Here is a 115,343-nt window from a genome sequence, read left to right as displayed (position 1 = left end):
GTCACGCACTTCGCGCGTCGCCCATTTACTCACCGGCGCGCCTGACGACTGCGCGAGCGAAGCCAGCCGCCACAGTTTGCTTTGCGCCTCAAACATGCCCAGCGCCCGATTCATCTGCAAAATAACCCGATGCAGACGCACAATATCGTGGGTGCCGGTTTTTTCGCTGAGATCGTTGAGGAACAGTTCCGCCAGACCGCGCAGTATTTCTGTTAGCTTCGCCAGACGCTGACAAATCTCCATCACTTCCGCAGGCAGTTCGCCCATCGCGAAGCGGTGTTCCGCCTCCTGGGTCGCAGGCATGTACAGATTAAGAATGTTATTGAGCGATGAAATCAGCTCATACAGTTCCTCACAGTGACCGTTCAGACGCTCGGCATTCGCCAGCGGCGGCGTGGTTTTTGGACGAAACTGTTCCAGGCAGGTGGCCACTAATTTGCAAAACAGATCCAACTGCAGTCGATACCAGGGGGCGCTGATTTCTGCGCTCATCTCCAGCGCATCACGCGCGACGTCCGGCAAATGGTGACCTTCATCAAGAACCAGCAGCAGGTTCTTCGGCTCCGGCAAAACAGCTTCGCTTTCCATGGCCGCCATCACCAGCGCGTGGTTAGCCACCACCACTTCGGCTTCCTGAATCTCACGGCGGGCGACAAAAAAGGGACATTCACGATAGTAGTGACAGTTACGATTCAAACAGCTGGCTTTATCAGTGCTCAGGCGTTGCCAGAGTCCGTCGTCGATAGCGATATCCGTGTGATCGCGCAGCCCGTCCCACTTGTAGCTATCGAGATCGCCTTTTAGCCTGGCGCAGCGCTTTTGTTCTTCCTGGTTGTTGGGCGTCAGGTCATCGTCGAGAAAGGCCAACAGATCCTGCTGATTGGGTTCGCTACTGGCCAGCGCCGCTAAATTACGCGGGCAGACATAACGCCCGCGACCAAACGCGGCGGTAAAACGCAGATCGGGGATAATTTTGCGCAGCAGCGGTAAATCTTTGCTGTAGATCTGATCCTGTAAAGCAACGTTGGCGGTACTGACCACCAGCGTTTTTTGTTCTTCACGCGCTATGGCAATACCGGGAATCAGGTACGACAGCGTTTTCCCCACCCCGGTCGGCGCTTCAATCGCCAGATGCCGCCCTTCTTCCCCGGTGAGCGTTTTCGCGACGTCAGCAATCATCTGCCGCTGGGGCGCACGGGGAATAAAGTCGGGGATCTGTTCCTGAAGCGCCTTATACCAGGCGGCAATTTGCGCTTTTAGCGCAGCCGTTAGTGCCATGAGAAAACCTGAAATACTGTATAAACAGCCACTATTGTGACACTTTCTGATACGTGTCGCAAAAAGAAAAGCCCGACCTTTCGGCCGGGCTCGCAATTACTGCGCTGTAGACGGTTTGCGCGGACGGCGCGGTGGACGAGGCTTATCGCCCGCCGGTTTGCCTTCGCCGCTACGCGGTTTCGCTTTTGGCGCACCGCCATCCTGACGACGCGGCTGCTGGCCACGCCCTGCTCCACCCTGGCCGCGACCACCGCCGCCACGCTGCTGGCGACCATTCTGGATCGGCTCGGCTTTGATGGACGGGTCTGGCTCGTAGCCTGGCATCGCAATTCGCGGGATCTCTTTTTTCAGCAGCTTCTCGATGTCACGCAGCAGCTTGTGTTCATCGACGCACACCAGAGACAACGCTTCGCCGGTAGCGGCCGCACGACCGGTACGACCAATACGGTGCACGTAATCTTCCGGGACATTTGGCAGCTCGTAGTTCACCACGTGCGGCAGCTCTTCAATATCCAGACCGCGCGCGGCAATATCGGTCGCCACCAGCACACGAATATCACCGGATTTAAAATCAGCCAGCGCACGCGTACGCGCCCCCTGAGATTTATTACCGTGGATCGCCGCGCTGCGAATGCCGTCTTTATTCAGCTGTTCCGCCAGATGGTTCGCACCATGTTTGGTACGGGTAAACACCAGCACCTGCTGCCAGTTGCCCTGACCGATCATCTGCGACAACAGTTCACGTTTACGCTTTTTATCAACGAAATGAACGTGCTGAGTCACCTGCTCTGACGCGGTATTACGGCGCGCCACTTCGATTTCCAGCGGATTGTGCAGCAGCTTTTCGGCCAGCGACTTAATATCATCAGAGAACGTTGCTGAGAACAGCAGGTTCTGGCGTTTTGCCGGCAGTTTCGCCAGAACGCGACGGATATCATGAATAAAGCCCATATCCAGCATGCGGTCAGCTTCATCCAGTACCAGAATCTCAACCTGATCCAGTTTCACCGCATTCTGGTGTTCCAGATCGAGCAAACGACCAGGCGTGGCGATCAGCACATCCACACCGCCGCGCAGCTTCATCATCTGCGGGTTAATGCTCACGCCGCCGAAGACCACCAGCGAGCGAATATTCAGATACTTACTGTAATCACGTACGTTTTCGCCAATCTGGGCCGCCAGTTCGCGAGTTGGCGTAAGGATCAGCGCACGCACCGGACGACGGCTTTTGCCATGCGGCTGATGGGTAATCAGGTGCTGCAACAGCGGCAGGGTAAAACCTGCAGTTTTCCCCGTACCGGTCTGGGCGCTGGCCATCAGATCGCGGCCTTCCAGCACGGCAGGGATCGCCTGCTGCTGAATAGGGGTAGGTTCACGGTAACCCTGCTCGGCAACGGCACGTAAAATATCAGGGTTTAAACCAAGGGAATCAAAAGACATAACAACTCCGAACCACCCTGACCGTTACCGGTGTCGTTTTCAGGGAGATACATATAATAAAGATGACAAAAACCACAATGTCATGAAGGGGCGGAGTGTAGCAGTTTTTGTGATGTGCCGCATAAATTATCCCTGCGCTGAAAAATAACGGTCCGGACTGGACAAGGTTACACATCAGTCATAATCTTAATCAATCGATTGATTAAGATCTGAGTCGTGCTATGAATACACCCACCATGACAACCAAAGGTGAACAGGCGAAAAATCAGCTCATTGCCGCCGCGCTGGCGCAGTTTGGCGAGTATGGTCTGCACGCCACTACTCGCGATATCGCCGCGCAGGCCGGGCAAAATATTGCTGCCATCACCTACTATTTTGGCTCAAAAGAGGATTTATATCTCGCCTGCGCCCAGTGGATTGCGGATTTTATCGGCTCACAGTTTCGCCCGCATGCTGAAGAAGCCGAGCGTCTGTTTGCTCAGCCGGAACCGGATCGTGGCGCGATGCGCGAACTGATCCTCCGCGCCTGCAAAAATATGATCATGCTGTTAACCCAGGACGATACCGTTAACCTGAGCAAATTTATTTCGCGCGAACAGCTTTCACCCACCGCGGCTTATCAACTGGTGCACGACCAGGTTATCAATCCGCTGCATACTCACCTGACGCGCCTGATTGCTGCCTATACCGGCGGCGATGCCAACGATACCCAAATGATCCTGCACACCCACGCCCTACTCGGCGAGGTACTGGCCTTTCGTCTGGGGAAAGAAACCATTCTGTTGCGTACGGGCTGGTCACAATTTGATGAGGATAAAACCGCGCTGATTGACCAAACGATCACCTGTCACATCGATCTTATTCTGCAAGGTTTAACGCAAAGGAGTCTGGAGTCATGAAAAAACCTGTCGTTCTCGGGCTGGTCATCGCGGCCCTCGTTGCCGTGATTGCCGGTGGAACGTGGTGGTATCAAAGTCGGCAAGATAACGGTCTGACGCTGTACGGCAATGTCGATATCCGTAGCGTCAACCTGAGTTTTCGCGTCGGCGGCAGGCTGGCCTCGCTGGCGGTTGACGAAGGCGATGCCATTACCGCCGGTCAGGTGCTGGGCGAACTGGACCGTGCACCGTATGAAAACGCATTAATGCAGGCAAAAGCGAATGTTTCCGCCGCCCAGGCGCAATACGATCTGATGCTGGCAGGGTATCGTGAAGAAGAGATCGCGCAAACCGCAGCGGCAGTCAAACAGGCGCAGGCAGCCTATGATTACGCGCAAAACTTTTACAATCGGCAGGTGGGATTGTGGAAAAGCCGCACTATCTCCGCCAACGATCTGGAAAACGCCCGTTCATCACGCGATCAGGCTCTGGCCTCTCTGAAATCCGCACAGGATAAACTCAGCCAATACCGCAGCGGTAATCGTGTGCAGGACATCGAGCAGGCGAAAGCCACGCTCGAACAAGCTCAGGCCGAGCTGGCCCAGGCAGAGCTTAATTTGCATGACACCACGCTGACCTCGCCGTCTGACGGCACGTTACTCACCCGTGCGGTCGAACCCGGCAGCATGTTGAACGAAGGGGGCACGGTACTGACGCTGTCACTCACGCGTCCGGTATGGGTTCGTGCCTACGTTGACGAACGAAATCTGAGCCAGGCGCAGCCAGGACGCGAAATCCTGCTTTACACCGATGGCCGTCCGGACAAACCGTATCATGGTAAAATCGGCTTCGTGTCGCCCACCGCCGAGTTTACCCCAAAAACAGTCGAGACCCCTGACCTGCGCACCGACCTGGTTTATCGCCTGCGTATTGTGGTGACCGACGCGGACGATGCGCTGCGCCAGGGAATGCCGGTAACGATAAAGTTCAGCGATGAGGCACGGCATGAATGACGCCGTCATTACGCTGAATGGACTGACGAAAAACTTTGCCGGAATGGATAAACCGGCCGTCGCCCCGCTCGACTGTACCGTTCATGCGGGCTACGTGACCGGGCTGGTCGGGCCGGATGGTGCTGGCAAAACCACGCTGATGCGAATGCTGGCAGGGCTGTTGAAACCCGACGCCGGTAGCGCAACGGTAATTGGTTTTGATCCCATCAAAGACGACAGCGCGCTGCATGCGGTACTGGGGTACATGCCGCAGAAATTTGGTCTGTATGAAGATTTGACCGTCATGGAGAACCTTAATCTCTATGCAGATTTACGTAGCGTTACCGGTGAAGCGCGAGAAAAAACCTTTGCCCGGCTACTGGAATTTACCTCGCTGGGGCCGTTTACCGGACGACTGGCCGGCAAGCTTTCCGGCGGCATGAAACAGAAGCTCGGACTTGCCTGTACGCTGGTCGGTGAACCCAGCGTGTTACTGCTGGATGAGCCTGGCGTAGGCGTCGACCCTATTTCCCGTCGCGAACTGTGGCAAATGGTTCATGAGCTGGCCGGGGACGGTATGCTGATCCTCTGGAGCACTTCGTATCTGGATGAAGCTGAACAATGCCGTGATGTGCTGCTGATGAACGAAGGTGAATTGCTGTATCAGGGCGATCCCACTCAGCTTACGCAAACCATGTCGGGTCGCATCTTCCTGATGAGCAGTTCGCAGGAAAATAACCGCCGACTGCTGCAACGCACGTTAAAACTGCCGCAGGTTAGCGACGGGATGATTCAGGGGAAATCCGTCCGCTTAATCCTGAAAAAAGAAGCGACGGCCCAGCAGATTCAAAACGCTGACGGCATGCCGGAGATAACCATCAACGAAACCGCCCCCCGCTTCGAGGATGCCTTTATCGATTTACTCGGCGGGGCCGGAACATCGGAGTCCCCGCTGGGCGCTATCCTGCATACCGTGGAAGGCACGCCAGGTGAAACGGTGATCGAAGCCAAAGCGCTGACCAAAAAATTTGGCGATTTTGCCGCTACCGACCACGTAGACTTTGCCGTGCAGCGCGGCGAGATTTTTGGTTTGTTAGGACCCAACGGCGCGGGCAAATCCACCACCTTTAAAATGATGTGCGGCCTGCTCGTCCCCACCTCGGGTAAAGCGCTGGTGCTGGACATGGACCTGAAGGTCAGCTCCGGTAAAGCGCGCCAGCATCTGGGCTATATGGCGCAGAAATTCTCCCTGTATGGCAACCTGACGGTTGAACAGAATCTGCGCTTTTTCTCCGGCGTCTACGGCCTGCGCGGTCGGGCGCAGAAGGAGAAAATCGAGCGGATGAGCGAGGCATTCGGCCTGAAGAGTATCGCCTCCCACGCCACCGACGAACTGCCGCTGGGCTTTAAACAGCGCCTGGCGCTGGCCTGTTCGCTGATGCATGAACCCGACATTCTGTTCCTCGATGAACCCACTTCCGGGGTCGATCCTCTCACCCGTCGGGAGTTCTGGTTACATATCAACAGCATGGTGGAAAAAGGCGTCACGGTGATGGTGACCACCCACTTTATGGATGAGGCAGAATACTGCGATCGCATCGGGCTGGTGTATCGCGGAAAACTGATTGCCAGCGGTACGCCGGACGACCTGAAAGCTCAGGCTGCTGACAGTGAGACGCCAGACCCGACCATGGAACAGGCGTTTATCACGCTAATCAATGACTGGGATAAGGAGCATACGCATGAGTAACTCCGTTCTCTCCTGGCGTCGCGTACGCGCACTGTGCGTGAAAGAGACGCGCCAGATCGTCCGCGATCCCAGCAGTTGGCTGATTGCGGTGGTGATCCCGCTGCTGCTGCTGTTTATCTTCGGCTACGGGATCAACCTCGACTCCAGCAAGCTGCGGGTAGGGATTCTGCTCGAACAGCAAAGCGAAGAGGCGCTGGATTTTACCCATACCATGACCGGTTCACCGTATATTGACGCCACCATCAGCGATAACCGTCAGGAATTGATTGAGAAAATGCAGGCCGGGCGCATTCGCGGGCTGGTGGTGATCCCGGTGGATTTCGCCCAGCAGATGGCGCGACCCAACGACGTGGCGCCGATCCAGGTGATCACCGACGGCAGTGAACCAAATACCGCTAACTTTGTGCAGGGTTATGTCGAAGGCATCTGGCAGATTTGGCAACAACAGCGGGCGGAAGATCGCGGAGAATCATTTGAACCTTTGATCGACGTGCAGACCCGCTACTGGTTTAACCCGGCGGCCATCAGCCAACATTTTATTATTCCCGGGGCAGTAACCATCATCATGACGGTTATTGGCGCTATCCTCACCTCATTAGTGGTGGCGCGCGAATGGGAGCGCGGAACCATGGAAGCGCTGTTGTCTACCGAAGTCACCCGCGTCGAACTGCTGCTGTGCAAACTGATCCCCTATTACTTTCTGGGCATGCTGGCGATGCTGCTGTGTATGCTGGTGTCGGTGTTCATTCTCGGCGTGCCTTATCGCGGTTCGTTGCTGATCCTGTTTTTCATTACCAGTCTGTTTCTGCTCAGCACGCTCGGCATGGGGTTGCTTATCTCCACCATCACCCGCAATCAGTTTAACGCCGCGCAGGTCGCGCTAAACGCCGCCTTCCTGCCTTCGATTATGCTGTCGGGTTTTATCTTCCAGATAGACAGCATGCCGGCGATTATCCGGGCAGTAACCTATATTATTCCGGCTCGTTATTTCGTCAGCACCCTACAAAGCCTGTTTCTGGCGGGAAATATTCCGGTGGTGCTGATTATCAACGTGCTGTTTTTAATCGCTTCGGCAGTGATGTTTATTGGCCTGACGTGGCTTAAAACCAAACGTCGGCTGGATTAAGGGGACGGGCATGTTTCATCGCTTATGGACATTAATTCGTAAAGAGCTGCAATCGCTGTTACGTGAACCGCAGACGCGAGCCATTCTGATTTTACCGGTGCTGATTCAGGTTATTCTGTTCCCGTTCGCGGCCACGCTGGAAGTCACCAACGCCACTATCGCTATCTATAACGAAGACAACGGTAAACATTCGGTGGAACTAACCCAGCGCTTCGCTCGCGCCAGCGCCTTTACGCACGTTCTGCTGCTGAAAAGCCCGCAGGAGATCCAGCCCACCATCGACACGCAAAAAGCCCTGTTGCTGGTGCGCTTCCCGGCCAACTTTTCGCGTAATCTGGATACCTTCCAGCAGGCTCCCATGCAGATTATTCTCGACGGGCGTAACTCTAACAGTGCGCAAATTGCCGCGAATTATCTGCAGCAGATCGTTAAGGAGTATCAGCAGGAGCTGATGGACGGCAAGCCGAAACCGAACAACAGCGAGCTGGTGGTGCGTAACTGGTATAACCCGAATCTGGATTACAAATGGTTTGTGGTTCCGTCGCTGATCGCCATGATCACCACCATCGGCGTCATGATCGTCACTTCGCTCTCGGTTGCCCGCGAGCGCGAGCAAGGCACGCTGGATCAGCTGCTGGTCTCCCCGCTTACCACCTGGCAGATATTCATCGGTAAAGCGGTGCCCGCGTTAATTGTGGCAACGTTTCAGGCCACCATTGTGCTGGCGATCGGCATCTGGGCTTATCACATCCCCTTTGCCGGTTCACTGGGGCTGTTCTATTTCACGATGGTGATTTACGGGCTGTCGCTGGTCGGCTTTGGTCTGCTGATTTCATCACTGTGCGCCACCCAGCAGCAGGCGTTTATCGGCGTGTTTGTGTTTATGATGCCGGCGATTTTACTTTCAGGCTACGTCTCGCCGGTCGAAAATATGCCGGTCTGGCTACAGAATCTGACGTGGATAAACCCAATCCGCCATTTTACGGACATCACGAAACAGATTTACCTGAAGGATGCGAGTCTGCAGATTGTGTGGGGAAGTTTGTGGCCGCTGTTGGTAATAGCGGCCACGACCGGCTCAGCGGCGTATGCGATGTTTAGACGCAAGGTGATGTAGCTTTTTGTCTTTCGCCAACAGCGAGACCACGGCGGGTCCGGCAAGGATCACCAGCCCCGCCAGGGCCAGCAAGACGTTGTTTTGCAGCACGCGCGACAGCAACCACAGTACGATCATCGCGGCACCGAAATACCACGTGGTAGTCAGCTCTTCCAGCACATCAGCTACGTCGCGCCAGCGCTGTTCATGGTGACGTTGCAAGGCCAGCATTAATAAAACCGTTACGCCGTAAACGACGCATAATCCCAGGCCGACGCGCACCAGCGTACCGCTCATCCAGCCCATTACCAGCAACGCCACTACCAGTAAATGCAACACAATCTGCCAGCAACTTAGACCCGTTGCGACACGAACACGTTGTTGCCACCTCATGGCTTTTCTCCTGAAGGATTTTCAACTAATTATTCAGAGTACCGGACTTTACGGAAAATTCCGCAACACCGCATCTTTTTGTGACGACGACTACACTATTTTATTTAGGAAGTGACGCCAACGGGAGGCTCATGAGCGGATCGGGAGTTCAATTTTCATTCAATGTGCTCACCATTAATACTCACAAAGGGTTCACCGCCTTCAACCGGCGTTTTATTTTGCCTGAACTACGGGAGGCTGTCAGAACGGTCGGGGCAGACATTGTGTGCCTGCAGGAAGTTATGGGCGCGCACGATGCTCACTCGCTGCAGATTGAGAACTGGCCGGATACCACCCACTACGAATTTCTGGCGGACACCATGTGGAGCGACTTCGCCTACGGGCGTAACGCCGTGTACCCGCAAGGGCATCACGGTAACGCGGTGCTGTCGCGTTATCCCATTGAACATTATGAAAATCGCGATGTGTCCGTCGGCGCGAGTGAAAAGCGCGGGGTCCTCTACTGCCGCATCGTGCCGCCAATGCTCTCGCACCCAATCCATGTCATGTGCGTGCATCTCGGTTTGCGTGAAGCACACCGTCAGGCCCAGCTCGCTATGCTGGCTGACTGGGTCAATGCCCTGCCCGACGCGGAGCCTGTGGTGATCGCCGGAGATTTTAACGACTGGCGGCAAACGGCCAATCACCCGTTGAAAGCCAGGGCCGGCCTTGACGAGATTTTTACCCGCGCCCACGGTCGCCCGGCGCGGACGTTTCCGGTGCAGTTTCCCCTGCTGCGTCTGGACAGGATCTATGTGAAAAACGCGAATGCCAGTACCCCAACGACGCTGGCGCTGCGTCACTGGCGACATTTGTCCGATCATGCCCCCCTGAGTGCGGAGATTCATTTATGAAAAATGGCTGGCGTGAAGGCAATCAAATTCAACTGCTGGAAAATGGCGATCAATACTATCCCGCCGTCTTTGACGCCATTGAACAGGCACAGCAAAAAATTATCCTTGAGACCTTTATCTGGTTTGAAGATGCGGTCGGAAAACAGCTGCATGCCGCCTTGCTCGGCGCCGCCCAGCGCGGAATCAAAGCAGAGGTGCTGCTGGACGGTTACGGCTCGCCGGATCTTAGCGACAGTTTTGTCGAAGAGTTGACCGTAGCTGGCGTTATTTTCCGCTACTACGATCCGCGCCCGCGTCTGTTCGGTATGCGCACCAATCTCTTTCGCCGTATGCATCGCAAAATTGTGGTCATTGATGATCGTATTGCCTTTGTCGGCGGTATTAATTATTCCGCTGAACACATGTCTGATTACGGTCCCGAGGCCAAGCAGGATTACGCCGTTCGCGTGGAAGGTCCTGTCGTGGCCGACATCCTGAAATTCGTGCTGGATAACTTACCAGGACAGAGCGCCGTACGACGTTGGTGGCGACGTCATCACCGGGCAATTGAGAATCATCGGCCTGGCGAAGCGCAGGCGCTGTTTGTCTGGCGCGATAACGAAGAGCATCGCGATGATATTGAACGCCACTATTTGAAAATGCTGACCCAGGCCCGGCGAGAAGTGATCATTGCCAATGCCTATTTCTTTCCGGGTTATCGCCTGCTGCATGCCCTACGAAAAGCTGCGCGACGCGGCGTTCGGGTAAAACTCATCGTCCAGGGTGAACCGGATATGCCGATTGTGAAAGTGGGTGCCCGCCTGCTGTATAACTATCTGGTTAAAGGCGGCGTCCATGTCTATGAATACCGGCGTAAGCCCCTGCATGGTAAAGTCGCGCTGATGGACGATCATTGGGCGACGGTAGGTTCCAGCAATCTCGACCCGCTCAGTCTGTCGCTCAATCTGGAGGCAAATCTTATTATTCATGACCGCACGTTTAACCAGACCCTGCGTGACAACCTGAACCCCATTATTGCGCAGGACTGCAAGCGAGTTGATGAATCAATGCTGCCAAAACGCACCTGGTGGAACCTGACCAAAAGCGTGCTGGCCTTCCACTTTTTACGCCACTTCCCGGCGCTGGTCGGCTGGCTACCGGCGCATACCCCGCATCTGGCCGAGGTAGAACCACCCGCACAGCCAACTCTGGAAACCCAGGATCGTATTCCAACTGAGGATGCAGGAGGGGAAACCTGATGCCAAAAAACCACCGACGCTGGCGCTTAGCGAAAAAGATCCTCACATGGCTATTTTTTATTGCGGTCATCGTATTGCTGGTCGTTTATGCCAGTAAGGTCAACTGGCAGGAAGTATGGACGGTAATTCGCGATTACAATCGGATCGCCCTGCTCAGCGCCGTAGGGCTGGTGATCGTCAGTTATTTACTTTACGGCTGCTATGACTTGCTCGGGCGCTACTACTGCGGGCACAAGCTGGCAAAACGCCAGGTCATGCTGGTGTCGTTTATCTGTTACGCCTTCAACCTGACGTTAAGCACATGGGTGGGCGGTATTGGGATGCGTTATCGTCTCTACTCGCGTCTCGGGTTACCGGGGAGCACAATTACGCGTATTTTTTCACTGAGCATTACCACCAACTGGCTGGGCTATATTCTGCTGGGCGGTTTTATTTTCACCTTCGGCGTCGTTGAACTGCCCGCGCACTGGTATATCGATGAAGGTACGCTACGCCTCTTAGGCATTGCGCTGCTGCTGATGATTGTTGTTTATCTGTGGTTTTGCGCTTTCGCTAAACATCGCCACATCACCATCAAGGGCCAAAAACTGGTGCTGCCCTCCTGGAAATTTGCCCTCGCGCAAATGGCAATATCCGGTACTAACTGGATGGTAATGGGGGCGATTATCTGGCTGTTGCTGGGTCAGAATATCAACTATTTCTTCGTGCTGGGCGTGCTGCTGGTGAGCAGTATTGCCGGTGTTATCGTGCATATTCCGGCGGGGATTGGCGTGCTGGAGGCGGTCTTTATGGCGCTGCTGGCAGGAGAGAATACCTCTCAGGGGACAATCATTGCCGCCCTGCTCGCGTATCGCGTGCTGTACTATTTTATTCCGCTGCTGCTGGCGCTGATGTGCTATTTGCTGCTGGAGAGTCGGGCGAAAAAGTTGCGGGTAAAAAACGAGAAGGCGATGGCGAAATGATTCACCGGATGGCGGCTTACGCCATCCGGCAACAGAGAGTTAACGACGATTGCCGAAGATACGCAGCAGCATCAGGAACAGGTTGATGAAGTCCAGATACAGCGTTAAGGCCCCAAGAATTGCGTATTTACGCAGATTGGAGCTGTCACGCAGGTCGATCTGCTCACCGATATTTTTCAGCTTCTGCGTGTCATAAGCGGTCAGGCCGACAAACACAATCACCCCAATATAGGTCACCGCCCACATCAGCGCTTCGCTCTTCAACCAGAAGTTAACCAGCGAGGCCAGCACAATACCGATCAGCGCCATAAACAGCATATTGCCGAAACCGCTGAGATCGCGTTTGGTGGTGTAGCCGTACAAACTCATGATCCCGAACATCCCGCCGGTGACCACGAAGGTGCTGGCGATAGACGAGTAGGTATAGACGATAAAAATGCTTGATAGCGTCAGTCCGGTTAATGCCGAATAGAGCATAAACAGCGTGGTCGCCATTCCCGCGCTGAGCCTTTGCACCATGCCGGACAGGACGAACACCAGCGCTAGCTGGGCGATGATCAGTCCAAAGAAGGTGATTTTGCTGGAGAAGACAAACATCATCACCGCGGGCGTATTTGCCGCATACCAGGCGATAAACGCCGTCAGCAACAGTCCGCAGGTCATCCAGCCGTACACCTGCGCCATATACGTTTGCAGGCCGGAACGGGCCTGTACAATAGAATCGGATCGTGGGAATCGGTCCATGACAATCTCCTGAATCAGTATGAGCCTACACCAATTGTACTCTACCAGCGTTTTGCTGCTAGCTTATCGCTGTCGCGGGCATCAACCCAGCGCTCACCTTCTGGCGTGGCCTCGCGCTTCCAGAACGGTGCGCGGGTTTTCAGATAATCCATAATGAACTGCCCGGCATCAAACGCGCTGCTGCGATGCGCACTGGTCACGCCAACAAAAACGATTTCGTCACCCGGCCACAGTTCGCCAATGCGATGAATGACCGTTACTCGTCCCAGCGGCCAGCGCGCACGCGCTTCGTCGACAATCTCCGCCAGCGCTTTTTCGGTCATTCCCGGATAGTGTTCCAGCGTTAACGCCTGCACGCTATCGCCGAGATTGTGATTGCGGACTTTACCGGTGAAAGTGACCACCGCGCCATCTTCATCGCGTTCGGCCAGCCAGGGATACTCATCCCCGACGCTGAACGGCGCATGACCAACAACAATTCGCGTTTCAGCCATCTTAGCCTCCGGTTACCGGTGGGAAGAAAGCCACTTCGTCACCCGCATTAAGGGGATGGTCAAAACTGACCAGCGTCTGATTTACCGCGGCCAGCAGCTTGCCGTCTTCCAGCGCCAACGCCCAGCGATCGCTTTTTGCCGCAAGACTCCGGCGCAGCGCTTCTACCGTTGCAAACTCAGCGGCGACTTCTATCGCATCCGTGTTCACCAATTCCCGTACCTGAGCAAAGAAAAGAACCTTAATCATGCGCATCCACCTTAAAATCTCCCGATTTGCCACCGCTTTTAGCCAGCAAACGCACCGGACCAATCACCATATCCTTTTGCACCGCTTTGCACATATCGTAGATGGTCAACGCCGCCACGGAGGCCGCCGTTAACGCTTCCATTTCGACGCCGGTTTTCCCGGTCAGGCGACACAGCGTTTCAATGCGTACGCGGTTGTGTTCCGGCTCGGCGTGCAGATTAACTTCAACCTTGCTCAACATCAGCGGATGGCACAGCGGGATAAGATCCCAGGTCCGTTTGGCGGCCTGAATACCGGCAATACGCGCCGTGGCGAAAACGTCGCCCTTATGGTGGCTGCCGTCGATAATCATCGCCAGCGTTTCGCTACGCATGGTCACGAATGCTTCTGCACGCGCCTCGCGTACGGTTTCCGCTTTGGCGGAGACATCCACCATATGCGCTTCGCCAGCGGCGTTAATATGAGTCAGTTGCGACATACTTATTTCTTCAAATGTGGGTGGAAATTACACGGACGCGTACGGGCATCGAGCTGCGGCGCAATGATATTTTCCCATGCGGTACGACACGCCTTAGTCGACCCAGGCATGGCGAAAATCAGCGTTTTGTTGGCCACTCCGGCAATCGCCCGGGATTGCAGCGTCGCGGTGCCAATCTCTTCAAACGACAGCATACGGAATACTTCACCAAACCCTTCGACTTCTCTGTCGAACAGCGGTTGCAGCGCTTCTGGCGCCTGGTCCCCTTCGGTTAAGCCCGTGCCGCCTGTAATGAGCACAACCTGCACATCCTCACTGGCAATCCATGCAGAAACCTGGGCGCGAATGGCGTAGCGGTTCTCTTTGACAATCGCCTTGTCGACAATCTGATGACCCGCCTCTTGCGCCGAGTCACGCAGATAATGGCCGGAGGTGTCATCTTCTTCGCCGCGACGGTTGGAAACAGTGAGAATAGCAATGCGTGTCGGGATAAATTCAGCGCTTACCTGACTCATGAAAAACTCCTTTTAGCGATCAGCCGCCAATGTAAGATAAGTTTTGCGTAATACCGGTATTGTTCTGATGCAGGAAATGAGTCTGCTTTTTCTCCAGCAGCGCGGCTGAAATGCGTTCTTCCAGCGCCGACTGCTGAGCGTCATCTTCCAGCAAATCACGCAGGCTTACGCCGCCTTCACCAAATAAACACAGATGCAGCTTGCCGACAGAGGAAACGCGCAGACGGTTGCAGGTGGCGCAGAAGTCTTTCTCATAAGGCATGATCAGACCAATTTCACCAGCATAGTCAGGATGACAGAAAACCTGAGCCGGGCCGTCGCTGCGCTGTCGGATCTGGTGGATCCAGCCGCGACGCAGCAGCTCATCGCGCAGGACCTGGCCTGAGATATGGTGTTTACGGAAGAGAGAGCTGCCCTCGCCCGTTTCCATCAGTTCAATAAAGCGTAGTTGGATAGGACGGGGCTGAACCCACGCCAGGAAGGTGTCCAGTTGATGATGGTTTACGTCGCGCATCAGCACGGTATTGACTTTCACTTTTTCAAAACCCGCATCAAAGGCGGCGTCAATGCCTGCCATCACCTGCTGAAATTTGTCCTGCCCGGTAATGGCGTGAAACTGACGGGCATCGAGGCTGTCGACGCTCACGTTAAGTGCGGTCAGTCCGGCATCGCGCCAGGCAGCGGCATCACGCGCCAGACGATAACCATTAGTGGTCACCGCAATCTGACGGATGGCGTGGTTTTCGCGCACGGCGGCGATAATGTCGGTAAAGTCGCGACGCAATGAAGGTTCGCCCCCTGTCAGACGCACTTTTTCCGTTCCCAGACTGGCGAACGCGCGCGTAACGCGGCGAATTTCATCAACGGTCAAAAAGCCGTTATTGGTGACACCGCCGGGCTTATAGCCATCCGGCAGGCAGTAGGTGCAACGAAAGTTACACACATCGGTAATCGACAAACGTAAGTAGTAAAACTTACGTGCGAAAGCATCGGTAAGTTGAGAGCCCATGTACACCTTTCCAAATACGGGAGACGTAGTCATTTCTTCCTGCGCCCTGGTGACAAACTTATTCAAGTATTGTCACGGCCAAAGCACCGTATCATTTGACCCAGGTGCAGAGGCTAGAGTGTTTATTCTCGTCATACTTCAAATTGCAGATGCGTGGGCTTTGTTCGTTCACCCCAGTCACGTACTTATGTCCGCTTACGGGGGATTTTCTCCCTCACTGCCTTCCTGCAACTCAAATTATTCAGAGTACATTGTGGTTATGCCGATACTAGCGTGTAAATGACGCTTTTGCCATGTACACTTTCGTTGTATAAACACATACATAGCGACATGATCGTGCAATTTCGCTACAGAATAAGCAAAAACCACAGTTTTGCATTGATATACATCATCTTGCCGGCAGGTGCATCTCGTCAGAAAGGAGTAGATCGCAGAAAAAAATTACGCCAGATTCCGCCTGGATAATTGCTGAAAACACACTATTTACGTTACTGTAGCGCCGATCAATTGATATCAGGAAAATATATGCGCACTCGCACGCTGGCAGATCTGGACCGCGTTGTCGCTCTCGGCGGAGGGCATGGACTGGGACGCGTTCTCTCCTCTCTTTCCCCTTTAGGTTCACGCCTGACGGGGATCGTCACCACGACCGATAACGGCGGGTCGACAGGTCGTATTCGTCGCTCTGAAGGAGGCATTGCCTGGGGAGACATGCGTAACTGTCTGAACCAGTTAATTACTCAACCCAGCGTTGCATCCGCCATGTTTGAGTATCGTTTTGGCGGTAATGGTGAGCTTTCCGGGCATAACCTCGGAAATCTGATGTTAAAGGCGCTCGATCACCTCAGTGTGCGGCCTCTGGAAGCCATCAATTTAATTCGTAGTCTGCTGAAAGTTGACGCGCATTTAATTCCGATGTCGGAGCTGCCGGTGGACCTGATGGCTATCGACGATCAGGGACATGAAGTCTATGGCGAAGTGAATATCGATCAGCTCACCATCCCGCCTCAGGAACTGATGCTGTCGCCAAAAGTCCCCACCACGCGGGAGGCAGTTGAAGCTATCGCCGAAGCGGATTTGATTTTGATCGGACCCGGCAGTTTTTACACCAGCCTGATGCCGCTCCTGCTGCTCGACGAATTGGCGCAGGCATTACGTCGCACACCTGCCCCGATGGTCTACATCGGCAATCTGGGTCGTGAATTAAGCCTGCCAGCAGCCAGCCTGACGCTTAACGATAAGCTGGCAATCATTGAACAGTACGTTGGCAGGAAAGTGATTGATGCGGTGGTTGTAGGCCCGAAAGTGGATGTATCCACCGTTACCGACCGCGTTGTTATTCAGGAAGTGCTGGAAGCCAGCGACATTCCCTACCGCCATGACCGCCAGCTATTGCATTACGCGCTGGAGAAAGCGGTACAGGCGCTGGGGTAATCCCAAGTGCGTGATTAGCATACAATCCTCATCGTAATGAGGATTGTACTTGTAGCTTACTGCATTAACCTCTCAGCACAGGTACCTGCTCGGCGGATATTGGCTCTTCGTATCTTGTGCCAAAATTAGACCACCGGGCAAGAATGGCAAAGAATACGGCCATAACCAGGCAACTTAAATTGAACAAAACCCAGGGTGCATAATCCAGCGTCGCCACCCCCAGCGTTTTCGCCATGAACATACCAGATATTGTCCAAGGGAAAAGCCCTTCAAGTAGCGTGGCTCCAGACTCCATTGATCGGGACATATTAACCATATGCAATTTTTTGTTTTTAAAACAAGGATCATAAATATTCTTCACCAGAAAGAAACTGATGACTGCATTGCCAGTGCAGGCAACTAATAAAGAACTTGTGAACATTGTCGCCAACAAAGTACTGGTCACCGTTTTTAATTTCTTAACCAGTCGCCCAAGCAGCACATTAAGGCCACCAGAAACATCAAGTGCCGAAGCGAACATAAATGCACAAAGCATAACCACAATTGGGCTAACCATTGAATACATACCGCCACGATTAAGCAATATATTAATATTTTTAGTCGTAGATTCATTCATCGCGACATCTGAAAAATTGCTGATCATATTGGTATTAAAGCCATTAATCGATGCTTGAACGAGGTCCATCATGGTAAACGGCTGAAAAATTGCGCATATTGCCAGAGCAAAAAAAGAAGATGCGATCAAGACAATAATGGTATCCCATTTTTTTATCGCACCAATAAAGACCAGCAATGTCGGTAATATTAATAAGGGGTTAAGCCAGAATAATGAGTTTAGCGCTTTTTTCATGACCGGGATAGTATCTAGTTGGATTGAATTTACCACATTTAAATCTAACCCCGCGATATAAAACCACAGGCAGGCAAACAAAAAAGCAGGAACCGATGTATACAACATATTTCTAATACTTTGATAAAGCTCAGCCCCCGCAGCTAACGCGGCCATGTTTGTGGTATCTGATAAAGGAGATAATTTATCACCAAAATAAGCACCGGAGATAACGGCTCCAGCAGTAATCGGCAATGACACATTCATCGCCGCAGCAACGGCAACCAACGCCACACCAATTGTTCCTGCGGAACCCCATGAAGTGCCTGTAAATGTCGAGATGCAAACCGTCACTAAAAAAGCTGTAAGATATAAGTAAGCTGGGTTGATAATTTCCAGGCCATAATAGACCATTAACGGAATGGTACCACTAACCATCCAGCATCCAATCAACATACCGATCGACAGTAGAATTAACATTGCAGGGACGGCATCTTTTATTTTTTCTATAAAAGTCTGGAGAATTTCCTTCCAGCCCGCGCCATAGTATCTGGCAAAAAAACCTGTAATAATCGTAATAACAATTAAGATAAATTCAACTGGGTAATTTAAAATCCCAATACCTATAAAGAAAACCAGGAAATAGCCACTAATAACATCAATGCTGCATAAAAGCTCGGTTGCTTATTTGTGCTTACCATGTTATTTTCCCGCTATTAATATGTTTTTATAGAATCAAACGCATTCTCTAAGTCCGCGATTAACATCTCTGGAGATTCTTGTCCAATTGAAATCCTAATTAAACCAGGCGCCATCCCATCTTTGCATATTACATCCTGGTTATAACCGCGATTTGGAGAAATAATCAAGCTTTCATATCCCCCCCAACTGCACCCCGGTTTGAAAATTCTACAACTATCAATGATGGCTTTAACTTTTTCAAAACTGCCATCTTTAAGTTCAAAACTAATGAGACCAGAAGTACCAAACATTTGTTGTGAAACAATTTCACGTTGTTTTGCATCTGCCATAAGAGGGTGACAGATATTCTCAACCTCTGCTCTGCTATTGAGAAAAGTAAGAATTGCATAGGTATTATTCTGATGTTGTCTCATGCGCAGCGGCAACGTTCGTAAACCGCGAATCACTAGCCATGCACTATCCGGGGCCAGCACTGCGCCAAGAAGCTGATGTGAAAAATCACGAATAATATCAAGATAGTCTTTTGCGCCTACCACAGCACCCGCCGTTAAATCACTGTGACCGCCGATATATTTAGTACAAGAGTGGAGCACTAAATCGAAACCAAGAGTCAATGGCTTTTGGAAGAGTGGCGTAGCCCATGTATTATCAATGGCAGTAATAATATTATTCTCTTTCGCCAACTCCGCTATCATCTGCAGATCCACAACTCGCATGGTCATTGTTCCTGGGGATTCCGTGTATATCATGCGAGTATTCGGCTTTATTTTCTGCCGAATATCCTCGACATCGCCACTGAGAACAATGTCATAGTCAATACCAAAGCGTTGTTGCATTTGCTTCACCAGCACAACTGTTGGACCATAAACATTATTCACCAGAATAATATGGTCACCACTTTTCAGCAGGCCAAACAATGTTGCGCTTATCGCGCCCATGCCCGAGCCAAAAACTTTGCAGGCCGCGCCACGCTCCAACGCTGCCAGTTTATGCTCTAACAGTTCCGTTGTTGGGTTAAGCCCCCGGGAATAGATGTACCGTTCAGCTTCGTGCTGCATATCATCACAGTATTGCTGATAGCTCTGCTGCACAAACAGACTGGTTTTTACTAGCGGAGGGCTGACTGCACCAAAATTTTTCTGGTGTTGTTCACCAACGCCAGAACATATCATGGCGTCCTGAATGGCATAATCATTCTCAGCGTAATTGCATATTATCTCTTTCATAATTTTCCTTTATATTTTCGTCAGGGAAATTTCTATAACAGGACAATTATAAAAAAAGGAACAATGACAGCCTTTTTCTTGCTGCCAAAATGCTGAAAGAATCGTCAGAAATGTAAAGAATAAAACGATGAGGTTCACAAAGTGGAAAAACAAAAATCAATTCAGCAAAGAATCAATTAGAGTGAGTGCATTAATTTTAAGAATAATAAATGGCAATAGAAAAACGAATAATATAATTATAAATGATAATAAATTCTGTATTTTTCCAATCGCCATGGCATTTACGCGATGGCGAATTGGAAAACGGAAACAATCTTACGATGCCGCGATAAACAACTCGCGCAACTGATGCAACTGGTCGCGGATTGTCGCAGCCTCTTCAAATTCAAGATTCTGCGCATGCTGCATCATCTGCCCTTCCAGCTCATGAATCTTCTGCTGCAGCGCTTTTGGCGTCATATCCAGTTCGACAATTTCAGACTTCGCGCCTGCGCGAGACTTCCCTTTGCCTTTCGCCTTAGTCTTCGCAATATTCTGACCCAGCGCCAGAATATCGACCACTTTCTTGTTCAGCCCCTGCGGCGTAATACCGTGTTCTTCGTTGTAGAGCTGCTGTTTCTCACGACGGCGTTCAGTTTCACCTATCGCCTTAGCCATTGAGGCGGTAATTTTGTCGCCGTAGAGAATAGCCTTCCCGTTGATATTACGCGCCGCACGACCGATGGTCTGAATAAGCGAACGTTCAGAACGCAGGAACCCTTCTTTGTCTGCGTCCAGAATCGCCACCAGTGAGACCTCAGGCATGTCCAGACCCTCACGTAACAGGTTGATACCCACCAGCACGTCAAACTCGCCCAGACGCAGGTCACGAATGATTTCCATACGTTCCACGGTATCGATGTCTGAGTGCAGATAGCGCACCCGCTCACCGTGCTCTTCGAGGTATTCGGTGAGATCCTCTGCCATCCGTTTCGTGAGCGTAGTGACCAGCACACGTTCGTTAATCGCCGCACGGATGCGGATCTCAGACAGCAGATCGTCAACCTGCGTCGCCACCGGGCGTACCTCAATGATTGGATCCAGCAGGCCGGTCGGTCGTACTACCTGATCGACGACGTCATCACCGGATTTCTCCAGCTCATAGTTGCCCGGCGTCGCTGAGACGTAGATGGTCTGCGGGGCCAGCGCTTCAAACTCTCCAAATTTAAGCGGACGGTTATCCAGCGCCGACGGCAGACGGAATCCGTATTCGACCAGAGTCTCTTTACGCGCCCGGTCACCACGATACATACCGCCAATTTGCGGGATAGTGACGTGGGATTCATCCACCACCAGCAGGCCGTCGGCAGGCAGGTAATCAAACAGCGTCGGCGGCGGCTCGCCGGGGCCACGCCCGGACAGATAGCGGGAGTAGTTTTCAATCCCCGAGCAGTAACCCAGCTCGTTCATCATTTCCAGATCGAACTGCGTACGCTGACTTAGCCGCTGTTCTTCCAGCAGTTTGTTATTTGCCAGCAGGACCTTGCGCCGTTCTGCCAGCTCAACTTTGATTTCTTCCATCGCCTGCACGATACGTTCGCGCGGCGTCACGTAGTGCGTTTTAGGATAGATGGTGTAGCGCGAAATCGTGGATTCAACCTGCCCGGTAAGCGGGTCAAACAGCGATAAACGTTCGACCTCTTCATCAAACAGTTCCACGCGCAGCGCGATGTCGTCGGATTCAGCCGGGAAAATGTCGATCACTTCACCACGCACGCGGAAGGTTCCGCGCTGAAATGCCTGATCGTTGCGGGTATATTGCAGTTCCGCCAGGCGGCGCAGGATCGCACGCTGGTCGATAATCATCCCTACCGTCAGATGCAGCATCATTTTCAGATACAGATCCGGATCGCCCAAACCATAGATAGCGGAAACTGACGCGACGACAACGACATCCCGACGTTCCAGCAGCGCTTTGGTCGCCGACAGACGCATCTGCTCAATATGTTCGTTAACCGAGGCATCCTTCTCGATGAAGGTGTCAGAACTTGGAACGTAGGCTTCCGGTTGATAATAGTCGTAGTAGGAGACGAAATACTCCACCGCGTTATCCGGGAAGAACTCTTTCATCTCACCGTACAACTGCGCGGCCAGCGTCTTATTGGGAGCCAGCACCATGGTAGGCCGCTGCAAGTCCGCAATTACGTTAGCGATGGTGAATGTCTTCCCCGAGCCCGTCACCCCCAGCAGCGTCTGATGCGCCAGACCATCCTCCAGCCCTTCTTCCAGACGGCGAATAGCCTCAGGCTGATCGCCAGAGGGTTTAAAAGCGGAATTTAGTTTGAACGGTTTACTCATGAGCAGCTACCTGAAGCAATGGGCGGGCAGGTGTGTAATTTTACTCGCAGTCGTATATTTTGCCAGTAAAATATACTGGATGAAAAAACAGTAACGCACCAGAATATTTCTGATACGCCATCAGAATGACCGTGACCGCAGGCTAAAATTTGGCCTCAGACAAGATAAAACACCAGCAAAAACGTGTTATCCCCAAAGCAATGACTTTTTTAACATTTGTCAAGCCGCCCGATGAAAGTTTTGTGGCAACGCATGACACTTCTGCGACAGCCATTGATTTTATCTAACATTCTGTAATTTAATGACTATTATCCCGAGCCTTCTTTCGCATCAATTTAGTCGCAGGCCGCGTCTTCTCTCGCTTACATTGTGTTTTCTAACTCTAATACACAAGGTTATCCACAGGAATAGTGGATAACTGCCTCCAGCCCGTATGGACTGTAGCCTGGCAAAAACGCCCTCACTCCCTTTTCCGGAGGGATAAAAAAAATTTATCGCTATTTTTTGATATTTATCAGCTAACGAAGCGGCCTGGAATGGCCGGGATCTTGCTCGCATTTTCATCATTTTCTTGCCTGCACCATTACGACACCGCCAGGCACTGGCAATGTGCACAAAACAACGCCAGCCCTCCGGCCAGCCAGACGTTACCGCCTGCGCGGCACACTCTCCTGCTGTTTTTTGACCCCAATCCCTCTTCTGGCAAGAGAATTGCAATTTTCTTCCGACGACCTGTACGTGGGGCGGATAGCATCATGCTGGAGGAATCTATGTTGAGTCTTCGCGCAGTGAATCATTATTACGGTAATCAACACTCCCTATGGGATGTGGATCTCGACCTGCTGCCCGGTAAATGTACCGGTGTGCTGGGGCTTCCAGGGATGGGAAAGACTACGCTGACCAATTGCATTATCGGCAATTTACCGATCGAAAGCGGCACCATGTTCTGGCATCAGGCTGGCGCGCCGCCGCGCGACCTGAGTCCCATTCCGGCGGCAAATCGCATCGCGCTGGGCATTAACTACGTTTCACAAGAGAGACGGATTTTTTCGCAATTGACGGTAGAGGAAAATCTGCATATTGCGCGCCAGGCGGTTGAGGAAAGCGAAACGATGAACAGCAGTGATATTTACCGCCTGTTTCCACAGTTGTTCGTACTGCGTCAGGCCAAAGGGGCGGCATTATCGGAAGATGATCAGCACCAGCTTGCGCTCGCCAGCGCGCTGGTCACACGCCCGCGCCTGCTGATCCTCGATGAGCCCACGCGGGGAAGTGGCCAGGCATATATCCACAAACTGGGGAACCTGGTTGTAAGGTTAAGCCAGGAGCTCGGCATCGCCATAATGCTCGCGGAGCAGAGCCTGCCGTTTATTCGTCGGGTCGCTGACTGCTACTGCCTGTTACACCGTGGGCGCAACGTGGCTCAGGGGCAAATCACACAGCTCAGCAACCCGCTAATCAACGACTGGGTGACGCCACAGACAAAACGCTAAGATCGATATAACGTCCTGTTGATGCCCGCTCCGGCTCTTCTGCCAGCCAGGGAATCTCCCCCAGCAGCGGAGCCGCAAGCACACGCCTGAGCGTTGCCATATATTCAGCATGACGCTTGCCAGGTGGCGTCACATCATTGGCGACCCATCCGGCAAGCGTCAGTCCGGCCTGCTGCACCGCCTGGGCGGTCAGCACAGCGTGGTTGATGCAGCCGAGCTTAACGCCAACCACCAGAATAACCGGCAGCTGCTCTGTTTTCACCCAGTCAGCAAAACTCAGCGTTGGCGAAAGCGGCGTAAACCACCCGCCGGCACCTTCCACCAGCACCCAGTCAGCCTGTTGTTCCAGCGCGCGTAAACCCGCAGACATTACAGAGGCCTGAATGGGGCGACCTTCGTCCGCGCTGATGATATGCGGTGAGGTAGGTTCCGCGAAGGTATAGGGGTTGATAGCCGCATAGTCCACCGTCACAACACTGTTGCGCTGTAATGCCAGGGCATCGCTATTGCGCAGACCTTCAACCGTCATTTCACTGCCCGACGCCACTGGCTTATAGCCGACGGTTCGCAATCCCCTCTGCCCCGCCGCCTGTAGCAACGCGCAGCTGGCGATAGTTTTCCCCACTTCGGTATCCGTCCCGGTGACAAAAAAAGTGTTAGTCACGTTGAATCACTCCCAAAAATAGATGATAGGTCAGCGGATATTTCCCCTGCTGGCAGGGCCAGGCTAGCTGTAGCTGGCGCAGCTGTGAGCGGGTCAGTACGCGCGGCTCGCGGCCATCATGCAAATGCGTCGCGCCAATGCCCTTCAGCGAGCGCATGGCGCTCAGCGCATCGTCAAACCACAGCGTGACGGCATGAGACTGGTATTCAACGTCCCACCCATGCAGGGCGTTTTCCAGTTGCTCCACGGGCAAAAAACGATTGGCGTGCTCCCGCTCATCAACCGCTCGCCACGCCTGACGAAGTTCCGGCATTGACCCCTGCGCCAGGGTACTAAACGCCACCGTCCCGCCAGGACGCACCACCCGGTAAAGCTCGCGTAACGCGCCGCGCAGATCGCTGCACCACTGTACGGCCAGATTGCTCCAGGCCAGGTCGAAAGTAGCAGCAGCCTGCGGAATGGCTTCAATATCCGCCAGCAAATAGCGGTGGGCGACATCGTGACGCTGCGCTTCAGTCAGCATTTGCGCCGACAGATCCAGCGCGCAGACCTCGCTCCCCTGCTCCCGCCAGTAACGACTCATACGCCCAGGCCCGCAGCCCGCATCTAAAACCTGAGAGAATGCCCGACCATCGAGTCGCGCCAGTAACGCATCGGCGCTCTGACGCTGGAGTTCCGCGTGTTGCTCATAGTGAGTAGCCGCGCGACCAAACGCGGCAGCAATCGCCTGCTTATTGACCTGCGCCATGCAGCACCTCCAGTAAGCGATCGATATCCTGGACTTCATGCGCCTGGGTCAGCGTAAGCCGCAGCCTGGCCGTACCAACCGGCACCGTCGGTGGGCGAATAGCCGTCACCCAGCATCCCTGTTGACGTAATGCCTCCGCCAGCTGCAAGGCTTTATGATTGTCGCCCACGATCAGTGGCTGAATGGCGCTGTCTGACTGCACCAGCGTTAAGTCCGGCGTATTCACCCCAGCGCGAAAACGCTGGATCAGCATCGCCAGTTTTTCTCTTCGCTCATCGCCTTCGCGGCTGCGGATCACCTCCAGCGCGGCGCGCAAGGCCTGGGCCTGCGCAGGAGGCATACTGGTGCTGTAGATCAGATGACGGGCAAACTGCAGCAGATAATCGGCCACGCTGTCTGAGCACAGGATTGCCGCGCCGCTGACGCCAAAACCTTTGCCAAACGTCACCACTAACAGCTCGGGTTTCACCTGCTGTCGGGAGCACGAACCGCGCCCTTCCTCACCGCTGACGCCAATCCCGTGCGCATCATCCACCAGCAACCACGCGCCCTGCTGCTCTGCCACCGCGTGAATTTCCGCCAGCGGTGCGCTATCGCCATCCATGCTGAACACCCCTTCAGTGACCACGAGTTGTTGCCCCGGACAGGGGGTAGTCAGCAGACGTTCCAGATGTTGCGGATCGTTATGGGGAAAGCGACGTAGCACGGCAGGGCTAAGGCTGGCAGCCTCCAGCAGTGAGGCATGGCTGAGCCGGTCAGCAACAATCCTGTCCTCTTTGCCCATCAGCGCGGCAATGACCGCCTGATTAGCGGCAAAACCGGAGATAAACAACAGCGCCCGTGAATAGCCGAGCCATTGCGCCAGCTCATCTTCCAGCGCCTGATGAGCAACGGAATAACCGCTGACATGACCCGAGCCGCCGCTGCCGACGCCAAAACGCTCAGCGCCTTGCTGCCACGCGCAGATAATATGCGGATGGTGGCTTAAGCCAAGGTAGTCGTTGCTGGAAAAGTTCAGGTACTGGCGACCGTCGGCCTGCAGCCAGCGACCGGCGCCCTGCGTCACCGCATAGCGCCGACGCAACGCATCAGCACGACGACGCGCCGTTAACGCATCGTCTATTTTTTGCTGCCAGGTCATACGGTTGCCGCGTTGTAGTATTCGTCGGTATCCGGGGTACGCAGCGCCTGTTCCAGGCGTTGCTGCTGTTCGTTATCGCCTGCCAGCACCGCCGTTTGCTGCGGATTGAGACCCAGCTTGCGAAACAACAGCAAATCCTTATCTTCGTTCGGGTTCGGCGTGGTCAGCAGTTTGCAGCCGTAGAAAATCGAGTTAGCTCCGGCCATAAAGCACATCGCCTGGGTTTGTTCGTTCATCTGCTCGCGTCCGGCTGAAAGACGGACATATGAAGTCGGCATCATGATCCGCGCCACGGCGATAGTACGAATAAAATCAAAGGCATCCACATCGTCGTTATCGGCAAGCGGCGTGCCTTTCACTTTCACCAGCATGTTGATCGGCACGCTTTCTGGCGGCGTTGGCAGATTCGCTAATTGCAGCAACAGACCCGCGCGGTCGGTCACCGTTTCCCCCAGTCCCACAATCCCGCCGGAGCAAACTTTAATGCCCGCCTCACGCACTTTATCCAGCGTATCCAGGCGCTCCTGGTACGAACGGGTTGTGATGATATTGCCGTAGAATTCCGGCGAGGTATCGAGGTTATGGTTGTAGTAGTCCAGACCCGCATTGGCCAGCCGCTGGGCCTGATTTTCGTTCAGCGTACCCAGCGTCATACACGCTTCCAGCCCCAGTTCTTTTACGCCCTGAACCATCTGTTCCAGGTAAGGCATGTCGCGTTCGTGTGGATTCTTCCACGCCGCGCCCATGCAAAACCGCGTTGAACCGGCCTGTTTCGCTTTACGCGCAGAGTCCAGTACCTGTTCAACCTCCATCAAACGTTCAGTTTCCAGACCGGTTTTATAGCGGGAGCTTTGTGGGCAGTATTTGCAGTCTTCCGGGCAGGCACCGGTCTTAATCGACAGCAGCGTACTGACCTGAACCTGCCGCGGATCGAAGTGCTGACGGTGAACCTGCTGCGCTTCAAACAGCAGATCCAACAGGGGTTTATCAAATAATTCGGTGACTTGCGACATTGTCCAGCGAGAAGAATGAGCCATATTGGTATACGTTTCGTTATGAGTTTGGTGTAGACTCGTAAACCTAAATCTTTTTAATTTGGTTTACAAGTCGATTATGACAACGGACGATCTTGCGTTTGACCAACGCCATATCTGGCACCCTTACACCTCCATGACCTCCCCGTTACCGGTTTATCCGGTGGCGCGTGCCGAAGGTTGCGAACTGATTTTAGCCAGCGGTGAGAAGCTGATAGACGGCATGTCGTCCTGGTGGGCGGCGATCCACGGTTACAATCACCCACAGCTGAACGCCGCGATGAAAACGCAGATTGATGCCATGTCACATGTGATGTTTGGCGGCATTACCCATGCCCCGGCCATTGCGTTGTGCCGCCAGTTGGTGGCGATGACGCCAGAGGCGCTGGAGTGCGTTTTTCTCGCGGATTCAGGTTCGGTCGCCGTAGAAGTAGCAATGAAAATGGCGCTGCAATACTGGCAAGCCAAAGGCGAATCCCGTCAGCGTTTCCTGACATTTCGAAACGGTTATCACGGCGATACCTTCGGCGCGATGTCGGTCTGCGATCCCGACAACTCGATGCACAGTCTGTGGAAGGGTTATCTGCCGGAAAACCTGTTTGCGCCCGCCCCGCAAAGCCGCATGGACGGCGAGTGGGACGAACTGGATATGGTGCCTTTTGCCCGCCTGATGGCCGCGCATCGCCACGAGATTGCGGCGGTGATCCTTGAGCCGATTGTGCAGGGCGCTGGCGGCATGCGCATGTATCATCCCGAATGGTTAAAACGCATCCGTAAGATGTGCGACCGTGAAGGGATCCTGCTGATTGCCGATGAAATCGCCACGGGATTTGGTCGTACAGGCAAGCTTTTTGCCTGTGAACACGCCAACATAACCCCGGACATTTTGTGTCTGGGCAAAGCGTTAACCGGCGGAACCATGACCCTTTCCGCCACCCTGACCACGCGTCAGGTCGCGGAAACCATCAGCAACGGTGAAGCTGGATGCTTCATGCACGGTCCAACCTTTATGGGTAATCCGCTGGCCTGCGCCGTCGCCTCCGCCAGCCTGTCGTTACTCGAAACCGGTGAGTGGCGCTCACAGGTAGCGGCTATTGAAGCGCAACTGCGGACAGAACTCGCCACGGCGGCAGACTCCAGTTGGGTAGCCGACGTGCGTGTACTCGGCGCCATCGGTGTGATCGAAACCACGCATCCGGTGAATATGGCGGCATTACAGAAGTTCTTTGTTGAACAGGGCGTGTGGGTACGACCGTTTGGCAAACTGATCTATCTGATGCCGCCGTACATTATTCAGCCCGATCAGTTGCATCGTCTGACCCAGGCCGTAAACGAGGCTGTGCGCAGTGCAACATTTTTTAGCGATTAATCAGCGCCCGGTCCGGACGTGGAAAAGTGAAACAGCCCGGATTATTCGATGACTGATTAAGTAACAATATTTAGACATGAAGGCCGGATTATTCCGGCCTTTTTTTATTTGCATCAAAGAAATTGCAAATCGTTTTATGTCGATGCTGAGCAAAAATTGACGGGTGATTTAGTAAGCGATAGCGTGAATTTGTCACGTAAGTGATTAAAGTGAAAGGATTTTATGAGATTTTCCTTAAATGGAGTTTTAAGAAAATGGCTATTCCAGCTTATTTATGGCTCAAAGATGACGGCGGCGCTGATATCAAAGGTTCCGTCGATGTTCATGGACGTGAGGGCAGTATCGAGATTTTAGGTCTGAATCATGGTGTATCGCTGCCAACAGACCCCGCCACAGGCAAAGCGACAGCAACACGTCAACATGCCCCATTCACATTTGACAAGGAAACTGATGCTTCAACGCCTTATCTGTATAAGGCTGTAACCACAGGGCAAAAGCTCAAATTGGCAGAAGTGAAATTTTATCGCATCAATGATGCGGGTCAGGAAGTTGAATACTTCAGCATGATGATGGAAAACGTAACTGTAATCAGCATAGGCCCAGTTATGTATGACGTTAAATCGCAGTACGGTGAAAAGCGTAATCATCTGGACGTCGTGGAATTGATGTACGAGAAAATAACCTGGCGTTACGCGGACGGTAACATCATTCACTCGGACAGTTGGAAGGAACGCGTAACCGCGTAAGGAGACAGTCATGGCATGGAAATATGAGCAGAGCACATGCAAATTATACAGCGGTTCTGAACTGGTGGAGACCGGCTACTCTGGCAATCTGACGAATAAGAACAACCCGGACCGGCAGCATGTCCGGAGTATGGGGCCGATCCCGCGTGGAACATATAGTATTAACGGACATTCATCCTCTAAAGGCCCTTATACTATCATTCTTGTGCAGACCTCTGGTGAATCTTTTGGTCGTACTGATTTCCGCATTCACGGAGAACGCGTGGGTATGCCAGCAGGATTCGCCTCAGCGGGCTGTATTATTATGTCCCTCTCAACGCGCCGCCGGATTTTACGTGAAGGCGGCCCGCTTGAGGTTGTACGATGAAACGGCTCGCATTGTTGCTACTACTTCCGTTTATTGTGGCCACTTCAGCAGCTGGCGAAGTGAACTGGCCCGATGCGCTGAAAGGCGTGGCTGCGGGCGATCAAGCGTGGCTGAATAAAACGCCAGAACTCGCGGCTGCGGCAGATGTTAAGCAGGCCATTAAACTGGAAGATGCTTTATCTGCTGCCCTAACAGCAAATACAACCGGCGCTCTTGATGCGCTCAGCGTCATTGACGCGGGAAAATGGCCGCACATGATCGGGACTGATATTGTCTGCGGAGTGCCTGTTGAAGCTCCAGCAACCGTTGAGGATTTTTATCAGCGGACACGTCCTGCGTTGTTAAGCACTGATAAGGGCGCTCGCTGCTTGTGGTTCCTCGAAGCAACATATGAGGAATGGAAAGCAGACAACGCCCGTCAGGTTAAGTAAGATAATTAACCCGGTCAATATGGCCGGGTCCTTTCCTCCGCTTCCCTTTGATTTTTCGTGCCGCAAGCGCTCAGGCGCTGAACCCTCTCAGCCGCTCCCTGAATACTCAACACCACACAATAACCGCTCATGCAGTGGGTTTTAACCGACAGCACTGGCACGCCGCACACGTTCCGGCACCCAGTAAGGATTATTAAATGACATTTCCCGTCCCGACCGTTGCGGAAAGTACCGACCGCCAGTTACGCGATATTCAGAACACGCTACCCGATGAGAACGTCGACACCAGCAGCGACAGCGACTACGCCGTCCGGGCTAATGCTGTATCAGGCGTGGCGGACGATCTCTACGCCTATCAGGGCTGGATTATTCGCCAGATTTTCCCTGATACCGCCGAGAAGGAGTATCTGGAGTTTACTCGATGCCGCACTGGCTGGACTGGTCACCAGTGCGAATAAAGTATCCTACTTCACCGGAGAGGATAAGGCAGCGCTGGCTGATTTAACTTCTGTTGGTCGTGACATTATCAGCAAGAACGCTATTGCCGACATTCTCACATACCTTGGTTTGCACGAGACCGGATTTGCCCCCCTTGATTGAACGCAAAACAGTCCAGAATATTTCGCCACGCTACATACGGTTCCTGGCTACACTTTTTGGCTAACGAGAGGAGTCAGCATGAAACTAATCAGTAACGATCTGCGCGATGGCGAAAAGCTTGCGCATCGCCACGTCTTTAACGGCATGGGGTATGACGGGGATAATATTTCCCCGCATCTGGCGTGGGATGACGTGCCAGCAGGGACCAAAAGCTTTGTCGTGACCTGCTACGATCCTGATGCGCCAACCGGCTCCGGCTGGTGGCACTGGGTGGTGGTAAATCTGCCAGCAGATACCCGCGTACTCACGCAAGGCTTCGGCTCCGGGCTGGTTGCGCTGCCGGATGGAGTGATTCAGACCCGTACGGATTTTGGGAAAGCAGGTTATGGTGGTGCTGCGCCGCCGAAGGGTGAAACCCATCGCTATATCTTTACGGTTCACGCGCTGGATGTGGAGCGTATTGATGTCGATAAGGACGCCAGCGGCGCGATGGTTGGCTTTAACGTTCACTTCCACTCGCTCGCCAGCGCCTCGATTACGGCGATGTTCAGTTAAGCTGTGTTGTGCCGGATGTCGGCTTCGCCGCATCCGGCCTACTAAACAAGGCTTCTCTACAGAAATTCAGGCAACAATTTCAACAATGTCCCCTGGGCTAACAGTTCGGTTGCACATTCAATATCCGGAGCAAAAAAGCGATCCTGCGTATAGTGGGCAACCTGCTCGCGCAGAGCCTGGCGCGCCAGCTCCAGCAGCGGGCTTGAGGTTAACCCTTCACGCAGGTCAATCCCCTGACACGCCGCCAGCCACTCCACGGCAATCACGCCGCGCGTATTCGCTGCCATCTCCCACAACCTGCGGCCCGCTGCCGGTGCCATAGACACATGATCTTCCTGGTTGGCGGAGGTCGGCAAGCTGTCCACGCTGTGCGGATGCGCCAGCGCTTTGTTCTCGCTCGCCAGCGCGGCCGCGGTTACCTGAGCAATCATAAAGCCGGAGTTCACCCCGCCGTTTTTCACCAGGAACGGCGGCAACTGCGACATATGTTTGTCCATCATCAGCGCAATGCGTCGCTCTGATAACGCCCCGATTTCCGCAATCGCCAGCGCCAGATTATCTGCCGCCATCGCCACCGGTTCAGCATGGAAGTTGCCGCCGGAAATGACATCGCCCTCTTCGGCAAACACCAGCGGGTTGTCGGAAACCGCGTTGGCTTCTACCAGCAAGACCTCCATTACCTGACGCATTTGCGTCAGGCACGCCCCCATCACCTGCGGCTGACAGCGCAAAGAATACGGATCCTGCACTTTTTCACAGTTATGATGCGACTGGGAAAGCGCGCTGGTGTCGGTCAACACGTGGCGGTACAGCGTTGCGGCATCAATCTGCCCACGCTGTCCTCGTGCGGCATGAATACGGGCATCAAACGGACGACGAGAGCCCAATACCGCTTCGGTGGTCAGCGCCCCACACACCGTCGCAGACGCGAACAGCTCCTGGGCTTCAATTAACCCGCGCAGCGCAAAGGCTGTGGAAGCCTGGGTACCGTTGAGCAGCGCCAGCCCTTCTTTCGCCTCCAGCGTAATCGGCTCCAGCCCGGCCTTTTTCAGCGCTTCAGTCGCCGGAAGCCATTCCCCCTGCCAGCGCGCTTTACCTTCGCCCAGCAGCGTCAGAGACATATGCGCCAGCGGTGCCAGGTCGCCCGATGCGCCCACTGACCCTTTCGCCGGGATCAGTGGATACACCCCGGCATTCACCAGCGCAATCAGCGCTTCAATCACGCTGAGACGAATACCCGAAAAACCCCGCGCCAGGCTGTTGATTTTCAGCACCATAATCAGGCGTACCATCGCGTCATCGAGCGCCTCACCAACGCCTGCCGCATGGGAAAGCACCAGCGAACGCTGTAAATTCTGCAAATCTTCCGTGGCGATACGGGTCTGAGCCAGCAGGCCAAAGCCGGTATTAATGCCATACGCCGTACGGCCTTCAGCGACAATATTATTGACGCAGGCGACGCTTGCGTTGATCGCATCAATCGCCCCGGCATCCAGGCTCAGTTTGACCGGCTGCTGCCAAATGTCGCGTAGTTGCGCAAAACTCAGATGACCCGGCGTTAATGTCATGGTGTTCATATCAGCGTTTCTCCTGCGTCGCCGCGACCATCGGCAAATTTAGCCCTTCTTCGACGGCGCATTCCACCGCAATGTCATACCCGGCGTCGGCGTGGCGCATCACCCCGGTAGCCGGATCGTTATGTAATACCCGGGCGATACGCGCTGCGGCTTCATCAGTGCCATCGCAAACAATCACCATCCCGGCATGCTGGGAGAAGCCCATTCCTACCCCGCCACCGTGATGCAGTGACACCCAGGTTGCACCGCTGGCGGTGTTAAGCAGCGCGTTCAGCAGCGGCCAGTCGGATACTGCATCAGAACCGTCACGCATGGCTTCGGTTTCGCGGTTCGGGCTGGCGACGGAGCCGGAATCCAGATGATCACGGCCAATAACAATCGGCGCAGACACTTCGCCGCTGCGCACCATTTCATTAAACGCCAGCCCCAGTTTTTGACGCCATTCCAGACCGACCCAGCAGATACGCGCCGGTAATCCCTGGAAGTTAATCCGCTCACGCGCCATATCCAGCCAGTGGTGCAGATGTTTATCGTCAGCCACGATCTCTTTCACTTTGGCATCCGTTTTATAAATATCCTGCGGATCGCCGGAAAGCGCCACCCAACGGAACGGGCCAATGCCGCGGCAGAACAGAGGGCGAATATAAGCAGGGACGAAACCGGGGAAATCAAAGGCGTTTTCCACGCCCATCTCTTTGGCCATCTGGCGAATGTTATTGCCGTAATCAAACGTCGGCACGCCCATTTTGCTGAACGCCAGCATTGCCTCGACGTGCGTTGCCATTGAGCGTTTCGCCGCCTGTACCGTGCCCTGCGGATCGGACACCGCTTTCGCCTGATACGCTTCCCAGCTCCAGCCGGACGGCAGATAACCATGCAGCGGATCGTGGGCGCTGGTCTGGTCAGTGACCATATCCGGGCGCACACCGCGCTTCACCAGTTCCGGCACAACGTCGGCGGCGTTAGCGCATAGCGCAATGGAGACCGCTTTACCCTCGCGGGTGTACTTTTCGATACGTGCCAGCGCGTCGTCAAGCGATGTCGCCTGCTCGTCCACGTAGCGGGTACGCAGACGGAAATCGATCCGGCTTTGCTGGCACTCAATATTCAGCGAGCAAGCACCTGCCAGCGTTGCGGCTAACGGTTGCGCCCCCCCCATGCCGCCCAGCCCGGCGGTCAGCACCCAGCGTCCGCTCAGGTTACCCTGATAATGCTGACGCCCGGCCTCAACGAAGGTTTCATAAGTCCCCTGCACGATGCCCTGGCTGCCGATGTAGATCCAGCTCCCGGCGGTCATCTGGCCATACATCGCCAGCCCTTTGGCGTCCAGCTCGTTGAAGTGTTCCCATGTAGCCCAATGTGGCACCAGGTTGGAGTTGGCAATCAGCACGCGCGGCGCATTGTCATGGGTTTTGAAAACGCCAACCGGTTTACCGGACTGGACCAGCAGGGTCTCATCGGTCTCCAGTTTGGTCAGCGCGTTGACGATGGCGTCATAACATTCCCAGTCCCGCGCGGCGCGACCAATCCCGCCGTATACCACCAGCTCATGCGGATTTTCCGCCACTTCGGGATCCAGGTTGTTCATTAACATGCGCAGCGGCGCTTCGGTCAGCCAGCTTTTGGCCGTTAACGTGGTGCCGCGTGGGGCACGAATATCCTGCTGACGGTACTTGCTATGAGACATGGTAGAGCACTCCTCGCGAACGATCGGACAGATAAGTAACATATACTTGTCTATACAAGTTGTCGCAAGCGTGCTTTTAACAAAAAAGATACAATTTTATTATACTGCGGCAGCAATCACGCTTTTCAGGACATAAACCGCCCTTGCAGACGATAGCGGGAACCCGGGAAGAGCAAACGGGCATGAGAGACAATGGATGACGCAGACCAGGTTTTACGGCGGATCAGCAGACAGGGATCGTGTTCTTTGATATTCAGCAGCGCGCACTCTTCGGCACTGGCGCGGACCGCTTCAACAATATGCTCGCCTTCCGTTAAAGGGGCTATCAGCGACAGATACGCATGCGGCGTAGTCTGGCTGTAATCTTGCGCCAGATACGCTGGCACAATTTCGGCATTCACGCAGCGATCTTCAATCTGCACCGGCAGTTCGTTCTCGTAGTGCACCATGACAGAGTGAAAAATGGAGGTGCCTTCTTTGACGTTTAACACCAAAGCCTGCTGCGCGCTTGCCTGGGTTCGTTCAAGCGTGATCACCTCGCAGCGGTGCTGATGCTGACGGGCGTTGATTTCATCCGCGATGCTGCGAATTTCAAATAGCGCAGACTGGCCCTTCGGCTCGGCGACAAACGTCCCTACGCCCTGCAAGCGAACCAGTAACCCTTCATCCGTTAACTCACGCAGCGCCCGGTTGATGGTCATGCGGCTGAAACCATACTGCGCCACCAGCTCCGCCTCAGAGGGAATGCGATCGTGAGGTTGCCAGATACCGCTGGCAATCTTTTCGCTGATCTCCTGTTTGACCTTTTCGTAAAAAGGTGCCGGAGCAGAACGGGATGGGAGCATGCGTAAGCCTTCCTTAAGCTGAGAATGTGAGTGGGTACAGTTTACAGGCATTACCCGAACCTGATAAGCGCAACGCCATCAGGTATATCAGTGCCACCAGTGCGCGATTTGCCAACCTAATCTCGCCGCAACGCGCGCCGCTCTGCCATCATCGTCAAAGCGCGGATTAAATTCAACCATATCCACCGCCTGCAGTTTACCGCTACGACACAGGGGTTCAATCAGACTCAGCAGCGTCGCCAACGGTACGCCCAGCGCAGCGGGTGCCGACACGCCGGGCATTTCCCACACCGGCAGCACGTCGAGATCGATAGTCAGATAGATAACATCCAGGTTGGCGACAAACTGCGCTAACTGCGCCTGCGCCGTTGCACAGAACAGATCCTCCACCACGGTCACACCGAGCCGCTGCGCCTCATCCCATAACGCCTGGGTGTTTGCCGCCCGACTGACGCCGATACAGGCATAGTGAAATTCACGCTGCTGTTCATCGCAAAGCTGCGCCAGTTGGCGAAACGGTGTACCGGAAGTAGCCTGATCGGCATGGCGCAAATCGAGGTGCGCATCGAAGTTGACGATCCCCACTTTCGCCTGCGGGAACGCATCCAGCACGCCTGCGCCGTGCGCAAATGCGGTTTCGTGTCCTCCCCCCAGAACAAAGGTACGTATATTCTCCTGCTGACAGCGCTGCACCGCATTGCGTAGCGCCTGCTGCGCGCCCTCAAGATCGGGGGCCTGCGCCACAATATTTCCCAGATCTACCAGCCGATGATGCCCATCGTGGCTGGCTAAATTCGCCAGCGCCTTGCGCAGCACATCGGGCGCTCCGGCGGCTCCCGTCCGGCCCTGATTACGTTTCACGCCTTCGTCGCAGGCAAACCCGAGCAGCGCTATCTGCTCGCGATACATTTCTGGGCTAAATGTCGGGCTCAGCGTGATAGTCTGAAACAGGCGCAGCGCATTCGGCGATTCGGCGCGATCATCACGTCCCTGCCACAGCGCAGGTGAAACAGGTTGCCAGTGAGTCATACTATTTGTCCTTTGAATACGCGTTGGTAGAGCGGGTTGCGCCCCGGTTCATACAGGATCTCGACCGGGAGAGTGGCATCCCACACCACAAAATCGGCCACAAACCCGGCCTTCAATTGACCATGAGTGGTATGACGTCCCAGCGCCCGGGCCGCATGACGGGTGACGCCCGCCCATGCTTCTTCCGGCGTTAAGCCAAACTGAACGCAGGCCATATTCATCGCCCAGTGCAGGCTGATAAACGGGCTGGTACCTGGGTTAAAATCTGTCGCCACCGCCATCGGTACCTGATACTGACGCAGCAATGCCACCGGTGGACGCTGTTGCTCTTTAAGGAAATAGAATGCGCCGGGCAGTAGTACGCCGACCGTACCGCTTTGGCTCATCGCCGCTACGCCCGCTTCATCGAGATATTCAATATGATCGGCGGATAACCCGTGGTAGCGGCTTACCAGCTGTGCGCCACCCAGCAATGACAGCTGTTCAACATGGCCTTTAATCGGGATGCCCAACGCCTGCGCGGCCTGAAACACTCGCTCGCTCTGCGCCAACGAAAAACCCACGCTTTCACAAAACAGATCGACGGTCTCGAACAGTCCTTGTTCCCACAGCTGCGGCAAAATGGTCTCGCACACCAGCGTAATATAGCCGTCAGGATCATCCCGATATTCTGCTGGAGTCGCATGGGCAGCCAACAGCGTGGGGCTTATTTCAATGATATTCTCCGCCGCCAGCGCGGCTGCCACGCGCAATATTTTCTCTTCTGTCTGCAAATCCAGGCCGTAACCGGATTTTATTTCCAGCAACGTAACGCCTTCTTTGATCAGCTGTTCCATACGCTGATGCGCTAGATGTAAGAGTTGCTCATCACTGGCGCTGCGGGTTGCTGATACGGTGGCATTGATACCCCCACCCTGGGCGCTTATCTGCTGGTAGGAGACACCGTTTAGCCGCTGCTCCCATTCACCTGCGCGGTTTCCACCAAAGACCAGATGCGTATGACAGTCAATCAGGCCAGGTGTAATTAGCCTGCCCTGGATATCAAAGGTATTGTCATGTGTGAGATAGAGCGATGACTCCGGGACGATATCGCGAATCTTACCCTGGCGGACGATCAGCGCATGACCCTCCACCAGCCCATACGGGGTGTTACGTTCGGGATCCATGGTCGCCAGACGAACATTGCGCCAGATAACATCATCAGGGAAGAATTGCTGCATTCGACTCACCACTTGTCATAGGTTGTATAGACATTTATTTTTGATTATACGGATGTTGTCAACCTGAAGGACCGTAATTGTTATGTATTTGTGATATAAGGACTCTCCGCGCCGGGCATTACGGCGATAAAAACAACTTTTTACCTTTTAACCTTCCCGTTTCGCTCAACTTAGTATAAAAAAGCAGGCTTCAATGGATAACTTTCAAAGCCCGGAGCAACCTGTGAACATATCATCAGTTTCCCGTCTGGCGCTGGCAATGGCTTTTGGCGTGACGCTGACCGCCTGTAGCTCTACGCCGCCCGATCAAATTCCTTCCGATCAGACCGCGCCAGGTACCTCTTCGCGCCCGATCTTGTCGGCCAATGAAGCGAATAACTTCGTTGCTGCACACTATTTTTCCGCGCTGACGCCAAACACCGCGCCGTGGAGCCCTTCTGCTATTTCTCTGCCTGCACAGCCTGACTTCGTGGTTGGCCCGGCTGGGACTCAGGGCGTCACCCATACCAGCATTCAGGCTGCGGTTGATGCGGCAATCATCAAACGTACTAACAAACGTCAGTACATCGCGATTATGCCGGGCGAGTATCAGGGCACGGTATATATCCCGGCAGCAACGGGGAGTCTGACGCTGTACGGTATGGGCGAAAAACCGCTGGATGTGAAAATTGGCCAGGCTATTGATGGTGACATGAGCACCGCAGACTGGCGTCGTACGGTGAACCCGGGCGGTAAATACATGCCGGGTAAACCGGCGTGGTATATGTTTGATAATTGCCAGAACAAGCGCGGCACAAATATTGGCGTGATGTGTTCTGCCGTCGTCTGGTCGCAAAATAACGGTCTGCAATTGCAGAACCTGACCATCGAAAACAATCTGGGTGACAGCGTTGATGCGGGTAATCACCCGGCCGTTGCGCTACGTACCGATGGCGATAAAGTGCAGATCAATAAGGTCAACATCCTCGGTCGCCAGAATACGTTTTTCGTGACTAACAGCGGCGTACAAAACCGTCTGGAAAACGATCGTCAACCGCGTACTTTGGTAACCAATAGCTACATTGAAGGCGATGTGGATATTGTTTCCGGTCGCGGCGCCGTGGTGTTCGATAACACCGATTTCCGCGTTGTGAACTCCCGTACGCAGCAAGAAGCCTATGTGTTTGCACCAGCGACGCAGTCAAACATCTACTACGGCTTCCTCGCCACAAATAGCCGCTTCACGGCGAGTGGTGATGGCGTGGCACAGTTGGGCCGCTCGCTGGATGTCGATTCAAACACAAACGGTCAGGTCGTTATCCGCGACAGCGTGATCAACGAAGGCTTTAACATGGCAAAACCATGGGCTGACAGCGTTATCTCGAAGCGTCCTTTTGCCGGTAATACCGGTGCACAAGATGACAAAGGTGAAATCCAGCGCAATCTGAACGACACCAACTTCAACCGTATGTGGGAATACAACAACCGCGGTATCGGTAGCAAAGTGGTTGCCGAACCGAAGCAGTAATCACAGCCATCAAACCGCTGGCGGGAACACTCCCGCCAGCCCCCTTCACCGCTTTCAACGTCTTTTCTTCACACAGGTCATATTTTCACCAACGCAGGTTTGAAATCGATCGCGTGAATCAATCTATTTATAGCCAAAATAATTCGAGTTGTATGAAGGCAAGCCCAGGCGCTAACATAAGTCAGTTACAGAAACGCTTAACTGGATAAATATTATCCAGCCGCTAAACTCAATTTTTAACCCAAAATAGATAAAAGCCAATCCATATTAATTTCAATATATTAACCATATCAATATATATCACTCTCCAGAAAAGGAAAATTACCGTAACGTAATCTAAAAATAACTCAAAAAAAAACCTTATGATATTTGTTATATATAAAATATATATATTGGAAAATGATTCAAAAAACAACTCATCTGACCAGTCACCCTTTTTCCTAATTATCCCGTCACAACTTTTAGCTTCTGGTGCTTTCTTAAAAATGCCGCATATAATGTTTTGGCACAGTGAGTGCGGAGTTAATTTTTAATTTTTCAGTAACCAGCAATATCTAAGGATTGATAGACATGAAAAGCATGATTCATTCATGGAAAAAAAAGGCGGCTCAGTATCGTGAGCTGAAAAAGCAGAAAGGCGTAACGCTACTTGAAATTATTATCGTTCTGGGCATTATCGGTATTATTGCTGCGGGCGTGGTAATTTTGGCACAGCGTGCGTTTGCTGCACAGGACATGACCGATGTTGTTGATAATACCAACACAATTCGCGTATCGATGACTGATGTATATCGTGATGCGAACGGTTATCCAGGGTCTACTGATCTGACTGGTATCACTAAAGCTATGTTGGATAAAGATAAAACGGAAGCTAACCCAACATACAAGGGGCCAGTTATGACCATGCTGAAAATGGGTAAACTGACCACGGGTGAGGCTTTTAACGGTTTCTCCAATGAACCATTTGAAATTGGGCCTGCAAGCATTGGTGCTAATGCTACTGATACTAAAGCAAAAGGCTTCTATATTTCCGTGAATGGTTTAAGTCAGGAGGAGTGTCGTAATCTCCTTTCTCAGACCGCTAGCAACTGGGATTATGTCGCAACTGCGGTTGTTGCTGCTGGAAGTCAGAGTACCTATGCTGTAGCACCTCCTGCTGACGCTGGTACTGCTGTAGCAGCGAAGTTGTTGATGGGTGTGGGGGCTGCTGCACCGATCATTAAAACACTGGCTGGTGATATCATCTCTCCGGACGTGATTACGGGTTCTTCTGTCTGTACAGACCCTGGTTCTGCTAACGCAGTCATCCTCGGTAGCCGTTAATTTATAGCGTTATTTTCTAATAAATTGCCCCCATGTATATGGGGGCATTGTTTATACCACGGACGGAAAAATGTCGTACAAATACCTCAAAAAAAACGTTCGCCCGCAGGCAGGTGTCACCCTTCTTGAAATGATTCTTGTGCTTGCCATTATCGGCATGTGTCTGATGACTTATGCAAATTATAAACGAAAAGAAGCACAGCAAAGTCACCAGCTTATTGTCGCTGATATGATCGTCCGTGATATTTCTGGCGTAATGCGCTTTATTGCGCAAAATAAATTGAATGTTCTGGGTGGCGGTGAAGAAGCCAACCCACTATTCGGGACGAAAAATACTAACGTCGCCATCGCGAATTATGATAATCGCGTCACCAATAAAACATTACAGGATCAACCCTATCCCAATACGGATACAGACAAGTTTTATTCCGGCTGGTCTGTTGGTGTATCAACGCAAGCCCAGGTGTCACCGACCCGGGGTTCTCGCTATCTGTTTCTGGGTAGTGAATGTAAAAATAAAGGAAAACTACCCTTCGCCCTTGCGGAGTCCATGCTGCCGTGTGAACTGCGCCCTGGCGCCGAATCGCTGGATCTGATGCTGGAACGCGTGGACTTCGTCAACAACATTCGGCAAGCAGGCACCAGCGGGCCAGGTATTGAACGTGTCGATTTCTACCTCACCTACCAGACAGAGGCCGAGAACGAAGGTCTCCATTTTGCCGGATTTATTAAGCCGCTGGAAAAAGCGCTGAAAAGCGTTGATCTCGGCTATCTGCAGGCGGTGGTGTTTGAAATCGAGGGTAACGGTAATTTTAGCCTGGTAACAACGGCCGCAGGCCAACCGCTGCAGATGGGGGACGTTCCCAATCATATGGACAGGCTCAATACAAATAAACGTTACGGCATTCGCTTAAGCTTAGACAAAAGCAGTGAAGATATTGCAGCCGATGGTTCTATTCCAACTGCCAAACTGTGCTGGAACGATGCCAAAGACGAGGCTGGACCGTGCATTACGGCGATTGATGAAGACCGCCTGCTGATTACCAGCAGCGATGCGGAAGGCAAAGATAAAAACGAACCGGCGATGTGCTGGAGCAGAGAGCAAAACAAGAGCACGCTATGCCTGGCGGCAATGAACAGCAACGGCGTCAATCCTGGCACGGATAACCCGGACGATCGCATTCTGCATCTGCGTACCAGCGCGGATAAAACAGACGGTAGCGAGGTGGAACCTGCTTCACCAAGTTCACTCAAAGGCACCACCGGCACGCTGTACGCCAATATCGTGATGGAAAATACCTCGCGCAAGCATCCGGAAAAATGGCATGTGGCTTACGATCAAGCAGAGGCGAATGCGCTTAAGGATGGCAAACAGGGTGGTGATAATGCCGAACGCGTATTTTCTGATGCCTTCAGTGGTCAGTATGAGCTGGTGACGCCCACCACCACCTTTTATCAGTCATTTAAAAACGATTATCCGCAGGGTAAAGGTCCGACAGGGGCTGATACTATTTATACAGCCGCAAATGATATTACAAATTACGCTGGTCTCTTAAGTGAGCCGGGCGTAATTCGTTTACCGTTGCAAACGTGTCCTAAAGTCACCGGTATCGATAAAGACGGTAACACCACGCTGCGAAGCCTCTATCCCCGCCTGTCGGTCGCCATATCATCGGTCGCGGCAGATGAGAATGCTGAAACAGACACTGGTTATACTGACTACACCCAGCAGGGGGCAACGCGTTTGAATACCGTTAAAACCCGCAACAAAGTGGGGGCGGTAGCGGGTGTTGCGATCCAGGCCAATATTGTGATTAACAAAGATACTGCAGCCCCTGCCAACGATCCGGTGAAAAGGGACAAAAACGGAACCTTTGAGGACTGGATCGCGGAAGACTGGTTCAAAGGTGCAGGTACCAAGGACGACCCCGCCCCCTTCTGGTTAATCAGCGCCACCTCGGCAATGATTAATCCCGATGGTGATGGTATCAATAAAATGAATCCGCAGTCTCTCTCAGTGGTGATTAACCAGTGGTGCAGCACGATCCCGCAAGGGGGAATGATTTCATCCGAAGGTTACGCCTGGAGTGAGGCGGTACCGAATAAGTATGTGCTCCATTCTCTTGTTGCGGAAGATAACGATCTTAAGTTTTACAAAGAAAACGGTAATGAACTTGATATTCCGGACCATGAAAGAATCACCTATTAATCATTGGAAGAGTAAGATGAAAAAAACATGGATAATTGGGGCTGCCGTGTCCGCATTATTAGGCAGCCAGGGAAGTTTTGCCGCCAGCGCACCAGCCGGGCAAAAAATTGACGCAGGGATGTTAACCACCACGCCAGTGAAAGAAAGTACAACCACGCCGCGAAATCCCTTTTCAGGGGATGATACGGTGAAAAGCGTCGCACCTGTCAGTGCGCCAGTAGTGGAAATAAAAATTGATTTACTGGAAGAGGAGTTATTAAGCCAGCAGCTCACAAAATGGGCGCAGCAAAATGGCTATAAGCTGCTCTGGAACAGCTCAACTGATTTTGTTATTTACAAGGCAATTCATTTGCAGGGTAAATCAATACAGGATGTGCTGGTTAAACTTGGACAAGTATTTACGTCAGAAAACTACGGGCTGGTGATTAAAGACTACCAGGCGAATAACGTACTGATCATTGATGAGCAGTAATTAAGCAAGGGAATAATGCTATGAAAATTAAAGTTTCGCTTCTGGCGTTGACGCTGGCTCTTCAGGGTTGTACGTCTATTGATACCAAATACGATAAAAGTATTGTCCAGCAGGAAACCGGCAACCCGACCACTCCGGATGAGATGAAAACGACCGGTTATATAAAATATAACGAGCCTTATCTGGGCAAAAAGGTTGAATATAACTCCCGTAAACAGGCGCTGCTGCGTAAGCAGGTGAGTATTCAGTCTTACGAGCCTACCGATCTGGCGACAATTCTTGAGGCGGTGACCGCGCAAACCGGTATTAGCTACCGTATTAATACTTCCATTCCCGGTGGAAAATCGGATGCGGGGGAACCGGAGTTCCGTAGCGTTAAGTTCAACGGAACGTTTGAGGAATTTACCCGCTATATTTCCGCGCTATATGACGTGAACCCAGTGCTGGATAACAACGGCGTGCTGGTCGTCTCTTATTTCCAGAACTATGTGCTGAAGCTCGATTTTTACGGCGAAGAGAATAAGTTTGAGACCAGTCTCGATCTGTCCGGTAATCAAGCCACCTCCAGCGGCGGTCTGAAAGGCAAAGCCGAGACCAAATTTTCATCCAGCTTCTGGGACGACGTTGAGGATATGGCAGAAAAATTTGTCTCCAGCGGCGTTTACAGCATTTTTAAAGACGCCTCGATTCTGACGATCACCGCGCGCCCTTCAGAGTATCACGCGCTGAATGAGTCGCTGAAGAAATTCCAGGCGGATAATACCCGTCAGTTTGTCGTGACTTACAAAATATTTACCCTTGATAAGCGCAAAACGAAAGAGCTGGGCGGTGGGGTCAATATGACCTTCAACGACGGGACCTCCTCTTTTGGTATCGACAGCTCAGAAATGCTGATGAAGCTCTCCGGAGGCTTAACCGCAGGCTGGACCAATCAGCATATGAATATCAGCTCTCAACTGGATGCCCTGTACGAACTCACCGGCAGTAAGGTGATCCAGAGCGGTTCGTTTATTACCCGCAATAACATCCCTATTCCACTCAACATGACCACGTCGCAATATTATGTCTCCAGTCGCACCAGGGAAGAAGATTCCAATTCAGGAGACGTCAGTACGGAGGTGGAAACCACGGAACTGGTCACTGGTACCAGCTTTATTCTTACCCCGCGTATCTTAACGGACGGGCGAATTGAAGTGGCCAGCGGCTTTACCAAGCGCTACCTCAACTCAATCGATACCTTTGATGAAGTTCAACTGCCGTCGGTAAGCACGACGGAAATGTTTAACATTTCCACAATTACGCCGGGTAGCCTGCTGCTGGTCAGCAAATACGAAGCGAAAGAGGATTCTGACGGTCAGGGATGGTCGGTGCTGGCAGGCTCGGTTACCAACAGCGATCATGTCGAAACCGTGGTGATGGTAGTCGGTATTGATAATTACCGTGCCCCAACGCAGACCCGATGAGGGCATCATGCTTAAGCACTTATCAGAAAATCGGGTATTAATTGATCTGGTCTGGAGCTACGAGCCTGCCTCTCACGAGCCTTATTATCTTGACTGGTTATCACATTTGCGGCGAACCCATCGCCAGTTAACGGGCCAGTCTGATGAAGGGGAAATGGTTACGGGTTTCTGTACCAAACACTCCACCTTATATGAGCCTTTCGCCCTGTGGATGAAAGCCCTGTACGGTGACGGTATTTATTATTATGAGCAGGCGGAAAGCTGCTATTTCCTGATTATCTCGCACGGTGTTCCCGTTTCGGGCAGCGATCGTCTGGTCTCCAGACGCTTCTGGATGAAGCTGAAAGAACAGCTGAAAGAATCGCCACAGTATGCGGAGCTACCGTTAATTCAGTTAACGGAACAGCACATTGAGGCGGTGATTGAAGGCTGTACTGAACATCAACGGCGGCAGAAAAAGCGGCGACAGATGATGATCGGCGTTCTGATAGCAGGCGGCATCGTATTTTTACTGGTGTTTATGACACTACTGAAATTATTTATAAAAGGATGAGAACGTGGCGGTCTCTGAAAATCTCTATTTCTGGAAGCGTCGTAATATAGGGGGCGGTTCTACCGGGCGAGGAGGTAATATTATCGTCTGGGTCGTTACGCTACTGATTTTATTAGCTGGCGGCGGCGGGTCAGGCTATTACTATTTTATCTGGAAACCGGAGCAGGAACGATTGGCCAGAGTCCAGGCTGAACAGGCTGCCCGCCAGCAAAAAATCAAAGCTATCGAAGATTTTTATCGCAACTCGCTCACGGGCGGCAGCATTTCTGATGCCAGCCTGCTGCTGGAGCAGCTCTTGCTGGCGAATAAAAAACTGTCGCAGGTGGGCTTTGCGCCAAAAAGTATTGAATGTATCAGTACGGGCTGTTCACTCAGCTATGCGCTGAATCCAGGGCGGATATTTAGCGTGGCCGATATTAATCTCTGGGGCAAAACCTGGTCGCCCAGTTTTTCAAAAAACACGCTGGACTATACGGGCGTTGAGTCCGGGATGAATAAACACCCATGGCTCAGCGCCTGGCAGAGTAAAAACACGGTCAATCTGCCGGTCTGTACCGATGTATTAAGTTATATCAGCACCTGGAACTCATTAGGCGGACGAAATACTGAACTGGTATTAACGGGGATGCCCTCCTCTGCCGTCGAGAAAAATGAAAGCGAGCTGAAAAGTGCGGTAACGTCATTCGGCATGCTGTTCGCCGGTTGGACGATCACCTCACCGACCCAAATGGATATCTCGGGCGTGTCGCTGGTGTTGAATAAGCAACCCTTTGCCGACGCGTTTATTATCAAATCAATCGTATTCAATGAAAAATCAACGCTTGTTACCGGAGGACTGGCATGCAAAAAGGGAAATTAATTATTGCGGGAATAGTGTTGACGCTTTCACCTGCTCTTTACGCCGCAGATACGGCAGAAATCATCCCTGCGCAGGAGGTTGTACAAGCGGAAGGCACGCCGCCGTTAAGCGACGTATCGCCGATGCAGGATCACGTTGTTGAGATGATAGAAAAAGATTTCAACTTCGAGAGCCAGTACCGTGAGCTGGTGAATCAGCTTGCGCTGGAAAAAGTCCGCAGCGAGCTGCGTAAGCTACGCGGTGAGAAAAAGGCGGATAGCGTAGCGGTTATGCCGGTGAGCACCGCCAGCACAATGGATGATATTAGCGCTTCCCCAGGAGCAACGTCAGAATCTGCGCCTGGGCTGCGGCCGCTGCTGATTTCCGAAATCGCGGGTCAAAAACGCGTGGCGATTGCCGGCGCCGACGGCGGCGTGAAGATGGTGCCGCTGAATCAGCGTTTTAGCTACGGCGGTTATGACTATATTGCGCGTCATAACCAGGCAAATGACGTGACGGTCGAGGTTGTGGGTAAGTGATCGATTATATCCAGTTTAACGAGGAGAACATTCATTCTCAGGAGTGGCAATTCCAGGAGTATGACAGCGATATTCTGGTTGCTGAACATGCGGATGAAGCCTGGTTACTGGTATCCACGCCTTTGATTGATAATCTGGCGCCAATGCAGGCGGTGTGCCACCGCCTGCAGGTTTCCCATAATATTCAGGTTAAGGGAATAGCGCAGGTTACTGAGAAAAATTATTACCTGATCGTTGAACAGCTGCTGTCGGCAGGAAGTAAGCTGCTTGAGCAGGAAAGCAGTAACACACAGCTTGCGCTGGAAGAGATGCTGAAAAAGGCCGTGGCGTTGAAGGCCAGCGACCTGCATATCACGCGTAATGATATGGTGGCGAATATTGAGCTGCGCATTAACGGCGTGCTTTGTCCGTTTATACAGATGAAGGCGTCACGCTGCGATGAGCTGGTGTTCGTGCTCTACAACGTTGAGGCAAGCACCCGCGACACCACCTGGAACCGCAATATTGCGCAAAACGCCAATATCCTCTATTCGCTGGCGGGGAAAAGCTACCGCTTCCGCTATGCGCACTATCCGATATTTGGCGAGACCAGCGATTGCTATCACGCGGTATTGCGTATTATTCCATCGGGTCTGGACAGAGCCAGCGTCGCGAGCCTGGATAAGCTTGGCGTTTCCGATGAGGAAATTAGCGACCTCAAAAGGATCCTGAGCAACCCCTACGGGGCTTATATTATTGCCGGAACAACCGGTTCGGGAAAATCCACTACCCTGAAAAATCTGATGGAGTGGATGCAGATCAACCGCTATGACAATCGCGGCTGTTTTCTGACCGTAGAAGATCCGGTCGAATATCAGATCTATGGCGCGACGCAAAGTTCGGTATTAAGCGGCGAATCCGGAGGATTCCATTCGGCGATCAAATCCTCGCTGCGTCGCGACCCGGACGTACTGATGGTGGGGGAAATTCGCGACAATATCTCTTCTAACGCGCTGGCCGGGGCGGTGGAAAGTGGTCACTACTGCTTTACCACCGTGCACGCAGGTAACATCGTTTCGTTATTGCAACGCTTATCCGCGCTCGGGATTACCAGCGATAAGCTTTCAACGCCGGGCTTTATTGCGGGCTTACAGTGCCAGAAGCTAATACCAGTACTGTGCCCGCAGTGTAAAACGTCGTTACGGACCACCGCCATTAAGGGACGAGAATTCCAGCTTTATGAAAAAAACGCTGAAGGCTGTCCGGCCTGCAAACATACCGGTATTGGCGGACGCCAGTTGGTGATGGAGTATTTGCTGCCGGTGTATGACGAGCTGGAGGCCATTGCTGAACAGAAATGGCTTAAAGTTTATACCGTCTGGCGCGCGAAGCGATTAAAACAGACCGGCCTGAGCGAAGGATTCGAAATTAAAGAAAAAACGATGGCGGCGGTACTTCAGGGACGCGTGTGCGCGACCTGGTTTCAAATGGAATTTGGACAAGTCGTTCATGAAGAACTGGAGGTAATAGTTGAAAAAATTCGGTAAGAAACAGCGTATTTATCTTTATCAGTTTTGCGCAGACATGATTAACGCTGAGCTTCCGCTATATGACGCGTTGCAAAAATTACGCGCGGAAGGGGAAAAACTGCTCGGCAAAGGATTTGCTAAACGTCTGGAAGAGCTGACAAGCAAAATGGCGAAAACCACCTCCATTGCGATGGTTTTCGAGGGGCTGGTCCCTGAATCTGAACTGAGCGTAATTAACGCGGCGGAACGCAGCGGCAGCCTGGCCGACGGTTTTATCACCCTGGTAAACGTGATTAATTATAACGACGAGCTGCGCAAGAAAATTGTCGGTGCCATCACCTTCCCGCTCATTATGCTGGTCCTGTCGCTGGTGGTAATTGCGGGTTATGCCTATAAGGTGTTCCCGGCTTTTGAAAGCGTGGTACCCGTTGAGAAATGGCCTGGCGTCACCCGCGCGCTCTATATTTTTGGGATGGCGCTGTGTAAAGGGCTGTGGATATATATCCTCATTGGATTTATTGCGCTGGTTACCGTGATCAAAATAGCAATGGGCAAAATGACCGGGAATATTCGTAATCAGTTTCTTGACCGAATTATGCCGTTCTCAACGTATAAGCAGTTGACTGCCTCTATTTTTCTCAACAACCTGGCGCTGATGTTAAAAAACGGCATTCCGCTCAACGATGCGCTCAGCATTATTAGCCTGAACTCCAGCCGCTGGCTGCGCTGGCACCTGGCCGGGATGCAGAAGAAAATGGCGGCGGGCGTCAGCTATGGTGAAGCGCTCAACTCGGGTTTACTGAACACGGAAACGCTGCTCAATATCAGCCTTTACGCCGCGCTACCTTCGTTTAATGAGGTGCTGCTGGCGGTATCGAATAAATCACGTGAACACATTCGGGAATATATCACTAAACTTTCCGGGTTATTAAGAGCGCTCTCCACGCTGATATTAGGCGGTTGCGTTATTTGGGTTTTTGCCGCGTTGTTTGCGCTCAGCGACAAGCTGGCGGCGATGGGCGCCAGCGGTTCTTTTTAGGAAAATTAAATCATGGAACTGTTAATGCCATGGATGGTGGCTATTTTTATCCCACTTGGATTGCTGTTTGGCAGCTTAGCCAACGTGATTATTTATCGTCTGCCGCTGATGCTTGGCGTAATAGATGAGGATGATTCAGAAGGGGCGGCTGTTAATTTGTGGTGGCCGCCGTCGCACTGCCCTGCCTGTAAATCGGATATTAAGCCCTGGGATAATATTCCGGTTCTCAGTTGGCTGTTACTGAAGGGCAAATGCCGCCAGTGCGGCATTGCGATCCCGGTTATTTATCCGGTTTCTGAACTGGCGATGGGGCTGGTATGGGGGGCGCTGGCCTGGTTTTACCTGCCGCAATGGTCTCCTCAGCTCGCGCTGGCATATGCGCTGTTGTTTATGGTGCTCTACAGCGCGGCGGTTATCGATTTTAAACATCTGATTCTGCCAGACGCGCTGGTCTTCACCGTGCTCTGGGGCGGGCTACTGCTTGCTGCATCGGGCTACTCCATGGTGCGGGTGAAGGACGCGGTTTATGGCGTCGCCGCCGCCTGGCTTCTGTTGTGGAGCGTGATGAAGCTGTGGGAGACATTATGCAAACGTGACGGTCTGGGTTACGGCGACGTCAAGCTCTACGCCGCCTGCGGGGCATGGCTTGGCTGGCAGCGCCTGCCGGAATTACTCTGCTTTTCGGCGCTGGCCGGGCTGCTGTTTTACGCCTGCGTGCGGTTCTTTTATGCGCAAGAGGATGACAAACATCGCTTTTATATTCCGTTCGGTCCGGCTATCGCGCTGGTCGCGTTTTTACTTCTGCTCTGACGGGGGTCGATCGTGTCGTGTCTGATATGGAGCGTATGGCTGACAATAGCGCCGCTGGCGACGACCAGCTGCGAGCAGGCCTGGCAGCAGGCTTTCGTTCCGTCATTACAGGCGGCGCAAGTGTGGTCAGAAGAGAACCTGCAGATATCGTCCAGCGCTGCGGCGGTGGATGATGATAACGCCCCGGTACGCTTTATCTGGCCCGTGGCGAAGCGCCAGATCAGCTCAGGATTTGGACAACGCCTGCACCCTGTGCTGGGGCGCATGATGCAGCATAAAGGGATGGATATTCCTGTGCCATTCGGCAGCAGCGTGCATGCAATTGCCGACGGCGAAGTGGTGGAGAGCGGCTACGGTCGCGGCACCGGGTACTTTATCACACTCCGTCATGCGGACGGCTGGCAGAGCCGCTATTTTCATCTCGCCTCTACACGGGTGCGAAAAGGCGAAAAGCTGACGGCGGGCGAAGAGATCGCCGCATCCGGCAGCAGCGGTTTTAGCACCGGTCCCCATCTGCACCTGGAAATTGCCTGGCGGGGCGTGGCGCTCGACCCGCAGCCCTTGCTGAACAACACCCCGATGCTGGCGCGCGCCGGGCGGGCGTCCACGGAAGAAAAATCCGACGCTCAACCTCGGGTGGTGCTGGTTTCTCAGGGACCGGGCGGAACCCGGATTACCGTCCGGTTTAACAACAAAACGCGCACCGTGGCACCAGGCAGTATGGTGTTTGGCGACTATCAGGTCGTGCTGTTGCGCAGTGGTAAATATCAGATTATTTCCGTCGCATAAAGAGGGAGTGACAAATGAAAAGGACTGTTTTATCGGCAGGGCTGATCTCGGCAATGCTGCTTTTTAGCACAAGTGCAATATCTTCGAATAATGCTCCCAATTCAGGAAAAGACGTCAGCGCAAATTTTGGTTTTCTGACACGCACGTCGGCCTCGCTGGGGCCGCATTATTTTACCGTTCGGGTAACGGCAGATAACTTTAGTCGGCAATTTAGTACTGATGCTATACAATCGTTTGGCGTGAACGTGTACTGGAAAACGAAAGGGTACGATCAGGATAAAGGTCGTAATAATCTTAGTGTTACTGCACCAAATTTACCGCGTTGTCCATTTAAAGAGGAAAGGCAATGTGATAACGGTAGAGACAAACTTAGAGGTAATTCGGAGGCTTCGTCAGAACACCTTGAAGGTTTGGTTTATAGTTATCTCGAGATTGACAATGGTATTTATATTCAGGGCAAGGTCCCCGATAAATTTAACAGAGTGACACGGTTCTTTAAACATCGCTATGGCGGTTACGAGTATCCACCGGCGAATAAGCAGGATGAGGTGGACGATCCTAATGTCCGGCTTTCCGCGATCTTTTTTCCCAAAGCGACGCCCCCTGTGATAAAGCAGGCAGTCGATTCTGTGGTGGCCAGGATGGACATCAAGTCCCTAAAGACATACTTATATCAAGTAACGATCTGGAATATCTCGTTATTGAAGTCATTGGTTTCCAGCATACAAATAAGACAATGTTTAAAAAGGACGCCTTTTATACCTTCCCTATTGCGGCTGTGAAATATGTTCCCACGGGGCAGGGCAAGAAAATGAAGATATTAAGAACGGATAGGCATGCCAAACCAGGAATGGGGATGGAAATGTTTGCGGCTACTTTCCCTTCGTCGCCCCCCAATAGAGATACGGGGGGATATTGGGATGTCGGTGCTACGTCTATTCATGGTGATGCAACTGAAATCGATTTCACGAACATTGATGTTCTCAAGGTGGGGCTTTCCTATAATTATCAATACCCAGACTGGGAGTTTCCTGAAACTACAGGGATTTATTTTAAATTAGAAAAGACGGATTTAATATGTTTCCCCTGGGCCGATGCTAAGTGTGTTTATCCGTTGAAATAACTTATTTTCCCCGCGAGGTTCACACGGATGTGAACCTCGCTTTTTATCTTTGAACAGGCTTTTCCTGCTCTGACTGATGGCGTTAGTACGCGTTCACCACGACCCACATCGGGCCCTGCCCCACTGCATAACGCCCCTTCTCTGCCAGCAGCCCCTGCTCGCCAGCAATCTCATACACCGCGATATGGTGCGATTTTTGCCCGGCGGCAATCAGGTATTTACCGCTGTGATCGATATTAAAACCGCGCGGCTGAGTTTCAGTAGGCTGGAAACCCTCTTTGGTCAGCACGCTGCCATCTTCAGACACGCTAAAGATCGTAATCAGGCTTGCGGTGCGGTCACAGGCGTACAGATGACGACCATCCGGTGTAATGTGAATATCCGCTGCCCAACGGGTATCAGTGAAATCAGCCGGCATCATATCCAGCGTCTGCACACACTCAATCTTGCCGTACGGATCTTTCAGCGCCCAGACGTCAACGGAGCTGTTCAGCTCATTCACACAGTAGGCAAATTGCTTATTCGGATGGAACGTCATATGACGCGGGCCAGCACCTTCAACGGTGGTCACTTCAGCCGGTTCCTGCGCCACCAGATGTCCATCATCGCTTACCTCAAACAGACAGATACGATCCTGTTTCAACGCCGGAACCCACAGGATACGGTTATCCGGTGAGATGTTGGCCGAGTGGCAGCCGTCCAGACCTTCAACCACGTCAACCTGTTCCACCGGCAGGCCATCTTCCAGACGCGTGACGCTCACGCTCCCGGCGTTATAAGAGCCGACAAACACGAAACGTCCCTGATGATCGGTAGAAATATGCGTCGGGCTACCCGGCAGCGCAGACTCCGCCGCGAAGGTCAGCGCACCGTCATCAGGCGCAATGCGGTAAGCCAACACGCGAAACTCCGGGCGCACGCCAACATAGAGGTAGCGCTTATCCGGGCTGACGACCATCGGTTGTACCTGACCCGGCACATCAACCACCTGCGTCAGCGTCAGAGAACCATCATGATTCAGGCTCCAGACGTGGATTTGCTGACTTTCAGGGCTGGCGGTATAAACGGTTTGCTTCATGAATACTCCTTTGCTTTTTGGCAGGTGGCTGCAATTGCCTGACACACGCCTAAGGTAGACGCTTTTAACGGTGAATGCTTAATTAAGGCGCAGAATTTTGTCCGGCTCCCGTCTCGGTGTACCATTCCAGTAGATAAAATTCTCAACCTTAATCTGGAAATAACTATGACCGCACGCGTGATTGCCCTGGATTTAGACGGTACCCTGTTGACTCCGAAAAAAACCTTACTGCCATCCTCTGTTGAAGCGCTCGCGCGCGCCAGAGAAGCAGGATACCAACTTATCATTGTCACAGGTCGCCATCACGTTGCTATTCATCCTTTTTATCAGGCACTGGCGCTGGATACACCTGCAATTTGCTGCAACGGCACCTACTTGTATGATTATCAGGCAAAAACGGTACTGGAATCCGATCCCCTTCCGGTAAACCAGGCATTACAGCTGATCGAAATGCTGGATGAACATCAGATCCACGGGCTGATGTATGTGGATGAGGCCATGCTGTATGAGCGCCCAACCGGGCATGTGGTGCGTACCGCTAACTGGGCGCAAACCCTGCCGCCGGAACAGCGCCCGACCTTCACCCAGGTGCCTTCGCTGGCGCAGGCTGCACATGACGTTAACGCCGTCTGGAAATTTGCCCTCACCGACGAAGATATTCCGAAACTGCAGCAGTTTGGTAAGCATGTTGAACAACAGTTGGGGCTGGAGTGTGAATGGTCCTGGCACGATCAGGTCGACATTGCCCGTAAAGGCAACAGCAAAGGACGACGCCTTACCCAGTGGATTGAAGCACAGGGCGGGTCAATGGAAAACGTCATTGCCTTTGGTGACAACTTTAACGATATCAGCATGCTGGAAGCCGCAGGTACCGGCGTGGCGATGGGTAATGCCGACGACGCGGTCAAAGCCCGCGCCAACATAGTAATTGGTGACAACACCACCGACAGCATCGCGAAATTTATCTACTCCCACCTGCTGTAATCACGCGGTAATCGACACGCTTTTAATTTGCGCGTACAGCCACAGGCCAGGTTTGATACCCAGTTCATCCCTGGCCCACGGGCTGATCCTCGCCCACAGCGTTTTACCGCCCACTTCAAGCTGAACCTCCACCTGACCATTATCGTCATAGCACTGCGCGACTTTCGCCCGCAGCACGTTACGAATACTGGTCTGCTGCGGCGGTTGAAGCACCAGCGAAACATCAGATGCCTGAATACGAATACGCAGCGCAGTTTGCAGCGGTTGATCCAGCTTATTGACCCATAGATGCTGATCGCCAAGCGCCAGTGCAGTCATTGCGTAATGTGGATGATGTTCCAGCACGCTGACTTTCAGAATGCTGCTTTGCTGTTCCTTTGGTAGCCACGGGTGCATCACGCTGCTGCCCCAGACATCTTCCAGCGATCCGAACGCTTTGACCTGCCCGTTTTCCAGCACCATCACTTTGTCAGCCAGGTGCAAGATTTCATCGAGCGAGTGGCTGACGTACAGCATCGGAATATTAATTTCACGCGCCAGGCGTTGCAGGTAAGGCAACAGTTCGCGCTTACGCGGGATATCCAGCGAGGCTAACGGCTCATCAAGCAACAACAGTTCCGGCGCGGTAAGCAGCGCCCGACCGATGGCTACGCGCTGTTTTTCACCGCCAGAAAGCCCGCCGGGCAGACGGTCAAGCAGCGATTCAATGCCCAACAGGGCCACCAGCTTATCAAACTGTCCGGCCATACTTTTCGCCATACCGTAACGCAGGTTGCCGCGCACTTTATAATGCGGAAACAGGCGCGCATCCTGGAAAACATAGCCCACCCGGCGTTTTTCGGGCGTTAAACAGATACCGTTCTCGACGTCGTTCAAAACCCGTCCGTTAAGCACGATGCGCCCGGACTGCGGCTGCGTCAGGCCGCTGATGGCGTTAATCAGCGAGGTTTTACCCGCGCCGGAAACGCCAAAAATAGCGGTGATCCCACTGGCTGGCAGCGTTTCGTTGAGCGTCAGGCAATGCGTCCCCAGCGTTTGGGAGAAATTAAGTTCCAGCATGATTACCGCCCCGTCCGTTCACGGCTAATACGCGCCAGCCATTCAGAAATCAGCAGTGAAATCAGCGCTAACACAATAGAAATGATACATAACCTTGCCGCCGCGCTTTCGCCGCCGGGGGTCTGGATCAGGGTATACATCGCCGACGGGATAGTGCGGGTTTCGCCAGGAATATTGGAGACAAAGGTAATCGTTGCGCCAAATTCCCCGAGGGAACGCGCGAACGCCAGCACCGTACCGACAATAATGCCAGGTAGCATCAGCGGTAAAGTAATCGTGACAAATACGCGCCAGCGTCCAGCGCCCAGCGTGCGGGCCGCCTGCTCCAGCTTGACATCGACACCTTCCAGCGCCAGACGAATAGCCCGTACCATAAGCGGGAAAGACATCACCGCCGCAGCCAGTACCGCACCGCGCCAGCTAAAGGCAAAGGTAATGCCAAACCAGTCGTACAGCCATTCGCCAATGAATCCGCGGCGTCCCATGGCAACCAACAGCAGATAGCCCACCACGACCGGCGGCAGTACCAGCGGCAAATGCAGAACGCTGTCGAGCAGCGCTTTGCCCGGGAACTTGCATCGCACAAGCAGCCAGGCAAAGAAGATCCCAAACGGCAGACTAAACAACACAGCCAGGGAAGAAACTTTCAGGCTCAGTATAACGGCCTGCCATTCAGGATCGGTCAGTATCATTACTTGGTCGTAAATCCATAACGTTTAAAGATTTCAGCAGCCTGCGGCCCTTTCAGGTAATCATAGAACGCGCTGACCGTTGCGTTTTTGTGCCCATCAACAATTGCGATAGGGTATTCCACTTTTTTGTGTGAATCTTCCGGGAAAGTCGCAACAACTTTTACACCCTTGCTGGCGACAGCATCGGAACCATAGACGATCCCCAGCGGCGCTTCGTTACGCTCTACCAGCGCCAGCGCACCGCGCACATCTTCGGCAGGTGCCAGTTTCGGGGCCAGGGTATCCCATGCCCCCAGTTTTTGCAGCGCTTCTTTAGCATAAATGCCCGCCGGAACATGTTCCGGATCGCCAACAGCCAGACGCCCACCATTTAACAAACGGGTCCAGTTGGTTTTGCTGTCGATGGTGAAGTCTTTCTGCGCACTGTCTTTCGGTGCGACAACCACCAGGCTGTTACCCAACAGCGTTTCACGCGTGGCGGTATCAATCGATTTTTTGTCTACTGCGTAATCCATCCATTTCTGATCGGCAGAGATAAACAGATCGGCCGGAGCGCCTGCTTCAATCTGGCGCGCCAGCGTGGAAGAAGACGCAAAAGAAGAGACAACGTCAACGTTCTTCTCTTTTTTGTATTGCGTCGCAATATCCTGCATCGCGTTAGTCAGTGAAGCCGCTGCGAAAACAGTAATTTTTCCTTCATCCGCCAGCGCATGCCCGGCAACAGTAAGAGAAAGTGTTGCCCCGGCAAACAAGCGTAACCATGTACGTGCCATCTGTAACTCCTTTGCATTTCGTTATGTAGCCGCAAATATAACGATTAAACCAGGATTTTCCCAGTGGTTATTGATACCAATTTGAGGTTACACGAAGAAAATATCGGCAGGGAAAGCAGGATCTTGAGAAACGGTAGACAGAGAAAACGGGTTGGAAGGTGTAAAAAATATAAACGCCCGACTGAGCGGGCGTTTGGGGAATCAATGATTCTGTCTGGACTGGTCTTTTTGACCGATACCGGAGAAAATGTTGAACACTTCACCCAGTCCGTAAATCAGACCCAGAATGATGGCCATTACCACAGGTACCATGATTACGGCGAATACCAGACTTTTCAATAACTCTAACATGGTCAACTCCAGATGTAGTCCTTAGCTGTATTCTAACCACATAACGCAGAAAAGCACTCCCCTTTTGTGCGGTCGGCTTTGCTCAGGCACGGTTTTCCGTCACAATACCCTTTTTTGCCAGGAGCTTGTGATGCAGGCCGAAATCCTTCTTACGCTGAAACTTCAGCAAAAACTGTTTGCCGATCCCCGTCGCATTTCTCTGCTTAAGCATATTGCGCTTTCCGGCTCCATCAGTCAGGGCGCGAAGGATGCAGGTATTAGCTACAAAAGCGCCTGGGATGCGATTAACGAAATGAACCAACTCAGCGAGCAAACGCTGGTTGAGCGCGCCACAGGCGGCAAAGGCGGCGGCGGCGCGGTATTAACGCGCTACGGCCAACGCTTAATTCAGTTGTATGATTTGCTGGCGCAGATCCAACAAAAAGCCTTTGATGTTTTGAGCGATGACGATGCGCTACCGCTCAATAGCCTGCTGGCGGCTATCTCTCGATTTTCACTGCAAACCAGCGCCCGTAACCAATGGTTTGGCACAATCACCGCCCGCGACCACGATCAGGTCCAGCAGCATGTCGACGTCCTGCTGGCCGATGGCGAAACGCGCCTGAAAGTGGCGATCACTGCGCAAAGCGGCGAGCGTCTGGGTCTTGAGGAAGGCAAAGAAGTACTGATTCTGCTGAAAGCGCCGTGGGTGGGAATCACTCAGGACGATGCCATCGCTCAGGCCGCCGATAACCAGTTGCAGGGCACGATTAGCCATATTGAACGTGGAGCGGAACAGTGTGAAGTGCTGATGACGTTGCCAGACGGCCAGACGCTGTGCGCCACCGTTCCGGCCCAAGACGCCGCAACGCTGCAAGAAGGCGCTAACGTCACCGCCTGGTTTAATGCAGACAGAGTGATTATCGCCACGCTGTGCTGAGTAGATTGACATCAGCCTGAAGAACACGTATCCCTGTTATTAATCGCTGCAAATAATGGGATACAAAATGTCATCGTTGCAAATTTCGCAAGGCAAGTTTCGTCTTAGCGACACAAAAACGCTCCAGTTAAATGCGTTGACGTTAAACGCGGGTGATAGCTGGGCGTTTGTTGGCGCTAACGGGAGCGGGAAATCCGCGCTGGCCCGCGCACTGGCGGGAGAGCTGCCGCTTCTGAAAGGCGAGCGCCACTGTCAGTTCACGCGTATTACCCGACTCTCCTTTGAGCAGCTACAAAAGCTAGTCAGCGACGAGTGGCAGCGAAACAACACCGATCTTCTTAGTCCCGGTGAAGACGACACCGGGCGCACCACCGCCGAAATCATCCAGGATGAGGTCAACGATCCCGTCCGCTGCGCTGCGTTGGCGCGGCAGTTTGGCATTTCTTCCCTGCTCAACAGGCGTTTCAAATACCTTTCCACCGGTGAAACACGCAAAACCCTACTCTGTCAGGCGTTAATGTCCGCGCCGGATTTACTGATCCTTGATGAGCCCTTTGACGGGCTGGACGTAGCGTCACGCCGTCAGTTAGCAGAACTGCTCGCTGAGTTGCATCAGGCCGGCTTTACGCTGGTGCTGGTACTTAACCGCTTTGATGAAATTCCCGAGTTCGTGCAGTTTGCTGGCGTACTTGCCGATTGCACGCTGACAGAAACCGGCGCAAAAACCGACCTTCTGCAACAGGCATTAATCGCTCAGCTTGCCCATAGCGAGCGGCTGGAAGGAATTCAGTTACCTGAACCGGATGAGCCTTCGGTGCGCCGTACGTTGTCAGATAACGAGCCGCGAATTGTGCTTAACGATGGCACGGTCTCGTATAACGATCGCCCTATCCTTCACCATTTGAGCTGGCAGGTAAATCCGGGGGAACACTGGCAAATCGTCGGCCCCAACGGTGCGGGAAAATCAACTCTGCTCAGTTTAATCACCGGCGATCACCCCCAGGGCTACAGCAACGACCTGACCCTGTTTGGCCGTCGCCGTGGCAGCGGTGAAACTATCTGGGATATCAAAAAACACATCGGCTACGTCAGCAGCAGTCTGCATCTGGATTACCGGGTGAGTACCACAGTTCGCAACGTTATTCTCTCTGGTTATTTTGATTCAATCGGCATCTATCAGGCCGTTTCCGACAGGCAGCACAAGCTGGTGCAACAGTGGCTGGATATCCTTGGCTTCGATAAACGTACCGCGGATGCGCCATTTCATAGTCTTTCCTGGGGACAGCAGCGGCTGGCACTGATTGTTCGCGCGCTGGTTAAACACCCGACGTTGTTGATCCTTGACGAGCCTTTGCAAGGGTTAGATCCGCTCAATCGCCAACTGATTCGCCGTTTTGTGGATGTGCTAATCGGTGAAGGTGAAACTCAACTGCTGTTCGTCTCTCACCACGCCGAAGATGCCCCAGCCTGCATTACCCATCGACTGGAGTTTGTGCCCGAGAACGACATCTACGCCTATCGACTAACGTCTCTGCGTTAGTTTTCATTGCAGGGCGTTTATCACGCCCTTTTTTTCTGCTTTTTTTCAGACAAACGCTGAAATAGCAACCTAACATAATGATTTAAAATAAAATAACCATTAAAAATGCGTGAAACTTATGGAGTGTAAACGATTCCACTAATTTATTCCATGTCACACTTTTCGCATCTTTGTTATGCTATGGTTATTGCATACCATAGGCTTAACGGAGCGAATTATGAGAGTATTGGTTACAGGTGGTAGCGGTTACATTGGAAGCCACACTTGCGTGCAGTTGTTGAAAAACGGTCACGAGGTGGTGATCCTGGACAATCTCTGCAACAGCAAACGCAGCGTTTTGCCCGTCATTGAGCGTTTAGGTGGCAAGCAGCCGACCTTCGTGGAAGGGGATATCCGTAACGAAGCGCTGATAACCGAAATTCTACACGATCATGCCATTGACACGGTCATTCATTTTGCGGGTTTAAAAGCCGTTGGAGAATCCGTTGCCAAGCCGTTGGAGTACTATGACAACAACGTCAATGGCACCCTGCGTCTGGTGAATGCAATGCGCGCCGCCAACGTGAAAAACTTCATTTTCAGCTCCTCCGCGACCGTCTATGGAGATCAGCCGCAAATTCCTTACGTTGAAAGCTTCCCTACCGGCACGCCGCAAAGTCCGTACGGCAAAAGCAAGCTGATGGTAGAACAAATCCTGACCGACCTGCAAAAAGCACACCCCGACTGGAGTATCGCCTTACTGCGCTACTTTAACCCGGTTGGTGCTCATCCGTCGGGCGATATGGGGGAAGATCCGCAAGGTATTCCCAACAACCTGATGCCTTACATCGCACAAGTTGCCGTAGGCCGCCGCGAGTCCCTTGCCATATTTGGCAACGACTACCCAACTGAAGATGGCACCGGCGTTCGCGACTACATCCACGTGATGGATCTCGCCGACGGCCACGTCGTCGCAATGGAAAAACTGGCGGGCAAACAGGGTGTGCATATTTACAACCTCGGAGCAGGCATCGGCAGCAGCGTACTGGACGTGGTCAACGCCTTCAGCAAAGCCTGCGGTAAACCCATTAATTACCATTTCGCCCCGCGCCGTGATGGCGATCTTCCGGCTTACTGGGCAGATGCCAGCAAAGCCGATCGCGAGCTCAACTGGCGCGTGACCCGTACACTGGATGAAATGGCACAAGACACCTGGCACTGGCAGTCACGCCACCCGCAAGGATATTCGGATTAAGGACCAATCATGACGCAATTCAATCCTGTCGATCATCCACATCGCCGTTTTAACCCGCTCACCGGGCAGTGGATCCTCGTATCACCGCATCGCGCCAAACGCCCGTGGCAAGGGGCGCAGGAAACCCCGTCTAAGCAGGTACTGCCTGCACATGACCCGGACTGTTTCCTGTGTGCTGGCAATACGCGCGTTACCGGTGATGTAAATCCGGATTACACCGGAACCTATGTTTTTACCAATGATTTTGCGGCGCTGATGTCCGATACCCCGGACGCGCCAGACAGTCACGATCCGTTGATGCGTTGCCAGAGCGCGCGCGGTACCAGCCGCGTAATTTGCTTCTCCCCCGATCACAGCAAAACGCTGCCAGAACTCAGTGTCCCTGCGCTGACAGAAATCGTAAAAACGTGGCAGGAGCAGACCGAAGACTTAGGGAAAACCTATCCCTGGGTGCAGGTATTTGAGAATAAAGGCGCGGCGATGGGGTGCTCGAACCCGCACCCGCACGGTCAAATTTGGGCCAACAGCTTTTTGCCCAACGAAGCTGAACGTGAAAATCGCCTACAGAAAGCATACTTCGCCGAACAGGGCGCGCCGATGCTCGTTGATTACGTCCAGCGTGAACTGGCAGACGGCAGCCGTACGGTCGTTGAAACTGAGCACTGGCTGGCGGTTGTCCCTTACTGGGCCGCGTGGCCGTTCGAAACGCTGCTGCTGCCGAAAGCGCATGTGCTGCGTATTACCGATTTGACCAACGAGCAGCGTGCTGACCTGGCGCTGGCGTTGAAAAAACTGACCAGTCGTTACGACAACCTGTTCCAGTGCTCATTCCCCTACTCCATGGGCTGGCACGGCGCGCCGTTTAACGGTGAAGAAAACGAACACTGGCAGTTGCACGCGCACTTTTACCCGCCGCTGCTGCGTTCCGCGACCGTGCGTAAATTTATGGTCGGTTATGAAATGCTGGCAGAAACCCAGCGAGATCTGACCGCAGAACAAGCGGCTGAGCGACTGCGTGCGGTCAGCGACATCCATTTTCGCGAATCCGGAGTGTAAATAATGAGTCTGAAAGAAAAAACACAATCTCTGTTTACAGAAACGTTTGGCTACCCTGCCACCCATACTATTCAGGCACCGGGTCGTGTAAACCTGATCGGCGAACATACCGATTATAACGACGGCTTCGTTCTGCCCTGCGCCATCGACTATCAAACCGTCATCAGTTGCGCGGCGCGCGACGATCGAAAAGTACGCGTCATCGCCGCTGATTACGACAATCAGGTTGATGAGTTCTCTCTCGATGCGCCGATTATCGCCCACGACAGCCAGCAGTGGTCAAACTACGTGCGTGGCGTGGTAAAGCATCTGCAAAAGCGCAATAACGCCTTTGGCGGCGCGGATCTGGTGATCAGCGGTAATGTCCCGCAGGGTGCGGGCTTAAGCTCTTCTGCCTCACTGGAAGTCGCTGTTGGTACGGTATTCCAGCAGCTCTATCATCTGCCGCTCGACGGCGCGCAGATTGCCCTGAATGGCCAGGAAGCTGAAAACCAGTTTGTCGGTTGTAACTGCGGCATCATGGATCAGCTGATCTCCGCACTTGGCAAGAAAGATCATGCGCTGCTGATCGACTGCCGTACGCTGGGCACCAAAGCCGTTTCTATGCCCGAGGGTGTAGCGGTGGTGATCATCAACAGCAACTTTAAACGCACGCTGGTCGGTAGCGAATACAACACCCGTCGCGAACAGTGTGAAACTGGCGCGCGTTTCTTCCAGCAGCCAGCGCTGCGTGATGTCAGCCTCGAAGCGTTTAACGCTGTCGCCCACGAGCTGGATCCGATTGTTGCCAAACGCGTGCGCCACGTCATCACGGAAAATGCGCGTACCGTTGAAGCCGCACAGGCACTGGAAAAAGGCGACCTGCTGCGCATGGGCCAGCTGATGGCGGAATCTCACGCCTCAATGCGCGATGACTTTGAAATCACGGTGCCGCAAATTGATACGCTGGTAGAGATTGTCAAAGCGACCATCGGTGATAAAGGCGGTGTGCGGATGACTGGCGGCGGCTTCGGCGGCTGCATCGTGGCGCTGATCCCGCAAGATTTGGTTCCTGCCGTACAGCAGGCTGTCGCCACACAGTACGAGGCAAAAACCGGTATTAAAGAAACATTCTACGTCTGCAAACCTTCACAAGGAGCCGGACAATGTTAAACGAAATCCCCGTGCAGGCTCCGGACGGTCAACCGTTTCGCCTGCTCACCCTGCGCAATGACGCAGGGATGGTAGTCACGCTCATGGACTGGGGCGCGACCCTGCTCTCTGCGCGTATTCCGCTTAGCGATGGTAGCGTGCGCGAAGCATTACTCGGCTGCGCCAGTCCGGAACAATACCCGGAACAGGCTGCATTTCTGGGGGCTTCGATTGGCCGCTACGCGAACCGTATCGCCAACAGCCGATATACCTTTGCTGGCGAAACCGTTGAATTACTGCCAAGTCAGGGCAATAACCAACTGCACGGCGGACCGGACGGTTTCGACAAACGTCGCTGGCAGATAGTCAATCAGAATGACCGTCAGGTGCTGTTCGCCTTAACGTCTGACGATGGCGATCAGGGCTTCCCAGGCCATCTTTGCGCCACCGCGCAGTATCGCCTGACTGATGATAATCGTATTTCGATAACTTATCGTGCCACGGTCGATAAACCCTGCCCGGTGAATCTGACAAATCACGTCTATTTTAACCTCGACGGCGATAAAACGGATGTGCGCCAGCATAAGCTGCAAATTCTGGCGGACGAGTACTTACCGGTTGACGAAATGGGTATCCCGCATGATGGACTGAAATCCGTCGCCGGTAGCACGTTCGATTTCCGCACCCCTAAAATCATCAGTAGTGAATTTCTGGCCGATGACGATCAGCGTAAGGTGAAAGGTTACGATCACGCCTTCCTGCTTCAGGCACAGGGCAATGCGCGTACGCCGGTCGCTCAGTTGTGGTCGCAGGATGAAAAACTGCAGATGGTGGTCTACACCTCGGCCCCGGCATTGCAGTTTTACTCCGGTAATTTCCTCGGTGGTACGCCTTCCCGCGGGCCAGAGGCCTACGAAGACTGGCAAGGCCTGGCACTGGAAAGTGAATTTCTGCCGGACAGCCCGAACCACCCTGAGTGGCCACAGGCGGATTGCTTCCTGCGTCCGGGTGAAGAGTATGCCAGCGTGACGGAATATCAGTTTATTCCAGCTTGATCGTTTCCCCTCCCAGGCCCGATGACGTAACTTTTCGGGCCTGGTGCTTGTTAATCACAGTAGAACCGCTCAAATCCCCACCACTCAAAGACAAAATCGCAACCTTGAGTTCACAAGAACCTTACACTGTAGCGCTATTTTCGCTATGGTTATGCGTAAGCATTGCCGCTTACACATTACGGCAATATAATGAGAATTATTATCATTCGATATGATTTATAGGAGTGAATGTATGGCTGTAACTAAGCTGGTTCTGGTACGTCACGGTGAAAGTCAGTGGAACAACGAAAACCGTTTTACCGGTTGGTATGATGTTGATCTGTCCGAGAAAGGCGTTGGCGAAGCAAAAGCGGCAGGAAAACTGCTGAAAGAGGAAGGCTACAGCTTCGATTTTGCTTATACTTCTGTGCTGAAACGTGCCATCCACACCCTGTGGAACGTACTGGACGAACTGGATCAGGCCTGGCTGCCGGTTGAGAAATCCTGGAAACTGAACGAACGCCATTACGGTGCGCTGCAGGGTTTGAACAAAGCAGAAACCGCGGAAAAATACGGTGATGAGCAGGTTAAGCAGTGGCGTCGCGGCTTTGCGGTTACCCCGCCGGAACTGACCAAAGACGACGAGCGTTACCCGGGTCACGATCCGCGTTATGCGAAGCTGACCGACAAAGAGTTACCAGTTACCGAAAGCCTGGCGCTGACCATCGATCGCGTTATCCCTTACTGGAATGAAACCATTCTGCCGCGCATGAAAAGCGGTGAGCGCGTAATTATCGCCGCTCACGGTAACTCTCTGCGTGCGCTGGTTAAATACCTTGATAACATGGGCGAAGATGAGATCCTTGAACTGAACATCCCGACCGGCGTACCGCTGGTGTATGAGTTCGACGAAAACTTCAAGCCGATCAAACACTACTATCTGGGTAACGCTGACGAGATCGCAGCAAAAGCGGCGGCCGTTGCGAACCAGGGTAAAGCGAAGTAATTTTCGCGGTAAGTTAAAGAAAAAGCGTGGATTTCTCCACGCTTTTTTATTTCGGCCCTACCAGAAAATGTAGGCCGGATAAGGCATCGCCCCATCCGATAGTCTGCACCGGAATGCCTGATGGCGCTACGCTTATCAGGCCTAAGGGACTTGGTTAACCGCGACGCGCTTTTACCGCATCCGCCAGTTGACGCAACACCGCATCGGTATCTTCCCAACCAATGCAGGCGTCGGTGATGCTCTTACCGTAGGTCAGCGGCTCACCGCTATCCGGATTCTGATTACCTTCCACCAAATGGCTTTCGATCATCACGCCAATAATTGCTTTTTCGCCACCGGCGACTTGTCCGCAAACATCCTTCGCAACATCCATCTGCTTTTTGAACTGCTTGCTGGAGTTGGCATGGCTGAAGTCGATCATCACTTGCGCAGAGAGTCCTGCTTTGACCAGACCTTCTTTCACGTCCGCAACGTGCTGAGCGCTGTAGTTCGGCTCTTTGCCACCGCGCAGAATGATATGGCAATCGCCATTACCACTGGTATTCACGATCGCTGAATGACCCCATTTGGTGACAGACAGGAAGCAGTGCGGTGCCCCTGCAGCGTTTATTGCATCAATCGCCACTTTGATGGTGCCATCGGTACCGTTTTTAAAACCAACCGGGCAGGACAGACCCGAGGCCAGCTCGCGGTGCACCTGAGATTCTGTTGTACGTGCCCCAATCGCGCCCCAGCTCATCAGATCGGCGAGATATTGTGGGGTGATCATATCGAGGAATTCACCCGCAGTCGGCAATCCGCTGTCGTTGATATCCAGCAGCAGTTTACGCGCAATGCGCAGCCCATCATTGATCTGGAAGCTGTTGTCCATGTGCGGGTCGTTGATAAGCCCTTTCCAGCCAACGGTGGTACGCGGTTTTTCAAAATAGACGCGCATGACGATTTCAAGCTCACCTTTTAACGCTTCGCGCAGCGCCAGCAGACGAGTGGCATACTCTTTGGCAGCTGCCGGATCATGAATAGAGCACGGCCCAATCACCACCAGAAGGCGATCGTCGCTCCCTTTCAGAATTTTATGAATCGCCTTACGGGCATGAGCCACCGTATTGGCGGCATTTTCAGTAGCGGGGAATTTTTCCAGCAGTGCGACTGGTGGTAATAACTCGTTGATCTCTTTAATGCGTAAATCGTCGTTCTGATAATTCATGATTATTCCAGCGTTGCCATACTTATATAAATGAATGCAATCCCTCCAATCTATATCTTCAATCATAAAGTGTAAACGGGGTTTTACACTTTGGACGGATTAATCCTGGAATTGGCCAAAAAAACGCAATAAAGTAGCGAAAAACGAGATCCAAACTACAATTTCTAACTGTAACAGCTTTAATTTTCATAGATTTCAAGATTCTATGCTGGTTTTAATTTCCATAGCAAAACGATTAACCACATATTAATGATGTAACTGGCACATGCACTGTTGGAAGACGTTATCCGACATATCGACCTTAACAGGAGCATATTATGCATATGACAAAGCTGGCTTCACTCTTCCTTACCGCTACACTCAGCCTCGCCAGCGGCGCGGCACTGGCTGCTGAAAGCAACGCGCAGTCCAATAACGGTCAGGCAAATTCCTCGGCTGATGCAGGACAAATCGCCCCAGACGCCCGCGAAAACGTGGCGCCAAATAATGTCGACAACAGTAACGTGAATTCAGGTGGCACAATGCTGCACCCGGACGGTTCATCAATGAACCATGAAGGGATGACCAAAGATGAGATGCACAAAAACACTATGTGTAAGGACGGTCGCTGCCCTGATGTGAATAAGAAGGTTGAGACCGGAAACGGCATCAACAATGATGTTGACACAAAAACTGATGGCACCACGCAGTAACGCTGAAATTAAAGCTAATAACGGGAGAGCAATAGCTCTCCTTTTTAATTTTATCATCCCAAAAACGGTATGATGGCATACAGTAAAGATGAGAATAACAAAGGGATGGCATAATGGCGCACGCACATACTCATACTTCCTCTGAACAACCCAAGGACAATAATGCCCGCCGACTGATGTTCGCATTCTGCATTACAGCCGGATTTATGTTGGTTGAAGTGGTGGGTGGAATACTTTCTGGTTCACTGGCCTTGCTGGCCGACGCCGGGCATATGCTCACGGATGCTGCGGCGCTGCTTTTCGCGCTGCTGGCCGTCCGGTTTTCCCGTCGCCCGCCCACAATACGACACACCTTCGGCTGGCTGAGGCTCACGACGCTGGCCGCATTTGTTAATGCCATCGCATTGGTCGTTATCACCATTTTAATCGTCTGGGAGGCGATTGAGCGCTTCCAGACACCTCGCCCCGTGGCTGGCGGCATGATGATGGTTATTGCTGTCGCGGGTCTACTGGCCAACGTGCTCGCTTTTTGGGTTTTACATCGCGGCAGTGAAGAGAAAAATTTGAACGTCCGCGCCGCGGCGCTGCATGTGATGGGTGATTTACTTGGCTCGGTCGGGGCAATCATCGCTGCGCTGATTATTATCTGGACGGGCTGGACACCCGCGGACCCAATTCTCTCGATTCTGGTTTCCGTGCTGGTGCTGCGTAGCGCCTGGCGATTGCTAAAAGATAGCGTTAATGAATTACTGGAAGGTGCCCCGCTGACGCTGGATATCGCCGCACTGCAGCGCCATCTCAGCCGGGATATTCCTGAAGTCCGCAACGTTCACCATGTCCATGTCTGGATGGTGGGCGAAAAACCGGTAATGACGCTGCATGTTCAGGTGATCCCGCCACACGATCACGATGCGTTGCTGGAGCGTATTCAGCATTTCCTTATCCATCACTACCAGATTGAACACGCCACAATCCAGATGGAGTATCAGCCGTGCAATGGGCCGGACTGTCACCTGTATCAGGGCGTGTCCGGCCATTCACATCATCACCATTAATGAGAAAGCGCGTGGGAACCCCGCTCACGCGCGCTGTTAATCCACATCCTGCTACCGTTCAGGGCGATAACCGTCAGGATCATATATTCCAGCGACATGGCATATACGCCTTGCAGGGCAAAGATCACCACGCTAATGACGTTAATGATCACCCACAGCAGCCAGTTTTCAACGTATTTGCGCGTCATCAGGATCATCGCCGCAATCGACAGCACCATCATGCAGGAGTCCCAGAACGGGAATGCATCGGGTTGTAGTTCAGGCACAACAACCTGTAATCCCAATGCCTGCATAATATTCACTGCAATGCCTGTCAGGAACGCAAAGACCGGATCGATATAGATCGACATCAGGCCGATCGCCACCACGCAAGCCGCCAGCCAGCCGATCGCTTTTGGAAGCGGTAGCCAGCGAATTTTCAGTTCCGCTTCATGCTGGTTGGTTTGCCGGGACCAGGCATACCAGCCGTAGATATTTGCGGCAAAGAAGAAAACTTGCAGCAACAAGCTGGCATAGAGCTGGATCTGAAAGAAGATAATTGCAAACAGCGTGACGTTTATCAGACCGAAGAAGTAATTGCTGATTTTCTCAAGGCTCGCCAGGCCAATACACAGCAACCCGGCGATCGTTCCCACGGCTTCGATCCACGACAAATCGTAACCACCCGCGCCAATCGGAATATGTACCAGAATGTTCTGCGTGCTAAAAAAGTCCATCTTTTCCCCCAGAGCAAAAATAAATAATTACGCTCGAAGTGTAGCCGCAAATTCCAACATACGGTTTAACGGCAACAGCGCCCCTTCTCTCAGCGAGTCCTCAACATGTATCTCATGAGCCGCGCCGCCATGTTCCAGGCCCTCAGCAATCGCTTTCAGGCCATTCATCGCCATCCACGGACAATGCGCACAGCTGCGACAGGTTGCCCCCTCGCCAGCCGTCGGAGCTTCAAGCAGCTCTTTATCCGGAACGGCCTGCTGCATTTTGTAAAAAATGCCCCGGTCAGTCGCCACAATCAACTGCTTATGCGGTAACGATTTAGCCGCGTTGATGAGCTGGCTGGTTGAGCCAACCGCATCTGCCATATCAACGATAGACTGAGGGGACTCCGGGTGCACCAGCACCGCGGCATCAGGGTAAAGCCCTTTCATGCGTGTTAAAGCCTGGGTTTTAAACTCGTCGTGGACGATACAGGCCCCCTGCCAACAGAGCACGTCTGCGCCGGTCTGTTTTTGCACGTAGTTGCCCAGATGTCTGTCCGGAGCCCAGATGATTTTTTCACCTAAACTATCAAGATGTTCAATAAGTTCAACCGCGATACTGGAAGTCACGACCCAGTCCGCACGTGCTTTAACGGCAGCAGAGGTATTGGCGTAAACCACCACGGTACGATCCGGATGCGCGTCGCAAAATGCGCTGAACGCGTCAATCGGACAGCCCAGATCTAATGAACATTCCGCCTGTAAGGTCGGCATCAGTATGGTCTTTTCCGGGCTGAGAATTTTGGCAGTTTCTCCCATAAACCTCACGCCCGCAACCAGCAGCGTAGAGGCAGAATGCTTTGCACCGAACCGCGCCATCTCCAGAGAATCAGAAATACAGCCCCCGGTCTCTTCCGCTAACTGCTGAATTTCAGGATCGGTGTAATAATGCGCGACCATAACGGCATCACGCTCTTTCAGCAGGCGCTTGATTTTTTCACGATAAAATTGCTTTTCATCCACACTTAGCGGTACTGGCTTCGGCGGAAACGGATAAATTGCTGCTTCTGGATCAAACATCACGCTCATCTTGCTTTCTCGTTTCACTGGCTTAACGAAATAACCGATTAAAAGCGTGACACACGCCATATTCGGTTTGATTTGTTTTGTATGCTAAACAAGATAGCGGATTGGTGCAGAAAAGTCACAATAATTGCGTGTGATGAATGCCGGATGGCGTCTGACGTCTTATCCGGCCTACACGAGTAGTGTCGTCTGTAGGCTGATAAGCAAAGGACATCAGGCAATCTTATAAATCGCAGATAGCAAAAAGGCGCCTTTAGGGCGCCTTTTTACACTGGTGGGGCGTGCAGGATGACTCGCTTCGCTTGCCCTTCGGGCCGTCGCCGTGAACGGCTCCGTTGTCTCACTGCGTTCGACCCGAACCTGCTGCAGGTTCGAATCTTATAAATCGCTGATAGCAAAAAGGCGCCTTTAGGGCGCCTTTTTACACTGGTGGGGCGTGCAGGATTCGAACCTGCGACCAATTGATTAAAAGTCAACTGCTCTACCAACTGAGCTAACGCCCCCGTATGGGGTTTACTGCTTCAATTATTCAGGATGGTGGGTCGTGCAGGATTCGAACCTGCGACCAATTGATTAAAAGTCAACTGCTCTACCAACTGAGCTAACGACCCGCTCGGATGTCACCTGAAAATTCTTTACTCGACACCAATATAAGAATTGGTGGGGCGTGCAGGATGACTCGACTTCGTCTCGCCCTAACGGGCCGTTGCTAAGGCAACGTTATCCTTCACGTTTAACACCTAAGTACAATGTTAAAGTTGGTGGGGCGTGCAGGATTCGAACCTGCGACCAATTGATTAAAAGTCAACTGCTCTACCAACTGAGCTAACGCCCCGAGTGGTGGGTGATGACGGGATCGAACCGCCGACCCCCTCCTTGTAAGGGAGGTGCTCTCCCAGCTGAGCTAATCACCCGATACTACGCTGGATACTGCATTAAGTGGTGGGGCGTGCAGGATTCGAACCTGCGACCAATTGATTAAAAGTCAACTGCTCTACCAACTGAGCTAACGCCCCACTTTTTTCGCCGCTTTCGGGCTGTTTGATATCCCTTGGCAACGGCGGCATATATTACTGATTTCAGATTTTAGCGCAACAAAAATTTCGATGTAAATAACTCAACTGCTTAGGAATCACACGACACGACCAGAAATAACACGATTTCTGGTCGCATGGTGGTCATTACATCGCGCCAAGGCGTTTTTGCGCTTGTTTCGCGCCATCAGTGCCAGGATATTTAGTGATAACCTGCTGATAAACCGCTTTAGCTTTTGCTGTGTCACCTTTGTCCTGCATGATGACGCCGACTTTATACATCGCGTCTGCAGCCTTAGGTGATTTGGGGAAGTTTTTAACTACCGAAGCAAAATAGAACGCAGCATCATCTTTTTTACCCTTGTTGTAATTCAACTGACCCAGCCAGTAATTCGCATTGGGCAGGTAAGTAGAGTCCGGGTACTTTTTGATGAAGTTCTGGAATGCTTCAATCGCGTCATCCTGGCGGGATTTATCCTGCACCAGAGCAATCGCTGCATTGTAATCGGTATTCGCATCGCCAGTTTGCACGGGAGCCCCTGACGTTGCTGCAGCTCCCGCATCAGGTGCAGGGGTTGCCGCCCCACTCTGATCGCCACCTGTAGACTGTGCCGCAGGCGCACTACCGCTGCCAAGATTATTCATCTGCAGCAATATCTGCTTCTGTCGCTCAACAACCTGATTCAGTTGATATTGATTTTCCTGAATTTGACCACGCAGGGAATCGATATCGGACTGATTATCGGAGAGTTGTTGCTGGAGTTGGGTTAAAAGCTGACTGTGAGCGTTAGAAATACGCTCGAGTTGAGTGACACGGTCTTCGACCGAGCCTGAGCCGACACTACTGATTGGCGCCTGTGCAAAAGCGGCCCAGGGGGCCGCTATGCCAACCAGTAACGACAGACTCAACAGGTGATGTCTGAAGTTACTGCTCATGCAATTCTCTTAGTAAACCAGTACGGCGCGACGGTTTTTGGCGTAAGCCGCTTCGTCATGACCCAGTACTGCAGGTTTTTCTTTACCGTAAGAAACGATGGAGATCTGGTCAGCAGAAACGCCTTTACCCTGCAGGTACATCTTAACGGCGTTCGCACGACGCTCACCCAGAGAGATGTTGTACTCAGGAGTACCACGTTCGTCCGCATGACCTTCTACGGTGACTTTGTAAGACGGGTTGCTACGCAGGAAGTTAGCGTGAGCATCCAGCATTGCAGCGAAGTCAGAACGGATATCGTACTTGTCCAGATCGAAGTAAACGATGTTGTTCTGCTGCAGCTGTTGCATCTGAAGACGCGCTTGCTCTTCAGAAGACATGTTGCCGCTGCCGTTTGCATCCATACCAGTGCCGGCACCCAGCATGCCTTCGCTGCCGTCATTGCTGGCGTTCTTGTTAGAAGAACACGCTGCAATAGCCATAACAGGCAGAGCAATCATCAGCCCTTTCAGCACTTTGTTCAGTTGCATTTCAATGATTCCTTTATTAATCAATTATTTATTATCACAGATACGGCGACCAGGCAGGGAATTTAACCTGACCATCAGTTGCCGGAAGACGCGCTTTGAAACGCCCATCTGTAGAAACCAAATTCAGCACGGATCCCATCCCCTGAGAAGAGCTGTAGATTACCATAGTGCCGTTAGGTGCCAGACTTGGCGTTTCATCCAGGAACGTTGACGACAGGACTTGTACGCCACCCGCTACCAGATCTTGTTTGGCAATGTGCTGCTGACCATTGGCTGAGCTTACCATTACCATAAACTTACCGTCGCTGCTCACATCCGCATCCTGGTTTTGCGAACCTTCCCAGGTAATACGCTGCGGAGCACCGCCGTTGACGTTAACTTTATATACCTGCGGACGACCGGCCTGGTCAGAGGTAAAGGCCAGGTTTTGGCTGTCCGGGAACCAGGTAGGTTCCGTGTTGTTGCTGCGACCATCCGTCACCTGACGGATCTGACCGGAACCAATGTCCATGACATACAGGTTCAGGCTACCGGTTTTAGACAGGGCAAACGCCAGTTTGCTGCCATCCGGAGAAAACGCAGGTGCACCGTTGTGACGTGGGAACGACGCTACCTGACGAACCGCGCCATTAGACAACGTCTGAATAACCAGCGCAGAACGACCGCTTTCGAAAGTGACGTATGCCAGTTTCGAACCGTCCGGAGACCATGCCGGAGACATCAGCGGCTGCGGAGAACGGTGTACCACGAACTGGTTGTAGCCATCGTAGTCGGATACACGTAATTCGTACGGGAACTGGCCGCCGTTCGTCTGAACAACATAAGCGATACGGGTACGGAATGCACCTTTAATACCGGTCAGTTTTTCAAACACTTCGTCACTTGCAGTATGGCCCGCGTAACGCAACCACTGCTTGTTCACTTTATAGGTGTTCTGTGCCAGTACGGTACCCGGTGCGCCACCGGTATCTACCAGTTGATAAGCAACGCTGTAGGAACCATCCGGATTTGGCGTAACCTGACCTACTACCACGGCATCAATACCCAGCGCAGACCATGCGGCAGGTTGAACTTCCTGTGCGGTACCCGGCTGCTGCGGCAGACGAGAACGGTCTAACGGATTAAATTTACCGCTGTTACGCAGGTCAGCGCCTACGATACCACCGATATCTTCAGGTGCAGCACCCGGCCCTGCCCACTGGAAGGGGACAACACCAATCGGGCGTGCCGAGTCCACCCCCTGGGTGATCTCGATACGTACTTCTGCGTGCAGCACCGCTGCCCACAGCATCAGAAAACCAAATGCTACTCGTAATGCCTGCTTCATCATATCTCCCTTATCTGGACGGAAAGCCCACGATAATTTAGCAGAATGTTAACAAACTCAAATACACAAAACTACCAGAACGCTGTCTCAACCTTAGACCGTTTCCCCTGAATTCTCAGGGACGTTATTACAGTTTAAAGTCCAGCTTGGCATCTTTTACTTTTTCATAAACAGCCTGGCTAGGCGGTTTAGGAATTCTGGCTGTTTTCGCAGCCGTCAGCGCAGCCTGACACAATGCCGGATCTCCGCCCTCTTCGGTCACATCCAGTAACAGACCATCGGGTGCTAACTTGATATGTAATACGCAAGATTTACCCGCATACAAATCGGCACCATACAGACGGCTCTGGATCGCATTACGAATTTGAGATGCGTAAGCACTGATATCAGCGCCAGATGCACCGCCATTTGCACCACTTGTACCACTATCTTTCGCCGGTTGACCGTTTCCTTTCGCTCCACCACCTGATTTCGGTGCATTCTTACCGGAGCTTAAGTCGCCCAACAAGTCGTCAACGCCAGAGGCTGCAGCTGCTTTTTCGGCCGCAGCCTTTTTCGCAGCCGCCGCTTTATCTGCCGCAGCTTTCTTATCGGCAGCGGCTTTCTCGGCTGCAGCTTTTTTATCTGCTGCTGCTTTTTCCGCTGCGGCTTTCTTATCAGCCGCAGCCTTTTCAGCAGCGGCAGCTTTCGCGGCAGCGGCTTTTTCTGCTTTCTCCGCAGCAGCTTTCTCGGCTGCTGCTTGCTTAGCGGCTTCAGCCTGAGCTTTCTTCGCAGCGTCTGCGGCAGCCTTAGCAGCTTGTGCTTCGGCAATTTTCTTCGCATCAGCGGCGGCTTTAGCGGCTTCAGCCTCTGCTTTTTTCTGTGCGTCCGCAGCGGCTTTCTTCGCGGCATCTGCCGCTTGTTTCGCCTGAGCATCAGCTTTGGCCTTCGCGTCTGCAGCAGCCTTCGCCGCAGCTTCTTCAGCCTGTTTCTGTTGCTCTTGCGCTTTCGCGGCGGCGGCTTCGGCCTGTTTCTGCTGTTCCGCCTGTTCGCGCACTTTTTCTTGCGCGGCTAAACGTTCTTTTTCAAGTTGCTTCAGTCGCTCTTGCTCGGCCGCCTGCTTCTCGCGAAGTTCCTCAGCTTGCTGCTGCGCCTGTTTTTCACGCTGCTCTTCTGCACGTTTAGCACTTGCCTGCTGTTGCTGTTGCCTGTCGTACTGTTGCACAACGGCGCCAGGATCGACCATAACGGCGTCGATGGACGAGCCGCCACCGCCGCCGGCTGAAGCATCAATGTGCTCATCGAACGAACTCCAGATCAGCGCTGCAAATAAAATGACATGCAGCACCGCTGAAATAATTATCGCCCTTTTGAGCTTGTCGTTTTGTTCGGTTGCCTTTGACACTCTCGGTTCCCAAAAAACTGTTCGCCTGTTACGCGCTATCTTTCAAGCCAGCAAAACGCAGTCATCAGATTGGCTGCGTCATCAAGCCAACCGATTTTACGCCTGCACTGTGTAACAAGTTCAGCGCTTTAATTATTTCATCATAAGGCACGTCTTTCGCACCACCGATTAAAAAGACCGTTTTCGGATTGGTCTGCAGGCGACTTTTCGCTTCCGCGATAACCTGCTCCGGCGGCAGTTGATCCATACGATCTTTCTCAACGACCACGCTGTATTGCCCTATCCCGGAAACTTCAATAATGACCGGCGGTTCGTCGTTACTGCTGACAGCTTGCGATTCGGTCGCATCCGGCAGGTCGACTTCCACACTCTGCGTAATAATCGGCGCGGTTGCCATAAAGATCAGCAACAGCACCAGTAGTACGTCGAGCAGCGGTACAATATTGATTTCGGACTTGAGTTCGCGACGACCTCGTCCACGCGTTCTGGCCATGGCTTACCCCTTGTTGCTCTCGCTAACGGTAAACGCCTGGCGGTGCAGAATCGCGGTGAACTCTTCCATAAAGTTGTCGTAATTCAGTTCCAGCTTGTTCACGCGCTGATTCAGTCGGTTGTAAGCCATAACCGCCGGGATTGCCGCAAACAGACCGATAGCCGTTGCAATCAACGCTTCCGCGATACCCGGTGCGACCATTTGCAGCGTTGCCTGTTTTACCGCGCCTAACGCGATAAATGCGTGCATGATCCCCCAAACAGTACCGAACAGGCCGATATACGGGCTGATAGAGCCGACGGTGCCGAGGAATGGAATATGCGTTTCCAGCGTTTCCAGTTCACGGTTCATCGAGATACGCATCGCACGGGATGCCCCCTCAACGACCGCTTCCGGCGCATGACTATTCGCCCGATGCAGACGCGCAAACTCTTTGAATCCGCTGTAGAAAATTTGTTCCGAGCCCACCAGGTTATCACGACGCCCCTGGCTTTCCTGATACAGGCGCGACAATTCAATGCCGGACCAGAACTTGTCTTCAAATGCTTCGGCTTCACGTGAAGCCGCATTAAGAATACGGGTCCGCTGGATAATAATGGCCCAGGATGCGATTGAGAAACCAATCAAAATCAACATGATAAGTTTAACCAGAAGGCTTGCCTTCAGGAACAAATCAAGGATATTCATGTCAGTCACTGCTTAAACTCCGCGACAATAGACTTGGGAAGCGCACGAGGCTTCATTTTGAGTGGATCAACGCAAACAATCAGAACTTCGGCTTCATTCAGCACGGTGTTCTCTGCGTTGACAATGCGTTGCGTGAAAACCAATGAGGTGCCACGCATTGACGTAATTTCGGTTTGGACTTCGAGCATATCGTCGAGCCGGGCAGGCGCAAAATACTCCAGCGTCATCTTGCGCACCACAAAGGCTACACGTTCGGCCAACAGGACCTGCTGACTGAAGTGATGATGACGCAGCATTTCTGTGCGTGCTCTTTCGTAAAAAGCGACGTAGCTGGCGTGGTAAACCACCCCTCCGGCATCGGTGTCCTCATAGTAGACACGAACCGGCCATCGAAACATATACTTGTTCATTCTTACTGCCTCTTTGTTGGCTTCGCCCACTCACACCGGTCGCTTAACTTTGTAAGCGCCTGGTGACTCGCGTTCTTGCCGCCGCGATGCTTCAAGAATGTCGTTGTATATCGCGCTGTATTCACTTTACATCCCGGTAATGCAATTAAGTTGCGTCCTGATGGTCCAGTGTCGCCACCGCACACAACTCCAGGGCACAACCTTAGGTTAATGCTTTCAAACTTCGCTACTATACGCGCGGGAATGGTGGTTTGGAATGGGGGAAAGTAAACGGAGAGTAAAAATTTATGGGCTTATGCAAGCCCATAAATATTTAAGGATGTTTCTTATTCAAAAGAAGAAGAAAATCAGACCAACAACCAGGACGATATCCGCGATTAGCGGGCAGAAAATGCCCTGCCAGTGTACGGCGCGAGGACGAAAACCAACGCCGTGAATGATGCCTGCGCAGACCGCCCACATCAGCAGGAGACCATGCCAGATTTCCAGCTCACTGGTTTTGGCCGCGAAACGTGACGGATCCCAGAATATGCAGCCAGCCAACACGATTGCCAGCACAAAGGAAAGCGCCCGCAAGGGGCGCTTGTCCATCGCGTTATACTGCATCGCGATAATGTTGGTCATCAGCTATCTTCTTGTCCGGCTTTGCCTGATTCAACGTGCTCAAGCGCCAGCGCTGTGATTATCCCAAATGCACAGGCAAGAAGCGTTCCCAAAATCCATGCGAAATACCACATTTTAAGCTCCTTACTTAGTACAGAGAGTGGGTGTTGCTTTCAATATCTTCTTTGGTGATGCGACCGAACATCTTCCAGTAACACCAGCCGGTGTACAGCAGAATGATCGGAACGAACACACAAGCTACATACGTCATCAGATTCAGCGTCAGCTGGCTGGACGTTGCATCCCACATGGTCAGACTTGCGTTCATCATGGTGCTGGATGGCATCACAAACGGGAACATTGCGATACCAGCCGTCAGGATGATGCAGGCTAACGTCAGTGAAGAGAAGACGAACGCCCATGCCCCTTTCTCCATACGAGAAGTCAGGATGGTCAACAGCGGCAGAACCACGCCCAGTGCAGGAACCAGCCACAGGATAGGTGCATTGTTAAAGTTCACCATCCATGCGCCAGCCACGCGAGCCACTTCTTTGGTCAGCGGGTTAGAGGCGGCATGATGATCCAGTGCTGAGGTCACAACATAACCGTCAATACCGTAAATCACCCACACACCAGCCAGCGCGAAGCAGACCATAGTGACCAGTGCGGCAACCTGCGACGTTGCACGCGCACGCAGATGCAGTTCACCTACCGTACGCATCTGCAGATAGGTCGCGCCCTGGGTGATGATCATCCCAACACTCACGACACCCGCCAGCAGACCAAACGGATTCAGCAACTGGAAGAAGTTACCGGTGTAGTACAAACGCATGTAGTCGTCTACGTGGAACGGAACCCCTTGCAGCAGGTTGCCGAACGCCACGCCAATAACCAGCGGTGGAACGAAGCTACCAATGAAGATGCCCCAGTCCCACATGTTGCGCCAGCGCATGTCTTCAATCTTGGAGCGGTAATCAAAACCGACCGGACGGAAGAACAAAGACGCCAGTACCAGGATCATCGCCACATAGAAACCGGAGAACGCAGCGGCATACACCATCGGCCAGGCAGCGAACAGTGCGCCACCCGCGGTGATGAGCCAAACCTGGTTACCGTCCCAGTGCGGGGCGATGGAGTTAATCATAATTCGACGCTCGGTATCATTACGACCGAGGAAACGGGTGAGCATGCCCACCCCCATGTCGAAGCCATCAGTGACCGCGAAACCAATCAGCAGAATGCCAACCAGCAGCCACCAGATAAAACGCAATACTTCATAATCGATCATTTGACGACTCCTGTCTTAGCGTGCCGGCTGAGAAGTCACAGTGGACTGCTCGTAGTGATAACGACCGGTTTTCAGGCTACTCGGCCCAAGGCGTGCGAACTTGAACATCAGATACAGTTCAGCCACCAGGAACAGGGTATACAGGCCGCAAATCAACAGCATCGAGAAGATGAGGTCGCCAGCGGTCAGCGAAGAGTTCGCTACGGCTGTTGGTAACACTTCACCAATCGCCCACGGTTGGCGGCCGTACTCTGCAACAAACCAACCGGATTCAATGGCAATCCACGGTAGAGGAATCGCATACAGCGCGGTGCGCAGCAGCCATTTTTTCTCACCGATACGGTTACGAATCACGGTCCAGAAGGACACTGCGATGATTGCCAGCATCAGAATGCCGCATGCCACCATAATACGGAAAGCGAAGTAGAGCGGCGCAACGCGAGGAATAGAATCTTTCGTTGCCTGCTGAATTTGCGCTTCGGTCGCGTCGGTGACGTTATCCGTATAGCGTTTCAGCAGCAGACCATAACCCAGGTCTTTCTTCATGCTGTTGAACTGGTCGCGAACGGCCTGATCGGTAGTTCCTGCACGCAGTTCTTCCAGCAGTTGATACGCTTTCATCCCGTTACGGATGCGCTCTTCGTGCTGCACCATCAGGTCTTTCAGACCAATGACCGGTGTATCAACAGAGCGGGTGGCAATGATGCCCAGCGCATAAGGAATTTGAATCGCAAAATGGTTTTCCTGCGCATCCTGGTCCGGAATACCGAACAGGGTAAAGGAAGCCGGTGCAGGCTGCGTTTCCCATTCCGCTTCAATAGCAGCGAGTTTGGTTTTCTGCACGTCGCCCATTTCGTAACCGGATTCATCACCCAGAACGATAACAGACAGAATAGCAGCCATACCAAAGCTGGCGGCGATTGCAAAAGAACGTTTAGCAAACGCGAAGTCACGACCGCGCAGCATATAGTAGGAGCTGATCCCCAGAACGAACATCGCGCCACAAACATAACCAGATGCCACAGTGTGAACAAATTTCACCTGTGCTACCGGGTTGAGCACCAGTTCAGAGAAGCTCAGCATCTCCATGCGCATGGTTTCAAAGTTGAAATCCGCGGCGATTGGGTTTTGCATCCAGCCGTTCGCAACCAGAATCCACAGTGCGGACAGGTTAGAACCCAGGGCCACCAGCCAGGTGACGCACATATGCTGGACTTTACCCAAACGGTCCCAGCCGAAGAAGAACAGACCTACAAAGGTGGATTCGAGGAAGAAGGCCATCAAACCTTCGATCGCCAGCGGCGCACCGAAAATATCCCCTACATAGTGGGAGTAGTAAGACCAGTTAGTCCCGAACTGGAACTCCATGGTCAGACCGGTTGCCACACCCAGAGCGAAGTTGATACCAAACAACTTGCCCCAGAACTTGGTCATATCTTTATAAATCTGTTTGCCGGAAAGGACGTAGACCGTTTCCATGATGGCCAGCAAGAACGCCATACCTAGCGTCAGTGGCACAAACAGGAAGTGGTACATCGCGGTCAAGGCAAACTGTAAGCGCGACAGTTCGACTATATCTAACATCATGACTCCTTGCTCATCGCATGAAGACTCCGAGAGTGAACCCCGTTAGAAAGGGTCACACGCATGCCCCAATACAAATTTATCTGCTTCCCTCCGCCGCTGCTCTTTCTTCTCATTTGAAGAAAGGACAATGATGAAAGGTTACAAACATGTTAATAAAACACTCAAATTGATCCCGCAATTATATTACGCCGTAAAATCCTTACAATAAACAGGTTTTTATCGAGGTAAATTTGCATTTTTCGATAGTGATCAATTTATAGCTAATTTATCACTTTCAGACCAATTTGATCTGCAGCAATTTAACCTCTTTTGAGGCTGTTTACCAAGTTTTAAACATTGATTTAAATCAATTTTCAAATTTAATGTTAATAGTGTTTAACAGTCAGGCGACTAGTGAACACCATGTTAACGGTATGTTTTTCAATGAGTAATTGCCGTTACTACAAATGATAGGATATTTATTTAAATCTACACGATCTTTTAACCCGCCCGACTGACAAAATTGCCAGCAGATAAAGAGTCACTATTGCTGGGTAGCTCACAGTTTTTTGTTTAGCAAGTCATGGAATTGTTATTTCATACAAATTATTCATTTAAATTTTACTTATAATTAACACCAAGATGTAACTATCTCAAATGGAAGCGAAAGCGTCCCTCATTGACTGACGCATTGGGTTTGACGTTCCTCAGCACAGCGCAGGCGTTTCGCTTAAAGCATCACTGAAAGTTATCACTCACTTCTCTTTTTCTCTTATGTGGCAACGTTTAAATATGCCACAAACAATTCATTATCATTTTTATCTTAAATTTAACAAAATATAATTATGTCATATAAGATTAAAAAATAAAAAACCGTTATCCCGTTCACAAGTTATTTAGTAAAGATAATTTTTTAAATTATAAAAAATGACACATGAATGAGACGCACAACAAAATAAGATTTCGATCACAAACATGGCAAGTCATTTATTCTTCATTTTCCTGGCAAATTAAAAAAATCCGCAAAAACAACATTCAACTACCTGATAAACAAGGATTTTTATAAATAAAAAATATAACAATCATTTTGCGCAGGATATTTTGAAAATAGATCAATTGCTTCCTTTTCCGCTTACACAGAAACTCCGAACCTATTAAGAGGTTGTCACAAACCATGTTCTAAATATTAGAAAATAATTTTCACTTATTGACCATCAGCCCTACAGAGGATTACCCATGAAGAAATCTACACTTGTTATTGGCGTCATCGGTGCTGACTGCCATGCAGTAGGTAATAAAGTTCTGGATCGCGTTTTTACTGCTCATGATTTTCACGTAATCAACCTCGGGGTGATGGTGAGCCAGGATGAATATATTGATGCCGCGATTGAAACAGGCGCCGATGCCATCGTGGTGTCCTCTATCTACGGTCATGGCGACATTGACTGCCTCGGGTTACGTGAGCGCTGCATCGAACGCGGCCTCGGCGACATTCTGCTGTACGTCGGTGGCAACCTGGTAGTTGGTAAACATGACTTCGGTGATGTGGAAGTGAAGTTTAAGGAGATGGGTTTTAACCGCGTCTTCGCACCGAGCCACGACCTGGAAGATGTCTGCGCGCTTATCACCAATGATATTCGCCAACACAATGGCCTCGAGCAGCGTTGCCTGGAAGAGGCTATCTGATGCAAACAGTTTCTGTCGATATCGGCTCGACATGGACCAAGGCTGCCCTCTTCGCCCATGAAGGCGAGGAATTAACCCTGGTAAACCATGTCCTGACCCCAACCACCACACATCATCTGGCAGACGGTTTTTTTGCCAGCCTGAATCAGGTGCTGAACGTTGCCGATGCTCGCCCGTTACTGAAAAGTGGTGAAGTGCAGTTGAAATACTCCTCCTCGGCCAAGGGTGGACTTGCCGTTGCAGCAATGGGGCTGGTGCCTTCCATTACGCTGGAATCAGCAAAAGTTACCGCCCATTCGGCAGGAGCGAAAATCGCGCAATATTATTCGTACAAACTGAACCGGCATGACATCCAGGAGCTGGAATCATCACCGCCAGACATTCTGTTGTTTACCGGTGGTACAGACGGTGGCGAAGAAAGCTACGGCCTGGCGAATGCGCATGCGCTGGCAGGCTCAACGCTTGATTGCGCCATTATCTACGCCGGAAACCGGGACATTCAGGACGAAATACAAACGATTCTGGGACATAAAGATCTGACCACGGTAGACAACATTCTGCCTGATCTCGATCACCCAAATCCGTTTGCCGCGCGCCAGGCGATTTGCGATGTGTTCTTGTCACGCATTGTCAAAGGTAAAGGTCTGGACGTCATCGTCGGCGAAACCGGTGAAGAGCCAATGCCGACGCCATGGACGGTATATGAGTTAGTCAAAGCCATTAGCGATTACGACAGCGCATGGAAGGAATTCATGCTGATTGATATGGGCGGAGCCACCACGGATGTCTATTCGGCCAGCGCGAATACCCTCTCCCCCGATACCGTCCTGCATGGTGTTCCTGAACCGTTCGTCAAACGTACCGTTGAAGGCGACCTGGGAATGCGCGTTTCCGCCGTCGTGGTGGGAGAAAGTACGCAGGATATGGTGAAAGTCATCTTCGCCCAACAACCGCAGCGCGAGGAAGCGTTTTACCGCTACCTGCGTCATCTGGTTGGGCAACCGGATTACCTGCCGCTCAGCGAGGAGGAGAAATATTTCGACACCCTGCTGGCAGGTTTGTGCGTGGGCTATGCCGCTGAGCGCCACGCGGGCACTAAAAAGCAGGTTTGCACCTGCGTGGGTAACGTGGATTTACAGATGGGTCGCGATCTCACCACCGTACGCAAAGTCGTCGGTTCAGGGGGATGGCTCTCTCGCGCCAGCCAGTTCGATATCCATAACTGGCTCAAATACCGGGAGCTGGACGACCAGGGTAAAAGAATTTTGTTACCGAATCAGTTTGAGTATTACCGCGATTCAAATGGCCTGCTCCCGCTACTGGCAAACGTCGCCAGGCTGTACCCGCAAGCCGCTGCTCGCACCAGCATTCAGTGTTTAACCCTATAAAACTTAAGGCAGCTACGAATGGAACTTCGAAATAAAAAATTGACCCATGACGAATTCATGACCGAAAGGCATCAGGTATTACAAACCTGGGAAACCGGCAAAGACGTTGAGAACTTCGAAGATGGCGTGAAGTACCAGCAATCAATTCCGGATAAAAAGCGCTTCTCCCTTGCTCTGCTGAAGGCCGATCAGGAAGGGAAAACCCTGAGCCAGCCGCGCGCAGGCGTAGCATTAATGGATGAGCATATTGCGCTGCTCAAAACATTGCAGGAAGAGTGCGACCTCCTGCCGAGTACTATCGATGCCTATACCCGTCTGAACCGCTATGAAGAAGCCGCTGTCGGGATCCAGAAATCTATCGAAGCAGGTACTTCCAAGCTGAATGGTTTACCGGTCGTCAATCACGGGGTTGCTGCCTGCCGTCGTATGACTGAAGCGCTGGAAAAACCGATCCAGGTTCGTCACGGCACGCCGGATGCGCGCCTGCTGGCAGAAATCGCCATGGCCAGTGGCTTTACCAGCTACGAAGGCGGCGGCATCTCCTACAACATTCCTTACGCTAAACGTGTCACTCTGGAAAAATCCATCCGCGACTGGCAGTACTGCGACCGCCTGATGGGCCTGTACGAAGAGAACGGTATTCGTATCAACCGTGAACCATTTGGCCCACTGACCGGCACCCTGATCCCGCCGTTTATGTCCCACTCGGTGGCGATTATCGAAGGTCTGTTGGCTCTGGAACAAGGCGTCAAGTCAATTACCGTTGGCTACGGCCAGGTCGGTAGCCTAACGCAGGATATTGCAGCGATTCAGGCGCTGCGCGAACTTTCCCACGAATATTTCCATAACCACGGCTTCGACGATTACGAACTGAGTACCGTTTTCCACCAGTGGATGGGCGGATTCCCGGAAGATGAAGCAAAAGCCTTCTCCGTTATCGCCTGGGGCGCAGCGGTTGCTGGTATGTCAGGTGCCACCAAAGTGATCACCAAAAGCCCGCACGAAGCGTTCGGTATCCCAACGGCGGCAGCGAACGCCCAGGGTCTGAAAGCTTCGCGCCAGATGCTCAACATGGTCAGCGACCAGAAATTCCCGCAGTGCGCTGCCGTGGAGCAGGAAGTTGATCTGATTAAGAGCGAAGTCCGCGCGGTACTGAAGAAAGTCTTCGAACTGGGCAATGGCGACATTGCGCGCGGTACGGTGCTGGCCTTTGAAGCAGGCGTACTGGATGTACCTTTCGCGCCCGCCGCCTGTAACGCCGGTAAGATCCTGCCTGTTCGCGATAACACAGGGCCATCCGTATTCTCGAAGCTGGCTCCGTTCCGCTGCCGAAAGACATTCTCGCCCTGCACCACGACTACGTCGCAGAGCGCGCGCATTTCGAAGGCCGCAAGCCTTCTTTCCAGATGGTCATTGATGACATCAACGCCGTATCCCACAGTAAATTAATAGGAAGACCATAATGAAAATTAAACAGGCCCTTTTCACAGCTGGCTACTCCTCATTTTATTTTGACGATCAGCAGGCCATCAAAAACGGCGCCGGTCATGACGGGTTTATCTATACCGGCGCTCCGGTAACGCCTGGATTTACGTCTGTTCGTCAGGCGGGTGAATGCGTATCCGTACAGCTGATTCTGGAAAACGGCGCGGTAGCGGTGGGCGATTGTGCAGCAGTGCAATATTCAGGTGCAGGTGGACGCGATCCGCTGTTCCTGGCTGAAAACTTCATTCCGTTCCTTAACGATCACATCAAACCGCTGCTGGAAGGCCGTGACGTTGATTCGTTCCTGACCAACGCCCGTTTCTTTGACGAACTGCGTATTGACGGCCATCTGCTGCATACCGCCGTACGTTATGGTCTATCTCAGGCGCTGCTCGACGCGGCAGCACTGGCTACCGGTCGTCTGAAAGCAGAAGTGGTTTGTGATGAATGGCAACTGCCGTGCGTCCCGGAAGCCATTCCATTATTTGGCCAGAGCGGCGACGACCGTTATATCGCCGTCGACAAGATGATCCTCAAAGGTGTGGACGTCCTGCCGCATGCGCTGATCAATAACGTAGAAGAGAAGCTGGGCTTCAAAGGCGAAAAACTGCGTGAGTACGTCCGCTGGTTGTCTAACCGCATCCTGAGCCTGCGCACCAACGAAACCTATCACCCGACGCTGCATATTGATGTCTACGGCACCATCGGTCTGATCTTCGATATGGATCCGGTGCGTTGCGCCGAATACATCGCCAGCCTGGAAGCCGAAGCTCAAGGCCTGCCGCTGTACATTGAAGGCCCGGTAGATGCCGGTAACAAGCCGGATCAGATCCGCATGCTCACCGAGATCACTCAGGAGCTTACCCGTCTGGGTTCCGGCGTGAAAATTGTTGCGGATGAATGGTGTAACACCTATCAGGATATCGTGGACTTCACCGACGCGGGCAGTTGCCACATGGTGCAGATCAAGACCCCGGATCTGGGCGGTATTCACAACATCGTCGATGCGGTGCTGTATTGCAACAAACACGGAATGGAAGCCTATCAGGGCGGTACCTGTAACGAAACGGAAATCAGTGCGCGTACCTGCGTACACGTCGCGCTGGCTGCGCGTCCAATGCGTATGCTGATCAAGCCGGGTATGGGTTTCGATGAAGGTCTCAACATCGTGTTTAACGAAATGAACCGCACCATCGCGCTGTTGCAAACTAAGGATTAAGAGATGGCACGCACATTTAAGATCTTATCGCCTACGGCTATCCTGGGTTATGGCTTCCCGGAAGAAAGTTTTCGTAAAGCCATGGAAGAGTCACCGGATCTTATTGCTGTTGACGCAGGTTCCTCCGATCCAGGCCCCCACTATCTGGGGGCGGGTAAACCCTTTACCGACCGGGCCGGTGTGAAACGCGATCTGCGCTATATGATCGTGGCAGGCGTGAAGAACAACATCCCGGTAGTGATCGGCACGGCCGGTGGTTCTGGCGCAGCTCCGCATCTGGAGTGGTGTCGCCAGATAATCCATGAGATCGCACAGGAAGAAAAACTGTCCTTCTCAATGGCGTTAATCCCGTCTGATGTCGACAAAGAAATCGTTCATCAGGCGCTGGATAACGGCAAAATCACCGCGCTCGATTTTGTGCCTGAACTGACTCACGATGCAATTGAAGAGAGCACCTACATTGTCGCGCAGATGGGCGTCGAGCCTTTTCAGCGTGCGCTCGAAGCTGGCGCGCAGGTGGTTCTGGGCGGACGTGCCTACGATCCGGCCTGCTTCGCCGCGCTGCCAATAATGCAGGGCTTTGATGAAGGTCTGGCACTTCATTGCGGGAAGATCCTTGAGTGTGCTGCCATTGCTGCCACCCCTGGCTCCGGCTCAGATTGTGCGATGGGGATCATTGATGACAACGGCTTTACGCTGAAGGCGTTCAATCCCAAGCGTAAGTTCACTGAAACTTCCGCTGCGGCGCACACCCTGTATGAGAAGTCCGATCCGTACTTCCTGCCAGGACCAGGCGGCGTGCTGAACCTGAAAGCGTGCACCTTTACCCAGGTTAACGAGGGCGAAGTGTATGTCAGTGGTTCACGTCATGAAGAAACACCGTATGCGTTGAAACTGGAAGGCGCGCGCCAGGTTGGCTTCCGTTGCCTGACCATCGCCGGAACGCGCGACCCAATTATGATTGCCGGGATTGACACCATTCTCGAAGAGGTACAGGCAAGCGTGGCGCGTAACCTCTCACTGAATGACGACAGTATCCGCATGACGTTCCACCTGTATGGTAAGAACGGTGTGATGGGCAACCATGAACCGATGAAAACCGCCGGTCATGAGCTGGGGATTTTACTGGATGTCGTTGCGCCGACGCAGGATATCGCCAACAGCGTTTGCTCGCTGGTACGCTCTACCCTGCTGCACTACGGCTATGAAAATCGCATTGCGACTGCGGGCAACCTCGCCTTCCCGTTCTCGCCATCTGATATTCAAAGTGGACCGGTGTATGAGTTCTCGATCTATCACCTGATTGAAGCGAGCGATGCGCTGCGATTTGATTTCCACATTGAACAGGTGACGCCAGAAGGAGTTCAGGCATGAAACACTCAATTTGTTCACTGGCGCAGGTTATTCGCTCCAAAAACGCCGGACCGTACGAACTGGTTTTAGATATTTTATTTAAAACCAGGGAAGACTATCAGCGGGTAAAAGCCTGCGAGCAATTAACGCCGCAGCTCATTGCCAGTTTATATAATGTTGAACCTGACTTCATTCACAATATCGTGTGGTTCGATCCGGCGAATGCCGTAAAAATCGTCATGCCGCGCGATATTATTTCCGGCAACGTCGGTGATAATGATGTTTATGGTGCTCAGCAACACGCTCCATTATTAAGTATTGAGTTCGACTTGTAACAAAAAACACAATAACAACCATTGGAGCACAGAATTCAGCGGTATCACAGTGCTTCGAATTATTCATGCGGTTGGTCACAACAGGCGTGCGTCTGAGCTGCTGTCCAGGCTCAGGCGCACGCCACCCTACACAATTCCAATTACCAGCCTTTATCCGATGGAGTACACATGAAGAAAATAAGTTTAACGAAGATGATCATATTAGGCCTGATACTCGGCATGATTGCCGGGGTGGCCATAAATAATATGGCCGCGGCTGAAACCGCAAAATCCTATGCAGCAGATATTTCTATTTTTACCACCATATTCTTACGCATGGTAAAAATGATTATCGCGCCATTGGTTATTTCAACTCTGGTTGTTGGTATTGCCAAAATGGGCGATGCCAAAACGCTGGGACGTATATTTTCGAAAACCTTCTTCCTGTTTATTTGCGCCTCTCTGGTGTCAATTGCACTGGGTCTGGTTATCGTTAACATCTTCCAGCCAGGCGCGGGGATCAACTTCGTGCCACATGACGTCGGGGCTGTTGCCGCCGTTAAGTCAGAGCCATTCACGCTGAAAGTGTTCATCTCGCACGCGGTACCGACCAGTATTGTCGATGCGATGGCGCGTAACGAAATTCTGCAGATCGTAGTGTTCTCAATTTTCCTCGGTTGCAGCCTGGCCGCGATTGGTGAAAAAGCCGAGCCTATCGTGAAGGTTCTGGATTCACTGGTACACGTGATGCTGAAGCTGACGGGCTACGTCATGCTGTTTGCACCACTGACCGTTTTTGCCGCTATTTCTGGTCTGATTGCCGAACGTGGTCTGGGTGTGATGGTCAGCGCCGGGATCTTCATGGGTGAATTCTATCTGACCCTGGGTATGCTGTGGGCAATCCTGATTGGCCTGTCAACCATGATAGTCGGGCCTTGCATCGCGCGTTTGACCAAATCAATCCTCGAGCCTGCACTGCTGGCCTTTACTACCTCCAGCTCAGAAGCCGCCTTCCCTGGCACCCTGGACAAGCTGGAAAAATTCGGCGTTTCTTCAAAAATCGCCAGCTTCGTTCTGCCTATCGGTTACTCCTTTAACCTGGTCGGCTCCATGGCGTACTGCTCATTTGCCACCGTCTTTATTGCTCAGGCGTGCAACATTGAGCTGAGCATGGGCGAGCAAATTACCATGCTGTTAATCCTGATGCTGACCTCTAAAGGGATGGCGGGCGTACCGCGTGCATCAATGGTGGTTATCGCCGCAACCCTGAACCAGTTCAACATTCCTGAAGCCGGTCTGATCCTGTTGATGGGCGTCGATCCGTTCCTCGATATGGGTCGTTCTGCTACCAACGTCATGAGTAACGCAATGGGTGCTGCCATTGTAGGTCGCTGGGAAGGTGAACACTTCGGCCAGGGTTGTCGTGGCACTGCACCAGTGAAGACCCCGGAACAAGAACGTCCGGTTACCGAAACAGAAGTCGCGTTGTCCTGATACGACGTTATTGCCGGATGGCGCTTGCGCTTATCCGGCCTGCATAACGTTTCACTATCCGTTGGCCGGATAAGGCGGTACACCGCCATCCGGCACCATGATGAGTACACCAACAGGATTGCACCATGACTAAAACTCTTCTCGGCGTGAGTATTTTTTCCTTCAGCGTTTTGTTCAGCGCAACGACTCTCGCGCAAACCACGCCGGATTACGCAAAGCTTATCGACCAGGCACATCAAAAATATAAAAGTAACCACGATGGAAAAGTCGCCGACTACATCCCTGCTCTGGCGACCTACAGTCCGAATAACTTTGCCATCACCATTGCCACGGTGGACGGCAAGATCTACCAGGTTGGCGATGTTAACAAACCCTTCCCCATGGAATCCCTGAGCAAAGTCTTCACCATGGCGCTCGCCATCGAACAGCACGGCCCTCAGGTGGTGCTGGAAAAACTCGGGGCCAATGCCACTGGCATGCCCTTCAACTCCGGTTTAGCGGTTGAGCTGACCAAAGGCGCGCCTGAGAACCCGCTGGTAAACGCCGGGGCGATGAGCACCGTTAGCCTGATTGAAGCCAAAGACAAAACCGATCGCTGGAACAAAATCCTCGACAACCTGAACGTCTGGGCCGACGCCACGCTCACGGTTAATGAGCCGGTCTTTAAATCCGAGATGGAAACCAACCAGCACAATCAGGCGCTGGCGAAGCTGATGGAATCCTATAACAGCTTCTATGGCAATACCGACGAAGCCGTCGAAATTTATACCCGTCAGTGCTCGGTGGATATCACCGTTGAGCAACTGGCCAAAATGGGGGCGGTACTGGCGAACAAAGGCAAATCTCCATTCAACGGCAAGCAGTTGCTGAATGAAAAATATGTTCCGCAGGTGCTGGCAGAAATGGCGATTGCCGGACTATACGACGGCAGCGGTAAATGGCTCTACACCGTGGGCATCCCGGCAAAAAGCGGCGTCGGCGGCGGCATGGTCGCCGTTGTCCCGGGCGAATATGCGATTGCCGTCTATTCTCCGCCGCTGGATGAAGCCGGTAACAGCGTTCGCGCCCAGAAAACGATCGAATATGTCGCCGAAGCGACAAAAGCCAATGTCTTTTTAGCGCATTAAGCAATTACGGATGGCGTGAGCGCCATCCGACATATTAACTAAAAGGTGAGATGTAAACATGTCTAAACCATTTGTCTGGCAGGAACTCTTTGTTCAGAGTAAAGATAATACCGAATATGAATTACTGAGTAACCAGCACGTTGCAGTAACGGAGTTAGACGGAGAGGAAGTGATTAAGGTTGCGCCAGAAGCGCTAACCTTATTAGCCCAGCAGGCATTTTATGAGGCTTCATTTTTCCTGCGCGCCGGACATTTAAAACAGATAGCCAGCATTCTGCACGATCCGCAGGCCAGCAGTAACGATAAGTACGTCGCATTGCAACTGCTGCGCAATGCTGAGGTTTCGGCCAAAGGCGTCCTGCCCAACTGCCAGGATACCGGGACGGCAACCATTGTGGCCTGCAAAGGACAGCATGTCTGGACCGGCGGCGATGATGCAGAAGCATTAAGCAAAGGCGTGTACACCACCTTCACCGAAAACAACCTGCGTTACTCGCAAAATGCCCCGCTGGACATGTATACCGAGGTCAATACCCAGACTAACCTGCCGGCGCAAATCGACATCAGCGCCACGCCGGGTAACGAATACCGTTTCCTGTTTGTCAACAAAGGCGGCGGCTCTGCTAACAAAGCGGCGCTGTTCCAGGAAACCAAATCTATTCTGCAGCCGGAAAAGCTCACCGCGTTTCTGATCGAAAAAATGAAATCACTGGGTACAGCCGCCTGCCCGCCGTATCACATCGCTTTCGTCGTTGGAGGCTTGTCCGCCGACCAGACGCTGAAAGTTGCTAAACTGGCTTCAACTAAATATTACGATAACCTGCCCACCAGCGGGAACGAACTGGGTCAGGCATTCCGCGATACGGCGCTGGAAGCCGAGCTGCTTAACGCCAGCCGCGAGTTTGGCATCGGCGCGCAGTTTGGCGGCAAATACTTTGCCCACGATATCCGGGTGATCCGCCTGCCACGCCACGGCGGCTCCTGCCCTATCGCCATGGCTCTCTCCTGCTCAGCCGACCGCAACATTAAGGCCAAAATCAACAAACACGGAATCTGGCTGGAAAAACTCGAGCATAATCCGGGCAAATTTATTCCCGATTCACAGCGGGTAGAAAATGGCGCCCAGACCGTACAACTGGATCTGAATCGTCCGTTGCGCGAGATCCTGCAGGATCTCACCACTCTGCCAATTGGGACGCGTTTATCGTTAAACGGCCCGATTGTTGTGGCTCGCGATATCGCGCATGCCAAAATCAAAGAGCGCCTGGATAACGGCGAACCGATGCCAGATTACATGAAAAACCATATCGTCTATTACGCGGGCCCGGCTAAAACCCCCAGTAATCTGGCCTGCGGTTCGCTAGGTCCCACAACCGGCGGGCGCATGGACGGTTACGTCGATGCTTTCCAGGCCGCGGGCGGCAGTCTGATCATGTTGTCGAAAGGCAACCGCAGCGCGCAAGTCACGGATGCGTGTCGCAAACATGGTGGTTTTAACCTCGGCAGCATTGGCGGCGCCGCAGCCTTGTTGGCGCAGCAGTACGTGAAGAGCCTGCACTGCCTTGAATATCCCGAGTTGGGAATGGAAGCGGTGTGGATGATGGAAGTTAAAAATATGCCGGCCTTCGTATTAGTGGATGACAAAGGCAATAACTTCTTTAGCCAGTTTGAGCAGCAGCACCGCTGCGCAACCTGTCCGGCAGGACATTAAGGAGTCACCATGGAAGCGCGAGCCAATAATGACAGACACCGCCAGCGTCAGCAGAAACTGAAAGAACAGGTTGATACCCGCGTGGCGGCAGCAACGGAGAAGAAAGGGATCCTGATTGTCTTCACCGGCAACGGTAAAGGAAAATCCACCGCAGCCTTTGGTACGGCAACGCGCGCGGTTGGTCACGGAAAAACCGTTGGCATCGCGCAGTTTATTAAAGGCCAGTGGGATAATGGCGAGTACAACACGCTTCAACCGCTCGGTGTCGAATTTCATATTATGGGCACCGGATTTACCTGGGAAACCCAAAATCGGCAAGCGGATATCGAGGCGGCAACGGTAGTCTGGCAGGAAAGTAAGCGCATGCTGGCTGATCCGCAGTACGATCTGGTGGTGTTGGATGAGCTTACTTACATGCTGGCTTACCACTATCTGGACACCCAGGAGGTTATCAGCGCCATCGAAAATCGCCCTGCGGAGCAAAGCGTCATCGTGACCGGGCGCGGATGCCATGCGCTGTTACTGGAACTGGCCGATACGGTCAGTGAAATTCGCCCGGTCAAGCACGCGTTTGACCGCGGGATTCAGGCACAGATTGGAATCGACTGGTAGCCGTTCTTTTGCCGGATAACGATGCTAACGCGTCTTATCCGGCCTACCAATCGTTGTAGGCCTGATAAAGCGCAAACCACCATCAGGCAGCCGACACCACGGACTTACTGAGCAACCAGTTACGAAATGTCTGTAAATGCGCAGACTCCGATTTCTCTTCACGCCACGTCATAATGAAACGGTTCCCGGTGCGCATCGGAACATCGCAAGGAATGACCATATCTCCATTGTCCAGATCGTGCTGAATGGCAAAACGAGGAAGCAGCGCAACCCCCAGATTAGAACGGACCGCCGCAATCAACATCGACAACAGATCAAATCTCGGGCCTTTATTTACCAGCGGGCTGCTGACGTTGGACAGCGCAAACCATTCCTGCCAGCCTTTGATTCGCGTACTCTGGTGCAACAGCGGGTATTCGTTCAGCAGTTCGTGGACTGACAGTTTCCGTTCCGGTTCGGCCAGCAGGCAGCGGCTGCAAACTGGCAGAATTTCCTCTTCAAACAGGTACTCAACCTCTGACCACGGTGAGTAGAAATCTTCGCGCATAATTGCCGCATCATACTCACGATTAAGAAAATCACCGATATTCGCCAGCGAATGGATGTTCACAATAATATCAGGATTGAGTTTGTTAAACTCGCGCAGGTTGGGGATCAACCAATGCGTACTAAACGTCGGATTTACCGCCAGCTCAATAACCTGTACGGTCGGTTGCCAGGTCATTATTGTGGTCGTATCACGCTCGAGTTTATTTAACGTTTCTTTAACGATACTTAAATAGTGTTTGCCGGCCGCATTTAAAAAAATACGTTTTTTGGCATGATTAAATAGCGCGGTATTAAGAAAATCCTCCAGTGCATTCACCTGGCGGAAAACAGCACTTTGTGTTAACGCCAACTCTTCAGCTGCCCGGGTATAACTTTCGTGACGCGCAACCACTTCAAAAGTTACCAGCAACTCCGTCTTGGGTATTTTTCCTCTCATAACCTCTTCCATATGCAGCGTACAAAAATAGTTTAATTTATAAAAAATAATTCAAGGCACCCAGATAAGCACCGAGAGTTATATTTTATTTTCTCCATTGATGTCATTGATCCAATCCATGATTTGCTCACACTGATGGCGGATAAATATTAACCAATAATACTCAAGCACAACAATAAACACAATTTAAATAAGGTTAAACCTAAGTAAATAGTGCCAATAAGTTCTTAATAATTTTTCAAGTCTTCTTGTTTATTGCAGAAAAAACTTTGCGAGATTAATCAATATTATCCACGCGCTAATCCTGGATAATTTCACGTTATAACTTACGGGCAAACGACTGCTTTTAATCATTTATTGATGTCGTTTGTGCCATTTTTTGACAGACGTGATAAAGGACACATTGTGAAAACTTTCGGAAAGGTCTGGCTCGTTGGAGCAGGTCCTGGTGATATTTCATTACTGACCCTCAAAGCAATGATGTGCATTAAACAGGCCGACGTCATTATTTACGATCGGCTGGTCAATCCTAAAATTTTGGAATGGGCATTACCTGACTGCCTGCTTATCAATGTCGGCAAAAATCCAGGCTTCCATTGCGTTCCCCAGGATGAAATCAACGCACTGCTGGTCCAGTATGCCCAAACACACCACAACATTGTGCGCCTCAAAGGTGGCGATCCGTATGTCTTTGGCCGTGGGGCTGAAGAAGTGGAGGATCTGGTTGAAATGGGCATCCCTTTTGAAGTTGTACCGGGTATTAGTTCTACGATTGGCGGCCTGACCTATGCCGGTATCCCGGTGACGCATCGCGATTTTGCCTCCGGTTTTCACGTGGTGACTGGCCACACGCGTGAAGGCAATCAGCAGCAGGACTGGCGTCAACTGGCGAAACTTAACGGCACGTTGGTCATCGTCATGGGTATCGCCAATCTGGCGTTTATCTGTGAAGAGCTGTTGATGGGCGGGAAATCAGCAGACACGCCCGCCGCGCTAATTATGTCCGCGACCCGAGAAAATCAACGTCGCCTGACCTGCACGCTCGGTTCATTATTGAGCAAGGCGCTGGAAGCTAATATTGTTCCACCGGCGCTGATTGTAATCGGAGATGTGGTGACCCTGAGCGATCGGCTCTCTTTTATACCTGAAGCCATCAAGCTGCCAGACAATCTTTACTGCGAAAGTCTGGCGTGACGAAAAGACTGGGGCGACGTTTGATGCGCCGCCCGGAAAACGCGGCAAAAGTAACTGGTTTGCGCGTATTGCAGTTTCCTGGCAATACTGTCTATGGAATGAACCGGATCGTGTAATAACTCCCCTGCTTTTTGCATTTTTTTCTGACTCACCCAGGTTTTAAAATTAACACCCTGGCGTTTCTTGAAAAACCGGCTGAAATAGTTCGCGCTTAAGCACACATGAGCCGCGACAGATTCCAAAGACAATTCACCATACAAATTCTCGTCAATATAACGCAGCGCCGCCATAAGTTTTTTCTCGTGACGTGAAGGCTCAGTGAAATAATGATGAGCGTATCGGGTTGCCGGAACCTCAATCTTCTCAGAGATCAATTGTTCTTTCTCAAAATTATCAACAATAAAACTTAACAAATTTGCTGACGCCACCAGTACATTATTATCCACCATCGCAGACTGGCCCCACTCTGCTTTAATCTCGGGGTTATTAATCCATGAGTTTATGTTATCAATAGCGATAGTTTTATATTCCTGATATTTTACCCGCACCTGCCCGCAGATAATAAAACCGTAAAGATGTCCCTCATGAATTAATGGCATCGAGAACAGACTTAGCCCTGCATGACAGGTGAGTATTCTGGGTTTAAGCTGTTTTAATGCCTCAAAAGCACAGTACTTGTCGCACTTTTGGCAACCTGCTCGATAGCGCTCATCCGCACGCATTAATGTGCAAAACGAATTAAAATTATGACATTTAGACAACGCTATACCGTTAATATCAACGACGACTGTGGCTAACCCAGTGGCTCGGGAGAAGAGTTCTGCGATAGAGAAAAAACGGTGTAAATAGTCATCCTGGATTTTCAGCGGCACGTTATCCTCCGGCATTAATAATATTAAGGCCGCTAATATGCAAAAATTAGCCTCAGGAAAGAATGATGCTCACCGCAAAAAATAATCTCATTTGTGCAGATGATTATGATCAATTGGCAAGAAAATTATAGCGACCACGATAATACTCTGCAGCACACCGCGACTTCGCTTTCTCAAAGATTAACGAATCTTCACACTCTCTTGTGAAACTCTTTTCGCAACACTCAACACCTAACCTCATTATTTTCAATAAATTACCCGTTTTTAATGTGAATCGATGATGTGCTTATTTGTGATAATCATCATGTGAATGTGAAAGGCCCTCCTGAATAATATGTTCAATTAGCAAACAATCTGAACGGAGTTGATCCATGGCCGTCACCACAGGCGTTATCGCCGACGATTTTACCGGCGCAACGGACATTGCAAGCTTTATGGCGCAGCAGGGGTGGCGCGTCGCGCTTCTGCCCGGTATGCCCGATACCGCGCAATGCTGGAATGAAGAGGTTGACGCTATCGTCATCTCGCTGAAAAGCCGCTCATTACCCGCAGAACAGGCCGTCACCCAATCCCTGTCCTGTGCCCGCTGGCTGAAACAAAATGCAGGTGTCCGCCAGATTTATTTTAAATATTGTTCGACGTTTGACTCCACGCCAACAGGCAATATTGGCCCGGTCAGCGATGCATTGATGAACGACCTGCAGGTTCCGCTGATCGTCCACTGCCCCGCTCTGCCGCAAAACGGACGCACGGTGGTGCATGGTCATCTTTTTGTACACGGTGTACTGCTTAACGAATCCGGGATGGAAAAGCATCCGCTCAATCCAATGAACGATGCCAGCCTGCCGCGCCTGCTGAGCGCGCAAACGCCAGGCGCGGTTGGTTGCATCAACCTCACGACCCTGCGTCAAGGTGTGGAAGCGGTCACTTACGCCCTGGCCCAACTTCAGGCTGAAGGTACGCGTCACGTTATCGTCGATACGCTGGATGAAGCAGATCTCAACACGCTGGCGCAAGCTCTCCATGCCAGCCCTCTGTTAGCCGGTGGCTCCGGGCTCGGCGGCGCTCTGGCCGCCTGCAGCGGAGGCCAGCAATCCATGCCGCCGGACTCCTTTCCACTGCCTGCCAAAACGGTGGTGTTCTCCGGTAGCTGTTCGGCAATGAGCAATCGTCAGGTTAATCGCTACAAGGCCGCGGCAGCGTCTCGTTTGCTTGATGTGTCCCGCTGCCTGTCTGATGCCGAACGCTACACCGATGAACTGAGCGCCTGGGCGATGACGCATATCAGCGACTCATTAGCGCCACTGATATACGCCACCCAGCCGCCAGACGTACTCAAACGTATTCAACAGGAGCACGGCGAACAGGTCGCCAGCCAGGCAATCGAACACGCTTTTGCCCGGCTGAGTTCAAAGCTACGAACTGCGGGTGTAAACACCTTTATCGTCGCGGGCGGAGAAACCTCCGGCACCGTTGTGGAAGCCTTGCAGGTGAAGCGTCTGTCCGTCGGCAAAGCCATTGCGCCAGGCGTGCCGTGGGTATTTTCCTCCGGTCTGGCGCTGGCGCTGAAGTCAGGCAACTTTGGTGACGACGATTTCTTTTTTACTGCCCAGGAGTACGCATTATGAATTCGGTGAGTGAACACCAACTGCGCGAACTACTCGTCCACTATGGCCGTTCCCTGTTTATGCGCGGTTACAGCAGCGGCGGTTCCGGCAATCTTAGCGTCAAAATGCCGGATGGCGGCTATCTGGTGACCCCGACCAACTCTTGTCTGGGCGAGCTTGATCCTGCCACGCTAAGTCGGCTGGATGCCAACGGCGTTCATCTTAGCGGCGACAAACCCTCAAAAGAGGTGCCCATGCATCTGGCGTGGTATCGACATCGGCCATCCTGCGGCGCGGTCGTGCACCTGCATTCTCCATGGCTGACCGCGCTCTCCTGCTTGCCGTGCACCACGCCGAAAAACTGCCTGCCGCCATTAACACCGTACTATGTGATGCGCGTCGGGCAGTTACCGCTGCTGCCCTATTTCAAACCTGGCCATGAAGGCATTGCCAGCGCACTGAGTGAAATCGCGGCAGACCATACGGCCGCGCTGCTGGCCAATCACGGGCCGGTAGTAAGCGGTCGCTCGCTGCGTGAGGCGGTGTTTAACGCTGAAGAACTGGAAGACAGCGCCCGCATCTGGCTGACGTTAAAACCGCTTGGCTATGTTCCGCTCTCAGAAGAAGCGGTGGCCGAACTTGAACATTCCCGGCAAGCGTGAGGTGACATAATGATCCCCGAGCAACGACGTGATTTTATCTACCGCTACGTGCACGAAAAAAATGCCGCCTCATTTAATGAACTGGCAGATTTGATGAGCGTGTCGCATATGACCGTGCGTCGCGACATCCAGTTGCTGGAAGAAGAAGGCAAAGTTATCGCCATTAACGGCGGAGTGAAGCTCAATAACCTGCTGAAATCCGAGCTGCCATGGCGGGAAAAAGCCGAGTTGAATCATGACGTGAAACGTAAAATGGGCCAGCTCGCCGCCATGCTCATTGAGCCCGGACAAACGCTGTATCTGGATGCCGGAACGTCGTTGTTTGAAGTGGCGAAAGCGGTCGCCGCCAGCCATTGTTTCAATCTGACGGTAGTAACCAACGATTTTTCCATCAGCCACTATCTGATGGATATGCCGCACATCACGCTCTATCACACCGGTGGTCTGGTGGATCAGCGTAACCGCTCATGCCTTGGAAAAAGCGCCGCCAGTTTTCTGCGCACCATTAATATTGACGTGGCGTTTCTGAGCTCCTCATCGTGGGATACCGAACGCGGCATGTCGACGCCGAGCGAAGGGAAAGCCTCGGTTAAAGAAGCGGTACTCACCGTTTCCCGGCGTCGGGTGCTGGTCTGCGACAGCAGTAAGTTTGGCAAATACGGCATGTTCCATATCTGTGGGCTGGAACAGTTAACCGACATTATTTCTGATAACCGGTTACCGGAAAACGCCCAGCAAACTCTTGCCAGCCAGGGCGTTAAGCTGCATCTGGTTGATAACCGGGAGGGTGCGCGCCATGCTGAAGTTAGCGGCTAACCTCGACTGGTTGTTTACAGATTTACCAATAGCGGCGCGATTTGCGGCGGCGCAGGCGGCTGGTTTTCGCGGCGTTGAAGGGCTATTTCTCTGGCAGCACCCGCTGGCGCATTTGCACGCTGCACAGCGGGAAACATCCCTGCCGGTGGTGCTGATGAACGCACCGGCGGGTAACTGGGCACAAGGTGAGCGGGGACTGGCCGCGCAGCCCGGTCGAGACCCGGAATTTCACCATAGCCTCAACGTGGCGCGTGATTACGCCACGGCGCTGGGCTGTCGTCGGGTTCACGTTATGGCCGGTTCGCGCTGCGACGATCTGACGCTTCACGCTCAGCGCACTCTCCTGACCAACCGGCTGCGTATCGCCTGCGATATGATGGCTGAAGCGGAAATCGATGTGCTGATTGAACCGTTAAATTCGCAGGATATGCCCGGTTATTTTATTGACAGTTTTCCGTTGGCCGAATCTATTATTCAAGAGGTTGGCAAGAAAAATATCGGTTTACAGTTTGATATTTACCACTGTCAGAAAATTCATGGCAATGTGGCAAAAAATATTGAACGCTACTTCACCTTAATTAAACATTTTCAAATTGCTTCTGTCCCCTATCGCCATGAACCGGGAACAGGTGAATTAAATGAAACATGGCTATTCGATTTTATTAGAAAAATGAATTACCAGGGCTGGATTGGCTGTGAATATCAACCATCAACATCAGGGCCCGACTCATTAAACTGGATAAAGCCTTACCTATAATTTAAATATCTCTGTACCGGAGGAAAATATGTCGGATACTGTTATTATTTCGCTGGCACCCGTTGCCGCGGATTGCCCCAGAGTTATACCCGCAGAACTGGCGCAGGAAATACTCGCCAGCGTAGAGCATGGCGCGTCCATCGTGCATTTACACGTTCGCGATAAACAGGGTCGCCTGACGCCGGATACCACCGATTTTCAGGCGACCATTGATAACGTCATGCGCCATTCAGACCTGATTATTCAGGCGTCTACCGGCGGCGTCTCTTCAATGTCCATCGCCGAACGCTGCGCGCCACTCTCCTGCCCCGGCGTAGAGATGGCTTCGCTGAACGTCGGTTCCGTCAACCTCGGAGATGCGGTGTACTTTAATCCCGGTCCGGACGTGGAATATTGCTCCCGGAAAATAGTTGAGCGCAATATTATTCCCGAGTTTGAAGTTTTTGAAATTGGCATGATTAATAACATCCTGAACCTTGAAGATAAAATAAAATTCCAAAAACCCATGCTCTTTAATATCGTCCTCGGCCATCGCGGCAGTACGCCAGCAACCATTGACGCTTTAATTGCTCTGCGTAGCATGATCCCGCGCGATGCCTTATGGGGTATTACTCATTTTGGCAGAAAGAACTTCGATATTATTGCCGCCGCCGTCGGCATGGGGGCCAGTGAAGTACGAATCGGCTTTGAGGATAGCTATTATTTAAGCGCTGAAGAAAAAGCACAGCATAATTACCAGCAGGTTGCCAAACTCGCCACGCTCATTCGCAGCATGGATAAAAAAGTCGCCACGCCAGAAATTGCGCGGCACATGTTATCTATTCCATCCCGGCAGCAATAACAACAGCAAGGACATTTCAACATGACTATGACCACTGTTATTCACAAAACCGGACTCGGCGTCAGCGTTGCGGGCGCGGCGCTGGCGATTATCGGTGCGCTAATCCAGTCCGCGGCGCTCTGGCAGCCAGGGCTGGTGATGTTCACCGCCGGATTCGCCGCCGGAGCAGGCTACTGGCCGGGTCTACGCAGCTATCAGTTTACGCTATGGATCATCGCCGGGTTTGTCGCCGCCATGACCTGGTCTACGGATCTGATCGTCTGGGGCGGTTTCAATATCACCCATAAATGGATCGTGTTTCTCGTCATTCAGGCCACCATGTTTAGCATGGGCACTAAGCTAACGATCCAGGATTTTATTGACGTCGCCAAAATGCCGTGGGCGGTGTTTATTGGCACCTTCTGCCACTTCGTCATCATGCCTCTGCTCGGCCTGAGCATTACGCTTATCTTTAACTTTCCGCCTGAGGTGGCGGTCGGGATTCTGCTGATTGGCGCCTGCCCAAGCGGACTCTCCTCTACCGTCATGGTCTATATCGCGAACGCCAACCTGGCGCTGGCGGTCTCGATCGCCGCAGTCTCAACGCTGGCGGCGACGGTGATGACGCCGCTGTGGGTTAATCTGCTGGCGGGGTCGATGATCGATATCCAGCTCACCGCGATGGTAATGGATGTGGTGAAAATCGTATTGATCCCCATCGGCGCGGCAATTCTGCATGACTATCTGAAAACCTATGCGGGCGTGCGCGGACGCCGTGTCGTCCAGATGCTGGCCGGGATCGGCGCTCTTTGGCTGCTGTATATGATTGCTGGCGGCTGGGACGCACTGTTTGGTCACGCCAGCGCCGACGCGCAAATGTACGCGGTGGTGCTCAACTTCGTGGCAGGCGGTCTCGTCTGGGCATTGTTCTACAACTGGCTGTATGGCCGCGTGGCGGGCGTGAAGAAAATCATGCCGACCATCTCAATGATGGGGATCATTTTCTTTACGACCACCGCAGCCGCAGCCGGGCGCGAGAACCTGGTGCAGGTCGGCTTCCTGCTCTGCTTCGCCATGTTGATGCATAACCTCGGCGGCTTCCTGATTGGCTATCTGATGAGCCGCTGGATCTTCCGCATGGACGTACAGTCTGCCCGCACCGTAGCCTTTGAAGTCGGCCTGCAAAATGGCGGCATGGCGTCCGGGCTTGCCGCAGCGATGGGCAAACTGGCAACGGTTGGCCTGGCCTCGGCGGTGATGACTCCGCTTGGCAACGTCAGCGGCTCGCTGCTCGCGAACTACTGGCGCAAGAAAGACGCCAGACAGGCGCAGGCAGCCGCAGCCAAAGATCCCGTTCAACCCGCTTGCGAAAATCTGTCAAAAGGATAATCACAATGACAACTCTCACTCTGGGGCATGCCCTGCGCGCCGTGGCCTCTGCGCTCGAACTCGCCGAAACATGTTACGCAAAACGCCCGTTAAGCGTGGCCGTATGCGATGCCAATGGCGAACTACTCAGCTTTGCGCGGATGGATAACGCCAAACTGTTAACCATCGAGTTAACCCAGCGCAAAGCACGCACCAGTAGCCGCCTGGGCTGTACCACGCAGGCATTTTTACAGCGACTGCAGAAAGAGCAACTGGATATCGGTTATTTTGCCGACCCGCTGTTTACGGCGCTGCCGGGCGGGATCCCGATTCTGCACCAAGGAAAATGCCTTGGGGCCGTCGCGGTAGGCGGTTTATCCGCGCAGGAAGATCATGATGCGGCGCTGGCCGTCGCGGAAACGTTACTTAAGGAGATTGCCCAATGAAAAAGGTCGCCATGCTGCATACCAGTGCCGCCACGCTTACGATGATGCAACAGCTGATTGCCGACATCATGCCGGATGTTGAAGTCATGCACCTGGTGGAAGAATCCATGATCAAGCAGGTAATGAAGGCCCAGGGCGTGACGCCCAATATTGCCGCCCGCATCGCCGATTATGTACATATTGCCGAAAAGGCGGACTGCGATATCTTTATTACCGCCTGCTCCTCAATTGGTACTGCGGTGGAGCAATGCCAGTTTATGACCCCACTTCAGCTCGCACGCATTGATTGCGCAATGGTGGAAGAGGCGATTGAAAAAGGTGAGCGGATCGCCGTACTGGCGACCGTGGCAACCACGCTGAAGCCAACGCTGGATTACGTACAGCGCAAAGTGCAGCAGAGCGGTAAATCGCGAACCATCACGCCTATATTAATGGAGGAGGCATTCCACGCGCTGCTGGCGGGAGACATGGATACTCATGACCGTATCGTCAGTGAAGGGTTACAGAGCGCCTTTACCCAGGCAGATGTTGTGATGCTGGCGCAGGCCTCGATGGCGCGCGTTTTACAGCAGCTCCCTTCCCCGCCGGTGCCGGTAATGACCTCGCCGGAAAGCGGAATTCGCTGGTTGAAAACACTGGCATCATCCTGATAGCGGCCGGTCAGCGCCAGCATAAGATTGCTGGCGCTGACTCATCACTTCTTTCAGGCCAGTTTCAGACTAAACGTCCGCGACTGCCCTGGCCGAAACACGCCGTTAATTCCCTTCGTATCGCTCTGCTCGCCAGCGGGTATTTCATCCATACCGGTTTCGCGGCAACGCATTACGCTTTGGCTAAACGACACGGCGGCATCGCAGCTGACGCTGTCAGAGGGATTAAATAAACGCAGGATGATTTCATCTCTGTCCTCTGCTTTTTTTAGCGCGCTAAGCTGACAGCCAACCGGTGACATACTCAACAGGCTGTAGCTATCGGGAACAGTAAACGCTGCTTTGTTGAGCTTCATCGCATCCCACGGGATTTTGTTATAACACTGGACGGGCGTCAGCCAGGCACGCGCCTGCTGAGCCAGACCAACGTTAAGCGGCGTCCCGCTATAACTAAACAGGCAAAAGCGCCCGTGCAGCACGCCCCGCATCTGGGAATCCGGTACCGCCATTTTTATGCCTGACGGCCTGCCGGGACGCAATAAGAGATCCTCTTTGCCGAGTAAGCCGACGCCACGGAGCAGCGTCAGAGCAAACGTTTTTCTCTCCTCGCCCACTACCTCAAATTCGCGCAATCCTTCGCTAAACACCGCGAGTCCATGACGCCCCTCCTGCAGCGCGGCGTAGTTGAGCAGATTCCAGACCGGCACCGGCGCTTCTTTCCATCCCTCAGCCTGCCAGTTGGCCATCGCTTCATCGTGAACAGGCCGTAGCAGCGAACCAAACTGGGTATCAGCCAACACGTCATTAGTGTGAAATGGCGTGGGGATAAGCACCCGAACTCGGTGATCGTCAGCCTGATTGTCAATGCGAATATCAACCTCAATCCGCCGGCTGTTATGGCTCAGCGTAACACCTATTTCGATGCTAACTTCACCATTGCACTGACGTGACGCGCGCGCCTCCAGATCCGCCGGAACCGCCATCCGATAGCGAATGATTGCCCGGTCTTGCCATCCCTCGCGGATAATTTCATGCTCAAACGCAACGCCCGCAGACGTGAGGCGCCAATCCTCGCGCGAGGGGGAGTAATCGTACTCATCCCCGTCATCGGCGCTTTCTTCAATCTCCAGTACGCGTTGATAAACAATCCCTGAATCCTTATCGCGTAGCTGTAGCGTTCCATCGTCATTGAGATCGATCAGCCAGAACGCGTTCTCCAACAGTGCCTGGGTCGCCGGAGCGGGTATCGCCTGACGGCCAGCAACATGCGGTTCGATATACAGCGTGCAGTACCCCATCGAAGGTAGAATCTGGTTGAGCTGAATATCAAACTCCATAAACGGCTCGTAGTTGCCGTAATGGACGATTTGCCGGTCGATAAGACCAGGATCAAGCTCGCGCACGCCACGAATAAAATAAGGGATTTCATTTCCACTTCCATCAAGCAGGCGGAACTGGCTGGCGCGAAGACGTACGGTCGTATTGATCACCGCCTCACGCGGCCAGGGCATCAGGTTGAACATCACCAGCTTGTCTTCTTCACTGTGCGCCATGTTGTCAGTGATTTTACGCAGGTAAAAACGAATCAAATTGTCGGCCATATCTTCGGCCAGCACGAAGCGTGAAACGATTTCACGATGCACTTTATCGCTACAGCAACAGCCGATGCTGTCGTGGGCATGATTCTTTAAAATCTCTTTCCACATTTTCTCCAGCAGACCGTGGTGATATTCAAAACCTAAACTCCAGGCCAGCGTGGCGAGCGGTTCCAGCAGGTTAACGATTTTATTCTCAATACGTGCATGGATAATTTTGATATCCATTCGTGTGGAGCCAATCGTACGATGCACGCGCATATATTTACCGTCGATAAACTCGCCGTGCAGGGTAGCCAACGTCTCCCGATGCGCTTCGATATGAGCAAAAATCTCCTCGAAGCGGCTCATGACAAATTTTCGCTGCGGGTAGATTTCACGCAGTTTATCCATCACCGCAAAGATGTTTTGCTGTAACGGCATCTGGTCATGCCCGTTGGGTAATAGGATTTCTTTAGTCACCGAGGCGTTCTCCAGCACCTCGAAGTAGCCGTCAAGTCGCTTACGCAGCCCGGCCTCATCCTCGGGTAAGTACTTACCAATCGCATAGCCCAGCGGCAATACCTGTGTCGTCACCTGGCTACCGTCAGCGCTTTGCCATAAAAATTCGGTTTTATCGGTGCCATGACGTTCAGAGCACCCACGCCAGAACAGAGCCCGGTTGATACCAAAACCATTATAAATATGCGGCATCTGCCCGGACATCCCAAATGAATCAGGTAGATAACCTATCTTCATCGGTTCGCCAAAGGCCATACAATCGCGGATGCCGTACATCAGATTGCGGACAATTGACTCACCGGAAACGAGGGTCGTATCCGTTTGCGTGTACCAGGGGCCGATAATAAGCTTCCCGGCCTGCACCAGCGCTTTAACCCGCTGCCGGTTTTCAGGTTTCACCGCAAAATAGTCTTCCAGCACCGCCGTTTGACCATCCAGCACGTAATATTTGTACTCTGCATCCTGCTCAAGGCGAGTCAGGATCTCTTCCATATTGTTAACCAGCAAAATACGCGACTCTTCGGTGGTGAAGTACCACTCACGGTCCCAGTGCATATGCGGCGTAATGTGAACGCGAGATACTGCTTTCATCGTCATTTCCTGTTGAGTAAGTGCTTACGGCATCACGCTATCGGTGACGTATTTCCCCTGTTTAACCGCTTGACGCCGCCAGAGCAGTAAAATCGCCGTGGAGATAATCGTCCCAATCAGCGCGGCGCCAAACCAGCCCGCGGCGGCCATCACCGCGCTTAGGTCTGTGGGGATAAGTAAAAAGAGCGAGAAAATCCCGGCACCTGGGGTCGAAAGCCCAATCCCCATGGCCCCAACGATGGCTCCGGTCGCCATCGACCCCATCACTAAAGAGCCAATCACCCGAATCGGGTCCTCAATCGCCAGCGGAATCGCGCCTTCGGTAATCCCGGCAAGGCCGAGCAGCCAGGTGGATTTACCGGTCTCAATCTCAAACTGTTTGAACAGGCGTGGCGCCAGCATGGTTGAGGCGGTGACGGTAAAAGCAGAAACCATTTTTACCGAAGCGAAAATGGCGTAGGGACCGAATACGCCGTTGGCCATCGCGCCCAGACAAAATGCATATGCCGCTTTATTGACCGGACCGCCAAGATCAAACGAACACATAAAGCCCAGGATCATACCGAGCAGTAGCGCGTTGGTGCCTGATAACCCATTTAGCCAGGCCGTCAGCGAGGTATTGATCCAGGCGACAGGCTCGCCAATCACAAACAACATCAGGCTACCCGCGCCCAACGTGCCAATCACCGGATAGAGGTAGAACGTTAAAAAGCCATTGAATTTGCTGCTTAAACGCAGATGCTGTTTCACCCAACGCATGAGATAACCGGCAATCAGGCCACCGGCAACACCGCCAAGAAAACCCGAGCCGATTAAGTTCGCCGCCAGACCCGCCGCAAAGCCTGGAGCCAGCGCTGGTTTATCCGCCAGCGAATAAGCGGTATAGGCCGACAGTACCGGAACCATCAGCGTGCCCAGCATCCCGCCGCCGAGTTGGCGATACATCCACAGCCAGGATTTCTCTAAGCTGTACACATCCTGTAGGCCGAAAATCTGTGCAATCAATACCGCCACCGCCAGTACCGTCCCTCCGGCGACGATTAACGGCACGGCAAACGAAATTCCGCTCAGCAGTGCTTGTTTCAGGTCAGTTTTCAGCCCCTTTTTCACCTCTGTCTGTGGCTGAGAAACACGCTGGCTTTGCAGAGGCTCCAGCGCTAACGCCTGTTCAATCAGCGCTTTTGCGTGGCGCAACGGTTCGGCAACCGGAACGGAGATCGCCGGGATACCGTTGAAACGTTCACTTTCTTTAATAGCGACCTCTGCGGCGAAAATGCAGGCGCGCGCATCATTCAGTTGTTGAGCCGTTAAGCGGTCTTCAATGCCATTGGCACCCTGTTTTTCCACCACCACGTTAACGCCCATTTGCCGACCGGCTTTCTCCAGATACTCAGCCGCCATATAGGTATGCGCAATGCCCGCCGGACATGCGGTAACGCAAACAATCGTTGGCGCATCCGCCGTCGCCACTGCGGCCTGCGGCGGTGTTTCGACCACTAATGCCGCCAGCACCGCTTCGGCGCTGGTCGCCGCCATCACGCGAGCACGCAGATCCTCATCCGCAAGGCAGGTGGTCAGTTCGGTCAGGATTTGGATATGAGTTGAACCGGCTTCATCTGGCGGGATCGCCAGTAAAAAAATAAGTTCAACAGACTCCGGGCCATCAATACCTTCCCAGTCCATCGGTTCACTCAGCGTCGCCACCGCGAAAGCCGCCTCTTTCACGGCCGACGATTTACCGTGCGGTACCGCCAATCCTTCGCCAAGCGCCGTAGGTCCCAGCGATTCGCGGTGAAAAACTTCCGCCAGATAAGCGTCGGCATCGGTGATTTTGCCTAATTCGGTCAGCCGCTGCGTAAGTTGGCGAATGGCATCGTCACGATCGGTAAATCTCGCCTGCACACAGACTGCGCGAGGGTGGGACAGTATTGTCAAATTCATCATGGTCCTCAGAGGATTGTCATTATTATGTGCCGCGATTGTCGCAGACAAAACAATACCTTTACGTGATCAATTTCACTAACGAGACAATATTTGTATTTAATTTGTATTATTTACTATTGATAAAATGTACGCATAATTTGTCTTGAATATCTGACTTTATTGCCGACAAAAGCGAAAAGAGATGAGCAAAAAACCGATGTACCGCCAGATAGCCGACGTTCTGCGCGAACAAGTTGCAAAAGGTGAATTAAAACCAGGTGATGCACTTCCCACAGAATCTACGCTACAGAGCCGTTTCGAGGTCAGCCGCGTGACCATCAGGCAAGCACTCAAGCTGCTAACGGAACAGAATATTATCGAGAGCATTCAGGGCAGCGGTTGGTATGTGAAAGAGGAGCGCGTCAATTACGACATTTATCAGCTCACCAGTTTTTATGAGAAGCTTGCCGACCGTCAGGTTGAAACGCACAGCGAAGTGAAGGTCTTTGAGGTCATTCCAGCAGGAGAGATGTTGGCCGAGTGGCTACAGCTGGCGGCTGAAGATAAAGTCTGGCATGTAAAACGAGTTCGTTTTATTAAGCAGAAAGCCGTTACCCTCGAAGAGACATGGATGCCGCTCGCCCTCTTTCCCGATCTCACCTGGGAGGTGATGGAAAATTCTAAATATCACTATATAGAACAGATCAAAAAGATGGTTATCGATCGCAGCGAGCAGGAACTGATCCCGGTTATTCCGGATGAGGATACTGTAGAAATGCTGGGCATGCCGCAGGGGAAACCAGTGCTGGAGAAAATCTCTCGCGGGTTTCTGCTCGATGGTCGTGTTTTTGAATACAGCCGCAACACCTTCAAAAGCGACGATTATAAATTTACGCTGGTGGCAAAACGACGCCATTAAAAAAGGCCATCATCAGATGGCCAACCATGTCGAAACGGGACCAGACCTTGACTATGCAGAGAGTCAGGGCTGTTTTTTTTCTTACTTAATCACTGTTTTCAGCGCTTCGCCGATATCGGCCAGGCTACGAACGGTTTTCACGCCAGCGGCTTCCAGCGCAGCGAATTTCTCATCCGCCGTACCTTTACCACCTGCGATGATCGCACCAGCATGACCCATACGTTTACCTTTCGGCGCAGTCACACCCGCGATGTAACCCACAACCGGCTTGGTCACATGATCTTTAATGTACGCCGCCGCTTCTTCTTCCGCGCTACCGCCGATCTCACCGATCATGACGATCGCTTCAGTCTGCGGATCTTCCTGGAACAGCTTCAGGATATCGATGAAGTTAGAGCCTGGGATCGGGTCGCCGCCGATACCCACACAGGTAGACTGACCAAAACCATAGTCGGTGGTCTGCTTAACCGCTTCATAGGTCAGCGTACCGGAACGAGAAACGATACCGACTTTACCAGGCTTGTGAATATGGCCCGGCATGATGCCGATTTTGCATTCGCCAGGGGTGATAACACCTGGGCAGTTCGGGCCGATCATGCGTACGCCAGCTTCATCCAGCTTCACTTTCACGGTCAGCATATCCAGCGTTGGGATACCTTCGGTGATGGTGATGATAAGCTTGATGCCTGCATCGATAGCTTCCAGGATGGAGTCTTTGCAGAACGGAGCCGGAACGTAGATAACGGTGGCGGTTGCGCCGGTCGCTTCTACTGCTTCACGTACGGTGTTGAACACCGGCAGACCCAGATGCGTGGTGCCGCCTTTGCCCGGCGTAACGCCGCCGACCATTTGCGTACCGTAAGCAATCGCTTGTTCAGAGTGGAATGTCCCCTGGCTACCGGTGAAGCCCTGGCAGATAACCTTGGTATCTTTATTAATTAAAACTGACATTATTTCCCCTCCACTGCGGCAACAACCTGCTGAGCTGCATCCGTCAGACTTTTCGCTGCAATAATATTCAGGCCGCTATCAGCCAATTTTTTCGCGCCGAGTTCAGCGTTGTTACCTTCAAGACGTACCACGACCGGAACGTTAACGCCCACTTCTGCTACCGCGCCGATGATACCGTCCGCGATCAGGTCGCAGCGTACGATACCGCCGAAGATGTTAACCAGTACGGCTTTAACATTGTCGTCAGAGAGGATAATTTTGAACGCTTCGGTTACACGTTCTTTGGTCGCACCGCCGCCAACGTCGAGGAAGTTAGCCGGTTCGCCGCCGTGCAGTTTAACGATGTCCATGGTGCCCATTGCCAGGCCCGCGCCGTTAACCATACAACCGATGTTGCCGTCCAGAGCGACGTAGTTCAGTTCCCACTGTGCAGCCTGTGCTTCACGCGGATCTTCCTGAGACTGGTCGCGCATTTCACGCAGGTCAGCCTGGCGGAACAGCGCGTTGCCGTCAGCGCCCAGTTTGCCGTCGAGGCAGATCAGATCACCCTGCTTGGTCACCACCAGCGGGTTGATTTCGATCAGCGCCAGATCGCGCTCAAGGAAGATAGTCGCCAGACCCATGAAGATCTTGGTGAACTGCTGAACCTGTTTACCTTCCAGACCCAGTTTGAACGCCAGTTCACGACCCTGATAAGGCATCGGACCGGCCAGCGGATCGAGCGCTACTTTGTGGATCAGGTGCGGCGTTTCTTCCGCCACTTTTTCAATTTCCACGCCGCCTTCGGTAGAGGCCATGAAGACCACGCGACGGGAACTACGGTCAACAACTGCGCCGAGGTAAAGTTCTTTACCAATGTCGGTCGCTGCTTCAACCAGAATCTGATTTACCGGTTGACCATGGGCGTCTGTCTGGTAAGTGACCAGACGTTTACCCAGCCAGTGTTCAGCAAAAGCGCGAATGTCTTCTTTGCTGTTCACAACCTTCACACCGCCCGCTTTACCACGGCCACCAGCGTGAACCTGACATTTCACTACCCACGGGCCTGCGCCGATTTTAGATGCAGCTTCTTCAGCTTCACGCGGAGTAGTACAGGCATAACCCACCGGTGCCGGTAAGCCATAGCGGGCAAAAAGTTGTTTTGCCTGATATTCATGTAAGTTCATGTGTTCTGTCCATCCTTCAGGTAATCGTTATCTTTTACCCGTAGGCCTGATAAGCCTCCAGACCTACGGGGCAGGTGATACTCTTATTTACTACACGTCCAGCAGCAGACGCGTCGGATCTTCCAGCAACTCTTTAATGGTTACCAGGAAGCCTACTGACTCACGACCATCGATCAAACGGTGGTCATAAGACAGCGCCAGATACATCATCGGCAGGATTTCAACCTTACCGTCTACGGCCATCGGACGATCTTTGATAGCATGCATACCCAGGATGGCGCTCTGCGGTGGGTTGATGATCGGGGTAGACATCAGGGAACCGAACACGCCACCGTTAGTGATGGTGAAGTTACCGCCCGTCAGATCGTCGACCGTCAGCTTGCCGTCGCGACCTTTAACTGCCAGCTCTTTAATATTTTTCTCGATGTCAGCCATACCCAGCAGATCCACATCACGCAGGACCGGCGTGACCAGGCCACGCGGCGTGGAGACCGCCATGCTGACATCAAAGTAGTTGTGGTACACCACGTCATCGCCGTCGATGGACGCGTTCACTTCCGGATAGCGTTTCAGCGCTTCAACAACCGCTTTCACGTAGAAAGACATAAAGCCCAGACGGATACCGTGACGTTTCTCGAACGCGTCACCGTACTGCTTACGCAGATCCATGATTGGCTTCATGTTGACTTCGTTGAACGTGGTCAGCATGGCGGTGGAGTTTTTCGCTTCCAGCAGACGCTCAGCTACGCGTTTGCGTAGACGGGTCATCGGAACACGTTTTTCGCCACGAGCGCCCAGTTGAGCCTGTGGTGCAGGCGCGGCGGCCGGCGCTTTGGCTTCTGCTTTCGCAGCCGGTGCTTTGGCCAGATGCTTTTCAACATCTTCACGCGTGATACGACCACCGACGCCGGTGCCATTGATGGCGCTGGCTTCGAGGTTATGCTCACCCAGCAGGCGACGGATCGCCGGGCTCAGGGCATCGTTGTTCTGTTCAGCAAGAGACGCCTGCTGGCGTTGTGCCGGAGTAGAATCTTTCTCTTCAGACTTGGCGCTGGTCTCTTTGCCAGAGCTGTTGCCTTCACGCAGGCGACCGAGGATCTGGCGAGAAGTGACGGTTGTCCCTTCATCTTCCAGAACCGCATCAAGAATACCGTCCGCTGATGCCGGTACTTCCAGTACCACTTTGTCAGTTTCGATTTCTACCAGTACTTCATCACGACGTACTGCATCGCCCGGTTTTTTGTGCCAGGTTGCAACCGTTGCATCCGCTACGGATTCAGGCAGGTCGGGAACAAGAATATCTACGCTACTCATTATTTATCCTTTATTTAATCGACGTTCAGCGCGTCATTAACCAGATCTTGTTGCTGCTTCTGGTGAACGGACATATATCCTACTGCCGGAGAGGCAGAGGCCGGGCGACCTGCATAACGCAGAGCTGACCCAAATGGAATTACTTCACGGAAATGATGCTGGCTGCAGTACCATGCGCCCTGGTTGAGCGGCTCTTCCTGGCACCAGACAAAATCATGTACATGAGCAAACGGTTTCAGCGCTTCCTGCACCGCTTTATGCGGGAACGGATAGAGCTGTTCGATACGCACAATGGCGACATCTTTTTGGTCGTTCTTGCGGCGTTGCTCCAGCAGGTCGTAATAAACCTTACCAGAACACATCACGACACGCTTCACGCCTTTAGGATCAAGTTCATCTACTTCGCCAATGGCTGGCAGGAAGGTGCCATTTGCCAGTTCGTCCAGCGTGGACACCGCCAGCGGATGACGCAGCAGCGACTTCGGTGACATCACTACCAGCGGACGACGCATTCCGCGCAGCGCCTGACGACGCAGCATGTGGTAAACCTGTGCCGGGGTAGACGGGACGCAAACCTGCATGTTTTGCTCAGCGCAAAGTTGCAGATAACGTTCCAGACGCGCGGAGGAGTGCTCCGGACCCTGACCTTCATAGCCGTGTGGCAGCAGCATAACCAGACCGCACATACGGCCCCATTTCTGCTCGCCGGAAGAGATGAACTGGTCGATAACCACCTGCGCACCGTTGGCGAAGTCACCGAACTGCGCTTCCCAGATAGTCAGGGTGCGCGGTTCTGCCGTGGCATAACCGTACTCGAATGCCAGCACCGCTTCTTCAGACAGCACGGAGTCCCATACGCGGAACGTGCCCTGGCCGTTATGCACATGCTGCAGCGGAGTGTACGTTGAACCATTCGCCTGGTTATGAATCACCGCATGACGGTGGAAGAAGGTTCCGCGGCCAGAGTCTTCACCCGACAGACGTACCGGAATGCCTTCATCAACCAGCGTGGCGTAAGCCAGATTCTCTGCGCCACCCCAGTCGAACAGCTTCTCGCCTGCGGCCATGGCCTGACGGTCGCCGTAAATTTTGGCAACACGCGACTGCATTTCCACCGCTTCAGGCACGGTGCTGATGCGTTTTGCCAGCTCCTGCAGACGCTTCATCTCAACTTTGTTCGGGTAGTTTTCATCCCATTCGTGGTTGAGGTACGGTGACCAGGTGAAGGAGTGCATATTCATTGGACGCCACTCTTTCACCACGCATTCGCCTGCGTCCAGCGCGTCACGATACAGATTGACCATTTCGGTCGCATCTTCCAGCGTAGCGACGTTGTCCGCTTCCAGCTTGTCAGCGTAGATTTTGCGCGGAGTCGGATGCTTTTTGATTTTCTGATACATCAGCGGCTGGGTTGCGCTTGGCTCGTCGGCTTCGTTGTGGCCGTGACGGCGGTAGCACACCAGATCGATGAAGACATCGCGTTTAAAGGTATTACGGAAATCCAGTGCCAGACGCGTTACGAAAGCGACCGCTTCCGGGTCATCCGCGTTCACGTGGAAAATCGGCGCCTGAACCATCTTACCGATGTCGGTGCAGTACGGTGTAGAACGTGCATCCAGCGGGTTAGAGGTGGTGAAGCCCACCTGGTTGTTGATAACGATGCGAACGGTACCGCCCACTTCGTAACCACGCGCTTTCGACATGTTCAGGGTTTCCTGAACCACGCCTTGCCCGGTTACTGCCGCATCACCATGAATAGTGATTGGCAGCACTTTATTGCTGCTCGGCTCGTCCAGACGATCCAAACGTGCACGTACGGAACCGATAACCACCGGGCTAACGATTTCCAGGTGCGACGGGTTAAACGCCAGCGCCAGATGCACCAGACCGCCTTCGGTTTCAATATCCGATGAGAAGCCCATGTGGTACTTCACATCACCGGTGCCGAGGTGTTCTTTATGTTTGCCCGCAAATTCGTCGAATAGATCCTGCGGCTTTTTACCCAGCACGTTAACCAGGACGTTCAGACGACCACGGTGCGCCATACCCAGTACCACTTCACGGGTACCGCTGTTACCGGCGTGGCGGATCATCTCTTTGAGCATTGGGATTAACGCATCACCGCCTTCCAGCGAGAAGCGTTTCGCGCCCGGGAATTTCGCGCCCAGGTAGCGTTCCAGACCTTCCGCTGCGGTCAGTTCGCTGAGGAAGCGTTTCTTCTCTTCACTACTGAACGCAGTACGACCAGACTCGATACGCTGCTGAAGCCAGCGTTTTTCTTCGGTGCTGGTGATGTGCATATACTCGGCGCCAATCGGGCCGCAGTAGGTTTGTTTCAGCGCGACAACCAGGTCGCTCAGCTTCATCGTGTCTTTGCCACCGGCAAAAGAACCCACGTTAAAGCTTTCCTGGAAATCCGCATCGGTCAGATCGTGGAAGGAGGGATCCAGATCGGCCACATTTTCTTGCTGCCACAGTCCCAGCGGATCGAGATTCGCATGCTGATGACCGCGGAAACGATAGGCGTTAATGAGCTGCAGGACTTTAACCTGCTTCACATTGGCATCAGGGTCGGAAATAGAAGAAGAGTAACGTGGGGTAATCAACGCCTGTCGACGGAAATAATCACGTGTTTTTGAGTGGAGTTGATCCGGTTTGACTCCGGTACCAGGTAACTGCTGGAACGTCGAACGCCAGTTAGCATCTACCGAGTCAGGGTCGGTTAAGAAGTCTTCATAGAGCTGTTCTATCCAGCTCTGGTTAGAACCAGAGAGGTAAGAAGAGTCCAACCAGGCTTTCAAAGCGCTGTTCTGCATCGTGATCCCTTAAGCATTTGTATGCTTATTTCGCCGTGGATACTACCACGCACACCGATGTGCGTGCCGGGGTTCACTTGTTGCGGACTGTCGTGTCGTCTGCGTCCGCTAAGGAACCTTTAAAAACTGTCTAATAATCGTCGTCGTTCAGGCTGCGATTATTGCTATCAATGTGGCAGTTTTTAGAGGTTTCCCTGCACGGCCGGGGAATTTCTTCCCCGGCAACTACAACTACTTATGCACTACGTTTGAGCAGCATCGACTTAATATGACCGATGGCGCGCGTCGGGTTCAGCCCTTTAGGACATACGCTGACGCAGTTCATGATGCTATGACAGCGGAATACGCTGAAAGCGTCACTTAAACCTTCCAGACGGCTGTCGGTCTCGGTATCGCGGCTATCAATTAAGAAGCGATACGCGGCCAACAGGCCTGCCGGGCCAATAAACTTGTCCGGGTTCCACCAGAATGATGGGCAGGACGTTGAGCAGCATGCACACAAAATACATTCATACAGCCCATCGAGCTTCTCACGCTGCTCTGGCATTTGTAAATGCTCACGAGCCGGAGGATTTTTCCCATTATTCAACAAGTAAGGCTTAATCTTCTCATACTGTGCGTAGAATTGCCCCATGTCTACCACCAAATCGCGCACAACCGGTAAACCTGGCAGCGGGCGAATGACAATTTTCTTGCCCGGCTGATTCAGCGCAGAAATAGGTGTGATACAGGCCAGTCCATTTTTGCCGTTCATGTTCAGACCGTCGGAGCCGCAGACCCCTTCACGGCATGAGCGACGAAACGACAGCGACGGATCTTTTTCTTTCAGCTGCATCAACGCATCCAGCAGCATCATGTCGCGCCCTTCTTCCGCCTCCAGGGTGTAATCCTGCATGCGCGGAGCGTCGTCAACATCCGGGTTATAGCGATAAACTGAAAACTCGAGTTTCATTGTCCTGTCTCCGCATTAATAAGTACGAATCTTCGGCGGGAATGCCGGGCGCAGCTTCGGTTCCATATTGACTTGACGTCGCGTCATGGATTCCGACTCTGGCAGGTACAGGGAATGGCACAGCCAGTTTTCGTCATCACGTTCCGGGAAGTCGAAGCGGCTATGCGCGCCACGGCTTTCGGTACGGAAGTTTGCAGATACTGCAGTGGCGTACGCGGTCTCCATCAGGTTATCCAGCTCCAGACACTCAACGCGCTGGGTGTTGAACTCGCTGGAGGTATCGTCCAGACGGGCATTTTTCAGGCGTTCGCGAATCGCTTTCAGTTCTTCCAGACCCTTCGCCATCGCATCGCCTTCGCGGAATACCGAGAAGTTATGCTGCATACATTCTTGCAGCGCTTTACGAATTGCCACCGGGTCTTCACCGTTACGGTTACCGTTCCAGCGATTCAGACGCG

General features: G+C 52.6%; 108 protein-coding genes, 5 tRNA genes, 1 other RNA gene, 3 pseudogenes and 1 riboswitch (2 of these 118 running past the window's edge). Of the genes and pseudogenes, 61 read left to right on the top strand and 56 right to left on the bottom strand.

Translation table 11 applies throughout. The annotated features are described in order from the left end of the window. Both dinG and rhlE read right to left on the bottom strand, forming a co-directional pair. On the bottom strand, positions 1-1,278 hold the 5' portion of the coding sequence (gene dinG, locus B9P82_RS01695; RefSeq protein ID WP_101699858.1) for an ATP-dependent DNA helicase DinG. The gene continues 873 nt to the left of window position 1, outside the view; the window shows 1,278 of its 2,151 coding nt (coding positions 1-1,278); its start codon is at positions 1,276-1,278; the stop codon falls past the left edge of the window. Positions 1,279-1,374: 96 nt separating this feature from the next. Then, on the bottom strand, positions 1,375-2,718 hold the full coding sequence (gene rhlE, locus B9P82_RS01690) for an ATP-dependent RNA helicase RhlE (protein WP_047415258.1): 1,344 nt from the start codon (positions 2,716-2,718) through the stop codon (positions 1,375-1,377). A 221-nt stretch (positions 2,719-2,939) separates the two neighbouring features. On the opposite strand from rhlE, the gene cecR reads away from it, so the two are divergent. Genes cecR through B9P82_RS01665 form a run of 5 tightly spaced genes read left to right on the top strand, consistent with a single transcriptional unit; the run spans position 2,940 to position 8,581 of the window. Then, positions 2,940-3,617, top strand: coding sequence for a transcriptional regulator CecR (gene cecR / locus B9P82_RS01685; protein ID WP_016152358.1), 678 nt, complete (start codon positions 2,940-2,942; stop codon positions 3,615-3,617). Next, on the top strand, positions 3,614-4,609 hold the full coding sequence (gene hlyD / locus B9P82_RS01680) for a secretion protein HlyD (RefSeq protein WP_101699857.1): 996 nt from the start codon (positions 3,614-3,616) through the stop codon (positions 4,607-4,609). The genes cecR and hlyD overlap by 4 nt, the downstream gene beginning before the upstream one ends. Next, entirely contained in the window at positions 4,602-6,338 is a 1,737-nt protein-coding gene (locus tag B9P82_RS01675) for an ATP-binding cassette domain-containing protein (protein ID WP_101699856.1), read from the top strand. Before hlyD ends, B9P82_RS01675 begins: the two co-directional genes overlap by 8 nt. Beyond that, entirely contained in the window at positions 6,331-7,464 is a 1,134-nt protein-coding gene (locus tag B9P82_RS01670) for an ABC transporter permease (RefSeq protein WP_016156059.1), read from the top strand. Before B9P82_RS01675 ends, B9P82_RS01670 begins: the two co-directional genes overlap by 8 nt. Before the next feature lie 10 nt (positions 7,465-7,474). Beyond that, positions 7,475-8,581 carry an ABC transporter permease gene (locus B9P82_RS01665; protein ID WP_008784194.1) on the top strand — a complete coding sequence of 369 codons (1,107 nt, stop codon included), beginning with the start codon at positions 7,475-7,477 and terminating at the stop codon, positions 8,579-8,581. On the opposite strand, the gene B9P82_RS01660 is transcribed toward B9P82_RS01665, so the two are convergent. Continuing rightward, complete coding sequence (locus B9P82_RS01660; RefSeq protein ID WP_016152353.1) at positions 8,543-8,953, bottom strand: YbhQ family protein; 411 nt, start codon at positions 8,951-8,953, stop codon at positions 8,543-8,545. The genes B9P82_RS01665 and B9P82_RS01660 overlap by 39 nt on opposite strands. A gap of 131 nt (positions 8,954-9,084) precedes the next feature. Here B9P82_RS01660 and B9P82_RS01655 point away from each other — a divergent pair, with 131 nt between their 5' ends. The 3 genes from B9P82_RS01655 to B9P82_RS01645 are packed head-to-tail and all read left to right on the top strand — an operon-like array spanning position 9,085 to position 12,046. Further along, positions 9,085-9,846 carry an endonuclease/exonuclease/phosphatase family protein gene (locus tag B9P82_RS01655; RefSeq protein ID WP_016156057.1) on the top strand — a complete coding sequence of 254 codons (762 nt, stop codon included), beginning with the start codon at positions 9,085-9,087 and terminating at the stop codon, positions 9,844-9,846. Next, entirely contained in the window at positions 9,843-11,084 is a 1,242-nt protein-coding gene (clsB, locus tag B9P82_RS01650; RefSeq protein WP_101699855.1) for a cardiolipin synthase ClsB, read from the top strand. The genes B9P82_RS01655 and clsB overlap by 4 nt, the downstream gene beginning before the upstream one ends. Beyond that, positions 11,084-12,046: a lysylphosphatidylglycerol synthase domain-containing protein gene (locus tag B9P82_RS01645; RefSeq protein ID WP_016152350.1), complete on the top strand. Its 963-nt coding sequence runs from the start codon at positions 11,084-11,086 to the stop codon at positions 12,044-12,046. Before clsB ends, B9P82_RS01645 begins: the two co-directional genes overlap by 1 nt. A 39-nt stretch (positions 12,047-12,085) precedes the next feature. On the opposite strand, the gene B9P82_RS01640 is transcribed toward B9P82_RS01645, so the two are convergent. The 6 genes from B9P82_RS01640 to moaA form a co-directional block, all read right to left on the bottom strand. Next, entirely contained in the window at positions 12,086-12,790 is a 705-nt protein-coding gene (locus B9P82_RS01640; protein WP_003831536.1) for a Bax inhibitor-1/YccA family protein, read from the bottom strand. 41 nt (positions 12,791-12,831) lie between these two features. Next, a complete protein-coding gene (gene moaE / locus B9P82_RS01635; RefSeq protein ID WP_046274634.1) occupies positions 12,832-13,284 on the bottom strand; it encodes a molybdopterin synthase catalytic subunit MoaE in 453 nt (150 codons plus the stop codon). Position 13,285: 1 nt separating this feature from the next. After that, on the bottom strand, positions 13,286-13,531 hold the full coding sequence (moaD, locus tag B9P82_RS01630; protein ID WP_016152348.1) for a molybdopterin synthase sulfur carrier subunit: 246 nt from the start codon (positions 13,529-13,531) through the stop codon (positions 13,286-13,288). Then, on the bottom strand, positions 13,524-14,009 hold the full coding sequence (gene moaC / locus B9P82_RS01625; protein ID WP_003035188.1) for a cyclic pyranopterin monophosphate synthase MoaC: 486 nt from the start codon (positions 14,007-14,009) through the stop codon (positions 13,524-13,526). Before moaC ends, moaD begins: the two co-directional genes overlap by 8 nt. A gap of 2 nt (positions 14,010-14,011) precedes the next feature. Next, complete coding sequence (moaB, locus tag B9P82_RS01620) at positions 14,012-14,524, bottom strand: molybdenum cofactor biosynthesis protein B (RefSeq protein ID WP_016152347.1); 513 nt, start codon at positions 14,522-14,524, stop codon at positions 14,012-14,014. A gap of 19 nt (positions 14,525-14,543) precedes the next feature. Next, positions 14,544-15,533 (bottom strand): GTP 3',8-cyclase MoaA, encoded by a 990-nt coding sequence (gene moaA, locus B9P82_RS01615; RefSeq protein ID WP_016152346.1) that lies wholly within the window; start codon positions 15,531-15,533, stop codon positions 14,544-14,546. Further along, positions 15,521-15,666, bottom strand: a riboswitch (molybdenum cofactor riboswitch). Its footprint overlaps the gene before it by 13 nt. A gap of 392 nt (positions 15,667-16,058) precedes the next feature. Between moaA and yvcK the strand changes: the two genes are divergently transcribed. After that, positions 16,059-16,967 (top strand): uridine diphosphate-N-acetylglucosamine-binding protein YvcK, encoded by a 909-nt coding sequence (gene yvcK / locus B9P82_RS01605; RefSeq protein ID WP_016152345.1) that lies wholly within the window; start codon positions 16,059-16,061, stop codon positions 16,965-16,967. 64 nt (positions 16,968-17,031) lie between these two features. On the opposite strand, the gene nhaC is transcribed toward yvcK, so the two are convergent. The 3 genes from nhaC to uvrB form a co-directional block, all read right to left on the bottom strand. Continuing rightward, complete coding sequence (gene nhaC / locus B9P82_RS01600) at positions 17,032-18,411, bottom strand: Na+/H+ antiporter NhaC (RefSeq protein ID WP_246842091.1); 1,380 nt, start codon at positions 18,409-18,411, stop codon at positions 17,032-17,034. Positions 18,412-18,512: 101 nt separating this feature from the next. Beyond that, positions 18,513-19,724, bottom strand: coding sequence for a trans-sulfuration enzyme family protein (locus B9P82_RS01595; RefSeq protein WP_101699854.1), 1,212 nt, complete (start codon positions 19,722-19,724; stop codon positions 18,513-18,515). 315 nt (positions 19,725-20,039) lie between these two features. Then, positions 20,040-22,061: an excinuclease ABC subunit UvrB gene (gene uvrB / locus B9P82_RS01590; RefSeq protein WP_101699853.1), complete on the bottom strand. Its 2,022-nt coding sequence runs from the start codon at positions 22,059-22,061 to the stop codon at positions 20,040-20,042. Between the two features lie 770 nt (positions 22,062-22,831). Between uvrB and B9P82_RS01580 the strand changes: the two genes are divergently transcribed. Next, positions 22,832-23,554: an ATP-binding cassette domain-containing protein gene (locus tag B9P82_RS01580; protein ID WP_049282683.1), complete on the top strand. Its 723-nt coding sequence runs from the start codon at positions 22,832-22,834 to the stop codon at positions 23,552-23,554. Here the strand turns inward: B9P82_RS01580 and bioD are convergent. The 4 genes from bioD to bioB are packed head-to-tail and all read right to left on the bottom strand — an operon-like array spanning position 23,520 to position 27,144. Further along, the gene (gene bioD, locus B9P82_RS01575; protein WP_101699852.1) at positions 23,520-24,218 is read right to left on the bottom strand and encodes a dethiobiotin synthase; all 699 of its coding nucleotides are present in this window, start codon (positions 24,216-24,218) and stop codon (positions 23,520-23,522) included. The genes B9P82_RS01580 and bioD overlap by 35 nt on opposite strands. Continuing rightward, positions 24,211-24,966, bottom strand: coding sequence for a malonyl-ACP O-methyltransferase BioC (gene bioC, locus B9P82_RS01570; RefSeq protein ID WP_016156049.1), 756 nt, complete (start codon positions 24,964-24,966; stop codon positions 24,211-24,213). The genes bioD and bioC overlap by 8 nt, the downstream gene beginning before the upstream one ends. Continuing rightward, a complete protein-coding gene (bioF, locus tag B9P82_RS01565) occupies positions 24,950-26,107 on the bottom strand; it encodes an 8-amino-7-oxononanoate synthase (RefSeq protein ID WP_101699851.1) in 1,158 nt (385 codons plus the stop codon). Before bioF ends, bioC begins: the two co-directional genes overlap by 17 nt. Continuing rightward, positions 26,104-27,144, bottom strand: a complete 1,041-nt coding sequence (bioB, locus tag B9P82_RS01560; protein WP_047501291.1) for a biotin synthase BioB — start codon at positions 27,142-27,144, stop codon at positions 26,104-26,106. Before bioB ends, bioF begins: the two co-directional genes overlap by 4 nt. A 76-nt stretch (positions 27,145-27,220) precedes the next feature. Here bioB and bioA point away from each other — a divergent pair, with 76 nt between their 5' ends. From bioA to B9P82_RS01525, 7 genes and pseudogenes are all read left to right on the top strand, one after another. Then, complete coding sequence (gene bioA / locus B9P82_RS01555) at positions 27,221-28,510, top strand: adenosylmethionine--8-amino-7-oxononanoate transaminase (protein ID WP_101699850.1); 1,290 nt, start codon at positions 27,221-27,223, stop codon at positions 28,508-28,510. Positions 28,511-28,764: 254 nt separating this feature from the next. Continuing rightward, on the top strand, positions 28,765-29,256 hold the full coding sequence (locus B9P82_RS01550) for an Hcp family type VI secretion system effector (protein ID WP_047415235.1): 492 nt from the start codon (positions 28,765-28,767) through the stop codon (positions 29,254-29,256). A gap of 10 nt (positions 29,257-29,266) precedes the next feature. Further along, on the top strand, positions 29,267-29,623 hold the full coding sequence (locus tag B9P82_RS01545) for a tlde1 domain-containing protein (RefSeq protein ID WP_101699849.1): 357 nt from the start codon (positions 29,267-29,269) through the stop codon (positions 29,621-29,623). After that, entirely contained in the window at positions 29,620-30,054 is a 435-nt protein-coding gene (locus B9P82_RS01540; RefSeq protein WP_016156045.1) for a hypothetical protein, read from the top strand. Before B9P82_RS01545 ends, B9P82_RS01540 begins: the two co-directional genes overlap by 4 nt. A 197-nt stretch (positions 30,055-30,251) precedes the next feature. Further along, positions 30,252-30,512 carry a hypothetical protein gene (locus B9P82_RS01535; protein ID WP_019076331.1) on the top strand — a complete coding sequence of 87 codons (261 nt, stop codon included), beginning with the start codon at positions 30,252-30,254 and terminating at the stop codon, positions 30,510-30,512. After that, positions 30,481-30,633: pseudogene (locus tag B9P82_RS28795) on the top strand (phage tail protein); the annotation flags it as partial. The gene B9P82_RS01535 and the pseudogene B9P82_RS28795, both read left to right, overlap by 32 nt. A gap of 99 nt (positions 30,634-30,732) precedes the next feature. Then, positions 30,733-31,209 (top strand): kinase inhibitor, encoded by a 477-nt coding sequence (locus B9P82_RS01525; protein WP_080859034.1) that lies wholly within the window; start codon positions 30,733-30,735, stop codon positions 31,207-31,209. Positions 31,210-31,265: 56 nt separating this feature from the next. Here B9P82_RS01525 and hutH read toward each other — a convergent pair whose 3' ends face one another. The 5 genes from hutH to hutI all read right to left on the bottom strand — a co-directional run bounded on the left by hutH (position 31,266) and on the right by hutI (position 37,567). Next, positions 31,266-32,786, bottom strand: a complete 1,521-nt coding sequence (hutH, locus tag B9P82_RS01520; protein ID WP_101699848.1) for a histidine ammonia-lyase — start codon at positions 32,784-32,786, stop codon at positions 31,266-31,268. Position 32,787: 1 nt separating this feature from the next. Continuing rightward, positions 32,788-34,473, bottom strand: a complete 1,686-nt coding sequence (gene hutU, locus B9P82_RS01515) for a urocanate hydratase (RefSeq protein WP_047415227.1) — start codon at positions 34,471-34,473, stop codon at positions 32,788-32,790. Between the two features lie 125 nt (positions 34,474-34,598). Beyond that, positions 34,599-35,318 carry a histidine utilization repressor gene (locus B9P82_RS01510; protein ID WP_016152334.1) on the bottom strand — a complete coding sequence of 240 codons (720 nt, stop codon included), beginning with the start codon at positions 35,316-35,318 and terminating at the stop codon, positions 34,599-34,601. Between the two features lie 87 nt (positions 35,319-35,405). Further along, positions 35,406-36,347 (bottom strand): formimidoylglutamase, encoded by a 942-nt coding sequence (gene hutG / locus B9P82_RS01505; protein ID WP_101699847.1) that lies wholly within the window; start codon positions 36,345-36,347, stop codon positions 35,406-35,408. Then, complete coding sequence (gene hutI, locus B9P82_RS01500) at positions 36,344-37,567, bottom strand: imidazolonepropionase (protein WP_101699846.1); 1,224 nt, start codon at positions 37,565-37,567, stop codon at positions 36,344-36,346. The genes hutG and hutI overlap by 4 nt, the downstream gene beginning before the upstream one ends. A gap of 223 nt (positions 37,568-37,790) precedes the next feature. On the opposite strand from hutI, the gene B9P82_RS01495 reads away from it, so the two are divergent. The 14 genes from B9P82_RS01495 (at position 37,791) to B9P82_RS01430 (ending at position 51,740) form a co-directional block, all read left to right on the top strand. Continuing rightward, positions 37,791-39,074, top strand: coding sequence for a putative acyl-CoA thioester hydrolase (locus B9P82_RS01495; protein WP_101700005.1), 1,284 nt, complete (start codon positions 37,791-37,793; stop codon positions 39,072-39,074). 570 nt (positions 39,075-39,644) lie between these two features. Next, positions 39,645-40,397: a prepilin-type N-terminal cleavage/methylation domain-containing protein gene (locus B9P82_RS01490; protein ID WP_101699845.1), complete on the top strand. Its 753-nt coding sequence runs from the start codon at positions 39,645-39,647 to the stop codon at positions 40,395-40,397. 70 nt (positions 40,398-40,467) lie between these two features. Continuing rightward, on the top strand, positions 40,468-42,606 hold the full coding sequence (locus tag B9P82_RS01485; protein WP_101699844.1) for a prepilin-type N-terminal cleavage/methylation domain-containing protein: 2,139 nt from the start codon (positions 40,468-40,470) through the stop codon (positions 42,604-42,606). 16 nt (positions 42,607-42,622) lie between these two features. Next, entirely contained in the window at positions 42,623-43,078 is a 456-nt protein-coding gene (locus B9P82_RS01480) for a TcpQ domain-containing protein (RefSeq protein WP_101699843.1), read from the top strand. A gap of 20 nt (positions 43,079-43,098) precedes the next feature. Further along, a complete protein-coding gene (locus tag B9P82_RS01475) occupies positions 43,099-44,541 on the top strand; it encodes a type II and III secretion system protein (RefSeq protein ID WP_101699842.1) in 1,443 nt (480 codons plus the stop codon). A 7-nt stretch (positions 44,542-44,548) separates the two neighbouring features. Further along, complete coding sequence (locus tag B9P82_RS01470; protein WP_016156034.1) at positions 44,549-45,094, top strand: hypothetical protein; 546 nt, start codon at positions 44,549-44,551, stop codon at positions 45,092-45,094. A gap of 4 nt (positions 45,095-45,098) precedes the next feature. Next, positions 45,099-45,953, top strand: a complete 855-nt coding sequence (locus tag B9P82_RS01465) for a hypothetical protein (protein WP_101699841.1) — start codon at positions 45,099-45,101, stop codon at positions 45,951-45,953. Next, complete coding sequence (locus B9P82_RS01460) at positions 45,935-46,471, top strand: hypothetical protein (RefSeq protein WP_016156032.1); 537 nt, start codon at positions 45,935-45,937, stop codon at positions 46,469-46,471. The genes B9P82_RS01465 and B9P82_RS01460 overlap by 19 nt, the downstream gene beginning before the upstream one ends. After that, positions 46,468-47,997 carry an ATPase, T2SS/T4P/T4SS family gene (locus tag B9P82_RS01455; protein ID WP_101699840.1) on the top strand — a complete coding sequence of 510 codons (1,530 nt, stop codon included), beginning with the start codon at positions 46,468-46,470 and terminating at the stop codon, positions 47,995-47,997. The genes B9P82_RS01460 and B9P82_RS01455 overlap by 4 nt, the downstream gene beginning before the upstream one ends. Continuing rightward, positions 47,981-49,018 (top strand): type II secretion system F family protein, encoded by a 1,038-nt coding sequence (locus B9P82_RS01450; protein ID WP_101699839.1) that lies wholly within the window; start codon positions 47,981-47,983, stop codon positions 49,016-49,018. The genes B9P82_RS01455 and B9P82_RS01450 overlap by 17 nt, the downstream gene beginning before the upstream one ends. Before the next feature lie 12 nt (positions 49,019-49,030). Next, a complete protein-coding gene (locus B9P82_RS29310; RefSeq protein WP_101699838.1) occupies positions 49,031-49,828 on the top strand; it encodes a prepilin peptidase in 798 nt (265 codons plus the stop codon). Between the two features lie 12 nt (positions 49,829-49,840). Continuing rightward, positions 49,841-50,617: a M23 family metallopeptidase gene (locus B9P82_RS01440; protein WP_242672727.1), complete on the top strand. Its 777-nt coding sequence runs from the start codon at positions 49,841-49,843 to the stop codon at positions 50,615-50,617. Positions 50,618-50,631: 14 nt separating this feature from the next. After that, the gene (locus B9P82_RS01435) at positions 50,632-51,399 is read left to right on the top strand and encodes a hypothetical protein (protein WP_101699837.1); all 768 of its coding nucleotides are present in this window, start codon (positions 50,632-50,634) and stop codon (positions 51,397-51,399) included. Positions 51,400-51,428: 29 nt separating this feature from the next. Then, positions 51,429-51,740 (top strand): hypothetical protein, encoded by a 312-nt coding sequence (locus B9P82_RS01430; RefSeq protein ID WP_143704259.1) that lies wholly within the window; start codon positions 51,429-51,431, stop codon positions 51,738-51,740. An 82-nt stretch (positions 51,741-51,822) separates the two neighbouring features. Here the strand turns inward: B9P82_RS01430 and pgl are convergent, their stop codons facing one another. Next, positions 51,823-52,818 (bottom strand): 6-phosphogluconolactonase, encoded by a 996-nt coding sequence (gene pgl, locus B9P82_RS01425; RefSeq protein WP_049042052.1) that lies wholly within the window; start codon positions 52,816-52,818, stop codon positions 51,823-51,825. Positions 52,819-52,983: 165 nt separating this feature from the next. Between pgl and B9P82_RS01420 the strand changes: the two genes are divergently transcribed. After that, positions 52,984-53,802 (top strand): pyridoxal phosphatase, encoded by an 819-nt coding sequence (locus B9P82_RS01420; RefSeq protein ID WP_019076314.1) that lies wholly within the window; start codon positions 52,984-52,986, stop codon positions 53,800-53,802. On the opposite strand, the gene modC is transcribed toward B9P82_RS01420, so the two are convergent. The 4 genes from modC to B9P82_RS01395 all read right to left on the bottom strand — a co-directional run bounded on the left by modC (position 53,803) and on the right by B9P82_RS01395 (position 56,677). Beyond that, positions 53,803-54,861 carry a molybdenum ABC transporter ATP-binding protein ModC gene (gene modC / locus B9P82_RS01415; RefSeq protein ID WP_016152328.1) on the bottom strand — a complete coding sequence of 353 codons (1,059 nt, stop codon included), beginning with the start codon at positions 54,859-54,861 and terminating at the stop codon, positions 53,803-53,805. A gap of 2 nt (positions 54,862-54,863) precedes the next feature. Continuing rightward, positions 54,864-55,553 (bottom strand): molybdate ABC transporter permease subunit, encoded by a 690-nt coding sequence (modB, locus tag B9P82_RS01410; protein WP_016152327.1) that lies wholly within the window; start codon positions 55,551-55,553, stop codon positions 54,864-54,866. After that, a complete protein-coding gene (gene modA / locus B9P82_RS01405; RefSeq protein ID WP_016152326.1) occupies positions 55,553-56,326 on the bottom strand; it encodes a molybdate ABC transporter substrate-binding protein in 774 nt (257 codons plus the stop codon). Before modA ends, modB begins: the two co-directional genes overlap by 1 nt. 201 nt (positions 56,327-56,527) lie before the next feature. Beyond that, the gene (locus B9P82_RS01395) at positions 56,528-56,677 is read right to left on the bottom strand and encodes an AcrZ family multidrug efflux pump-associated protein (protein WP_003023026.1); all 150 of its coding nucleotides are present in this window, start codon (positions 56,675-56,677) and stop codon (positions 56,528-56,530) included. A gap of 130 nt (positions 56,678-56,807) precedes the next feature. Between B9P82_RS01395 and modE the strand changes: the two genes are divergently transcribed. The 7 genes from modE to gpmA all read left to right on the top strand — a co-directional run bounded on the left by modE (position 56,808) and on the right by gpmA (position 64,597). Then, positions 56,808-57,596 (top strand): molybdenum-dependent transcriptional regulator, encoded by a 789-nt coding sequence (modE, locus tag B9P82_RS01390; protein WP_016152325.1) that lies wholly within the window; start codon positions 56,808-56,810, stop codon positions 57,594-57,596. Positions 57,597-57,663: 67 nt separating this feature from the next. Next, a complete protein-coding gene (gene modF / locus B9P82_RS01385) occupies positions 57,664-59,136 on the top strand; it encodes a molybdate ABC transporter ATP-binding protein ModF (protein WP_101699835.1) in 1,473 nt (490 codons plus the stop codon). 217 nt (positions 59,137-59,353) lie between these two features. Continuing rightward, entirely contained in the window at positions 59,354-60,370 is a 1,017-nt protein-coding gene (galE, locus tag B9P82_RS01380; RefSeq protein WP_016152323.1) for a UDP-glucose 4-epimerase GalE, read from the top strand. Between the two features lie 9 nt (positions 60,371-60,379). Then, positions 60,380-61,426 carry a galactose-1-phosphate uridylyltransferase gene (galT, locus tag B9P82_RS01375; protein ID WP_016156021.1) on the top strand — a complete coding sequence of 349 codons (1,047 nt, stop codon included), beginning with the start codon at positions 60,380-60,382 and terminating at the stop codon, positions 61,424-61,426. A 3-nt stretch (positions 61,427-61,429) separates the two neighbouring features. Beyond that, positions 61,430-62,578 (top strand): galactokinase, encoded by a 1,149-nt coding sequence (gene galK / locus B9P82_RS01370; protein ID WP_080859023.1) that lies wholly within the window; start codon positions 61,430-61,432, stop codon positions 62,576-62,578. Next, positions 62,572-63,612 carry a galactose-1-epimerase gene (galM, locus tag B9P82_RS01365; protein ID WP_019076309.1) on the top strand — a complete coding sequence of 347 codons (1,041 nt, stop codon included), beginning with the start codon at positions 62,572-62,574 and terminating at the stop codon, positions 63,610-63,612. The genes galK and galM overlap by 7 nt, the downstream gene beginning before the upstream one ends. Before the next feature lie 232 nt (positions 63,613-63,844). Further along, positions 63,845-64,597, top strand: a complete 753-nt coding sequence (gpmA, locus tag B9P82_RS01355) for a 2,3-diphosphoglycerate-dependent phosphoglycerate mutase (protein ID WP_003022999.1) — start codon at positions 63,845-63,847, stop codon at positions 64,595-64,597. Between the two features lie 154 nt (positions 64,598-64,751). Here the strand turns inward: gpmA and aroG are convergent, their stop codons facing one another. After that, positions 64,752-65,804, bottom strand: coding sequence for a 3-deoxy-7-phosphoheptulonate synthase AroG (aroG, locus tag B9P82_RS01350; protein ID WP_016152319.1), 1,053 nt, complete (start codon positions 65,802-65,804; stop codon positions 64,752-64,754). A 317-nt stretch (positions 65,805-66,121) separates the two neighbouring features. Here aroG and B9P82_RS01345 point away from each other — a divergent pair, with 317 nt between their 5' ends. Next, positions 66,122-66,496 carry a YbgS-like family protein gene (locus tag B9P82_RS01345; RefSeq protein WP_016156018.1) on the top strand — a complete coding sequence of 125 codons (375 nt, stop codon included), beginning with the start codon at positions 66,122-66,124 and terminating at the stop codon, positions 66,494-66,496. A gap of 113 nt (positions 66,497-66,609) precedes the next feature. After that, complete coding sequence (gene zitB, locus B9P82_RS01340; RefSeq protein WP_019076308.1) at positions 66,610-67,551, top strand: CDF family zinc transporter ZitB; 942 nt, start codon at positions 66,610-66,612, stop codon at positions 67,549-67,551. On the opposite strand, the gene pnuC is transcribed toward zitB, so the two are convergent. The 19 genes from pnuC to cydA form a co-directional block, all read right to left on the bottom strand. Beyond that, positions 67,548-68,267, bottom strand: a complete 720-nt coding sequence (gene pnuC, locus B9P82_RS01335; RefSeq protein WP_016152316.1) for a nicotinamide riboside transporter PnuC — start codon at positions 68,265-68,267, stop codon at positions 67,548-67,550. The two genes, zitB and pnuC, sit on opposite strands and share 4 nt — an antisense overlap. Positions 68,268-68,294: 27 nt before the next feature. After that, positions 68,295-69,338 (bottom strand): quinolinate synthase NadA, encoded by a 1,044-nt coding sequence (nadA, locus tag B9P82_RS01330; protein WP_016152315.1) that lies wholly within the window; start codon positions 69,336-69,338, stop codon positions 68,295-68,297. Positions 69,339-69,607: 269 nt separating this feature from the next. Then, a non-coding RNA gene (locus B9P82_RS01325) (RtT sRNA) lies at positions 69,608-69,733 on the bottom strand. Between the two features lie 29 nt (positions 69,734-69,762). Next, a tRNA-Lys gene (locus B9P82_RS01320) sits at positions 69,763-69,838 on the bottom strand. 32 nt (positions 69,839-69,870) lie between these two features. Beyond that, positions 69,871-69,946: transfer RNA gene (locus tag B9P82_RS01315), tRNA-Lys, on the bottom strand. A 148-nt stretch (positions 69,947-70,094) separates the two neighbouring features. Next, positions 70,095-70,170 (bottom strand) — tRNA-Lys (locus tag B9P82_RS01310). 3 nt (positions 70,171-70,173) lie between these two features. Then, positions 70,174-70,249, bottom strand: a tRNA-Val gene (locus tag B9P82_RS01305). 26 nt (positions 70,250-70,275) lie between these two features. Further along, positions 70,276-70,351 (bottom strand) — tRNA-Lys (locus tag B9P82_RS01300). A 165-nt stretch (positions 70,352-70,516) separates the two neighbouring features. Next, positions 70,517-71,305, bottom strand: a complete 789-nt coding sequence (cpoB, locus tag B9P82_RS01295; RefSeq protein ID WP_016156016.1) for a cell division protein CpoB — start codon at positions 71,303-71,305, stop codon at positions 70,517-70,519. Between the two features lie 9 nt (positions 71,306-71,314). Further along, positions 71,315-71,833: a peptidoglycan-associated lipoprotein Pal gene (gene pal / locus B9P82_RS01290; RefSeq protein ID WP_003022983.1), complete on the bottom strand. Its 519-nt coding sequence runs from the start codon at positions 71,831-71,833 to the stop codon at positions 71,315-71,317. A 34-nt stretch (positions 71,834-71,867) separates the two neighbouring features. Then, positions 71,868-73,160, bottom strand: a complete 1,293-nt coding sequence (gene tolB, locus B9P82_RS01285; RefSeq protein WP_003022981.1) for a Tol-Pal system beta propeller repeat protein TolB — start codon at positions 73,158-73,160, stop codon at positions 71,868-71,870. A 127-nt stretch (positions 73,161-73,287) separates the two neighbouring features. Further along, positions 73,288-74,544: a cell envelope integrity protein TolA gene (tolA, locus tag B9P82_RS01280; RefSeq protein WP_016152313.1), complete on the bottom strand. Its 1,257-nt coding sequence runs from the start codon at positions 74,542-74,544 to the stop codon at positions 73,288-73,290. Positions 74,545-74,608: 64 nt separating this feature from the next. Continuing rightward, the gene (gene tolR, locus B9P82_RS01275) at positions 74,609-75,037 is read right to left on the bottom strand and encodes a colicin uptake protein TolR (protein WP_003022978.1); all 429 of its coding nucleotides are present in this window, start codon (positions 75,035-75,037) and stop codon (positions 74,609-74,611) included. A gap of 3 nt (positions 75,038-75,040) precedes the next feature. Then, entirely contained in the window at positions 75,041-75,733 is a 693-nt protein-coding gene (gene tolQ, locus B9P82_RS01270; protein ID WP_016152312.1) for a Tol-Pal system protein TolQ, read from the bottom strand. Then, positions 75,730-76,134 (bottom strand): tol-pal system-associated acyl-CoA thioesterase, encoded by a 405-nt coding sequence (gene ybgC / locus B9P82_RS01265; protein ID WP_003831439.1) that lies wholly within the window; start codon positions 76,132-76,134, stop codon positions 75,730-75,732. The genes tolQ and ybgC overlap by 4 nt, the downstream gene beginning before the upstream one ends. Before the next feature lie 330 nt (positions 76,135-76,464). Continuing rightward, the gene (gene ybgE, locus B9P82_RS01255) at positions 76,465-76,758 is read right to left on the bottom strand and encodes a cyd operon protein YbgE (protein WP_016152311.1); all 294 of its coding nucleotides are present in this window, start codon (positions 76,756-76,758) and stop codon (positions 76,465-76,467) included. After that, positions 76,758-76,871 (bottom strand): cytochrome bd-I oxidase subunit CydX, encoded by a 114-nt coding sequence (gene cydX / locus B9P82_RS01250; protein WP_003022970.1) that lies wholly within the window; start codon positions 76,869-76,871, stop codon positions 76,758-76,760. Before cydX ends, ybgE begins: the two co-directional genes overlap by 1 nt. A gap of 14 nt (positions 76,872-76,885) precedes the next feature. Beyond that, the gene (cydB, locus tag B9P82_RS01245; protein ID WP_016152310.1) at positions 76,886-78,025 is read right to left on the bottom strand and encodes a cytochrome d ubiquinol oxidase subunit II; all 1,140 of its coding nucleotides are present in this window, start codon (positions 78,023-78,025) and stop codon (positions 76,886-76,888) included. Between the two features lie 15 nt (positions 78,026-78,040). Further along, entirely contained in the window at positions 78,041-79,609 is a 1,569-nt protein-coding gene (gene cydA / locus B9P82_RS01240) for a cytochrome ubiquinol oxidase subunit I (RefSeq protein WP_016152309.1), read from the bottom strand. A gap of 1,218 nt (positions 79,610-80,827) precedes the next feature. On the opposite strand from cydA, the gene glmS reads away from it, so the two are divergent. The 10 genes and pseudogenes from glmS (at position 80,828) to cobO (ending at position 91,980) form a co-directional block, all read left to right on the top strand. Continuing rightward, a complete protein-coding gene (gene glmS, locus B9P82_RS01235; protein WP_016152308.1) occupies positions 80,828-81,277 on the top strand; it encodes a methylaspartate mutase subunit S in 450 nt (149 codons plus the stop codon). Beyond that, complete coding sequence (glmL, locus tag B9P82_RS01230) at positions 81,277-82,665, top strand: methylaspartate mutase accessory protein GlmL (protein WP_016156015.1); 1,389 nt, start codon at positions 81,277-81,279, stop codon at positions 82,663-82,665. The genes glmS and glmL overlap by 1 nt, the downstream gene beginning before the upstream one ends. An 18-nt stretch (positions 82,666-82,683) precedes the next feature. Further along, positions 82,684-84,128 (top strand): annotated as a pseudogene (locus tag B9P82_RS01225) (methylaspartate mutase subunit E). After that, positions 84,128-85,369, top strand: a complete 1,242-nt coding sequence (locus B9P82_RS01220; RefSeq protein WP_016152305.1) for a methylaspartate ammonia-lyase — start codon at positions 84,128-84,130, stop codon at positions 85,367-85,369. Before B9P82_RS01225 ends, B9P82_RS01220 begins: the two are co-directional and overlap by 1 nt. Before the next feature lie 3 nt (positions 85,370-85,372). After that, positions 85,373-86,743 carry an acyclic terpene utilization AtuA family protein gene (locus tag B9P82_RS01215; RefSeq protein ID WP_016156013.1) on the top strand — a complete coding sequence of 457 codons (1,371 nt, stop codon included), beginning with the start codon at positions 85,373-85,375 and terminating at the stop codon, positions 86,741-86,743. After that, a complete protein-coding gene (locus B9P82_RS01210) occupies positions 86,740-87,057 on the top strand; it encodes a DUF4387 domain-containing protein (protein ID WP_016152303.1) in 318 nt (105 codons plus the stop codon). Before B9P82_RS01215 ends, B9P82_RS01210 begins: the two co-directional genes overlap by 4 nt. 168 nt (positions 87,058-87,225) lie before the next feature. Then, positions 87,226-88,507, top strand: a pseudogene (locus tag B9P82_RS01205) (dicarboxylate/amino acid:cation symporter); the annotation flags it as partial. A gap of 148 nt (positions 88,508-88,655) precedes the next feature. Beyond that, positions 88,656-89,657, top strand: a complete 1,002-nt coding sequence (gene glsA, locus B9P82_RS01200) for a glutaminase A (protein WP_101699833.1) — start codon at positions 88,656-88,658, stop codon at positions 89,655-89,657. A gap of 58 nt (positions 89,658-89,715) precedes the next feature. Beyond that, a complete protein-coding gene (locus tag B9P82_RS01195; protein ID WP_016152300.1) occupies positions 89,716-91,368 on the top strand; it encodes a class I fumarate hydratase in 1,653 nt (550 codons plus the stop codon). 9 nt (positions 91,369-91,377) lie between these two features. Next, the gene (cobO, locus tag B9P82_RS01190; RefSeq protein ID WP_016156012.1) at positions 91,378-91,980 is read left to right on the top strand and encodes a cob(I)yrinic acid a,c-diamide adenosyltransferase; all 603 of its coding nucleotides are present in this window, start codon (positions 91,378-91,380) and stop codon (positions 91,978-91,980) included. Between the two features lie 82 nt (positions 91,981-92,062). On the opposite strand, the gene B9P82_RS01185 is transcribed toward cobO, so the two are convergent. After that, a complete protein-coding gene (locus B9P82_RS01185) occupies positions 92,063-92,965 on the bottom strand; it encodes a LysR substrate-binding domain-containing protein (protein WP_047359471.1) in 903 nt (300 codons plus the stop codon). Positions 92,966-93,370: 405 nt separating this feature from the next. On the opposite strand from B9P82_RS01185, the gene cobA reads away from it, so the two are divergent. Beyond that, on the top strand, positions 93,371-94,159 hold the full coding sequence (cobA, locus tag B9P82_RS01180; RefSeq protein ID WP_101700002.1) for a uroporphyrinogen-III C-methyltransferase: 789 nt from the start codon (positions 93,371-93,373) through the stop codon (positions 94,157-94,159). On the opposite strand, the gene B9P82_RS01175 is transcribed toward cobA, so the two are convergent. Further along, the gene (locus B9P82_RS01175; RefSeq protein ID WP_101700003.1) at positions 94,138-95,031 is read right to left on the bottom strand and encodes a PocR ligand-binding domain-containing protein; all 894 of its coding nucleotides are present in this window, start codon (positions 95,029-95,031) and stop codon (positions 94,138-94,140) included. The genes cobA and B9P82_RS01175 overlap by 22 nt on opposite strands. A 371-nt stretch (positions 95,032-95,402) precedes the next feature. Here B9P82_RS01175 and otnK point away from each other — a divergent pair, with 371 nt between their 5' ends. The 8 genes from otnK to B9P82_RS01135 are packed head-to-tail and all read left to right on the top strand — an operon-like array spanning position 95,403 to position 102,157. After that, the gene (gene otnK, locus B9P82_RS01170) at positions 95,403-96,659 is read left to right on the top strand and encodes a 3-oxo-tetronate kinase (RefSeq protein ID WP_101699832.1); all 1,257 of its coding nucleotides are present in this window, start codon (positions 95,403-95,405) and stop codon (positions 96,657-96,659) included. Beyond that, on the top strand, positions 96,656-97,300 hold the full coding sequence (locus B9P82_RS01165; protein ID WP_016152294.1) for a 3-oxo-tetronate 4-phosphate decarboxylase: 645 nt from the start codon (positions 96,656-96,658) through the stop codon (positions 97,298-97,300). The genes otnK and B9P82_RS01165 overlap by 4 nt, the downstream gene beginning before the upstream one ends. Before the next feature lie 9 nt (positions 97,301-97,309). Further along, the gene (locus B9P82_RS01160; protein ID WP_046274719.1) at positions 97,310-98,116 is read left to right on the top strand and encodes a DeoR/GlpR family DNA-binding transcription regulator; all 807 of its coding nucleotides are present in this window, start codon (positions 97,310-97,312) and stop codon (positions 98,114-98,116) included. Beyond that, positions 98,097-98,873 carry a hydroxypyruvate isomerase family protein gene (locus tag B9P82_RS01155; protein WP_101699831.1) on the top strand — a complete coding sequence of 259 codons (777 nt, stop codon included), beginning with the start codon at positions 98,097-98,099 and terminating at the stop codon, positions 98,871-98,873. Before B9P82_RS01160 ends, B9P82_RS01155 begins: the two co-directional genes overlap by 20 nt. 28 nt (positions 98,874-98,901) lie before the next feature. Then, a complete protein-coding gene (locus B9P82_RS01150; protein WP_101699830.1) occupies positions 98,902-99,714 on the top strand; it encodes a beta-keto acid cleavage family enzyme in 813 nt (270 codons plus the stop codon). 21 nt (positions 99,715-99,735) lie between these two features. Next, positions 99,736-101,082, top strand: coding sequence for a bile acid:sodium symporter family protein (locus B9P82_RS01145; protein ID WP_016156006.1), 1,347 nt, complete (start codon positions 99,736-99,738; stop codon positions 101,080-101,082). 5 nt (positions 101,083-101,087) lie between these two features. After that, complete coding sequence (locus tag B9P82_RS01140; protein WP_101699829.1) at positions 101,088-101,507, top strand: GlcG/HbpS family heme-binding protein; 420 nt, start codon at positions 101,088-101,090, stop codon at positions 101,505-101,507. Beyond that, the gene (locus B9P82_RS01135; protein ID WP_016152288.1) at positions 101,504-102,157 is read left to right on the top strand and encodes an aspartate/glutamate racemase family protein; all 654 of its coding nucleotides are present in this window, start codon (positions 101,504-101,506) and stop codon (positions 102,155-102,157) included. Before B9P82_RS01140 ends, B9P82_RS01135 begins: the two co-directional genes overlap by 4 nt. 53 nt (positions 102,158-102,210) lie before the next feature. On the opposite strand, the gene mngB is transcribed toward B9P82_RS01135, so the two are convergent. After that, the gene (gene mngB / locus B9P82_RS01130) at positions 102,211-104,844 is read right to left on the bottom strand and encodes a mannosylglycerate hydrolase (RefSeq protein ID WP_101699828.1); all 2,634 of its coding nucleotides are present in this window, start codon (positions 104,842-104,844) and stop codon (positions 102,211-102,213) included. A 24-nt stretch (positions 104,845-104,868) separates the two neighbouring features. Beyond that, on the bottom strand, positions 104,869-106,785 hold the full coding sequence (gene mngA, locus B9P82_RS01125; RefSeq protein ID WP_101699827.1) for a PTS 2-O-a-mannosyl-D-glycerate transporter subunit IIABC: 1,917 nt from the start codon (positions 106,783-106,785) through the stop codon (positions 104,869-104,871). A 184-nt stretch (positions 106,786-106,969) separates the two neighbouring features. On the opposite strand from mngA, the gene B9P82_RS01120 reads away from it, so the two are divergent. After that, entirely contained in the window at positions 106,970-107,686 is a 717-nt protein-coding gene (locus B9P82_RS01120) for a GntR family transcriptional regulator (RefSeq protein ID WP_019076293.1), read from the top strand. 81 nt (positions 107,687-107,767) lie between these two features. Here the strand turns inward: B9P82_RS01120 and sucD are convergent, their stop codons facing one another. The 6 genes from sucD to sdhA all read right to left on the bottom strand — a co-directional run. After that, entirely contained in the window at positions 107,768-108,637 is an 870-nt protein-coding gene (gene sucD / locus B9P82_RS01115; RefSeq protein ID WP_003022929.1) for a succinate--CoA ligase subunit alpha, read from the bottom strand. Further along, the gene (gene sucC / locus B9P82_RS01110) at positions 108,637-109,803 is read right to left on the bottom strand and encodes an ADP-forming succinate--CoA ligase subunit beta (protein WP_003022927.1); all 1,167 of its coding nucleotides are present in this window, start codon (positions 109,801-109,803) and stop codon (positions 108,637-108,639) included. The genes sucD and sucC overlap by 1 nt, the downstream gene beginning before the upstream one ends. 90 nt (positions 109,804-109,893) lie before the next feature. Continuing rightward, a complete protein-coding gene (gene odhB / locus B9P82_RS01105; protein ID WP_016156001.1) occupies positions 109,894-111,117 on the bottom strand; it encodes a 2-oxoglutarate dehydrogenase complex dihydrolipoyllysine-residue succinyltransferase in 1,224 nt (407 codons plus the stop codon). A 14-nt stretch (positions 111,118-111,131) separates the two neighbouring features. Beyond that, positions 111,132-113,933 (bottom strand): 2-oxoglutarate dehydrogenase E1 component, encoded by a 2,802-nt coding sequence (gene sucA / locus B9P82_RS01100; protein WP_016152283.1) that lies wholly within the window; start codon positions 113,931-113,933, stop codon positions 111,132-111,134. Positions 113,934-114,168: 235 nt separating this feature from the next. Continuing rightward, entirely contained in the window at positions 114,169-114,885 is a 717-nt protein-coding gene (sdhB, locus tag B9P82_RS01095) for a succinate dehydrogenase iron-sulfur subunit SdhB (protein ID WP_003022921.1), read from the bottom strand. A 15-nt stretch (positions 114,886-114,900) separates the two neighbouring features. After that, a protein-coding gene (gene sdhA / locus B9P82_RS01090) for a succinate dehydrogenase flavoprotein subunit (RefSeq protein WP_003022919.1) crosses the window boundary here: on the bottom strand, positions 114,901-115,343 show its end. Its footprint extends 1,324 nt past the window's final position; 443 of the gene's 1,767 nt are visible here — the last part of the coding sequence; its start codon lies off the right edge, out of view; the stop codon is at positions 114,901-114,903.

It is taken from the genome of Citrobacter sp. L55 (genome assembly GCF_002850715.1).
Lineage (GTDB): Bacteria > Pseudomonadota > Gammaproteobacteria > Enterobacterales > Enterobacteriaceae > Citrobacter > Citrobacter braakii.
Note: the sequence above shows the minus strand (reverse complement) of the source record. Positions and strands in the feature narration are given on the sequence as shown.

Bases quoted from the DNA above. Each gene is read 5' to 3' on its own strand.
- bioA (WP_101699850.1), top strand. From the start codon at position 27,221: ATGACAACGGACGATCTTGCGTTTGACCAACGCCATATCTGGCACCCT.
- modA (WP_016152326.1), bottom strand. From the start codon at position 56,326: ATGGCACGTACATGGTTACGCTTGTTTGCCGGGGCAACACTTTCTCTT.
- pal (WP_003022983.1), bottom strand. From the start codon at position 71,833: ATGCAACTGAACAAAGTGCTGAAAGGGCTGATGATTGCTCTGCCTGTT.
- B9P82_RS01580 (WP_049282683.1), top strand. From the start codon at position 22,832: ATGTTGAGTCTTCGCGCAGTGAATCATTATTACGGTAATCAACACTCC.
- sucC (WP_003022927.1), bottom strand. From the start codon at position 109,803: ATGAACTTACATGAATATCAGGCAAAACAACTTTTTGCCCGCTATGGC.
- cydX (WP_003022970.1), bottom strand. From the start codon at position 76,871: ATGTGGTATTTCGCATGGATTTTGGGAACGCTTCTTGCCTGTGCATTT.
- hutI (WP_101699846.1), bottom strand. From the start codon at position 37,567: ATGCAGCAATTCTTCCCTGATGATGTTATCTGGCGCAATGTTCGTCTG.
- B9P82_RS01140 (WP_101699829.1), top strand. From the start codon at position 101,088: ATGACAACTCTCACTCTGGGGCATGCCCTGCGCGCCGTGGCCTCTGCG.
- moaC (WP_003035188.1), bottom strand. From the start codon at position 14,009: ATGTCGCAACTGACTCATATTAACGCCGCTGGCGAAGCGCATATGGTG.
- B9P82_RS01430 (WP_143704259.1), top strand. From the start codon at position 51,429: ATGAAGATATTAAGAACGGATAGGCATGCCAAACCAGGAATGGGGATG.
- modE (WP_016152325.1), top strand. From the start codon at position 56,808: ATGCAGGCCGAAATCCTTCTTACGCTGAAACTTCAGCAAAAACTGTTT.
- cecR (WP_016152358.1), top strand. From the start codon at position 2,940: ATGAATACACCCACCATGACAACCAAAGGTGAACAGGCGAAAAATCAG.
- B9P82_RS01395 (WP_003023026.1), bottom strand. From the start codon at position 56,677: ATGTTAGAGTTATTGAAAAGTCTGGTATTCGCCGTAATCATGGTACCT.
- B9P82_RS01525 (WP_080859034.1), top strand. From the start codon at position 30,733: ATGAAACTAATCAGTAACGATCTGCGCGATGGCGAAAAGCTTGCGCAT.
- sucD (WP_003022929.1), bottom strand. From the start codon at position 108,637: ATGTCAGTTTTAATTAATAAAGATACCAAGGTTATCTGCCAGGGCTTC.
- modF (WP_101699835.1), top strand. From the start codon at position 57,664: ATGTCATCGTTGCAAATTTCGCAAGGCAAGTTTCGTCTTAGCGACACA.
- B9P82_RS01475 (WP_101699842.1), top strand. From the start codon at position 43,099: ATGAAAATTAAAGTTTCGCTTCTGGCGTTGACGCTGGCTCTTCAGGGT.
- clsB (WP_101699855.1), top strand. From the start codon at position 9,843: ATGAAAAATGGCTGGCGTGAAGGCAATCAAATTCAACTGCTGGAAAAT.
- B9P82_RS01210 (WP_016152303.1), top strand. From the start codon at position 86,740: ATGAAACACTCAATTTGTTCACTGGCGCAGGTTATTCGCTCCAAAAAC.
- B9P82_RS01215 (WP_016156013.1), top strand. From the start codon at position 85,373: ATGGCACGCACATTTAAGATCTTATCGCCTACGGCTATCCTGGGTTAT.
- B9P82_RS01345 (WP_016156018.1), top strand. From the start codon at position 66,122: ATGCATATGACAAAGCTGGCTTCACTCTTCCTTACCGCTACACTCAGC.
- pnuC (WP_016152316.1), bottom strand. From the start codon at position 68,267: ATGGACTTTTTTAGCACGCAGAACATTCTGGTACATATTCCGATTGGC.
- B9P82_RS01135 (WP_016152288.1), top strand. From the start codon at position 101,504: ATGAAAAAGGTCGCCATGCTGCATACCAGTGCCGCCACGCTTACGATG.
- B9P82_RS01160 (WP_046274719.1), top strand. From the start codon at position 97,310: ATGATCCCCGAGCAACGACGTGATTTTATCTACCGCTACGTGCACGAA.
- tolB (WP_003022981.1), bottom strand. From the start codon at position 73,160: ATGAAGCAGGCATTACGAGTAGCATTTGGTTTTCTGATGCTGTGGGCA.
- rhlE (WP_047415258.1), bottom strand. From the start codon at position 2,718: ATGTCTTTTGATTCCCTTGGTTTAAACCCTGATATTTTACGTGCCGTT.
- cydA (WP_016152309.1), bottom strand. From the start codon at position 79,609: ATGTTAGATATAGTCGAACTGTCGCGCTTACAGTTTGCCTTGACCGCG.
- otnK (WP_101699832.1), top strand. From the start codon at position 95,403: ATGGCCGTCACCACAGGCGTTATCGCCGACGATTTTACCGGCGCAACG.
- hlyD (WP_101699857.1), top strand. From the start codon at position 3,614: ATGAAAAAACCTGTCGTTCTCGGGCTGGTCATCGCGGCCCTCGTTGCC.
- B9P82_RS01645 (WP_016152350.1), top strand. From the start codon at position 11,084: ATGCCAAAAAACCACCGACGCTGGCGCTTAGCGAAAAAGATCCTCACA.
- B9P82_RS01470 (WP_016156034.1), top strand. From the start codon at position 44,549: ATGCTTAAGCACTTATCAGAAAATCGGGTATTAATTGATCTGGTCTGG.
- B9P82_RS01660 (WP_016152353.1), bottom strand. From the start codon at position 8,953: ATGAGGTGGCAACAACGTGTTCGTGTCGCAACGGGTCTAAGTTGCTGG.
- bioB (WP_047501291.1), bottom strand. From the start codon at position 27,144: ATGGCTCATTCTTCTCGCTGGACAATGTCGCAAGTCACCGAATTATTT.
- galE (WP_016152323.1), top strand. From the start codon at position 59,354: ATGAGAGTATTGGTTACAGGTGGTAGCGGTTACATTGGAAGCCACACT.
- mngB (WP_101699828.1), bottom strand. From the start codon at position 104,844: ATGAAAGCAGTATCTCGCGTTCACATTACGCCGCATATGCACTGGGAC.
- B9P82_RS01145 (WP_016156006.1), top strand. From the start codon at position 99,736: ATGACTATGACCACTGTTATTCACAAAACCGGACTCGGCGTCAGCGTT.
- B9P82_RS01535 (WP_019076331.1), top strand. From the start codon at position 30,252: ATGACATTTCCCGTCCCGACCGTTGCGGAAAGTACCGACCGCCAGTTA.
- B9P82_RS01540 (WP_016156045.1), top strand. From the start codon at position 29,620: ATGAAACGGCTCGCATTGTTGCTACTACTTCCGTTTATTGTGGCCACT.
- B9P82_RS01545 (WP_101699849.1), top strand. From the start codon at position 29,267: ATGGCATGGAAATATGAGCAGAGCACATGCAAATTATACAGCGGTTCT.
- B9P82_RS01640 (WP_003831536.1), bottom strand. From the start codon at position 12,790: ATGGACCGATTCCCACGATCCGATTCTATTGTACAGGCCCGTTCCGGC.
- glmS (WP_016152308.1), top strand. From the start codon at position 80,828: ATGAAGAAATCTACACTTGTTATTGGCGTCATCGGTGCTGACTGCCAT.
- B9P82_RS01220 (WP_016152305.1), top strand. From the start codon at position 84,128: ATGAAAATTAAACAGGCCCTTTTCACAGCTGGCTACTCCTCATTTTAT.
- modC (WP_016152328.1), bottom strand. From the start codon at position 54,861: ATGCTGGAACTTAATTTCTCCCAAACGCTGGGGACGCATTGCCTGACG.
- B9P82_RS01595 (WP_101699854.1), bottom strand. From the start codon at position 19,724: ATGAAAGAGATAATATGCAATTACGCTGAGAATGATTATGCCATTCAG.
- sdhB (WP_003022921.1), bottom strand. From the start codon at position 114,885: ATGAAACTCGAGTTTTCAGTTTATCGCTATAACCCGGATGTTGACGAC.
- hutG (WP_101699847.1), bottom strand. From the start codon at position 36,347: ATGACTCACTGGCAACCTGTTTCACCTGCGCTGTGGCAGGGACGTGAT.
- B9P82_RS01165 (WP_016152294.1), top strand. From the start codon at position 96,656: ATGAATTCGGTGAGTGAACACCAACTGCGCGAACTACTCGTCCACTAT.
- bioF (WP_101699851.1), bottom strand. From the start codon at position 26,107: ATGACCTGGCAGCAAAAAATAGACGATGCGTTAACGGCGCGTCGTCGT.
- uvrB (WP_101699853.1), bottom strand. From the start codon at position 22,061: ATGAGTAAACCGTTCAAACTAAATTCCGCTTTTAAACCCTCTGGCGAT.
- ybgE (WP_016152311.1), bottom strand. From the start codon at position 76,758: ATGACCAACATTATCGCGATGCAGTATAACGCGATGGACAAGCGCCCC.
- B9P82_RS01485 (WP_101699844.1), top strand. From the start codon at position 40,468: ATGTCGTACAAATACCTCAAAAAAAACGTTCGCCCGCAGGCAGGTGTC.
- moaB (WP_016152347.1), bottom strand. From the start codon at position 14,524: ATGAGTCAGGTAAGCGCTGAATTTATCCCGACACGCATTGCTATTCTC.
- moaD (WP_016152348.1), bottom strand. From the start codon at position 13,531: ATGATTAAGGTTCTTTTCTTTGCTCAGGTACGGGAATTGGTGAACACG.
- cydB (WP_016152310.1), bottom strand. From the start codon at position 78,025: ATGATCGATTATGAAGTATTGCGTTTTATCTGGTGGCTGCTGGTTGGC.
- cpoB (WP_016156016.1), bottom strand. From the start codon at position 71,305: ATGAGCAGTAACTTCAGACATCACCTGTTGAGTCTGTCGTTACTGGTT.
- hutU (WP_047415227.1), bottom strand. From the start codon at position 34,473: ATGTCTCATAGCAAGTACCGTCAGCAGGATATTCGTGCCCCACGCGGC.
- glsA (WP_101699833.1), top strand. From the start codon at position 88,656: ATGACTAAAACTCTTCTCGGCGTGAGTATTTTTTCCTTCAGCGTTTTG.
- B9P82_RS01195 (WP_016152300.1), top strand. From the start codon at position 89,716: ATGTCTAAACCATTTGTCTGGCAGGAACTCTTTGTTCAGAGTAAAGAT.
- pgl (WP_049042052.1), bottom strand. From the start codon at position 52,818: ATGAAGCAAACCGTTTATACCGCCAGCCCTGAAAGTCAGCAAATCCAC.
- yvcK (WP_016152345.1), top strand. From the start codon at position 16,059: ATGCGCACTCGCACGCTGGCAGATCTGGACCGCGTTGTCGCTCTCGGC.
- mngA (WP_101699827.1), bottom strand. From the start codon at position 106,785: ATGAATTTGACAATACTGTCCCACCCTCGCGCAGTCTGTGTGCAGGCG.
- sucA (WP_016152283.1), bottom strand. From the start codon at position 113,933: ATGCAGAACAGCGCTTTGAAAGCCTGGTTGGACTCTTCTTACCTCTCT.
- galT (WP_016156021.1), top strand. From the start codon at position 60,380: ATGACGCAATTCAATCCTGTCGATCATCCACATCGCCGTTTTAACCCG.
- B9P82_RS01460 (WP_016156032.1), top strand. From the start codon at position 45,935: ATGCAAAAAGGGAAATTAATTATTGCGGGAATAGTGTTGACGCTTTCA.
- B9P82_RS01120 (WP_019076293.1), top strand. From the start codon at position 106,970: ATGAGCAAAAAACCGATGTACCGCCAGATAGCCGACGTTCTGCGCGAA.
- B9P82_RS01435 (WP_101699837.1), top strand. From the start codon at position 50,632: ATGAAAAGGACTGTTTTATCGGCAGGGCTGATCTCGGCAATGCTGCTT.
- B9P82_RS01550 (WP_047415235.1), top strand. From the start codon at position 28,765: ATGGCTATTCCAGCTTATTTATGGCTCAAAGATGACGGCGGCGCTGAT.
- B9P82_RS01510 (WP_016152334.1), bottom strand. From the start codon at position 35,318: ATGCTCCCATCCCGTTCTGCTCCGGCACCTTTTTACGAAAAGGTCAAA.
- B9P82_RS01155 (WP_101699831.1), top strand. From the start codon at position 98,097: ATGCTGAAGTTAGCGGCTAACCTCGACTGGTTGTTTACAGATTTACCA.
- B9P82_RS01675 (WP_101699856.1), top strand. From the start codon at position 4,602: ATGAATGACGCCGTCATTACGCTGAATGGACTGACGAAAAACTTTGCC.
- galK (WP_080859023.1), top strand. From the start codon at position 61,430: ATGAGTCTGAAAGAAAAAACACAATCTCTGTTTACAGAAACGTTTGGC.
- hutH (WP_101699848.1), bottom strand. From the start codon at position 32,786: ATGAACACCATGACATTAACGCCGGGTCATCTGAGTTTTGCGCAACTA.
- odhB (WP_016156001.1), bottom strand. From the start codon at position 111,117: ATGAGTAGCGTAGATATTCTTGTTCCCGACCTGCCTGAATCCGTAGCG.
- aroG (WP_016152319.1), bottom strand. From the start codon at position 65,804: ATGAATTATCAGAACGACGATTTACGCATTAAAGAGATCAACGAGTTA.
- B9P82_RS01670 (WP_016156059.1), top strand. From the start codon at position 6,331: ATGAGTAACTCCGTTCTCTCCTGGCGTCGCGTACGCGCACTGTGCGTG.
- B9P82_RS01665 (WP_008784194.1), top strand. From the start codon at position 7,475: ATGTTTCATCGCTTATGGACATTAATTCGTAAAGAGCTGCAATCGCTG.
- B9P82_RS01490 (WP_101699845.1), top strand. From the start codon at position 39,645: ATGAAAAGCATGATTCATTCATGGAAAAAAAAGGCGGCTCAGTATCGT.
- B9P82_RS01655 (WP_016156057.1), top strand. From the start codon at position 9,085: ATGAGCGGATCGGGAGTTCAATTTTCATTCAATGTGCTCACCATTAAT.
- tolR (WP_003022978.1), bottom strand. From the start codon at position 75,037: ATGGCCAGAACGCGTGGACGAGGTCGTCGCGAACTCAAGTCCGAAATC.
- galM (WP_019076309.1), top strand. From the start codon at position 62,572: ATGTTAAACGAAATCCCCGTGCAGGCTCCGGACGGTCAACCGTTTCGC.
- bioC (WP_016156049.1), bottom strand. From the start codon at position 24,966: ATGGCGCAGGTCAATAAGCAGGCGATTGCTGCCGCGTTTGGTCGCGCG.
- nadA (WP_016152315.1), bottom strand. From the start codon at position 69,338: ATGAGCGTGATGTTTGATCCAGAAGCAGCAATTTATCCGTTTCCGCCG.
- moaE (WP_046274634.1), bottom strand. From the start codon at position 13,284: ATGGCTGAAACGCGAATTGTTGTTGGTCATGCGCCGTTCAGCGTCGGG.
- B9P82_RS01420 (WP_019076314.1), top strand. From the start codon at position 52,984: ATGACCGCACGCGTGATTGCCCTGGATTTAGACGGTACCCTGTTGACT.
- B9P82_RS01480 (WP_101699843.1), top strand. From the start codon at position 42,623: ATGAAAAAAACATGGATAATTGGGGCTGCCGTGTCCGCATTATTAGGC.
- B9P82_RS29310 (WP_101699838.1), top strand. From the start codon at position 49,031: ATGGAACTGTTAATGCCATGGATGGTGGCTATTTTTATCCCACTTGGA.
- modB (WP_016152327.1), bottom strand. From the start codon at position 55,553: ATGATACTGACCGATCCTGAATGGCAGGCCGTTATACTGAGCCTGAAA.
- cobO (WP_016156012.1), top strand. From the start codon at position 91,378: ATGGAAGCGCGAGCCAATAATGACAGACACCGCCAGCGTCAGCAGAAA.
- glmL (WP_016156015.1), top strand. From the start codon at position 81,277: ATGCAAACAGTTTCTGTCGATATCGGCTCGACATGGACCAAGGCTGCC.
- moaA (WP_016152346.1), bottom strand. From the start codon at position 15,533: ATGGGCTCTCAACTTACCGATGCTTTCGCACGTAAGTTTTACTACTTA.
- B9P82_RS01185 (WP_047359471.1), bottom strand. From the start codon at position 92,965: ATGAGAGGAAAAATACCCAAGACGGAGTTGCTGGTAACTTTTGAAGTG.
- gpmA (WP_003022999.1), top strand. From the start codon at position 63,845: ATGGCTGTAACTAAGCTGGTTCTGGTACGTCACGGTGAAAGTCAGTGG.
- zitB (WP_019076308.1), top strand. From the start codon at position 66,610: ATGGCGCACGCACATACTCATACTTCCTCTGAACAACCCAAGGACAAT.
- B9P82_RS01150 (WP_101699830.1), top strand. From the start codon at position 98,902: ATGTCGGATACTGTTATTATTTCGCTGGCACCCGTTGCCGCGGATTGC.
- ybgC (WP_003831439.1), bottom strand. From the start codon at position 76,134: ATGAACAAGTATATGTTTCGATGGCCGGTTCGTGTCTACTATGAGGAC.